Below are 115,343 nucleotides of genomic sequence, written 5' to 3'. Positions count from 1 at the left end.
AAAAAAGAGTGTCCGGAAGGACACAAGCGATCCTAGCACAGTGTAAACTCGCGTGCGTCTCTTTAACTAGATCGTTAGTCAGGCGGTGTCCAGAGGGTGCAACCCTATGGGGCCCTCCCTTGGAAGGGAGGGTTTGGGTGGGTTCGAAAATGTTTTGCAATCAAAAAACTGAAAGGATTGACCTAAATTGTCATTGTCACAACCACAAACCGTAACCGTCATCGGAGCAGGCTTAGCTGGAAGCGAGGCTGCATGGCAGATCGCATCGCAAGGCGTGCCCGTGATTTTATATGAAATGCGTCCGGTTAGGCAAACGCCGGCACATCATACGAACCAATTCGCAGAGCTTGTCTGCAGCAATAGCTTGCGTGCGAATGGTCTCACGAACGCCGTAGGCGTATTGAAGGAAGAGATGCGTCAGCTTAACTCGCTTATTATGAGCTGCGCTGATCAGCATGCCGTACCTGCTGGCGGAGCGCTCGCCGTCGACCGTGACGGATTCTCTGGAGAGGTAACGAGCAGGCTTCGCGAGCATCCTCTTATCGAGGTGCGCAACGAAGAAGTAACCGAAATTCCGAAGGACGGTATCGTCGTCATTGCAACAGGCCCGTTAACGGCGCCTGGCTTGTCGGCTCAAATTCAAGAACTGCTTGGCGAGGAATACTTCTACTTCTATGATGCGGCTGCGCCAATAATCGAAAAAGACTCAATCGATATGAACAAAGTGTATCTGGCATCCCGTTATGATAAAGGCGAAGCAGCTTACCTCAACTGTCCGATGACCGAAGAGGAATTCGAAATTTTCCACGAAGCGCTTACGACAGCCGAGACTGCTGAGCTTAAGGAATTCGAGAAAGAGGTTTATTTCGAAGGCTGTATGCCAATCGAAGTTATGGCGAGTCGAGGCAAGCAAACGGTGCTCTTCGGGCCGATGAAGCCTGTCGGTCTTGTTAACCCGCATACCGGCAAGCTGCCGCATGCGGTTATTCAACTGCGCCAAGATAACGCTGCCGGAACGCTCTACAATCTAGTAGGCTTCCAAACCCATTTGAAATGGGGCGAGCAGAAGCGTGTATTTTCACTCATTCCAGGACTGGAAAATGCCGAGTTCGTCCGTTTCGGGGTCATGCACCGCAATACGTTCATTAACTCGCCGCGTCTGCTTAAGCCGACTTATCAGCTTAACACGCGTGAGAATCTGTTCTTTGCCGGCCAAATGACCGGGGTAGAGGGTTATGTGGAGTCAGCCGCTTCAGGCCTTATAGCGGGGATTAACGCCGCTAGAGTCGCTCAAGGTCAGGAGCCGATCGTATTGCCAGAGCAAACGACGCTGGGCAGTATGGCGAAATATATTACGACCGCCGATTTCAAGCATTTTCAACCGATGAATGCGAATTTCGGGCTGTTCCCGCCGTTAGAAACGAGAATTCGCAGCAAAAAAGAGAAAAACGAAGCGATCGCAAATCGTGCACTGGAAGGTATTGAGCAATTTAAACGGGAACATTTGCAATAAAATTTCGTAGGAAAGCATAGCAAGGTCTACTCAAGGCGGCGTTTGTATAGGATTTCATCATATAGGCGCTTAACTTTGGAAGAAAGACAACTGCTGCTCAAGTAGGAGCTTATCTTGCTTGAGTCATACCATAGAGGAGGCAAAGCAATGGAAATGCAATTTCACGCGACGACGATTTGCGCAGTCAGACATAATGGAAAGGGCGCAATTGCCGGAGACGGGCAAGTCACGTTCGGCAATAGCATGGTGATGAAGAACACCGCCAAAAAAGTAAGACGACTCTATCGCGGACAAGTCATATCTGGTTTTGCAGGATCGGTTGCCGATGCCATTACTCTATTCGAGAAATTCGAAGGCAAGCTTGAAGAACATCATGGCAATCTGCAACGTTCTGCCGTGGAGCTGGCTAAGGACTGGAGATCGGATCGCGTGCTCCGAAAGCTGGAGGCGATGATGCTCGTCATGGACGAAAGCGGTCTGTTGCTGATCTCTGGAAATGGTGAAATCATTGAACCGGATGACGGTATTCTGGCGATTGGTTCAGGCGGAACTTATGCGCTGTCTGCCGCTCGGGCGTTAACTCGCTATTCATCTCAAATGGAGGCGAAGGAAATTGCTCGCGCTTCCCTGCAAATCGCTGCCGAAATTTGTGTCTATACGAACAATAATATTATCGTTGAAGAAATCGGATAATCAATTAGGTCTTAAGAACTATCAGCTTAGCGTGTAATGATCGGATGGAATCTATTATCGGAGGGATTATAGTATGAAAAATGATGCCTTAACGCCGCGCCAAATTGTTGCAGAGCTGGATAAATATATTGTCGGTCAGAAGTCAGCGAAGCGGTCGGTTGCGATCGCGCTCCGCAATCGTTATCGCAGAAGCATGCTGGATGAATCGCTGCGCGATGAGATCGTTCCGAAAAACATTTTAATGATCGGTCCTACCGGTGTCGGCAAGACGGAAATTGCCCGCCGTTTGGCTAAGCTGGTGAAAGCTCCCTTCGTGAAGCTTGAAGCGACGAAGTTCACTGAAGTGGGTTACGTTGGCMGTGATGTCGAGTCAATGGTTCGCGATCTCGTTGAGACGTCGATTCGTATCGTGAAGGCCGAGCGTACGGAGCGCGTGCAGGAGCGGGCCGAGAAGCTTGCTAACGAGCGTATTGTATCGTTGCTAGCGCCTTCTGCTGCCAAAGCGAAGTCAGCCAAAAATCCTTTTGAAATGCTGTTCGGCAACAATCAGCAGCAGGCGAAAGAGGAAGTCGAAGAGCCGGACGTTGACTTTAACGTTCAGCAAAGACGCAGTCAGGTGAAGGAACAGCTGTCAGCAGGCAAGCTGGAGAACGAGACGATAGAGATCGAGGTTGAAGACTCCACTCCTAATATGCTGGATATGTTGTCTGGCCAAGGCCCTGAAGGCATGGGCATGAATATGCAGGAGCTGTTCGGTCAGTTCATGCCGAAGAAGCATAAGAAGCGTAAGCTGTCGGTCAAGGAAGCCCGCAAGGTGCTTACCCAGGAAGAAGCGAATAAGCTGATTGATATGGATGATGTCATCTCGGAGTCGGTACTTCGCGCAGAGCAATCCGGCATTATATTCATAGATGAGATCGACAAGATCGCCAGTCCATCTCGCGGCAACGGTCCCGACGTATCGAGAGAAGGCGTTCAACGGGACATTTTACCTATCGTTGAAGGTTCTACCGTCATGACCAAGTATGGTCCTGTGAAGACGGATTACGTGCTGTTCATCGCCGCGGGAGCTTTCCATATGGCTAAGCCTTCTGATCTAATTCCCGAGCTTCAGGGACGTTTCCCAATTCGGGTAGAATTAACGAGCCTAAGCTTGGATGATTTCGTAAGCATTCTGACGGAGCCTAAGAACGCATTGACGAAGCAATACACCGCTCTTCTGGAGACAGAGGGCATTAAAGTGGAGTTTTCGAACGAAGCGATTCGTGAGCTCGCGTCAATAGCGGCAGACGTCAATCGGAATACTGAAAATATCGGTGCGCGCAGATTGCACACGATTCTTGAGAAGCTTCTGGAGGACTTGTCGTTCGAAGCGCCTGAGCTATCGCTGGAGACAATGACGATTACACCGGAATATGTGAAGGAAAAGCTGGGAAGCATTGCGCAAAATCGCGATTTGAGTCAATATATATTGTAGTTGTTAAGATTTTTGGGAGGCAGTGTAATGACTTTACTTACAAAGACAAGAACCTTGAACCGTTTGCTGCAGCGCGCTGCGGGCAAGGCGCTTAACTTTAGAGAAATGGCCGAGGTGCTGTGCACGACGATTCAGACAAATGTATTCGTTGTGAGCCGCAAAGGGAAAATTCTCGGCAGCGCGGCGGTTGATGTGTATGATCACGATTTCCTGCGTTCCTTGTCGTCTGATGAGCTCAGGTTTCCGCAGGACGCTAACGTCAGGTTCCTCGATATGCAGGAATCCATGACGAACGTGAAGCCGGATGAAGGCGTTTATGAGACGTTTCCTCGGCTTGGCGACCAAGAAATTATGACCGTAGTACCTATTATCGGAGGCGGAGATCGCCTAGGAACGCTTGTACTGACTCGACAGTCAGGCACGTTTGATGATGATGATCTAGTGCTTGCGGAATACGGATCGACGATCGTCGGAATGGAAATATTGCGTGAGCGTGCGGATGAGATCGAACAAGAGGTACGCAGCCGGGCTGCTGTATCCGTGGCAGTCGGTTCGTTGTCCTTCAGTGAGCTGGAGGCCGTTGAACATATCTTTGAAGAGCTTGATGGCAAGGAAGGGCTGCTCGTAGCGTCCAAAATTGCCGATCGTGCCGGCATCACGCGGTCGGTAATCGTCAATGCGCTTCGCAAGCTCGAGAGTGCGGGCGTCATTGAGACAAGATCGTTAGGCATGAAAGGGACCTACATCAAAATATTAAACCATCAGCTTTTACAAGAACTTCAAAAGATGAAAAACTAGAAATGGGACGTTTAGACCATTTCAGCCCTATCTGAATTCAAAGATAGGGCTTTTTTCTTATTGTAATAAATTAGGGAATTGTTGAAGATTATGAAGTCGGCAAATATCGACACACTCGTCTCATTTTTTTCATTTTTATGTGTCGAACTTAGCAGGAATGAAGATTATTCTGTTGAATAACTAAGAGAAGATCATCAATGAAAGTGGTGAAACTGCATGAATTTGTTGAATGGCGCTTCATTCCAAAGAATGGAGGGAGCCGTACAGGCGGCTGAGCTCAGGCATCGCGTCATTTCAAACAATGTGGCCAACGCTGAAACGCCGCATTTCAAGAGGACAGAGGTACTTTTTGAAGAACTGCTGGAGCAATCGATGGGGGGCAATAGTCTCAATCGTTTTGCAGGCAGAACGACCGATTCCAGGCATATCCCGATTGGTATCGGGGGTTCTAACGTGCCAACTGCAAAAGTGGTAACCGATGAAACGACTTCTATGACGAACAGTGAAAACAATGTCGACATTGAACGTGAAATGTCGTTATTGGCGAAAAACCAATTGAGTTACAATTTTTATATCCAACAAATTAACCATGACGTCTCCATGATGCGAACTGCGATAGAAGGGAGAGGGTAGAGAGTGAAGCTTTCGACAGGATTTGATATTAATGCTTCTGCATTAACGGCACAGCGGTTGCGGATGGACGTTATTTCGTCAAATATCGCAAACGCTGAAACGACGCGTGCAAATTTCGTGAATGGTAAGTTCGAGCCGTACAAACGCAAGATGGTTGTCATGGAGCCTGTGAAGCAATCGTTCTCCAGCGTCCTTTCCCAACAAATGGGCAGCAATAGCTCCGTTGGACAAGGCGTGAAGGTGACCGAAATCAAAGAAGATCAGACACCGACCAAACTCGTGTATAATCCTACGCATCCAGACGCCGACGAAAACGGTTATGTACAAATGCCAAACGTTGACGTGATGAAAGAAATGGTCGATTTAATTGCGGCAACTCGTAACTATGATGCAAACATAACAGCAATAAACGCTTCGAAGGCCATGTTTGTCAAAGCGCTTGAAATTGGCAGGTAAGCAATGGAGTGAATTGAACTAGAATGGAGGGGTACTGATGATACAACCGATGTCGCTAAGCCAGATTCAACCGACGAAGCTAATCGAGACTAAATCGTTTGACAAGGCGACTCCGGCGGAGATGACACAATCGTTCGGCGAATACTTAAAAACGGCGATTGAAAATGTTAGTGCGCAGGAAAAAAATGTACATAAGCTTAACGATCAATATTTAGTCGGTCAGGTGGATGTGACGAAAGTCCTGATCGCTTCGGAACAAGCGCAGCTTAGTTTGCAGCTAACCTCGCAAATCCGCAATAAAGTAGTCGAAGCATACCAAGAAATGATGCGGATGCAAATTTAGCATGAGGACGTTCCTAGCATAGCATTTGGGTGAGGTGACAATGTGAACGAGAGAATCGCCCAATATCGAGGCAGACTTACGCAGTTTTGGGGCCAGATGGGCAGAAAACAAAAAATATGGTTGGGGGCATCCATTGGAGGGTTGTTAGTAACTATTATTTTGTTAACAATCGTGTTCACTAGAACGGAATACGAGATTGCTTTTCAAAATTTGGATACAACCGATGCAGCGGCAATCATGAATCATTTGGATGGCAGTGGGATTCCTTACGAACTTAGCGCGAACGGCAAAAGCATTTCAGTGCCAAGCGCGGTGGCATCCAGAGTTAAAGTCGATGTTGGTTCACAAGGACTTGTTCAAAATGGTTCGATCGGTTTCGAAGCGTTCAACGCTAGCTCGAGCGCTTTCGGCACAACGGACAACGAATTCAATGTGAAGTACTTGAACGCATTAAACGGTGAAGTACAGCAGTTGCTTAACGGCATGCAAGGTGTGAATTCATCAAACGTGCTCATTAATTTGCCGGAGGAAAGCGTGTTTCTGTCTGCTGAAGAAGCGAAGAAAGCTTCAGCGTCCATCATGCTTAACTTTGCGTCAGGTTATCGCCCAAGCCAAAAAGAAATCGATGGGTACTATAACTTGGTGAAAACAGCTGTTCCGAACCTTGCTATGGAAGATATTACAATATCGAGCCCGCAAGGCGAGCTCGCATCGTCTGAAGTTGACGGCGCGCTTGTCGGAAATACGGACGTCGTTGAACAACAGTTCCAAATCCAGCGCAAATACGAATCKGAATTAAAGAAGAACATTCAACAATTTCTAGGTCCGATGGTCGGATCGAACAATCTTGTCATTAGCGTAGCGAGCACGATGAACTTCGATAAGAAATATTCGGAGGAAAATCTCGTTAGACCGCTTGAAGGCAACAATAACAACGGAATTATTCTGAGTGAAGAATCGAATAACAGCTCGTCTACGGGTGGTTCTTCGCAAGCCGGCGGAGTTACGGGAACAGGTGAAACCGATGTTCCTGGCTATGATGCTGCGAGCTCTGGCGAAAGTACTTCGGAGAGTAGTTCTAAGGCGACAAATTATGAATTTGATCGAATCAAAAATCAGATCGAGTCCGCTCCGTTTCTTGTAAAGGACCTTACTATTAGTATCGGCGTCGAACAAGGAAAACTGAATGACGAATCGAATCAAGCGGTAAAAACATATTTGACGGCGCTTGTAAGAGCACAACTAGCCGATTCGGGTCAAGATGTTACTAATGACGAACTAATGGGCAAAAAGGTTTCGGTAATCGCACAAACTTTTGCAGAAGGTGCTTCTGCGAGCCAATCAAGCGGATTATCACTCGGCTGGGCTATTGGAATCGGTGCTGCGGCACTTGCATTAATCGGCGGTCTTATCGTAATGCTCGTTCGCAGACGCAAACAAAGTGTTGTTGAAGAAATTGATATGGCTTCGCCTCCTAAAGTGGAATATCCAACGCTTGATTTTGATAGTGTCAATGGTGACAGTCAAGCCCGTAAAAATCTTGAAACACTTGCCAAACGGAAGCCGGATGAATTCGTCAACCTTCTTCGTACTTGGCTAGTGGATGAATAGAGGTGCTTTAATTGTCCAAAGCGATGCAAGGTTTGTCAGGCCGGCAGAAAGCGGCCATCCTGCTCATTACGCTCGGTCCCGAAGTATCGGCTCAAATATTCAAGCACTTGCGCGATGAGGAAATCGAGCAGCTGACGCTTGAAATTGCGAATGTTCGGAAGGTAGACAGTATAGACAGAGAAACGATTCTTAGCGAATTTCATCAAATATGTTTGGCTCAAGAATATATATCGCAAGGCGGTATCGGCTACGCGAAAGATATTTTGGAAAAGGCGCTTGGCGAACAGAAGGCGCTTGATGTTATCAATCGCTTGACGGCAACGCTTCAAGTTAGACCATTCGACTTTGCTCGTAAAGCCGAGCCTACTCAAATATTAAACTTTATTCAGAACGAGAACTCGCAGACCATTGCACTAGTGCTTTCGTATTTGCAATCCGAGCAATCGTCACATATTCTGTCATCTTTGCCTCAAGAGAAGCAAGCTGATGTAGCAAGAAGAATTGCTCTAATGGACAGTACGTCTCCTGAAGTTATTTCGCAGGTTGAACGCGTATTGGAACAGAAGCTGTCTTCAACGGTAACTCAAGACTACACAAATGCCGGCGGTATCGATTCGATCGTTCAGATTCTGAACGGCGTAGACCGCGGAACGGAACGTACGATTCTCGATTCGCTGGAGATCCAAGATCCGGAACTGGCTGAAGAAATCAAGAAACGCATGTTCGTATTCGAAGATATCGTCAATATCGACAACCGTTCGATTCAGCGTATCATTCGCGATATCGAGAGCACCGATCTTCAATTGGCGCTCAAGGTGGCGAGCGAAGAAGTTCGCGAAGTTATCTTCCGCAATATGTCCAAGCGTATGGCCGAGACATTCAAAGAAGAAATGGAGTTCATGGGTCCTGTAAGGCTTCGCGACGTCGAAGAAGCTCAGACTCGTATCGTTGCAACGATTCGCAGGCTAGAAGAATCGGGCGAGATCATTATCTCGCGCGGCGGAGGAGACGATATCATTGTCTAATTTGATAAAATCTTCGAGCGTCATTTCGGTAGAACAATTAAAGCATCTGCAATGGATGAATCCATATGCTCCAGAAGTGCCTGAGACGGAAGAACATCAAAGCAGCGAACCGGTACCCGACGAGGAGTTAATAACGCTTCGAGATCAAATTCTGTCGGATGCGCAAACTTTCGCCGAAGACCGACTGCGCGAAGCTTCGCAGCAAAGTGAGCAATTACTTCAGGAGACCGAACAGCAGATTGAAACCTGGTGGCTTCTCAAGCGTTCCGAAGATGAAGCGACATCGGAAGCGTCTAGACAACAAGGCTACGCACAAGGTTACTCGGAAGGCGCAGAACAAGCCGAGGCAGAGCTTCGTGAACATTGGGAACATAAGCTCGAAGAGGCATCTGCTATTCTGAAAGGCTCTTATGATATGAGAGAGCAGATCATTCAGGAAGCTGAACCGTTCCTTGTTGAATTAAGCTGCGCGATTGCAGAGAAAATTATCGGAATGCAATTGTCGGCTGCACCGGAAATGGCAATTGAGCTCATTCGCAAATCGTTATCGAGACGCAGAGAGCTAGGCGTCATTACGTTATGTGTGTCCCCTGGACAGCTTGCTTTCGTACAAGCAGCAAGGGAAGAACTGCATTATTMAATCGATTCGCAAGCCGAGCTCCAGATTTTGCCGGATTCTACCGTTAAAGATTTTGGATGCGTGATCCGTTCGGCTTACGGCAGCATCGATGCTCGAATCGATACGCAGCTAGCCGAGATCAAAAAAGAGTTAATACAGCTTGCGCATCACAGCAACGAAGAGCGAGGCCATACGCATGGAAACGATTAAGCTTGACGTTCTCAAGTATATCGAACATTTGCAACCGCTCGATCCGATCAGGGTCAACGGAAAAGTTACCCAGGTAATCGGGCTTACTGTTGAATCAGAAGGTCCGGATGCAAGTATCGGCGACGTTTGCTACATTTATCCGTCCAAAGGGGCGAAGCCTCTCAAAGCGGAGGTTGTCGGTTTCCGGGATAACAAAGTTATTCTTATGCCGCTAGGCGATCTTCATTCGATTAGCGCTGGTTGCGATGTCGTTGGAACGGGCAAGCCATTAACGGTTCAAGTCGGATCCGAATTGCTAGGCAAAGTGCTTGACGGTTTAGGAAATCCGCTCGATGGATCGTTTCTCCCAAGCCGTATGCAACAATACTCGACTCATAACGAGCCAAGCAATCCGCTTATGCGTCCTCGGGTTGAACACCCGCTGGGCATTGGCGTACGCGCGATTGATGGTTTGCTTACCGTAGGCAACGGCCAAAGGGTCGGCATTTTCGCAGGCTCTGGCGTAGGCAAGAGTACGCTGCTCGGTATGATCGCCCGCAACACATCGGCTGATGTGAACGTCATCGCCCTGATCGGTGAACGTGGCCGCGAGGTTCTCGAATTTATTGAGAAGGATCTTGGTCCAGAAGGCTTAGCACGCTCGGTTGTCATCGTAGCTACGTCCGATCAGCCGGCACTTATTCGGATGAAGGGCGCGTTAATCGCTACTTCCATCGCAGAATATTTCCGTGATCGCGGACTAAACGTGATGCTTATGATGGATTCCGTTACACGATATGCGATGGCGCTTCGTGAAGTTGGACTAGCCATCGGCGAACCGCCAGCGACAAGAGGGTATACGCCATCCGTATTTGCTGCGTTGCCTAAGCTGCTAGAGAGAGCGGGCACTGGTCCGACAGGCTCGATCACTGCCTTCTATACCGTTCTAGTAGACGGTGACGATATGAACGAACCGATAGCCGACGCAGTGCGCGGTATTCTGGATGGCCATATCGTACTTAGCAGGGCGCTTGCTCATAAGGGACATTTTCCGGCAATTGATATATTGGCTTCCGTCAGTCGTGTCATGAAAGAAATTGTAACGGAAGAGCAGCAAGACGCGGCGAATGTGCTAAAAAAATACCTTGCTGTATATAAAGATTCGGAAGACCTGATCAATATTGGGGCGTATCAGCGAGGAACAAATGAAGAAATTGATAGGGCCATCCAATACATGGATGAAATCCAAAGCTACACAAGGCAAAAAACGAATGAGAAGGTAACCCTAGAGGAAGCCCAGCAACGATTAATTACTGATTTCTATAGGAGCTGATCTGCTAAGTGGCGGCATTTCGTTATTCGTTCCAGAAGATCGTTGATTTAAAGTCTAGCGAGAAGACGCAAGCGGAATGGATTTTGTCCGCAGCGGTTGGCGCGCTTGCTGTGGAAGAGCAGTCGCTTGAGCAACTGCACATGTCCAAGCGGGAATGGGAGATTAAGCTGATCGAAGCTTCTCAGACMGCGGTTTCCTTAATGGAGCTTCAGGTCATGCAACAGTACTTGGATCACTTGGTCACTTGTATCCAAAACAAGATGGCGGATGTTCTCCAAGCGAAGAAAAAGGTTGAGCATCGAAGAGGATTGCTTACGGAGAAGATGAAAGACGAGAAAGTATGGCTAAAAGCCAAGGATCACGCTTTTGACCGGTTTCGCAGCGCCCTGCAGGTGAAGGAGCAGAACGAGCTGGATGAGATGGCAACCGTCCGTTTCATGATATCAACCCCGTAACGTGATCTGTGACGCTGGCTAGAGGGAGTGAATGATTTGGCGGGTGCGGATGCAGAGAAGCAAAGTTATAGCGCGATCGAACGGTTCATGTTTTTTACGACACCGATTCTATTCGCAATTGTCATGCTGGTTGTACTGCTAATCCTGTTTAACAGTGATATACGGAATAAAGCGCTGGAAGTCGGTAATTCGGTTCCTTTCCTTAAAGAAGTACTTCCGGAACCGAAAGCTGAAGCAGGGGCTGCTTCAGACGATGAACAGTTGAAGACGGACAATATGTCCAAGAAGATCGCTGATCTGCAAGCTGAGCTTACAACGAAGGAACAGGAACTGGCGACTGCCGTAGAGTCCAAGACCGCGCAAGAGCAGCAGATCAAAGATCTTGAAGGCGAGATTGCTCAGTTGAAACGCTCGAACGAGGAACAGCTCGTAGAGGATGAACAGTATCAGGCGAAAGTGCTTGAGCTGTCGAACATGTTCTCGACCATTTCCCCGAGTAAAGCAGCGCCAATCATGCAGAGCATGACGCTTGAAGAGATGGTGCTTATCTTTAGCTCCATGCGTCCTGACGATCGCGTTCGGATTATGGAGAAGATGAACCCTCAGACGGCTGCTGATGCAGCAATCAAGCTGAAGGATGTTGGTACGGCGAAAGATTTGCAGATCGCTGCACTTCAATCGCAAGTGGATGAGCTGAAGTCGAAGACGACGAAGCCGGCCTCCTCCATGCTAGACGAGGAACAGCTAAGCGCAACATTTACTTCGATGAATGCGAAAAGCGCAGCCGAATTGTTAATTAAGATGGTTGATGTCAGTCCTAGTAAAGCACTTCGGATATTGAATCTTGTAGATAATACGACACGTTCGGCAATATTAGCGGAAATGTCAGCCATAAATGAGTCGACAACGGCACAGCTAGTAACGAAGCTCATGAGCGGTAACTGATTTTTCACAGCATCCTTTTAGATCCTATCATGGAGAGGAGGTGAGAAAAATGGAAATGGCTATTCCGCAGGCAGTGAACGTTCAATCGCAGGCAGGAACATCGGCAGGTCAGAATCAAACTTCAAGCGCAACGAATGCTGCTGGAGGCTCAAGTGCCAGTGGCAGCTTTCAGAAAGCGCTCGTTCAACAAATCGGAGGCAACGCATCGCAAGCTGCTGGATCAGCCAAACCAATCGTTCAGCTTGTTGGCGGAACACAGCCAGTGACAGCAGGCAATGAGAATGTAGACAGCTTAACGCTTCTATCGGATCTGATGTCATTGATTGACGGCTTGCTAGAGAAGCTGAAAGATGAGGATGGGAACATCGAGCCTGCTGTTGAACTTGAGGACAACTTGACGGAGCTTGAGTCGGCGTTAGATCAATTAAACGCATTGCTCGCGATGTTAGGCGCACCGATCGTAATGGTGAATCAACCTGCAGTAAACTTGCAAGCGAACAATGAAGAATCAGCGGACTTAGGCATTAACACGAATGCAGCTATGATCAAGAACAACCTGCAAGATGCGTTATTGCAGTTGCAAGCTCTCATGTCGCAAGGTGATCTGAAGCGTGTTAATCAGCAAGAGCCAACGACGTTAGTTAGTCAACAGCTTCAAGCATTGGCAGCGTTGCTTCAGGACGATTCGGATTCTCAAATCAAGCAGGAAACGAAGTCGGATTCGGCTTCGAATTCATTGTTTACGGCTGTATCTTCACCGAAGTCAGAAACGAGCACGCTACTGCAACGATTATCTCAACAAGCGTTGCATCCTTCTTATGTTGCTGCAGCAGCTGCGCAATCTTCTGAGAATACGGTTGATTCAGAAGCAGGACAACAAGCAGCAGCCGAACAAACACCGTTTGCGCCTGTGACGACAGCAAATGCTGAGCAAGCGAAACATGCAGCTCCGCTTATTGCGAAGAATGCGCCTGTCCAGTATGTAGTTGCCGAAGAATTCGCCGAAACGATGACTGGACTTGTCGTTCAAAAGTTCGACGTTACATCGGCAGACGGCGTATCGGAGGCGAAGCTGCTTTTATTCCCTGAACATATGGGGCAAGTAGACGTTCGTATCTCGATGCAAAACGGACAGCTGACAGCAATCTTCCATACAGATACGGCATTAGCAAAAGATATGCTGGACAACCAGTTAGCCCAATTAAGAACGGCGCTGCAAGCGCAAGGATTAGTTGTCGATAAGCTGGAAGTATCCCAAGGCGGAGCATCCTCGCAGTTGTTCGGTCAACATAACAGCCAAGGAAATGGGCAACAGGCATCTGGCAACCGACAATCCTCGAAAGGTAACGGCGATGGATCAGCAGATGCGGCTTTCGAGAACGAGATCGTTGAGCAGGTAACGATTCAAGGACTTGGATACGGCAGAGCAATTAATGTGAAGGCGTAGCGCATAGCGGCGACAATGAGAAGAAACGGAGGTGATTAGAAATGGCAGACAGCGTTTCCTCCAAAGTAGTTTGGCCCAATTACAGTACAGATAATGTTCAGAAAGCGGCTGAGAAGAAGACGGATACGTTAGGCAAAGATCAGTTTCTAAGTATCCTAGTTACTCAGCTTCGCAATCAAGACCCGATGCAGCCTATGCAAGACAAAGATTTCATCGCTCAAATGGCTCAATTCACATCGGTTGAGCAGATGGTGAACATGGCAGCTGAAGTGTCCAAGCTTCGTCAAAGCATCGGTTCCGCTTCTAGTCTAATCGGCAAAACGATCGAATGGAACGAGTATGACGAAGCAGGAACGATTATTCCTGTTAGCGGCGTCGTGGATTCGATCGTCTCGAAAGATGGCATTTTGTACGCAACCGCGGGTGAAAAGTCGGTCGCATTAGATTACGTGCTTGGCATTAAAGAAACGAGCGCCTCGGATTCTAGCGAGGAGGCTGAAGCATAATGAGTGACGCGATGAAGATCGGCCATTTGTTTCCGGTCAAGAGCACTCCGCTTGTCCCAAGCAAAACTGCGGCATCACGCGGATCGCAATCAACGGAATTCCGCGACATGCTCGATGCGAAGGTGCTTAAGTTCAGCCATCATGCGGAATTGCGCATGCAGCAGCGCGGCATTAAGCTTCAACCCGAATCATTAACGAAGATTATGAATGCCGTCGAAGATGCAGCGTCCAAAGGTGCGAAAGATTCTTTGATCGTTTTCCGAGACATTGCGATGATCGTCAACGTTCCAAGTCGCACAGTCGTAACAGCACTGGACGGCGGTCAGATGCAGAGCAACGTATTTACTCAGATCGATAGCGCTGTAATTATTCAATAAGGCTGGACCTAATAGGAGGCCTCGAGCCGCCGACCGATTGAAGCGGCTTGCAGCAGCTAGCTATCGAACCAGAAAAAACTTTTAGGAGGAATAACGAACAATGCTAAGATCGATGTACTCCGGCGTATCCGGTATGCGCGGTTTCCAAACAAAGCTCGATGTAATCGGTAATAATATCGCGAACGTGAACACAGTCGGCTTCAAAGCAGGTCGCGTCATGTTCAAAGATATTTTGAGCCAAACGGTTGCTGGCGTTACAGCACCAGAGGAAGGCGTCCGCGGCGGCGTCAACGCGAAGCAGATTGGCCTCGGCGTATCGATCGGTTCGATCGATACCGTTCATACGGCAGGCAGCGCAATGACGACGAACCAGCCGACAGACTTGCGTATCGACGGTGACGGTTTCTTCGTGGTTAGAGCTAACGACGACGCTGAAATGCTGCTGACTCGGGCAGGCAACTTCACACTGGACGCGAACAGACAGCTCGTAACGGCTGACGGTTACTTCGTACTTTCCGTGGACCAAGAGCCAATCGTCCTTGATCCGGAGGTAACGGCATTCTCCATTGGTCAAGACGGAACGGTTATGACGGTTACGGCTGACGGTACGGTTCCTGGACCGCAAATCGCTGTAGCTAAAGTCATCAATCCTAGCGGACTTGAGAAGCTTGGCGGCAATATGTACCGGATGACGGCAAATGCGAATCCGGAGGCTTCCATTGAAGACTATCTGACATTCGCAGGCGATCCTGAGTTTGGAACAGGCTCGATCATTGCAGGTCAGCTTGAAATGTCGAACGTGGACTTAACTGCTGAGTTCACAGAAATGATCGTTGCGCAACGCGGCTTCCAAGCCAACTCGCGAATCATTACGACATCCGACGAGATTTTGCAAGAGGTTGTTAACTTAAAACGATAATTTAAGTCTTAACCGGCGGGAGGCGGCGTAAGGCGTCTCCCCTAGGTGTGAGGGGGTAACTGATGATTACCGTAACGCGTTTGAACGGCACAAAAGTTATAATTAATGCGCTCTTAATTGAAGTGATCGAGGAGTCGGCTGATACAGTTATCACGCTTACGACTGGCAAGAAGATGGTCGTAAAAGAAAAGTCATCTGACCTGATACTGCTTAATCAGCAATTTCTTCGGACGATCGGCCTCATTGCGACGGCTCAGAAGAGTGAACAAACKGAGGGTCCTTCGACATGAAAAAGATGATGCCATGGTTGATTACGATTTTGCTGTCCATTACGCTTATCGCCATCGTAGCTGTAATTCTGTTCAAATCATTTTTGACTGATACAGATGCGGAGGCTGCCAACAAGCCAGTGGAAGTGAAAGTTTTGTCCGCCACTGAGCGCGTAGAGGTTACTTCCGAACTGAAAGATTTCCGACGGAATCTGCTCGACCCAGAATATGTGGTCATACTAAGCTTTGCTTTCCAACTGGATAGCAAAAAGGCGAAAGAAGATTTTGACAAGATCATGGAAATTGAAGTGCGTCCGATTATTAACCGCGCGGTTGCGGATATGACGGCGGAAGAGCTGAGCGGCTCGAAGGGCGAAGACGCGCTGGAATCGAAGCTTCTTAACTTGATTAATCCTATTCTCGTCAAAGGCAAGCTTGTTAAGGTCGAGATTACCAACTTTACAATCGCAGAAATTTAAAGGTTAAGGCCGACATTCCTCGAAGGAGGTGAGAAAATTGGTTGATGTTTTATCGCAGAACGAAATAGATGCGCTGCTCGCTGCCTTGTCCTCAGGGGAAATGGATGCAGAGGATTTAAAGAAGGAAGATACGTCACGAAAAGTCAGTGTTTACAACTTCAAGCGCGCCACTCGTTTTTCGAAGGATCATATTCGGAGTTTGACTCGCATACACGAAAACTTCGCGCGATATTTGACAACCTATTTCTCAGCGCAACTTCGCACTTTTGTTCAAATTAACGTCGTTCACGTAGACCAATTGCCGTATGACGAATTTATTCGATCCATACCGAAAATGACGATTCTGAACATATTTGAAGCGGAGCCGCTGGAAGGGCGGATGGTGCTTGAGGTTCATCCCAATGTTGCCTACGCTATGCTCGACAGAATGTTAGGCGGCCAAGGCTCGGCGCCTTCCAAGATCAACAACTTGACTGAAATCGAAACAATGATTATGGAAAAAATCTTCAGCAAGACATTAGAAAGCTTGCAGGAAGCTTGGAGAACAATCATTGATATTTCGCCGAGCATGGAAGCCTTAGAGACAAATCCGCAGTTCATGCAGATTGTCTCGCCGAATGAGACGATCGCACTCATCTCTTTCAGCACGAAGATCGGCGATACAACGGGAATGATCAATCTTTGTATTCCTCATGTCGTCATCGAACCGATTATGCAAAGACTGTCCGTCCACCACTGGTTTGTATCGCAGAAGAAAGCGCGCGCCCCAGAGGAATACGAAATACTTGAACAACGGGTACATAGGGCGAAGCTTCCGATCGTTGCAGAACTTGGCGAATCTTCGATATCGATTAGCGAATTTCTAGGTTTGAATATCGGTGACGTTATTACATTAAATAAGCCGATTGAGGATGGACTCAAAATAAAAGTTGGAGATAAGCTTAAGTTCATCGGCAGTCCGGGTTCGGTTAAGGATCGGATTGCGATACAGGTGGACGAGGTTCTCAGCGAAGGAGTGGAAGAAGAATATGACGAGTAAAGACTATTTATCGCAAGAGGAAATCGATGCATTGCTTCGTCAATCCTCTAATGAGCCTGAATCAGCGCAGTCGACCGAACAAGCCGAACTATTGGAAGATTTCCTGTCGTCCTTGGAACAGGATGCGCTTGGCGAGATCGGTAACATTACGTTCGGAAGCGCGGCAACAGCTCTATCTACGCTCCTAGGCAAAAAAGTCGATATTACGACACCTCAAGTTACATTGGTTAGACGCGATGAACTTGGAGATATCTTTCCGAAGCCGCATGTGGCCGTAAGCGTGCAATATGTAGATGGCTTCCAAGGGATCAACTCCCTAGTCATTAAGACGAAGGATGCGCAAGTCATTGCCGACTTAATGTTAGGCGGCGAAGGCGAAGTATCGATCGAGGAGCTTAATGAGATTCATATAAGCGCCGTACAAGAAGCGATGAATCAAATGATGGGCTCGTCTGCGACTTCGATGTCAACGATCTTTAACCGCTTCGTCAACATATCGCCTCCAGGCATCGACATTCTGGATGTGAACAATGGTGACGGTTTAGGACATTTGCCTCCTGTCGACGTATTTATCAAAATCTCGTTCCGCTTAACGATTGGTGAGCTTATCGATTCGACGATCATGCAACTGTTGCCGGTATCGTTCGCTAAGCAGATGGTTTCTACGCTTATGGGCGGCAGCTTCGATGATGAGGTTGCTCCAGCTCCGACGCCAGCACCATCACCAGCGCCAGCGCCTGCGCAAGCACCTGCTGCGGCTTCACCGGCGGCAGTCGAGCAAACGGCAGCTTATCAGGAAGTTGCGGCAGCTCAGATGTATGCGATGCCTCCACAGACGCAACCAGGCATGCCTTATGGGGCGCCGGCAGCTGGATATGATATGCCAATGCAGCCCCCTGGACCGCATACATATGGACATCAAGCAGCAAATCGCAATGTCAATGTACAACCTGTTCAATTTGCTAATTTTGGCGGAGGTGCGTTCGTTCAACCTGATTCGACAAACCTCAATTTACTTCTCGACATACCGCTTAAGGTCACTGTAGAATTAGGAAGAACCCAAAAGCAAATTAAGGATATTCTTGAGTTGTCGCAAGGCTCCATTATCGAGCTGGACAAGCTGGCGGGCGAGCCGGTCGACATCCTCGTGAATAACAAACTGATCGCCAAAGGCGAGGTTGTCGTCATTGACGAAAACTTTGGCGTCCGCGTAACGGATATCGTAAGCCAATGGGACCGCATTCAAAAATTACAGTAACATCCTGGGAGGAAGAAAAAGATGGCAAACCGCATTCTTATCGTAGACGACGCAGCTTTTATGCGAATGATGATTCGCGACATTTTATCGAAGAACGGCTACGAAGTCGTCGGCGAAGCACCAGACGGCGCGCAGGCGGTTGAGAAGTATAAGGAATTGAAGCCTGACCTGACTACAATGGACATTACGATGCCTGAGATGGACGGCATCTCCGCATTGAAAGAAATCAAGAAGCTGGATGGCAACGCTAAAGTTATTATGTGTTCCGCTATGGGTCAACAAGCGATGGTTATCGATGCGATTCAAGCAGGCGCTAAAGACTTTATCGTGAAGCCATTCCAAGCGGACCGCGTTATCGAAGCGATCAAGAAGACGCTCGGATAAAGGTAACGCCATGGCTAACTTAATCTCGCGCGTCTCGATCGCATCTGCGCTTGGGACGGCGCTAATGCCAGGGCTCGCTTCGGCGGCGCAAGAAACGGTTGACAATGCGACTAATGATGAGCAGATGGTCTTCACGGGATCGGACAGTCTTGCGGGCAGCTTCGTATGGGTAATTGTGTCGCTGGCCATTGTTATCGTACTAATCGTATTTGTAATCAAATGGCTGTCCCAGCGCAATCGGTCATGGGGAACGAATCGCTCGATGCGCTCGCTTGGCGGCATTGCGCTAGGACAGAACAATTCGATGCAAGTCGTTGAAATTGCCGGACGCATCTATGTTGTCGGAATAGGCGAAAATATTACGCTGCTGGACAAGATTGTCGATCCAGAGGAAATTAAAGCGATTATTGAGTCGTTAGAACGTCAGCCTGAGCAATTGTGGCCTCAGAACGCCTTGAAGCAGTTCACAAGCAAGCTGCGCGGATCTAACACGGACAAAGATAAACAACCTGACAATGAGCAATGGAATCGTTCAACATCATTCCAAAGCATGCTCCAAAGCAAGCTTACTCAGCAGTCGGACCGCAAGCAACAACTAGAGTCATTGCTTAACGATACTAAATCAAATGAACGGTTGATCGACGATGAGAAATAAATGGTGGATATCCATAGTAGCTGTACAACTGCTTGCTATGCTGTTCTACACGCCAGCATTCGCTGAGCCTATACCGGACATCTCCATTAATATCGGAGACAGCAGTTCAGGGGAGCCGGCAACGAGCGCATTATCCATTTTGCTGCTCATTACGGTTCTTAGTATCGCTCCGGCTATTATGGTGTTGATGACAAGTTTCACGCGTATTGTCATCGTGCTCAGTTTCGTCAGAACGTCGCTCGGCACGCAGATGATGCCGCCGAACCAAGTGCTTATCGGACTTGCTATGTTTCTAACCTTCTTTATAATGGCACCGACGTTCTCTCAAGTGAATGAGGTAGCATTGCAGCCGTATATGAAAGGCGAAATTTCACAAACCGAAGCGTTTGAGCAGGCTTCCATTCCTATGAAAGAGTTTATGTTCAAACATACGAGGGAGAAGGACCTGCAGCTGTTTATGAATTATACGAAGGCTGAGAAGCCGGAAACGTTTAAGGATATTCCGATTACCGTTCTCGTTCCAGCCTATGCGATAAGCGAGCTCAAGACAGCGTTCCAGATGGGTTTCATGATATTCATACCGTTTCTAGTCATCGACATGATCGTTTCAAGCACGCTGATGGCGATGGGGATGATGATGCTACCGCCGATTATGATTTCATTGCCCTTTAAACTGCTATTGTTCGTTCTAGTCGACGGCTGGTATTTAATAGTCAAATCATTGCTGTTAAGCTTCAACACATGACAAAGGCAGGGAGGACCAGAAGAACATGAGTGCTGACTTCATTATCGGACTAGCCGGACAAGCCGTCTTTACGGTGTTGAAAGCCAGCGCGCCAATGCTCATTCTTGCTTTAGTCGTTGGCCTAATCGTCAGTATATTTCAAGCGACAACTCAGATTCAGGAACAGACGCTTGCATTTGTGCCCAAAATTGTAGCCGTTTTTATAGCCATCATCATTTTTGGCCCATGGATACTGAATACGGTCGTCGACTTCACTTACAATCTGCTGAATAATCTCCATAAGTACATCGGATAGGCTGTGAATGAATGGACGCGATCGTAACTGGCTTTCCTATTTTTTTGCTTATTTTTTGTCGAATTACGGCATTTTTCGTTGTCGCACCGGTCTTTTCTTCCCGAGGCGTGCCGAGTACGTTCAAGATTGGGCTCGGTTTCTTCATTTCATTTATCGTATTTCTTACTTATGGAATGGAACAGACGATTCTACTGAACGCAGAATATGTATTAGCCATATTCCGTGAAATATTGCTTGGTGTCTTATTGGGCTTTGTTGTGTATTTGTTCTTTTCGGTCGTCAACACGGCTGGTTCACTAATGGATATGCAGATCGGGTTTGCGATGGCGAACGTCATTGACCCGCACACGGGCACATCTCAGCCGCTGCTTGGCAACTTCAAGTATATGGTGATGATTCTGATCTTCTTGATGATGAATGGCCATCACTACTTGCTTAAAGGCTTAATGGACAGCTACCAATGGATGCCACTGTCGAATGAGCTGTTTGCAAGAATAATGAGCGGCAGCATTTCTGACTTTCTTGTCAGGGTCGTTGGCAATACGTTTTTGCTCGCAATGCAGGTTTCGGCACCACTTGTTACAGCAATGCTGTTGACTGACGCGGGACTTGGCATGCTTGCCAAGACAGCGCCGCAATACAACGTTTTTGTTATCGGCATGCCGCTTAAGTTGATAATCGGTCTGTTCCTACTCGTACTTCTTATGCCAGGGCTTGCTTCCATCTTCGAGAGATTATTCTCGATTATGTTCGAGTCGTTAGAGCAGTTATTCGGCATCGTGCAAGGGCCGCCCGCCGGGCGTTAGGAGGCAGCGTCGATGCGTACATATCGTTTTAAATTAGATTTGCAGCTGTTCAGTCAAGAGAAGACGGAGCAGGCGACACCTAAGAAATTAAGTGAAGCAAGAAAGAAAGGTCAAATTGCTAGATCAAGCGATTTGCCTGGCGCGCTCATTCTGCTCGCTATATTCTCCAGCTTCATGATGCTGGGCGGCTATTATAAGAAACATGTTCTCGGTTTGTTCGGCAATTTGTTCGAGGATTGGCTCACAATGGAACTGACTACCGAGAACGTAATGACGTTACTGCTTGACGTATCGGTCGAGATCTTAATGTTTCTGTTGCCAATTTTCGCTATTGCAATGTTGATTGGCATTATCGGCAATATCATGCAATTCGGTTTCCTGCTTACTGGCGAGCCTTTGAAGATGAAGCTGGAGAAGGTTAATCCTCTCAAAGGCTTCAAGCAAATCTTCTCTATGAGGACGGTCGTAGAAGGACTGAAGAGTATCCTCAAGCTGCTAGTGATCGGCATCTTCGTGTTCATGGCAATAAGGAAAGATTGGGAGCGGATCTTATCGCTCACCACTTTACCAATTGAACAAATATTCAGCTATGTAGCAGGTTTAACGATGAAGATCGGGCTGCAAGTCAGTGCAATGCTGGTTGTGCTTGCATTCGCGGATTACTTCTATCAACGTTATGAGCATGCGAAGAGCTTGAAGATGTCCAAGCAAGATATTAAGGACGAACACAAGAAGACAGAGGGAGATCCGATTATAAAAGGCCGTATCCGCGAGAAGCAGCGCAGAATGGCTTTGCAGCGTATGATGCAGGAAGTTCCGAAGGCCGATGTCGTTATCACGAACCCGACTCACTTTGCGATCGCACTCAAATATGACGCTTCCAATATGGAGGCACCTACTATAATCGCGAAGGGGATGGATCATGTAGCACTCCGTATCAAAGAGATTGCAAAAGAAAACGGAGTCATTACGATGGAAAACAAGCCGCTTGCCAGAGCGCTGTACGAACGGGCGGAGATCGGGGATGTGATCCCGGGTGATCTGTTCCAAGCTGTGGCTGAAGTGTTGGCATATGTATATAAAATGAAAGGCCGAGCAAAGTCATCATAAACTATAGGGAGGAGGCAGCGTCATGAAAGCAAGAGATATAATCATATTACTCGGTATCATTGGGATTGTTCTCATGATGATTATCCCGATCCCGGTGCTGCTGCTAGACTTTCTCCTTATCGTCAATATATCGATAGCGTTGATGATTTTACTTATTGCGATGAATACGCGGGAAGCGCTGGATTTCTCGATCTTCCCCGCCATTTTGCTCGTAACGACCTTGTTCCGATTAGCGCTTAACGTTTCAACGACAAGAAATATTTTGAGTCATGCCCATGCAGGCGAAGTTGTTGAGACATTCGGCAGATGGGTAGGCGGCGGTGAAATAGCAGTTGGTTTTATCGTCTTCCTTATCCTTGTCGTCGTTCAGTTCATCGTTATTACGAAAGGCTCGGAGAGGGTAGCGGAGGTTGCCGCAAGGTTCACTCTCGATGCAATGCCAGGCAAGCAGATGAGTATCGATGCTGACCTCAATGCCGGCTTGATTAATGAGTCGCAAGCCAAAGAGCGCCGTTCCAAGATCGAACGTGAAGCAGATTTCTACGGCGCAATGGACGGTGCGAGTAAATTCGTAAAAGGTGACGCGATTGCGTCGATCATCATTCTATTAATTAACTTGGTAGGCGGCTTCATTATCGGGATGACGCTTCGTGGCCTCAGCTTTAGTGAAGCATTAGAGACATTCTCGATCCTTACGATAGGCGATGGACTCGTAAGCCAAATCCCGGCACTACTGATTTCGACGGCGGCAGGTCTTATTGTAACAAGAGCAGCTTCCAACGGAAACTTTGCCGAAGATGTCACAAGCCAATTATTCAAATATCCGAAGCTGCTTTACATAGCAGCGGGCACATTGTTTTTACTCGGTTTTACGCCAATCGGAATATTCAGAACATGGCCTTTCGCACTGTTACTAGCGTTTGGGGCATGGAAGATGCAGAAGGTCATCTCAAAGGAGCAAGAACAAGCGGAAATGCTTGTCGAGGAGCAACAGATCGAAGAGGTTCGCAGTCCGGAGAGCGTTATCAGTCTTCTTCAAGTGGATCCTATCGAATTCGAATTCGGTTACGGCTTAATCCCGCTCGCCGACACGCAGCAAGGCGGCGACTTGCTTGATCGTATCATCATGATCCGCAGACAATGCGCGCTTGAGCTCGGACTTGTTGTTCCAGTCATCCGCATTCGAGATAACATTCAGCTTAAGCCGAACGAATATGTCATTAAGATCAAAGGCAATACAGTGGCGCGCGGTGATCTGCTGCTTAATCATTACTTGGCGATGAGCCCAGGCTTTGAAGACGATTCGGTTATCGGCATCGAAACGATGGAGCCGGCATTCGGTCTTCCAGCAATATGGATTGATGAGCAGATGAAGGAACGCGCCGAGCTGTCTGGCTATACGGTCGTGGATCCGCCTTCCGTCGTGGCGACGCATTTGACGGAAATTATTAAGCGCCATGCGCATGAGCTTATTGGACGTCAAGAAGCGAAGCTGCTGATCGAGAATGTGAAGGAAACGTATCCTGCTCTTATTGATGAACTCATTCCTTCGATTCTATCGATAGGCGAAATTCAGAAAGTGCTTGCGAAGCTGCTGCGTGAGAAAGTATCGATTCGCGATCTCGTTACCATATTCGAAGCGCTTGCCGATCATGGCAGCTATACCAAAGATCCGGATGTGCTGACGGAATATGTAAGACAATCGTTGTCCCGCCAAATTACACAGCAGTTCTCGCCGCAAGGCGATACGCTTCGTGTCATTACGGTAGGCCCGCAGCTTGAGAAGAAGATTGCCGAATCGGTGCAACAGACGGAGCAGGGCAGCTATATCGCTCTTGATCCGGTATCAACGCAACAGATCTATCAGAAGCTTGCTGAACATGTGAACAGACAGATTCAAACCGGGCAGCAGCCAGTCGTACTCGCTTCGCCGACGATACGGATGTACTTAAGACAAATTGTCGAGCGGACGATGCAGGATGTACCCGTGCTTTCGTACAGTGAACTGGAGCCGAACGTTGAAGTTCAAAGTATCGGGGTGGTGAACTTATGAGAGTAAAACGTTATATCGTTGACGCGTTGCCGGAAGCCGTATCCATTATCAGGTCGGAGCTAGGCAAAGACGCAGTCATATTGAATTCGAAGGAAATAAAGATTGGCGGCTTCCTGGGAATGTTCCGCAAAAAAAAGGTTGAAGTGATAGCAGCGGTAGAATCGACGCCTGCGAATGCTGTACCGCAGCGGCAGGCACCACCCGAGGTGAATGCTGCAGCGATGCAGATTTTGCAAAACATGCAGCGTTCATCTGCCGCAGTTCAAGAAGCTGAAGCGCCTATTCTGCCCCCTGTATTAGCACCGCCTGCACCGGAATCGAAAGAAAGCATGCGGGCGGAACGGGAGCAGTTCATCATCGATGAGATTAGAGACTTACGGCAATATATGGTTCAGCTCTCTAAGCATCAAAGCGAAAGAGCATTTTATTCTGAGCAAATGCTGGAGCTTAAGGAGAGACTGATCGATCAGGAATTGTCAGACGAATGGATTGACCGCCTGCTGCAAGCTATTGCGGATAAGCAGAATGAGCAGCAAACCGAATTAGACAAGAAGCAGCTGTGGATTGAGGCAGCCAAATTGTTGGAAGAATGGATGCGCCCATTTGTTGGACAAGCAATCGATCCAGACGCAAGAGTCATCCATTTTGTTGGGCCTACAGGTGTAGGCAAGACGACCACCATTGCTAAGCTTGCCGCCGAGCAGTCGATTAAGTTCAGCCGCAAGGTTGGTTTCATTACTTCGGATACGTACCGTATAGCAGCGGTAGATCAACTCCGCACGTATGCGAATATTTTGAACATTCCGCTTGAAGTCGTCGTGTCTCAGCCTGACTTAACGAAAGCGTATAAGCAGCTAGACGATCGTGAACTCATCTATATGGATACGGCGGGACGTAATTTCCGGAGCGAGCTTCATGTATCCGAGGTGTTTAGCCTGTTGCAAACGAAGGAGCCGAGCGAGACGATTCTTGTCCTTAGCTTAACGGCCAAGACGAAGGATATGGCGGCCGTTGCTGAGCAATTTGCGAAGTATGGCGTACGGAAGGTATTGTTCACGAAACTGGACGAGACATCAGTTTTTGGAACGATCTTCAATCTAATTATGAAATACGAGCTGCTCCCTACATACTTGGCTGCTGGCCAGACGGTGCCGGACGATATAGAAAGGTTCCGGATACAGTCCTATATTCAGCTTTTACTGGGGGATTCATCCCATGAATGACCAAGCAGAAGCGCTGCGAAATTTAATTAAGCAGAGAGAACGAATAGAAGAAGGTCGCCAAACCCGCATCATTACCGTGACAAGCGGCAAAGGCGGCGTTGGGAAATCGAACTTCAGCCTTAACTTCGCTATCATGCTGAAGCGTTTAGGACAGAAAGTGCTTGTGTTCGATGCCGACATCGGAATGGCTAATATCGACGTTCTGATGGGGGTTTCGTCACGTTATAGTCTTTATCACTTACTTAAGCAAGAGAAAACGATTTGGGATATTATACAGCTTGGTCCGGAAGGGCTGCACTTTATTGCTGGAGGTTCGGGTTTTAGCGATCTTCTGAACTTGACCAAGGAGCAGCTTGACGGCTTCGCTGAGCAGATCGATAAGCTGCATGGGCAATATGACATTATATTGTTCGATACAGGTGCGGGATTATCGAAGGAAACGGTAAAGTTTATTGCCGCTTCGCAAGAAACGATCGTAGTGACGACACCTGAACCTACCTCCATCACGGATGCTTACGCACTTATCAAGATGGTAATAGGGATGGATATTCACATCCCATTCAAGCTGATTGTCAATCGAGCAACGGATTATCGCGAAGGTCGTCAGACGGCCGACAAGATCAATCTCGTATCGAGTCAGTTTTTGCACATGGAGATTCCTTCACTTGGCATCGTACCCGATGATTCGAACGTTTCCAAGGCTGTAAAACGACAAATTCCTTTCACTGTCGCATACCCGAGCTCGGAGGCTTCCTCAGCAATTGAACGAATTGCCATGCAATTTCTGGAGATGCCTAAAGCCGTAGAGACGGGAGGCGTCAAAGGGTTTTTACACAAAATGTTCAGACTTTCACGATAATCCTTTGAGATCTAGGGGGAACGCAGATGGCTCCTTATCGCATTCTAGTAGTAGATGACTCCGCCTTCATGCGGAAAATTATAAGCGATCTGATACTCCAAGATTCGCAATTCACGATTGTTGCCACTGCCGATAACGGCGAGGAGGCCATAGAAGCTGTTACACAATGGAAGCCGGACGCTGTAACGCTGGATTTGGAAATGCCGCTTATGAACGGGCTCGAAGCGCTGCAGCACATTATGAAGGATCATTCAATTCCGATCATTATGTTATCCGGCATTAGCGAAGATAACACAAGAGATACGATCAAAGCGCTGCAATACGGTGCATTCGACTTTATTCGGAAGCCGTCAAGCAGCATTTCCCACGATATTCATCAGGTTGGCGAGCAATTACTGGAGAAACTGAAAATTGCCGTCTTGACGAAGCGTCATCAACCGGTCATCCAGATCCAAGAAGTCGAAGCGAGCAAAGTCGACGCAGCCATTATACCGTTACTTAAACCTGTATCTGAACCTCAAAAATATGAGGATACGACGCCAAAGCCTGCTGCTCCTATCTTTAGTGAACGTAAGAAGCCTTTGCTTCAGCCGTCCAAGGACAAGCCGCTGCCGGCAAGGTCGACCACCCCTTTACATAAACCGCTTAATGATGCCGCGCCAAGTAAACCATTGCCGGCACTGAAAGCAAAACCTGCACTTTCGCAGCCAAGCAGTCTTCCTAAGGAGACGGTTGCGAAGGCGAAACCTGCACAATCGAGAGTGATTCAGCCACCGAATAATGTCGTTAAGCCATTATCGGGAACGGCTTCGAATTTCCGCCATATCGTAGCGATTGGCACATCGACTGGAGGACCAAGAGCGCTTCATGAAGTGATATGCTCGCTGCCAGCGAATTTCCCATCCCCTGTACTTGTTGTTCAGCATATGCCTCCGAAGTTCACGAAGTCGCTCGCACAGCGGTTAGACAGCTTTAGTCCGCTGCAGGTTGTAGAAGCGACCAATGGAGAAAAGGTAACGGCCGGTGTCGTATATATCGCGCCAGGCGGCTATCATATGTTGCTGGACAAGGACACTGACGGATATCGGATCAAGTTGACAGAACAGCCAGTGCGAAATGGTCATCGTCCATCTGTTGATGTGTTGTTCGAATCATTAATCGATCATCAGGAGTTGAAGCGGCATGCGGTTATTATGACCGGCATGGGAAGCGACGGCGCCAAAGGAATGATGCAGCTCGCTCAAAGCGGCGCAGTATCAACGATTGCTGAATCCGAGGAAACTTGCGTCGTTTACGGTATGCCAAGATGTGCGATTGAAGGCGGGTACGCTCGAACTGTATTGCCGTTGCAACACATTGCGTCCGAGTTAGTGAATGCAGTGTTGAAATAAATGTTAGTGACTACCATAAGTACTTACAGGAGGTGTTTCTCGAAATGGATATGAATGCATACTTGTCCATGTTTATCGATGAATCGAACGATCACTTGCAAGCATTGAACGAAAACCTGCTCAAGCTTGAAGGCGAGCCCGGGGAGCTAAGCATCGTTCAAGCCATCTTCCGTTCCGCTCATACGCTTAAAGGGATGTCGGCAACGATGGGCTTCGAGGATCTGGCAGCTCTAACGCATGAGATGGAAAATGTACTGGATCTCGTTCGTAATAGCAAGCTTAAGATGGATAGCTTTATATTTGATACATTGTTTAAAGGGCTTGACGCATTGGAAGCGATGGTACAGGATATCGTTGGCGGAGGAACGGGCAAAGCGGACGTAACGGCGATCGTTGCTTCTCTTCAAGTCATTCTCAAAAGCGATTATAAATCGGGAGCTGCTTCGGCTCAGCCTGTTGCAACTGAGGCTGCTAAGCCGTCTGCGGGAACCGCTGGAGCCATGCTGCTCGATGAATTCCAATCATCGGTACTGCTGCAATCGATCGAAAGCGGTCAGAATGTGTATCACATTCAAGTATCGGTCCGCGATAATTGCGTCTTGAAAGCGGCGCGTGCCTACATGGTATTCGACTTGCTTGAGCGCAGCGGCGAGATCGTGAAGTCAGAACCGTCCGTTCAGGATATTGAGCAAGAAAAGTTCGATCTATCGTTCTCTGTATTTACAATATCGCCGCTAGAGGGCGCAGATCTACAGAAACAAATTTCCGATATTTCAGAAATCGAATCGGCAGTCGTTACGCTGCTTGATCAGGAATCGCTGGCTATGCTTAGCCAATCACCAGCGGCGCCTGCGATCGATAGTGCTGCCCAAGGGAACGAAACTGCAGCAGCACCTGTTATTGAAGCCCAAAGCCAAACGGCGGCGGCAACTGCTGCTGCGCCAGCTGCTCAATCGAGTGCATCTTCGGCTCCAGCGCCAGCCGTTTCGCGTACGATTCGCGTCGATATTGAACGTTTGGACACGCTTATGAATTTGTTCAGCGAACTGTTGATCGATCGTGTAAGGCTGGAGCAGCTGTCCAGTGAGATTAAACGCAATGATTTGACCGAGACGGTTGAGCACATGGCCCGTGTCAGCTCTGACTTGCAAAACATCGTTCTAAAGCTTCGCATGGTTCCAGTGGAATCGGTATTCAACCGCTTCCCGCGGATGATCAGGGATTTGGCTAAGTCGTTGGACAAGAAGATCGATCTCGTCATTTCCGGTGCTGAAACCGAACTTGACCGCACGGTCATCGATGAGATCGGCGATCCGCTTGTTCACTTGCTTCRCAACTCGGTGGATCATGGAATTGAGACGGTTGAAGAGCGTATAGCCGCTGGCAAATCGGAGACAGGTACGATCAATCTCCGTGCTTACCATAGCGGTAACCATGTATTTATTGAAGTGGAAGAAGACGGCCGAGGCATCCATAAGGATAAAGTGCTGAAGACCGCAATCAAGAATGGCGTCGTTACTGAGGAAGAAGCGAAGAAGCTGACGAACGATGAAATTAATATGCTCATCTTCGCTGCTGGATTTAGTACGGCCGACAAAATATCCGATATTTCCGGCCGCGGTGTTGGTCTTGACGTCGTAAGATCAAAGATCACATCACTCGGCGGCAACGTAACGGTAGATTCCGCGCCAGGCAGAGGAACGAAATTCTCTGTTCAGCTTCCGCTTACTTTGTCTATTATATCTGCAATGCTTGTTAAGCTAGGAAGCGAGAAGTATGCGATTCCTCTAACGTCCATCGTTGAGACGGGCATTATTCGCAAAGAGCAAGTGCTTCATGTACATGGCAATCGGATGATTGAATTCCGTAATACAATTATTCCTGTCGTTTCGCTTAGCAAAGTTTTGGATTCGCCTGATTATAACGAGGATACGGAAGACGAAACAGAAATTGTAGTCGTTCGCAAAGGCGAGAAGTGGGCTGCCGTTACGGTAGACGAGTTCATCGGCCAAAGTGAAATCGTACTTAAGACGCTTGGCAAGTATTTGGCCAACATTGAAGCGATCTCCGGAGCAACGATTCTTGGCGACGGCTATGTGGCACTTATCATTGATCCGAATGCACTCATTAAATAGGGAGGGTTTACAATGGGAGAAGAAGTAAAGGTTATCGTGTTCGCGCTAGGCAACGAGGAGTATGGAATTGAAGTAGATAAGGTTCGCACGATTGAAAGATTGTCTCCAATTACTCGTGTCCCGAAAACAGCGGCATTCATTAAAGGAGTTATTAATCTTCGCGGAATAGTCGTTCCCATTATTGATCTTCGCGGCCGCTTTAATCTATCCGAGACGCAGCCAACTGAAAATTCGCGGATAATCGTCGTAGCGGTAGGCGAGATTGAAGTAGGCTTTATCGTAGATGCAGCTAACGATGTCATTGATATCGATACGGATTCTATTGATTTGCCGCCAGAGATTGTTGGCGGCATAAAAGCGAAATATTTGCGCGGCATTGCGAAGCTCGGAGAAGGCCGGCTTCTTATTATGCTCAATCTATCGGAAGTACTTAACAAAAACGAGATTGTCCAGCTAGCGCAAGTAGAGGCGTAGAAGTGAGTATATTTAGTCGTTTCGAAGCCTTCGAGCTAGATGTACTGAAAGAAGTAGGTAATATCGGGGCGGGCAATGCAGCGACCGCATTGTCCCGTCTTCTGGACAAGCCGGTTGATATGGCTGTTCCCAAAGTAAGTTTGCTTCCTTTCGAAGAAGTTGCCGATCGAGTTGGCGGCTCCGAACAAATTGTGTTCGCTGTTTTCCTTCGCGTAGAAGGGGACGCCCCGGGCAATATGTTCTTTATCATCGAGGAAGCATCGGCTGAACGCTTGTTAAGACAATTATTGTCGATACGAGAGGAAGGCCAAGAAGGTTATTCAGAGATGGAGCTTTCCGCATTATGCGAGATTGGCAATATACTCGCCGGATCGTACTTATCATCGCTGGCCGATTTTACTCATCTGACGATGGCGCCGTCTGTTCCACAGATTGCGCTTGATATGGCGGGAGCTATTCTTAGTTATGGACTTGTCCAATATGGCGAGATGGGCGACTCTGCAATGCTGATCGAAACGACTTTCTTAGAAGATCGTGAGGCGCTAGAGGGGCACTTCTTCCTAATCCCGGATCCAGAATCGTTCGACAAAATATTCAGGGCCCTGGGAGTCGTTCAATGATACAGCAAAATGTGATCAAGGTAGGCATGGCAGATCTGAATATCGCAATGGACGGGGCATTCCTTAAGACAACAGGACTTGGTTCCTGTGTGGGTCTTACGTTGTTTGACCCGATTCGCAAAATAGCCGGTATGGCGCATGTCATGCTGCCTTCATCAGATATTGCCCGCGAAACTACAATTAATTTGGCAAAATATTCGGATACGGCAATTCCTGAATTGCTGGATCGAATGCTTGCGCAAGGCGCGCGAATAGAGCGTATGAAAGCGAAGATGGCTGGAGGCGCACAAATGTTTGCGATGTCTGGACATAGCGATACGATGAGAATCGGACCGCGTAACGTAGAATCGTGCACAGCAATGCTTCACCGATTCAAAATTCCGATCCTTTCACAAGATACCGGAGGCAGTGTCGGTCGCACGATTGAAATAGACAGCAACAGCGGCATACTTTCGATACGAAGTGTGCAGTTTGGAATAAAGGAGATTTGACATGCTAGGAACATGGCGATGGAATGTTGGATTAGGATTCGTCGGCACGGTACTGACGGTAGCTTTCTCACTCGGAGCGAATCCGCCTGGCGTAGTACTGCTTCGAAGCGCGTATGCTTTCATCGCTTTCTTTGTTCTTGCGTATGCGGTACGAGCAGTGTTTGCCATCATCCTTAAACCTCCGGCGCTAATTGGAGAACCATCCGAAAGCGCGGAAGCTGCCGGCAGCCTAACAGGAGGGCAGCTCGATCTTCAGACGCCGAACGAAAGTGACGATTTGAATGAGCTGCTCAAGAAACAGATGCGAGAAGACAATTCTACTGTTGGAGCCCAAAAGCAGGAGGCAATTAGCGCGTTTCAACCGCTTAATCCTCCTCAATTGCTTTCTACAAAAAATTCACAGCCTGAGGAATTGGCTAAGGCCATTCGTCACCTGACAGGAGAGTGAATCGATGGCCGAGCCAAAAACCGCTCATCTGACAAACATCCAGATGTGGCAAGCGTGGAGAGAACGTGGTGAAGTCGAAGCTAAGAAGCAATTGATCGAACAATATTTGCCGCTTGTTGATTACGTTACGAATCGTATGGCAATCGGGCTGCCCAAAAATGTAATTAAGGATGATCTCGCTAGCAATGGCGTTATGGGTTTAATCGATGCAATCGAGAAGTTTGATTATTGCAGGGGATTGCAATTCGAGACTTATGCTTCATGGCGTATACGCGGGGCAATTATCGATGGATTGCGGCAAGGCGATTGGGTGCCTCGTTCGGTGCGTGAGAAAGCGAAGCGAGTGGAGGAAGCCTATCAGCATCTCGAGCAGCAGTATTTGCGTTCCGTAACAGATGCCGAGATTAGCTCCTATTTGCAAATATCGGAGAAAGAATTTGCCGGCATGCTTCAAGATATTGCTGTGACGACGGTATGCTCCTTGGAAGATCCTATTCGTGAAGAGGAATCGGAGACACGTATGTCATTGCTGGTGGACGACAAAGCGAAAAATCCCGATCACAAGGTTCATGAGTTTTATATGAAGGAATCGTTAGTGAAGGGGATCGAAAGATTGACCGAAAAGGAACGTACGGTAGTATCCTTGTTCTACTACGAGGAATTGTCTTTGAGCGAAATAGCTGAAGTGATGTCATTATCGCCTTCGAGAATTTCCCAGCTCCATTCCAAAGCGATTTTACGGTTGCGCGGAGCGCTGGCTAAACATAAGGATCAACTCTTGCAGCATTAGAAAGGAGGAGATAAGGTGGATGATCAACAATTAGACAGCTTTCTGCGCGTCCAGACTTCAGCGGACAAGATGTCGGCCTTCTTAACCTTTAGCCGTATAACGGATGAATTCGAGTGTACAGCTGAGCAGTTGGAGCGTTTTGTACGGAGCAAAGGAATTGTTCAAGGGCTTCAGACAGAGATGCTAAATTACATAAGCAGCAATCCGCTTGCCTACTGCAAGGAACAAACCATCATTGCAAAGGGCAGATCAGCGCAACCCGGCAAAGATGGATACATTAACCTTATCTATGAACTTGAACAGCGGGATAAACGTCCGTCCGAGAATGAAGACGGCAAGATTGACTTCAAGGACGTTAATAAGCTGAAGAACGTTACGCGCGGGCAACTGATCGCTGAACGAATTGATCCGCAGCCAGGGYCATCCGGAGTAACGGTTAACGGAGAAGTGATTCCTTCCAAGCTGGGCAAGCAGGTACGTTTCAAAGTAGGCAAAAACGTTGTGCTTAATCCGGAACAAACGGCTATGTATGCAGCAATTGACGGTCTGATCACGATGACGGATAAGGAAAAGATTAACGTCTTTCCGATCTATGAAGTGAATGGCGACGTTGACTATCGTGTCGGTAACATTGATTTTGTCGGAACGGTCGTCATTCGCGGCAACGTACTTAACGGCTTCCGTATTAAAGCAGCCGGCGATATTCGCGTTATAGGCGGCGTAGAAGGCGCTGAGCTTGATTCAGAAGGCTCTATCGAGATTACAGGGGGTATTCTCGGTGGAAATAAGGGGCATGTGAAGGCTGGGCGCAACGTGCGCAGTTCCTTTATTCAAGAAGCGAATGTCATTGCCGGTGAAGATATTCTCGTCTCCCAAAGCATTATGCATTCAAGCATAAGAGCGGGCAAAAGCATCGTTTGCTCAGGAGCAAAAGGATTAATCGTTGGCGGCATCGTTCAAGCAGGCGACTTGGTGCGTGCCCGCACCGTCGGAAACACGATGTCTACAGCAACAGCGATCGAGGTTGGCGTGAAACCAGAGTTCCGTTATGAACTGCAGGAGCTAAGGACGAGGTTGAAGCAATCTGTTGAAAGCTTGGACAAAACGGATAAAGCGCTTACGATTCTCGATCAGCTGGCCGCAGCTGGACAACTCTCCGAGGAGAAGATGGCTTTGCGGGTTAAGCTTAGCGTGACGAAGCGTCAGACTAAGGTAGAGGTAGAAGAGACGAGAATGCGCATTCTCGAGATTGAACGTTCGCTGGAAGATACGGATCGGGCCACGATTGAGATCGTACATACGATCTACGGCGGAACGAAGGTCGTCATCGGACGTTATACCAAATTCGTTAAAGACGCAGCGCAGCGAGTATCTTTCCGTTATCAGGACGGGGATATTTCTATGAATCCATTAATCTCGTAATAACATTAGAAGTCCAAGTCCTTGGAGTATAAGCGAACTTAAGCATTTGACTGCGGCAAGAAACAGAGATAGACCGCACTGCTCGGCTTCTGCTCGGCCGACTACCTTATAAGGGGGAGTCTTCTATGACCTTCAAACCACTTGATATGCAAATGTCTGTGCCGCGTACGCAAGAGTATAGTGGACTGCAAGGACAAGCTGCTCATAAGCCCTTAGCTGACCAGTCAGCATTAGCGGGTCAAGCGTCCAAGGAAACCGAACAGCTGCGGTCAAAAAATACCGGAGTTGAGCAAGCGACCGGTCAGAAGGTGCGCAGCGATCAAGATCAGAGTAAAGAATCCGGAGGTCAACGTTCATCTGCTTCCAAGCGCACAGCTGGCGAACAGGCGGACGATCAGACGGAAGCGAAGCCTGCCCATCCATTCAAGGGGCATAATCTTGACATTAAATTATAGAAGAGCAAGTCATCAGGAGAAAGGCGGTAAGTGAGGTGGAATCGTACTGGCAATATATTGTGTTAGTTGGAGCGGTTGTCATCGTGCTGGCTTTTATGCTGCCTAGACAGAAGCGGCAAGCAGAGCAGCCATCACAAAGTATTCAAAATATGGAGACGGCGCTCGAGCAGTTTATGGAGAATATGGAGAAGGACAATCAGGAGCTTGTCTCGCTTGTCGCGAAATCGCAGCAGGAAGCGAAGATGGACGCAGAGCGCAAAGATATGCGAATAGCAGAGCTAGAGCGCAAGAGCTCTACACTTGAGCAACAGCTGCTTCTAGCGACGCAACAAGCTGCGAGTATAGTGAACCAAGGGACAAGGCTGTATCCATTAACGAAGGAATCCGTGCAGCAAGAAGTGATTCAATCTGCTCCAATAATGAGTCAGTCCAATCTAGAGGAAGAAGTAACGCAGACAGAAGAAGAGCCCATTCAAATGAAAAACTCGATCCAGGCTCGTTACGCGGAGCTGTTCCAATTGTATGAGCAAGGAAAATCGATCGAAGCGATATCGAAGAAGCTTGGCATGAACAAAGGCGAGGTGCAGCTCATTATGCAGCTTGCAAAGCAGGAGGATGCTGCTCATGCTTAAAAACCGGACATTTATGATTGGTCTCGGCGTCGGCATTATTATAGGAGCGCTTCTTTTGGAGCTCATGTACATCGGCGAGAAAAGCGAGGACAAGCTGTCTTTGCTTGGCGTAGATCAAGCAACTGAACAGAAGCTGTATACCCAAGAAGAAGTCGATGCACTGCTGGCAGCACAGAAGGATTCAGCCGAGATAAACGACGAAGTGAATCATAATGCGGATCAAGCAGCAGCGGATGCGCCAGTGAAAGCAAGCGACAAGCCCCTTGAGCCTACTTCTACGCCCGTTCCGGCTAAGCCTGCAGCTGATCAATCTAAAGCTGAGAAGGTGCTGCGGATTGAACATGGAGCGAACTTAAGCAATACAGCTTCATTGCTTGAGAAGAACCATATTATTGACGATAAGACGGGGTTCATCAATCAAATGAAGAAGGACAAAAAACTGGTTCGCGCCGGTTATTTTTTGTTTCACGAGAATATGACGGTTGATGAAGCCATCGAAACCGTTACGAGCAAGCCGATTACGAAAGCAGAAGCGGACGTGTTCAATAGCTCCAAGGCAGCGAACTGATTTTATTCTATAAACCATTGTTGCAGACGTTTGTCATATATGATATATTAATTGACGGTGTTAAAAACGCACGCCGGTCAATTTTGCCAATGGTGCTTTCGCTCGGCGAAAGTGTTGGCAAGAGATGCKAGTGGCGGAGGAGCACACAAAACCAATACAGGAGGTGTTGAATATGGCGGTTATTTCCATGAAACAGCTTCTCGAAGCTGGGGTACACTTCGGTCATCAGACTCGTCGTTGGAATCCTAAGATGGATCGTTATATCTTCACAGAAAGAAACGGAATTTACATCATCGACTTGCAAAAAACAGTTAAGAAGGTTGACGAAGCGTATAACTTCGTTAAATCCATTGCTGCAGAGGGCGGCACTATGCTGTTCGTCGGCACAAAGAAACAAGCTCAAGACTCGGTTAAAGAAGAAGCAGAACGTTGCGGCAACTTCTACATCAACCAACGTTGGTTGGGTGGCACGCTTACGAACTTCTCGACAATTCAAAAGCGTATCGACCGTTTGAAACAACTTGAGAAATGGGAAGAGGACGGCACTTTCGAAGTTCTTCCTAAGAAAGAAGTTATAATTCTTCGCAAAGAAAAAGACCGTTTGGAGAAATTCCTTGGCGGCATCAAAGGCATGAAAGGTTTGCCAAGCGCGCTGTTCATCATCGATCCGCGCAAAGAGCGTATTGCTGTAGCAGAAGCTCGTAAACTTGGTATCCCAATCGTTGGTATCGTTGATACGAACTGTGACCCAGACGAAATCGACTATGTCATTCCTGGTAACGACGATGCAATTCGTGCCGTTAAGTTGTTGACTTCGAAGATGGCTGACGCAATCGTAGAAGCTAACCAAGGCGAGCAAACAACGGCTTAAATAGCAGTTCATGCAGGTCAACAAAGGGTGGTCAGATGGTGAAAAACCTCTCACTGCCCTTTTTTTGAACGAAAATCATTTTTTCAAAATAAGGTAGAATAACAGCTTCGCACAACATTTAGGAGGGTTTAACATGGCAGTTAGCGCTAGCGCGGTAAAAGAACTACGTGAAAGAACGGGAGCAGGAATGCTCGATTGTAAAAAAGCTTTGGACGAAACAAACAACGACATCGAAAAAGCGATCGCTTTGCTTCGTGAAAAAGGTTTGTCGGCTGCAGCTAACAAAGCTGGCCGTATCGCTACAGAAGGCGTAGTAGAATCGTACATCCACGCTGGCGGTCGTATCGGCGTTATCGTTGAAGTAAACTGCGAAACGGACTTCGTTGCAAAAACGGATCAATTCCGTGAATTTGCAAGAGACATCGCTATGCAAATCGCAGCTGCTAATCCGAAATTTGTTCGCCGCGAAGAAGTTCCTGGCGATGAGCTTGAGAAAGAGCGCGAAATTTTGAAAGCACAAGCGCTTAACGAAGGCAAGCCTGAGAAAATCGTTGAAAAAATGGTTGAAGGCCGCATCTCGAAATACTATGAAGAATATTGCTTGATGGAGCAATCGTTCATCAAAGATCCAGACAAAACAATCTCGACTTTGCTTAATGAAAAAATTAGCAAAATCGGCGAGAACATCTCGATCCGTCGCTTCGTTCGTTTCGAACTTGGTGAAGGTCTTGAGAAAAAAGTCGACAACTTCGTTGAAGAAGTTATGGCTCAAGCAAAACTTTAATCCGAACGCACAGGCGGGGCGGGGCGTCCGCCCCGCCTGCTTGTTTTCAAAGACACATTTTGTAGAAGCTTGCACACTTATTTGAGCTGTATGATGGAGGTATAAACGTTGGAACATCCTGTGTATAAACGTATCGTTCTTAAGGTCAGCGGTGAATCATTGGCAGGACAGGAAGGCTACGGCATTGAAGCGTCGGTCATCTCTTCCATTGCGAACCAAGTGAAGGAAGTTATTGCACTCGGCGTAGAAGTCGCAATCGTATGCGGCGGCGGCAATATCTGGCGCGGAATCGCCGGTACGGCGAAAGGCATCGATCGCGCGACAGCCGATTATATGGGCATGCTTGCTACTGTAATGAACTCACTGGCGCTTCAAGACGCGCTGGAACAAATTGATGTGCCAACACGAGTGCAGACGTCGATCGCGATGCAGCAAATTGCTGAACCGTACATTAGACGCCGTGCCATTCGTCACTTGGAGAAGGGCAGAGTCGTTATTTTCGCGGCAGGAACAGGCAATCCGTTCTTCTCGACCGATACGACAGCCGCACTTCGCGCTGCTGAGATCGAAGCAGAAGTGATTCTGATGGCGAAGAACAAAGTGGATGGCGTTTACTCGGCCGATCCGTTCAAAGACGATACGGCAGAAAAGTTCGAAGAGCTTACTTACCTTGACATGCTTAACCGCAACTTGGGCGTAATGGATTCTACAGCCGCTTCGCTCTGTATGGACAACAATATTCCGCTTATTGTATTCTCGATAACAGAGAATGGTAATATTAAGCGTGTCGTGCTCGGTGATAAAATCGGGACTATTGTGAAAGGAAGTGTCAAATAATGCCGCTTCAAATTAAGAAAAACGCTGAAGAACGCATGGATAAAGCAATCTCGGCTTTAAAACGCGACCTAGCGTCGCTTCGCGCAGGCAAAGCGAGTCCTGCTTTGTTTGACCGCATTCAAGTTGAATACTACGGGGCAATGACGCCTCTTAACCAGCTCGCTAATATCAATACACCAGATGCGCGCACGCTGCTCATTCAGCCTTGGGACAAATCGTCCGTTGCTGCAATTGAGAAGGCGATCATGAAGTCGGATTTGGGTCTTACGCCTTCTAACGATGGAACTGCGATCCGCATTTCCGTGCCTATGCTTACGGAAGAGCGTCGCGGCGAACTCGTGAAAACGTCGAAAAAGTTCGGTGAAGAAGCGAAGGTGGCTATCCGCAACATTCGCCGCGATGCGAACGATTCCATCAAGAAGCTTGAGAAATCGGACATTTCCGAGGACGAATCACGCGGCCATCAAGAAGATATCCAGAAGGCAACGGACAAGTTCATCGCTGAAGTGGATAAAGTGCTTGTTGCCAAAGAAAAAGAGATTATGGAAGTATAATTATACAATAGGCCCCTCCGACAGGTGGGGTTTGGTTTTGATTCCGGTTGGGAGGAACGAAGATGATCAAGCGACTTTGGGCCCTACTTGGCAAATCGTCCAAAAAGCCGTCTAATCCTAAAGTCTTCGAAAAGGTTCCTGAGCATGTGGCTATTATTATGGACGGCAACGGCCGTTGGGCTAAAACTCGTGGATTGCCGAGGACGGCAGGTCATCATTCCGGGATGAAGGCGGTCAAGCGAATAACGATGGCCGCTGATAAGCTGGGCATTAAATATTTGACGTTATATGCGTTTTCCACGGAAAACTGGACGAGGCCGAAGGATGAGGTCGACTTCTTAATGAAGCTTCCCCAGCAATTTCTTGAGATCGAGCTCGACGAGCTGATTGCCAACAACGTTCAAGTCCGAATGATGGGGCATAAAGAGAACTTGCCTGCCCATACAATAAGCCCGCTTGAGGAAGCGATCGTGAAGACAGCGAACAATACCGGGCTCGTCTTGAACTTTGCTCTTAACTACGGCAGCCGCAAGGAAATGCTGGAGGCGGTCAAGGATATTGCTTCGGATGTGTCGCGAGGCGAGGTCGACATCAATGAAATTGATGAGAAGCTGATGGCAAGCCGGTTACATACCAGCGGAATGCCTGACCCGGATTTGCTTATTCGAACGAGCGGAGAGCTCCGTCTAAGCAACTTCATGATGTGGCAGCTCGCTTACAGCGAATTATGGTTTACGGATGTGTATTGGCCAGCGTTTACAGAAGAGCATTTTCATGAGGCCTTACAAGAGTATCAGCGCCGTGTGCGCCGATACGGCGGTTTGTAGCTTCAAGTATCGGAGTGTGACGTTTCGTTGAGACAACGGATTATTACAGGGGTGCTGGCTGGCGCGCTTTTAGTTGCTCTGACAATTGTCGGTGGCTGGCTATTTACCGCTTTGCTCGTACTGCTCGCCATTATAGGGTTTACGGAGTATGCAAGAATGAACGGCGTCAAATGGTCGCATCCGTCCGCACTGCTTGGGTATGCGGGCGTATTGCTGTTTGTGCTTCCTTGGTCGGATTGGAACGTTGATGTGCCTTCCGAAATGACAATCGTGTGGATGCTGGCCTTTCTATTGCTTGCCGTGACTGTCATTACCAAAAACAAAACGACAATTGATGGCGCCGCGCTTATGTTGCTAGGCGCTTTATATGTAGGTTACGGCTTTGCGGCCATGATCGAAGTACGAGGCATCGTTCCGAACGGCCTGTTCTGGACTTTCCTGTCCTTCTCCTGTACGATTGCGTCGGATACTGGCGCTTATTTCTGCGGACGAGCCTTCGGAAGAACGAAGCTATGGCCGTCGATCAGCCCGAATAAGACAATCGAAGGTGCGTTAGGCGGTGTCGTGCTGTCTTTGATCGTTGCAGTGATCTTCTCCCTATTCGCACCCGATACGGTTAGTCTTGGTCTGCCAAAAGCACTTCTCATCGGTTTGCTGGCCGCAGTTGCTGGGCAATTCGGAGATTTGATCCAATCTGCCTACAAGCGAGTGCGTGATATTAAGGATACGGGAACACTGCTTCCCGGCCACGGCGGCGTACTCGACCGTTTCGACAGCTGGCTGATCGTATTTCCGCTGCTGCTCCTAACCGGCCTGTTGCCGTCTTAAGTTTGGAGGATATGGGTGATGAAGAAAATTAGTATTTTGGGCTCGACAGGATCTATCGGAACGCAAACGCTTGATATCGTTGCTCATGCTCCGGAGCTGTTCAAAGTCGTCGGACTGTCGGCGGGATCTAACGTCGACCTGCTCATCGAGCAAGCGCGTCAGTTCAAGCCGGCAATCGTATGTCTCGGATCGAAGGAGCTAGCCGATGCCGCTAGACTGCATGTCCCCTCTGGAACAAGAGTGGTATATGGAGAAGAGGGCTTGATCGAAACGGCTTCTCATACGGATGCAGATATAGTTGTTACGGCGATCGTTGGCAGCCGAGGCCTTCCGGCAACGCTTGCAGCTATTAATGCCGGCAAGACGATTGGCCTCGCTAACAAGGAAACGCTCGTTACGGCTGGGCATCTCGTTATGGAACGCGCGAAACAGCGCGGCGTGGCGATTCTGCCGATCGATAGCGAGCACTCGGCTATCTTCCAGTGTCTGAATGGCGAGAAGCGGGAGAGCATCAAGCAAATTACGCTTACCGCATCGGGGGGCTCGTTCCGTGATCGTACGCGCGAGCAGCTAGAAGGCGTTACAGTGAGTGAGGCGCTTAACCATCCGAACTGGTCAATGGGTGCTAAGATTACGATTGATTCGGCTACGATGGTCAACAAAGGGCTTGAGGTCATTGAAGCCAAATGGCTGTTCGGGGTTACATACGATCAGATAGATGTCATTATTCATCCGGAAAGCATCATTCATTCCTATGTGGAATTTTCCGATCATAGCGTAATTGCTCAAATGGGCTTGCCGGATATGCGAGTGCCGATTCAATATGCGCTCACTTATCCGGATCGCGTGGCAACGCCGACGAATCGACTGAACTTAGCTGAGATCGGCAAGCTTCATTTCCGCGAGATGGATTTTGTCCGTTTCCCGTTACTGCGGCTTGCTTTCGATAGCGGACGCTTAGGCGGCTCCGCTCCAGCTGTATTCAATGCAGCAAATGAAATAGCGGTCGCTCGTTTCTTGAACGGTGAAGTTAATTTTCTCGATATAGAGAGAATTGTAGAGTCGACCGTTAGCCGGCATATTGTTACGGAGATTAACGATTTACAGACGATTGCGGAAGTAGACAGCTGGGCCCGCCGGTTTGCGGCAACCGTATAGGATTGCATACGGTCAAAAACCGGTTCTCTTGTATCGGACGGGAGAATAATGATAATCTATGTACAGGCCGTAACGAACAGGAGGCTTCACGTATATGCATATGATTCAGGTCATTCTTCTGACCGTGCTCGTTTTTTTCGTTATTGTCACGATTCACGAATGGGGACACTATTACTTTGCCAAACGGGCGGGAATATTAGTCCGCGAATTCGCGATCGGTTTTGGTCCAAAGCTGTTTTCGGTGTTGCGAGGCGAGACCAGGTATACGCTTAGACTGATCCCAGCAGGCGGCTTCGTTAGAATGGCTGGCGAGGATCCAGAGATTGTTGAAGTTCAGCCAGGCCAGACGATAGCAGTCCGCGTTAAGGATAACGTGGTCAAGAAGCTGTATCTGGATCGCTTGGATGAGCGGAGCGACGTTATTCGCGGTGAAGTTACCTCGATTGATCTAGAGCGCAATCTTCATGTGACGCTGGATATAGAAGGGGAAACGGAACGTTTTGCTGTGCATCCTCAAGCGTTGCTGATTACGAAAGGTAGAGATACGCAAATTGCGCCTCTTGACCGCCAATTCGGCAGCAAGACGGTAGGTCAGCGCGCGCTTGCAATTGCAGCTGGTCCATTTATGAACTTCGTACTGGCATTCGTGCTGTTCGCTGCTTACATTCAGATGGCTGGCGTACCAACCACTCAGCCCGATAAGCTGCTAATTAATTCGGTATTGCCAGATTCCCCTGCATCACAAAGCAAGCTGCAAGAAGGCGATGTCATTCATGCCATTAATGGCACGAAGATCGGTACCGATTTTGATAAAATGCTCGATATCATCGGAAAGTCTCCTAATGTCGCGCTTAAGGTCGATATTATAAGAGACGGCGTAGCTCAGCAGATTGAGATTACACCGAAGCCTGACGACGAAGGAGTCGGCAAGGTCGGCATTACCGCTGGCGTCAATAAAGTGCCGATGAGGCAGGCGACTTTTGCGGAGACGATTACGGGTTCGGCTAAATTAATGAAAAATATGACGATCAGCATTTTCGAAGGATTCAAGCAGCTAATCAGCAACTTTAATCTAGACGATGTCGGCGGTCCAGTACGAACGGCAGAAGTTACGGGCCAGATTGCAAGCCAAGGCATCGTACAGCTGACTTCGTGGACAGCACTGCTAAGTCTTTACCTCGGCATATTCAACCTGCTTCCAATTCCGGCGCTGGACGGCAGCCGTCTCATTTTCCTCGGAATTGAAGCATTGCGCGGTCGACCGGTCGATCCGAACAGGGAGAGCATGGTTCACTTTGTCGGGTTTGCAATGATTATGCTGTTAATGCTGGTAGTTACCTATAACGATATTTTACGATTGGTACGAGGGGAGTAGTAAGAAAGCTCATGTCTAAGGATAAGCAATTTGTTACGGAAATTACGCCGCAGAGCGAAGATTTCTCCAGATGGTATATCGATGTTATTAAGAAAGCCGAGCTGATGGATTACTCGCCGGTTCGAGGCTGTATCGTGTTCCGCCCAGAAGGTTATGAATTGTGGGAAAATATTCAGCGCGATCTGGACAGAAGATTCAAGGAAACAGGTCACCGCAACGCTTACTTCCCAATGTTCATCCCGGAGAGCTTCTTCCAAAAAGAGAAGGAGCATGTCGAGGGCTTCAACCCGGAGCTTCCATGGGTAACTGAGGCTGCCGGCGAGAAGCTGGAGGAGCGCCTGGCCGTTCGTCCGACTTCCGAGACGATGTTCGGCCATATGTATTCCAAGTGGATTCAATCTTACCGAGATTTGCCTGTCCTTATTAACCAATGGGCTAACGTTGTACGCTGGGAGAAGCGTACGATGCCGTTCCTTCGCACAAGCGAGTTCCTATGGCAGGAAGGCCATACCGCTCACGAGAACGAAGAAGAGGCACGTGAAGAAACGATGCGCATGTTGAACGTTTATCGTGAGTTCGTAGAGGAGTTCCTCGCGATTCCGGTTATCGTAGGCGAGAAGACACCTTCGGAGCGATTCGCGGGCGCGGTAGACACATATTCGATCGAAGCGATGATGAAGGACGGCAAGGCGGTTCAAGCCGGCACATCCCATTATCTCGGAACGAAGTTCGCTGTTGCTTTCGATATCAAATATTTGGATCGTGAAAATACATTGCAGTTCTGCCATACGACTTCATGGGGAGCAAGCACGCGACTCATCGGTGCGCTTATTATGGTGCATGGTGACGACCGCGGGCTTGCGTTGCCGCCTAAGGTTGCTCCAACACAAGTTATTATGATTCCAATCGGACCTGCGAAGATGCGCGAGCAAGTTGTTGGTCGCGTGGACGAGCTGTATGCCGAGTTGAAAAAAGCTGGCGTTCGCGTTCGCGTCGACGACCGTGCGGACGTTAGTCCGGGCTGGAAGTTCAATGAATACGAAATGCGCGGCGTACCGCTTCGTCTCGAGCTTGGACCACGCGATATGGAGAACGGCGTCGTTGTGCTCGTATCGCGGATCACTGGCGAGAAACGCATCGTACAGCAAGACAATCTTATAGCTGAAGTTGAAGCGATGCTTGCCGAGATACAGAGCGGCATGCTGGAGAAAGCGAAGCAATTCAGAAGCGACAATTCCCGTTCCGTCGATACGATCGACGAGATGAAAGCTTTCCTTGAAGAGCAGCGCGGTTTCGTTGAAGCAGGTTGGTGCGGTTCTGCCGCTTGCGAGAAGCAAGTGAAGGAAGAGACGGGCGCTACAAGCCGCAACATTCCTTTCGAACCTTCCGTTCAGAAGCCGAAATGTCTCGTATGCGGCGATGATTCGAAGCATACAGTCGTATTTGCAAGAGCTTATTAAGATAAACTCCTATCGGAGTGCCTAGAACGAATAACATTGTTCAAATATAGGATCGTATATCAATCTGCCATACTTTCTCTATATTTCTCCGGAATGAAACGCGCAGCGCCGCCAAAAGACGGCGCTGCGCGTTTCACCTTGGGGTTGGATCATAAGGAGTGATAAACATGAGCCAAACCGGTGACAAGCGGCAGCGCTTCGAGCTGTTGTTGCAGCAAGCAGGACTGCCGCAGGAACTTATACAATCTTATTTTCAAGACGGCTATATTGATCAAGTAATCGTAAGCAACAGCAATCGGGAGTGGACGTTTTGCATCCGCAAAACGTCCATGGTGCCTTTACAGGCGTATAATGGCTTCTGCCAAGCCGCGAAAATGAAGTTCGAGCATATTGCCGCCGTTTCTTTTCAGCTTATCTATGACCCCATTGTCGAGACGGAATCGATTTTACAGCAATATTGGGGCTTGTTCATGGAATGGGCGCAGCGCGAGATCGCGTCGGTTAACGGCTGGCTGCAGAAGGCATCGATTGATGTAGAGGGAGACTTGCTTACGCTGTCGCTGCTCGATACAACGGGGCTGGAGCTTGCGCGCAAGAAGAGACTTGATGAGGAGATCGTCCGTTTCTACGAAACGAGCTTTAACCGCACATGCAAAGTGAAGATGATCGTCAGCGAATCCCGCCAAGAAATATTGGATGAGTTTAATCTGAAGCTTGTTGAGGAAGAGCGTGAAGTTGTGCAGCAGCTGATGGCAAGCTCGCAATCGGAATCCTCATCTTCGGGTGACGACGAGGAATCCGTTAAGCTTGCCGTCGGTTACGATATTAAAGAAGAAGCCGTACCGCTTATGAATATTCAAGAGGAAGAGAAGAAAATAACGGTACAGGGCACGGTATTCGGACTAGATATGAAGGAGCTCCGCAACGGCAGCACCTTGTTTACGTTCAACGTAACCGATTTTACGGACTCCATCGCGATGAAGATGTTCGCCAAGACGAAGGATGACGTAAAAGTGCTAAGCCAGCTGGCTAATGGCAAATGGGTCAAAGCGCGCGGTCGGATCGAGTATGACCGATTCATGCAAGAGCCTGAGCTTGTCATGATGCCGAACGACCTGCACGAGATTGGTTCACCTCCGGACCGGAAGGACAAGGCCGAAGAGAAACGTGTCGAATTCCATCTTCATACGACGATGAGTGTCATGGATGCCGTAACACCGATCGGTGATTACGTGAAGACGGCTGCGAAGTGGGGACACAAGGCGATTGCCGTTACGGATCATAGCAATGTCCAATGTTACCCCGATGCGTTCAAAGCGGCTAAGAAGCATGGCATTAAAGTTATGTTTGGTTTGGAAGCGAACGTTGTCAATGACGCTGTGCCGATGGTACTGCAATCAAGACCCGAGCCGCTCGCTTCTGCGACTTACATCGTATTCGATATCGAGACGACAGGCTTGTCCGTCATTAATAATAAAATTATTGAGCTCGCCGGCGTGAAGATGCGGGAAGGAAAGGAAGTAGATCGCTTCTCGACCTTTATTAATCCGCATGAGAAAATACCGTACAACATCCAGCAGCTTACGAATATTAACGACGATATGGTGAAGGATGCGCCAGAGCTGGAACCTAAGCTGCGCGAATTCATTGAATTTATTGGGAATGACGTATTAGTTGCGCATAACGCGCKATTCGATATCGGCTTTATCCAGGCCTCTTGCAAAGCATTCGGCATGCCGGAGGTCATGAATCCTGTGCTCGATACGCTCGAGTTGGCTAGATTCATACATCCTTCGCTAAAGAACCACCGACTGAACACGCTCTCCGACAAATATAAGATCAGCTTGGAGAATCATCACCGGGCCATCGATGACTCGATTGCGCTTGGCGGAGTGCTGTTCGGCTTGATAGGTGACGCGGCGGAACGCAATATTACCGATCTACATCAGCTAAATGATTATGTAGGCATGGATCTTTCTAATTCACGTCCATTCCACTGCAATATATACGCGCTTAATGCAGTAGGCAAAAAAAATCTGTACAAGCTCATCTCGATGTCTCATACCGAATATTTCAAGCGTGTCCCTACGATTCCGAAGAGCAAGCTCGTCGAGCTGCGGGAAGGACTATTAGTCATCTCCGGCTGCGAGAAAGGCGAGTTTTTCGAGACGGTGCTTAATAAGTCGGAAGAAGAGGCTACCGAGGTTGCCCGCTTCTATGATGTGCTGGAAATTCAGCCGATCGACTTCTACATGCATTTGGTTGAGAAAGGCTTGGTCGGAAGCCGGGCGGAGATCGAGCAAGCGCATCGCCGCATATGCCAGATTGGCGATGCGCTTGGCAAACCGGTTATAGCAACAGGGAATGTGCATTACTTGAACCCGCGGGATAAGATGTATAGGGACATTACGATAAATGGCATTACGGGCTTTAGTCCGCTCAAGGGACAACGCAAGCCGGATGCTCACTTCCGTACGACAGACGAGATGCTGGAGGAGTTCGCGTTCCTCGGGGAAGCTCGCGCGCGCCAAGTTGTCGTAACGAACACGTCTGAACTCGCCGATCGGTTCGAATCGTATGATTTGTTCCCAAGCGAGCTGTTCACGCCGATTATTGAAGGCGCTGACGAAGAAATTCGGAATACCTGCTATTCGACTGCTAAGGGGTTTTACGGAGAAGATCTTCCGCAAGTTGTAATCGACCGCCTGGAGAAGGAGTTAGTTCCGATTATTAAGTTCGGCTTCTCTGCCAACTATCTCATTTCCGAGAAGCTGGTGAAAAAGTCGAATGCGGACGGTTATCTCGTAGGGTCAAGGGGTTCGGTCGGCTCTTCGGTCGTGGCGACGTTCCTCGGCATATCMGAAGTTAATCCGCTTCCTGCTCACTATATGTGTAAAAATCAGGATTGTCGCCACAGCGAATGGTTCCTAGACGGAAGCGTGCCGAGTGGATTTGACTTGCCGGCTAAGATGTGCCCGAAATGCGATCAGCCGATGAAGGGTGAAGGACAAGATATCCCGTTCGAGACTTTCCTAGGCTTCAAGGGAGATAAAGTTCCCGATATCGATCTTAACTTTTCTGGCGAATACCAGCCCGTTGCCCATAACTACACGAAAGTTCTGTTCAGCGAGAAGGCCGTATTCCGAGCCGGAACGATCGGTACTGTGGCGGAGAAGACAGCCTACGGTTTCGCGAAGAAATATGAGGAAGAGAATAACAAGAAGTGGCGCGGGGCGGAGCTTGCAAGGCTCGCCAGCGGCTGTACGGGCGTTAAGCGCAGCACTGGCCAACATCCCGGCGGTATCGTTGTTGTTCCCGATTATATTGAGGTCGAGGACGTAACTCCCGTGCAATATCCCGCGGATGATCAGAATGCCGAGTGGAAGACGACGCACTTTGACTATCACGCGTTCGAAAGCAATCTGCTCAAGCTCGATATTCTCGGACATGACGATCCGACCATGATGCGGATGCTGCAGGATTTGACCGGCGTGGATCCGACGACGATACCGATGAACGATCCGAAAGTGATGAGCATGTTCAACTCGACAGCGGCGCTCGAAGTCGCACCCGAGAAGATTCGCTCCTCGGTGGCAACGTACGGCGTGCCGGAGATGGGTACGAAGTTCGTTCGTCAGATGCTTCAGGAAACACAGCCGTCTTCATTCGCCGACTTGCTGCAAATATCCGGTCTGTCGCATGGCACGGGCGTATGGCTCGGCAATGCGCAGGAGCTGATTAAGAACGGAACCTGCAACATCAAGACCGTAATCGGTTGTCGTGACGATATTATGTTGTATCTGATCTACAAAGCCGGCATGGATGCCGGACTTGCGTTCAAAATTACCGAGAGCGTTCGTAAAGGTAAAGGGTTAACGCCAGAATKGATCGAAGAAATGAAGCGCTGCAAGGTGCCAGCCTGGTACATTGATTCCTGTCTGCGCATCGAGTATATGTTCCCGAAGGCGCATGCCGCGGCTTATGTTATTTCGGCTGTTCGTACCGCCTTCTTCAAGCTCTATTATCCGATTCATTATTACGCAACCTACTTTACCGTTCGTGCCGACGACTTCGATTTGGAGCTGCTCTGCCAAGGCTATGATGCCATACTGGCTAAGTTGATTGAGATCGAAGCCAAAGGGTTCAATGCGCTTCCGAAAGAGAAAAATATGGTGTCGCAGCTCGAAATGTCGCTCGAGATGACGGCCCGCGGTTTCTCGTTCAAGCCAATTGATCTTTATCGATCGGATGCTACGAAATTCCAGGTGGACGGAGATTCTCTGATCCCGCCATTTGCAGCGATTGCTGGTATCGGCGAGAATGCGGCGCGCAATATCGCAGCTTCGAGAGAAGATGGCGAATTCCTGTCGATCGAAGATTTCCAAATGAAATCGAAAGCAACAAAAACGATTGTCGAGGTACTCGGATCGATGGGTTGTTTCCGCGGCCTGCCTGAATCTAACCAGCTTTCTTTGTTCTAGTTTTGAAAGAGACTTGAAAACATTTCTTGTCACTCTATAGTGGTTATGTTATAATTTTTGTGGCAATGATGATGATAAAGGCTCTAATGCAGAAGAGTGGGGAAACCCACTCTTTACGTTTTGTATTCGGCAAAACAGGCATACCGCGTAAAATACAGGAGGTCAAGTCAATTTGAGCACATCCAAAATCAAAACCGTTGTTGAGGAAATGATTTCACCATTTCTTGACAGCCAAGGATTTGAACTGGTCGATATTGAATACGTGAAGGAGGGCAGCAACTGGTTTCTCCGGATTTTCGTAGATAAGGAGGGCGGAATCGACATTGAAGATTGCGGCCGAATTAGCGAACACGTAAGCGAGCAGTTGGATAAAAATGATCCGATTACGGATGCTTATTTCCTCGAGGTGTCCTCCCCTGGCGCGGAGCGCCCGCTCAAGAAGCCGGAGGATGTGCGTAAAGCCGTCGGGAAACACGTTTACATAACGACATACGAACCGATCAGCGGCGCTAAGGAGTTTGAAGGGCTGCTGCTTTCGTTTGACGGCGATAACGCCGTTGTTGCTGTGGGGAAAAAAGAGCATAGTATTCCATATTCGAAGGTTGCAAGCGCTCGTTTGGCAATCGTGTTCTAACATTCGTTTTTTTTCTATTTTGAAAGGGGGAACTCCATTCCAATGAGCATGGATTTTATTGAAGCGTTACAGGAAATCGAAAGAGACAAAGGCATTACGAAGGATGTGCTGTTAGAGGCCATCGAGGCAGCGCTAATTTCCAGCTACAAACGCAATTTTAATACCGCACAAAACGTAAGGGTTGATATTAACCGCCATACCGGCGTTATTAAAGTATATGCCCGCAAGACCGTTGTCGAGGAAGTACTTGACCCGCGGTTGGAAATTTCGGTTGAAGCTTCCCGCGAGATTAACGCGCATTACCAGCTGGACGACGTTGCCGAGATCGAAGTTACGCCTCGAGACTTCGGGCGTATTGCCGCACAGACKGCGAAGCAAGTTGTTACGCAGCGTATTCGCGAAGCAGAACGCGGACTGATCTATAATGCCTTTATCGACAAAGAAGAAGATATCGTTAACGGCATCGTTCAGCGCCAGGATGTGAAGAATCTGTTCGTCGATCTAGGCAAGGTGGAAGCGGTATTGCCGCTTACCGAACTTATGCCGACTGACAAGTTCAAGCATGGCGACCGTGTCAAATCGTATATTACAAAGGTTGAGAACACGACTAAAGGGCCTCAAATTATTTTGTCCCGTACGCATCCAGGCTTGTTGAAACGTCTATTCGAGCTTGAAGTGCCGGAAATCTACGACGGCGTTGTCGAGATTCGTTCGGTTGCACGGGAAGCGGGCTTCCGCTCGAAAATTGCCGTTCATACGCGCAATAGCGAAGTCGATCCTGTCGGCTCCTGCGTAGGTCAGAAGGGCGTGCGCGTTCAAACGATCGTCGGCGAGCTGAAAGGCGAGAAAATCGATATCGTTCGCTGGTCCGAGAATGTCGAGGAGTATGTGGCGAATGCGCTCAGCCCATCCAAAGTGCTTGAAGTCATCGTCTTCGAGCAAGAGAAGATGGCGCGCGTCATCGTGCCCGACTATCAATTGTCGCTCGCGATCGGCATCAAAGGGCAGAACGCTCGTCTTGCCGCGAAGCTGACTGGCTGGAAAATCGATATTAAGAGCGAGACGCAAGCCGAGCAGGAATACGGACGTCCAAGAACAACGACGGGCACGATGCATCAGGACTCCGTCTCGATCGATTAGTATAGAGCAACACGATTGTCAATGTAACTCGCAGAGGAGGGGTGCGCGGTGAGACCAAGAAAAGTGCCGCTTCGCAAATGTGTCGCTTGTCAAGAGATGATGCCGAAGAAGGAACTTATCCGGGTTGTGCGGACGCCAGCCGAAGAGGTTCAGATTGACCTGACGGGCAAGAAGGCTGGACGCGGAGCATATCTGTGCGGCAAAGTGAGCTGCTTCAAGCTTGCTAAGAAAACAAAGGCGCTTGATCGTGCGCTTAAGCAGCCGGTAGGCGATCATATTTACGATCAATTAGAGCAAGACTTCGTAGCCGTCGAAGATCAATTCATTGCCGGCAAGGAGCTGAGCGCCGATGAAGACGAATAAAGCTTTGTCGTCGCTTGGCATGTGCATGCGTGCCGGCAAGCTCATCACCGGCGATGAAATTGTGGAGAAGGCGGTAAGGCAGAAGCAAGTGCATCTGGTCATTATTGCCGGAGATGCTTCTGCCAATACGAAGAAGAAATTCAACGATAAGTGCAGCACCTACGGGATACAACTCGCCGAAGCGTTCGACCGTGAGCAACTAGGAAAGGCGATAGGCAAGCCGGATCGAGTCGTGCTTGCGGTAACCGATGCGCAGTTCGGAAAAATGATTGCGAGTCATCTGAGCCATAATACGGAGGTGGATAATATTGAACAATAAACAAGACAGCAAGGACAATAAAGATAAACTCCGCGTATATGAATATGCGAAGTCGCTCAATATGAGCAGCAAAGAAATTATTACGATTCTTAAACGGTTGAACTTGCCTGTAAACAACCATATGAGTGTTATGGAAAACGAAATGGTTCATAAGGTTGAAGGCTTCTTCCGTGATATTAAGGCGAATGCAGCGGCTAAGCGCGCACAGGAATCATCCGGGGGCGTGTCCGTATCTTCGTCTGCTTCTGCTAAGCAAGGGGCTAACCGTCCGCCGTCGCAGCAATCGCAGCCGCCTCAGCAACAGCAGCAGCAAGAGCGAAAGCCACAGCCACCACAAGCGGCACAAGCGCCACAATCTTCTCAGGCGACGCAAGGGCCGACAAGCAATAATCCAAATCATGACAGACAGGGGCCTACGAATTCTATTAATACGAAAACACCATCTACCCAACAGCAAAGCGAACAACGACCAGCAGGACAACAAAGCAACAACCGTCCAGCGCAATCTCACAATAATCGACCGGCACAGTCCGGATCCAATCCGAATCGTCAAGGCGGTCAAGGCGGACAAGGCCAAGGCGGCAGCGGCAATCGCCCTGCTCAATCCGGCTCGAATCCGAATCGTCCAGGCGGACAAGGCGGCGGGTTTAACCGTCCTTCTTCGCAAGGTCAAGGCAGTCGTCCAGCACAGGGAGGCCAAGGCGGAGGTCAAGGCGGCTTCAATCGTCCAAGCGCTCCTCGTCCAGACGGCGGCGGCAATCGTTCGGCATCCGCGCCGGCTGCGCCAAGCCGTTCGTTCGAATCCAGATCGACGACGCAAGCTCCTAATCGCAGCAACGATGCGAAGGACAAGAACGGTCGCACCAATACGAAACGTTTTGATGACGGCAAGCCTAACGGCTACAGAGGCGGCAACAGCAATAACCGTGGTCAAAAAGGCCGCGGAGGCAGATATCAGCAGCAGCAGCCTGCGCGCGAGAAGATCGACAATACGCCTAAGAAGATAATTGTACGCGGTACGATGACGGTAGGGGAACTCGCCAAACTGCTTCACAAGGATGCTTCCGAAGTCATTAAGAAGCTGATCTTCCTTGGCGTAATGGCTACAATTAACCAAGAGATTGACATGGACGCGATTCACTTGCTCGCGAGCGACTACGGCGTTGAAGTTGAAGTGAAAATTCCAGTTGAAGAGGATTCCTTCGAGACCGTTGAAGAAACGGATGAAGAGGCGGAGCTGGAAGCTCGTCCGCCAGTCGTGACCATTATGGGTCACGTCGATCATGGTAAAACGACGCTCCTTGACGCCATTCGCAAGACGAACGTAACGGGCGGCGAAGCTGGCGGCATTACGCAGCATATCGGTGCTTACCAAGTCGAAATCAATCATAAAAGAATTACGTTCCTCGATACGCCTGGTCACGAAGCGTTCACGCTCATGCGTGCCCGCGGCGCACAAGTAACGGATATTACGATTATTGTCGTAGCCGCCGATGACGGCATTATGCCGCAGACGGTTGAGGCAATCAACCATGCGAAAGCAGCTGGCGTTCCGATCATCGTTGCAGTCAACAAGATCGATAAGCCGGAAGCGAACGTTGATAAGATTAAGCAAGAAATGACCGAGTATGAACTCGTTCCCGAAGAGTGGGGCGGCGACACGATCTTCGTTGAAGTATCGGCGAAGCAGCGTATCGGCCTTGAAGGTTTGCTCGAGATGATTCTTCTTGTCGCAGAAGTGAACGACTACAAAGCGAATCCGAACAAACGTGCCCGCGCAACGGTTATCGAAGCCGAGCTGGACAAGGGCAAAGGCCCGGTTGCACGTATTCTCGTGCAGCACGGTACGCTTAAGATCGGTGATGCATTCGTTGCAGGCAACTGCTTCGGCCGCGTTAGAGCGATGGTCAACGACAAAGGCCGCCGCTTAAAAGAAGCTGGACCGTCGACACCGGTGGAAATTACCGGTCTTACGGAAGTTCCGCAAGCGGGCGATCCGTTCATGGTATTCGAGGACGAGCGCAAAGCTCGCGCAATCGCTGACCGCCGTTCGATCAAGCATCGTCAATCGGAGATGGGCGCGAATACACGGGTTACGCTCGATGATCTGTATAACCATATCAAAGACGGTGAAATTAAAGACTTGAACGTTATTATTAAAGCTGACGTTCAAGGCTCGGCCGAAGCGCTTAAAGGCTCGCTCGCGAAAATCGATATTGAAGGCGTACGCGTTAAGATTCTTCATAACGGCGTAGGCGCAATAACGGAATCGGATATTATCCTCGCTTCCGCTTCGAACGCGATCGTAATCGGCTTCAACGTTCGTCCTGATCCGCAAGCGGAATCGACGATCGCGCAAGAGAAAGTAGACGTGCGTATGCACCGCGTTATTTATAACGTCATCGACGAGATCGAACAAGCGATGAAAGGCATGCTTGATCCGATCTACAAAGAAGTCGTTATCGGCCATGCGGAAGTTCGTAGCGTATTTAAAGTGACGAAGGTTGGCGCGATTGCCGGTTCGATGGTTACTTCGGGCAAAATAACGCGTTCGGCTGAAGCAAGACTTATCCGCGGAGGCATTGTCGTTTATACAGGGAAGATCGATACCCTCAAACGTTTCAAGGATGACGCGAAGGAAGTTGCTCAAGGCTACGAATGCGGCATCACGCTAGAGCGTTTCAGCGATGTCAAAGAAGGGGACATAATTGAAGCGTTCGTCATGGAAACGGTAGAGAGGTGATTACGGCATGGCAAAAATTCGTGTAGGGCGGGTCAGCGAGCAAATTAAAAAAGAGCTGAGCCAAATTATTCAAATGGAGCTTAAAGATCCAAGAATCGGCTTTATTACCGTAACAGGGGTAGAGACGACTAGCGATCTTTCGCAAGCGAAAGTATATTTGAGCGTGCTTGGCAGCGAAGAGCAGAAGGAAGAGACACTTAAGGCGATAGCCCGCGGCACCGGATTTCTTCGCTCCGAGCTTGGCAAGCGAATGAAGCTGCGCCACACGCCCGTGCTGCTGTTCAAGTTCGACAGCAGTATTGAGTACGGCAGCCGAATTGAGTCATTGCTCGACGATATTAATAACGGAAACGATGCTCGATGATCGGGTCCGCGAGCTACTTGAAGCAGTTGGACGAAGCACTCGCTTTCTTGCGAGAAGGAGACAACTTTCTAGTCGTATCGCATGTACAGCCTGACGGTGATGCAATCAGCTCTACGGTAGTCGTAGGCTGGTTGCTTCATAAGCTGGGCAAAGCAGTCACACTCATTAACGAAGGCGAGCTGCCTTCACGCCTAAGCTACTTGCATCGTTCCTCGGAGATCGGTCATTATCGGGCGAATCCTCTAGAGCAGTCCTTTGCGACGGTCGTATCAGTCGATTGCGCTGACTTCCGCCGTATCGGTGACGTTGCAAGCAGCTTCACTGAAGGCGTGAAGCTGCTTAATATCGATCATCATCCTACGAACAACGGCTTCGGCACCGTTAACGTCATACGTGACAACGCGGCGGCCACCGTTGAAATTTTATATGATTTGATCGAGCATGCCGGCATTGAACTCGATCTTGATTGTGCGACGGCCATTTATACCGGCCTGCTCACCGATACGGGAGGATTCCGGTACTCCAATACGAGTCCGCGCGTGATGGAGATCGCCTCCAAGCTGCTCGCCATTGGCGTATCAGGCCATCAACTCGCCGATCATTTGCTCGAGAAGATGACTATAGCGAAGCTGAACCTGTTGAAGCTGTCGCTTAATCGGCTAACCTTCTCTGACGATCTGAAGATCGGTTGGGTTCACATTGGCAAGGACGATATTCGTACGACGGGGGCCGTTCCAGAGGACCTTGAGGGAATCGTTAATTATGCGCTTAATGTGGATGGCGTTGAAGTCGGCATTTTATTCAAGGAAACGGAAGACGGCGCAGTGAAAGCAAGCTTGCGCTCGGCTGGCAAAGCTGATGTAGCGGCAATAGCCCAATCATTCGGCGGCGGCGGACATGTCAGAGCGGCCGGCTGCCGGCTTGACTGCTCGCTTGATGCTGCGCCAAATCTTCTAGTGGAAGCAGTTCGAAAGGCGTTGGTTTAATTCATGGACGGCATTTTGGCGGTTTGGAAGCCGGAGGGCTGGACATCCCACGATGTAGTAGCAAAGGTAAGGCGCATATTGCGGATGAAGCGGATCGGCCATGCTGGAACGCTTGACCCGATGGTAACAGGTGTGCTCCCGTTATGCCTTGGCCGCTCTACACGGGTCGTCGAGTACTTGCAGGAGCGTCCAAAAGCGTATGAGGCGGTACTTAAGCTCGGTATATCAACCGACACGGAGGATGTAACAGGCGCTGTTCTCGAGGATCAGCCGAATCCGCAAGTGACGGAGGATGCCGTGCGCAAGGCGCTGCGTCAATTCGTTGGTCAGATCGACCAGATTCCGCCTATGTTCTCTGCCGTTAAGGTAGACGGCAAGCGTCTGTACGAGCTAGCGCGTGAAGGGAAGACGGTAGAACGGAAGTCAAGAACGGTGACGATCTACCAGTTGGAGCTTCTGGACATGAAGCTGGATCAACAGTATCCGGAAATTAGGTTTTCCGCTGTATGCTCCAAAGGCACTTATATTCGCACATTATGCGTTGATATTGGCAAGGCGCTAGGCGTTCCAGCTACGATGGCGAGTCTTACGCGCTCGATGTCGGGCGGTATTACTCGCGAGCGTTGCTTGACGCTTGAGGAGATTGAACAATTGCAGCAATCAGGCCGGCTTAATGAGCATCTCATTGACGCTGATGAAGCAATCGATCATTTGCCGGTCGCCGAAGTACCAGCCTCTGTTGGCAAGCTAGCATTGCTGGGGCAGAAGATAGCCTTAGCCCATGCTGCCATAGCTGACAGTTCAGTTGCTAATAATGGTGTTCTTGTGCGTTTATATAATGATCAACGATTATTTATTGGAATCTTTCAGATTGATACGGAAAGCGCGTTGCTGAAGCCGATTAAGGTATTCTCCTCAGTCGCCGAGTAAATTAAAGCTTATTAGGAAATGCAGGTGTATCAGCGTTGAAGATAATATCCCTTCAATATCCGTTAGACGGTTTGTCCGCATTGCCGCTGGACAAACCGCTTTCTATAGCTATCGGCCACTTTGACGGCGTACACCGCGGTCATCAGAACGTGATCCGCAGAGCCGTGGTTGAGGCAAAAGCTGCAGGTCAGTTGTCGGCGGTCATGACCTTCGATCCGCATCCGAAAGAGGTGCTGGGCCAAGGCGATCATTATTACCGCTGCCTGACTCCGCTGCATATCAAGACGAAGCTGTTCGAGGAGCTTGGCGTCGACCTTGTTTTTGTAATGAGCTTCGATACCTCATTCGCCTCAGTTACGCCAGAGCGATTCGTTGACGAAGTTCTTCTTGGTTTAGGCGCGAAGCAAGTTGTCGTCGGCTTTGATTTCAGGTTCGGCAGCAAAGGCGCAGGCAATGCGGAAGCTCTTATGCGTCTTGGCGCGCCTAACATTGTCGTACACATCGTTGAACCGCTCTACGAGAATGAATCCAAGGTTAGCAGTACATGGGTTCGTGAGTCGCTGGAGAAAGGTGATCTGGAGACTGCCTCGCTGCTGCTGGGCAGAACCTACGAAATTACGGGCACAGTTGTTCATGGGGATGGCAGGGGGAGAACGATCGGTTTTCCAACCGCTAATATCGATTTCGATTATCCTTATGTATCGCCAAGACTTGGCGTATTCGCCGTCATTGCATGGCTGAATGGCAAGCCGTACCCAGGTGTCCTTAATCACGGCATGAAGCCAACTTTCAATAAGGAAGGCGTTCAGCCCGTTATGGAAGCCCATCTGTTCGACTTCAACCGGGATATCTATGGTGAGCCAATCCGAATCGAGTTCAAATCCTTCATAAGGGCTGAGCAGAAGTTCAGCTCGGTGGACGAACTTATTAAGCAGATTGGAAGGGATTCCGACCAGGTAAGAGAACAATTCAAGGCGAAGTAAACCAACGCCTCGACAAAAGCCTATTCGATATGATATACTGTACAACGTTGTGACTGATTATACAGTTTGTATATACGGGCACTACTTAACCTTAGCTTGGTTGTCCGCTCTCACCGGCGGCGCACGAGGCTAATGGCGATTATGAAGAAGGAGGTGAATTAGGATGGCAATCACGCAAGAACGTAAACAGGAATTGATCGACACTCACAAAACGCACGCGAACGATACGGGTTCTCCGGAAGTTCAAATCGCTATCCTGACGGAAAACATCGTTAACTTGACGCAACATTTCCGGGAGCACAAGAAAGACCACCACTCCCGCCGTGGCTTGCTCAAGATGGTAGGTCAGCGCCGTAAGCTGCTTGCATACCTGAAAAACAAAGATGTTAGACGTTACAGCGCATTGATCGAAAAACTCGGCCTTCGCCGTTAAAAACATGCGTAATGAAAAGCAACCTGGCTGTCCTGCCGTCCGGGAATATCGGATAAGCGGATTCGGGTTGCTTTTTGTAATATGAAAAGTTTCCGAGAGATTTGCCAAAAATGTAAGGTATAGGAGGGATAACAGATGGTACATAGCATTGAAATGACTTTAGGCGGCAGACCGCTCACAATTGAGACAGGCCGTCTTGCAAAGCAGGCGAACGCTGCGGTAACCGTCCGATATGGCGACACGGTTATATTGTGTACAGTTACAGCATCAAACGAACCGAAGGATTTGGACTTCTTCCCGTTGACCGTTAACTACGAGGAACGTCTATACGCGGTCGGCAAAATCCCTGGCGGCTTCATTAAGCGCGAAGGACGTCCAAGCGAGAAGGCGATTCTGTCCAGCCGTCTGACTGACCGTCCGATTCGTCCTTTGTTCCCAGAAGGCTTCCGTAACGATGTGCAAATTGCGAATATCGTGATGAGCGTAGATCAAGATTGCCCGCCTGAGATTGCGGCAATGATCGGTACATCTGCAGCGCTTTCGATCTCCGACGTTCCGTTCAGCGGTCCAATCGGCGGCGTAAGCGTTGGTCGTGTGGACGGTCAATTCGTGATCAACCCGACGGTTGAGCAAGAGCAAGTAACTGATATTTTCGTAGTGGTAGCAGGTACGAAAGATGCCATTATGATGGTAGAGGCTGAAGGCAATGAAGTGTCTGAGGAAGTTATGCTGGAAGCGATTATGTTCGGCCACGACGAGATCAAAAATATCGTTGCGAAGATCGAAGAGCTTCAAGCCGTAGCAGGCAAACCGAAGATGGCTGTCAAGCTTCATAGCGTTGATGCGCAAGCCAATGAAGAAGTGCGCGCATTTGCTTCCAAAGGTCTTCAAGAAGCGATTAAGATCGCGGAGAAGCATGCACGCCAAGAAGCAATCGATGCCGTGAACAGCGAAACGATTGCTCACTTTGAAGTGAAGTATGCGGATTCGCCTGAGCTTCTGTCCGATGTGAAGGAAGTGCTTTACGATATCGTGAAGGAAGAGGTTCGCCGCCTCATTACTCATGATAAAGTTCGTCCTGACGGACGCGGATTGGACGAGATCCGCCCAATCGAGTGCGATGTGGCTTTGCTGCCGCGTACACACGGTTCCGGTCTGTTCACTCGCGGTCAGACACAAGCGCTCAGCATTTGTACGCTTGGCGCAATGGGCGACGTTCAAATTTTGGACGGCATTTCCCCTGAGGAAACGAAACGATTCATGCACCATTACAACTTCCCGCCATTCAGCGTAGGCGAGGCTCGTCCGCTCCGTCCTCCAGGACGCCGCGAGATTGGTCACGGCGCACTCGGCGAACGTGCGTTATCGAAAGTTATTCCTTCTGAAGCTGACTTCCCGTACACGATTCGTCTTGTATCCGAGGTTCTTGAATCGAATGGTTCGACATCCCAAGCAAGTATTTGCGCGAGCACGCTTGCCATGATGGATGCCGGCGTACCGATCAAAGCACCGGTTGCAGGTATCGCAATGGGTCTCATCAAAGACGGCGATCACTTCTCGATCTTGTCCGACATTCAAGGGATGGAAGATCATCTCGGCGATATGGACTTTAAGGTTGCAGGTACGGCTGAAGGCGTAACGGCTATTCAGATGGATATTAAAATCGACGGCATTGACCGCAGCATTTTGCAACAAGCGCTTGAGCAAGCTCGTCTTGGACGCCTGTTCATTCTTGGTAAAATGACAGCAGTTATGTCGCAATCCCGTACAAACCTTTCCAAATATGCTCCGAAAATTTTGACGCTTCGCATTAACCCGGACAAAATCCGTGACGTTATCGGCGCAGGCGGCAAAATCATCAATAAAATTATTGAAGAAACCGGCGTAAAAATCGACATCGAGCAAGACGGCATGGTATTCATCGCTTCCTCGAATGAAGAGATGAACCAAAAGGCGAAAGCGATCATCGAAGGCATCGTGAAAGAAGTTGTCATCGGCGAAGTTTATCTAGGTACGGTTAAACGTATCGAGAAATTCGGCGTATTCGTTGAAATCTTGCCGAACAAGGACGGTCTTGTACACATTTCGCAGCTTGCGAATGAGCGTGTAGCCAAGTGTGAGGACGTCGTGGCCATCGGTGACCAAATTACGGTTAAAGTAACGGAGATCGACCAACAAGGCCGTATCAACCTTTCCCGTAAAGCTGTTCTTACACCAGAGACTGCGCAATAAGGCGGTTGGAACGACTATATCGCTTCAAACGAAGAGTCAGATTCGATCTGTCTCTTTTTTTGTTTTGCCCTGCTTTTACGGATAGCTTCATAATCTCGTCCAACGATTCATACATATGTGTAAAGCGTGTCCGCGTCTTGTTGCAAGAAGAATGGCGGGGAGCGCAATAGGCTATGCGGGAGTTGGGGCTATGGCGATTCGAAAAGCAGCAATCATCGCGGCAAGCATGCTGATGCTGATTGTTTTCGTTCGTATAAACGGTGACGTATCTGCTTATCTAACAGCAGTCAAATCAGGAGGCGCAAGTCTGGCAATAGGCAAGGTTGAACGCAGCGATGAGGAAAAACGGCTGCTCTATGATACAATTGTTGCCGAAGCAGCGAATAAGCGGGAAGCTCCCGTCAATGCAACGATTGATCGCGTATGGCGAGCGATCCCCGGCTACAACGGCATCGAAGTTGATGTCGAGCGAACGTATGAAGCCGCGTTGCGATTGCCGGCTAACAGCGCTATCCCATACGTATTCAAGGAAATAGAGCCGTCTATAAAGCTTGAGGACCTTGGAGCCCATCCCGTATATCGCGGTAACCCGAATAAGAAGATGATTGCGCTAATGATTAATGTAGCATGGGGCAATGAATATATTGAGCCGATGCTGAAGACGCTCGAGCAGGAGAACGTGAAGGCAACCTTCTTCCTCGATGGCAGCTGGTTGAACAAAAATGCCGATATGGCACGCAAGATTCAAGCAGCCGGACATGAAATGTCCAACCATGCTTATTCCCATCCCAATATGAGCGAATTAAGCCGTGGAGCGGCGTATACGCAAATTGCGAAGACGGAGGAGCTGCTGAAGTCAACGCTTGGCGTTAACAATCGATGGTTCGCGCCGCCTTCCGGCGATTTTAATCAAATGACCGTTCAAGTCGCCAGGGAGCAAGGTCTGCAAACGGTATTATGGACGATCGATACCGTGGATTGGAGGAAGCCGCCGGCGGAATCAATCATTCGCAAAATCAATGCTAAGCTTGAGCCAGGCGCATTAATCTTGATGCATCCGACGGCATCCAGCAGGGATGCGCTGGCGGGGATGATTGCAAGCGCCAAGGCGAAGGGATATGCACTGGGAACGGTTAGCGAGACATTGTCTTCGAGCAGAATAACGCCCTCCGTTGTTGAGGGAGCGGACTTATTCTGATATAGTGATATCATTCATGTTGTAGGAGGATACTTGGTGAACAAATATACGCTTAGTAATGGATTACGCGTTGTCGTTGAATATATACCGCATGTCAGATCGGTATCGTTCGGCATATGGGTAAAGACCGGCTCGCGCAACGAGACGCCGGAGAACAACGGCATTTCACATTTTATCGAGCATATGCTCTTCAAGGGCACGGACAAACGGTCTGCGAAAGATATTGCTGATTTATTCGACGGCATTGGCGGTAATGTAAATGCCTTTACGGCGAAGGAATACACATGTTACTTCGCAAAGGTACTTGATGAGCATCTGCCGATTGCGGTAGATGCGTTGTCAGACATGTTTTTCAATTCGCAGATGGATCCAGAAGAGCTGGCGAAAGAGAAAAACGTTATTTTGGAAGAGATTTCGATGTACGAGGATACACCCGACGACAAGGTGCATGACGAAGCATCGAGGGCATCGTTCGGCGATCACCCGCTTGCCTATTCGATTCTAGGCCTTGAAGAAAGACTGACGGCAATGGGACCGGATACGCTTCGCGGCTATATGAAAGAACGTTATACGATTGATAATACGGTCATTAGCGTTGCAGGAAACGTAGAAGAATCGACTTTGCTGGAGCTGCTTGAGAAACATTTCGGCGGCTTTAAGAACAACTCGGGCATTATCGTTGGCAACGAGCCGCCGATATTCCATGGAGAATACAACTTCTTTAAGAAGAAGACGGAGCAGAATCATATTTGCGTCACCTTCCCCGGCTGCTCGATTACTGATTCCAAGCTGTATGCAATGATCCTGCTCAACAATGCGCTGGGCGGCGGCATGAGCTCAAGACTGTTCCAAGAAATCAGAGAGAAGCGCGGACTTGCTTATTCCGTGTATTCCTACCATACGTCCTATGCGGATTCCGGATTGTTCACGATCTATGCCGGCACTGCCCCTAAGCAGACGAAAGAAGTGCTTGATCTGACGATGGAGCAGATCGGCGAGCTGTCCGTCAAGGGACTATCCGAGGAAGAGCTTCATCGCGGCAAAGAGCAACTGAAAGGCAGCTTGATACTCAGCCTTGAAAGCACAAGCAGCCGGATGAACCGTCTTGGCAAAAACGAGCTGATGCTCGGACGCCATTATACGCTTGACGATTTGCTGCAGCGTATCGATACGGTGACGATGGAAGATGTACAATCTGTAACGAAGCAAATGCTGTCCGTTCCTTTTGCCGTTGCGATGGTAGGATCTAATGACAAAGCAGCTGCACAATTGGGGAGGAATCGATTTGTTCCAGGTACTGTTTAAACGACTAGAGGGTAATGAGGATATAGCCGTGCCTCGCAAAATGTCCGAGTGGGCAGCAGGCTTCGACCTGCAGGCTGCGGTCGGCGAACCTATAGTGCTGGCACCGGGAGAGCGCAAGCTCATCCCGACAGGCTTCGCCATGGCGATGCCGGGTGAGCTTGAGGCACAAATTCGGCCGCGCAGCGGTCTAGCGTTCAAACATGGTATCACTTGCTTGAATTCTCCGGGTACAATCGACGCTGATTACCGCGGAGAAGTAAAGGTGCTGCTCGTTAACTTAGGGCAAGAGCCTTTCACGATTACGCGAGGCGAACGCATTGCGCAGATGGTATTCCAGGTGGTGCCTGCTGTAACGATAGTAGAAGAAGCGGGCGAATTACCGGCAACGGTGCGCGGAGCGGGCGGCTTCGGTCATACAGGCGTGTAACGCACACGATAGCTATACGAGAAAGATCGGGGCATTTTACCCGATCTTTTTTTTCTTTTTCACCCCGATTTGGGCGATAGCATAAGATGATACATATCCAGTTGCCAGAAAGGAGTGAGGCCTAATGCTAACAGGCGTTCAAGTGCTGTTGCTTGGGGGTGATGCAAGGCAGCTTGAAATTATCCGCAAGTTAACGGAGCTTGATGCAACCGTTACGGTATGCGGCTTCGACGGACTGCATTCCTCGCTAGACGGCGCCGTGCATGCGGAATTCGACGAGCAGCTGTTCGAAGGAGTGGATGCGCTTCTGCTTCCCGCAGTAGGAACGGATGATCAGGGCATTATTCATGCCGTGTTCAGCGACCGTCAAATGAAGCTGACCGAAGCTCATATTGCGAAGCTGCCGAAGCATTGCAAAGTATATGCCGGCATGGCGAAGCCCTATTTGCGGCAGCTATGCGAGCAAAATCATATTGCTTTAGTTGAACTGTTCGACCGTGATGACGTTGCGATCTATAATTCCATACCGACTGCCGAAGGCGCCATTATGATGGCTATTCAGAATACCGATTTTACGATTCACGGGTCTACGTCCATGATTCTTGGACTGGGCCGAACCGGGTTCACGCTAGCTCGAACGCTTCAAGGCTTAGGGTCGAAAGTGAAGGTTGGCGTGCGCCGTTCAGAGCACTTTGCACGTGCTTCAGAGATGGGTTTTGAGCCCTTTTATATGGGGGTTTTGCAGCAGCAAGTGGGTAATATTGACTTGCTTTTTAATACAATTCCGACTATGATAGTCACAGCGCAAATTATCGCAAATTTGCCATCGCGAGCGGTCATTATTGACCTTGCATCGAAGCCTGGCGGGACTGATTTCCGCTTCGCTGAGAAGCGTGGCATCAAGGCGTTGCTTGCACCCGGACTTCCCGGTATCGTCGCACCGAAGACAGCTGGACGTATCATAGCGGATTGCTTGACTCAGTTGATTTTGGACGATTCGATTAAGCGGGGGAATGGGTCATGAACTGGAATGGAATTACGGTGGGCTATGCGTTGTCGGGCTCACATTGCACGTTTGCTGAAGTCATGCCAGAAATTAAACGGTTCGTCGACGCGGGTGCCAATGTCGTACCGATCGTATCGAATACGTTAATGACTACGGATACTAGATTCGGCAAATCCGAAGATTGGCAAGCGCAATTGAAGTCGATTACCGGTAATGAGTTGATCTCCACGATTGTGCAGGCAGAGCCGCTTGGCCCTTCGAAGCTGCTCGACGTGCTCGTTATCGCGCCATGTACCGGCAATACGACAAGCCGACTGGCTAACGCACTTACAGACAGCGCAGTCTTGATGGCTGCTAAGGCGCAGATGCGCAATGGCCGTCCGGTCGTGCTCGCTATATCTACTAATGATGGATTAGGGTTGAATGCTGCTAACATTGCGAAGTTGCTAGTGGCTAAACATATTTATTTCGTGCCTTTCGGTCAAGATAATCCGGTGCAGAAGCCGAATTCGCTTGTTGCCAAGATGGATCTTGTTATGGAAGCCTGCGAGGCAGCACTACAGGGCAAGCAGCTTCAGCCGCTGCTCATTGAACGCTATAACTAATTGTTGCGCACAATGAGACGGCACCTTCTTGATGCGTCTACGCACATATCGTCGGCCGTTGTCGTTTCAGAGGCTACTAACAAGAATTTAATCAATAACAACTGCGATTAGTAAGGTGTCAAGCAGTTGCTGGCGGCCTTAATACGTGGATGGTCTTTGATAACCTGCTCGATTTGCAGCATGATACGTCATATGAGTCGCCGAAATGAACGCAACAGGTACATGTATTAAGAGAAGGATAGTAGACTGCTTCATCTTGCGATCGGCTACGGAGGCTAGCATACATGCGCATCCTGATTCAAAAATTCGGGGGCACCTCATTATCATCCGATCATGCCAGAGAACATGTCATTGACCACATAAGAAGAGAACGAAGCAATGGATACGCGGTCGTCATCGTCGTGTCCGCGATGGGGAGAAAGGGCGATCCGTACGCTACGGATACGCTTCTTCAACTTATCAGGGATAATGGCGATCGATTGCCGGATCGCGAGAGAGATATGCTGCTGGGCTGCGGGGAGATCATATCTGCAGCCGCTTTATGCAGTTTACTTGTAGCGAGAGATATTCCTGCTGTTACCCTAACCGGCGGACAGGCGGGCATTATAACCGATGAACAGTATGGTCATGCACGTATTAAGGAAATACGGCCTGATCGCATCGTCAGCCTGCTGCATTCTGGCGTTGTCGTCATTGTGACAGGTTTCCAAGGCATTACCGCGCAAGGCGATACAACAACGCTCGGTCGAGGCGGAAGCGACACGTCGGCTACGGCGCTGGGCGCTGCGTTGCGAGCTGAGATGGTTGATATTTATACGGATGTCAGCGGTATTCTGACAGCCGATCCACGCATTGTGAAGGAAGCGAAACCGTTGCCCCGCGTCAGTTACGCAGAAATATGCAATATGGCGCGGCAAGGCGCGAAGGTCATACATCCTCGCGCGGTTGAGATCGCTCAGCATGCGAAGATCCCTTTCCGAGTTCGTTCAACATTTAATACAGACCCGGGGACACTCGTTACCGATACGTCTTTGGATCGTTCAGAGCATACGGTTAGGGATCGTCACGTGACCGGCATTGCGCATGTCTCAGGCATTACGCAAATATCGGTCAAAGCGATTGAAGGACGCAGCGATGTTCAGCTACAAGTGTTTCAGTCGATGGCTAAGCATCGTATTAGCGTCGATTTTATTAATGTTACGCCGAGCGGAGCCATATATACCGTATTTGATCAGGACGCTGAGCGAGCTGTCAACGTGCTCAGGGAAGGCGGATTCACTCCAGCAGCGATTAATGGCTGCGCGAAGGTATCTGTAATCGGGGGCGGAATGAACGGCGAACCGGGCGTAATGGCCCGAATTGTCGAAGCATTGACAGAGCAAGGCATTTCCATTATGCAATCGGCGGATTCGAATACGACGATCTGGGTGCTTGTACGCGAAGCGGATATGGCGGCTGCGCTTCGGGCGCTGCATGCAAAGTTCGAACTTCACCTGCCGCTTTATTCGCAATAGTGAGCAATGTTAGTGATATATATATTGGTTTCACAGATTATTCCCGTATTCGATGAAGTCTTAATCATAGCTGTTTACGATGTTGGTTTTGCCCGATCGAACTTCGATGCGAACAGGCAAAGCTCTTATACTTATAGGAGGAGATCAGATGGACTTCGGAAGACTAATTACCGCCATGGTTACGCCGTTTGACGCAAACGGACAGATTGATTTGGAGACAGCAGCACGCTTAATCGATTATTTGATTGACGTGCAACAAAACACGAGCATCGTAGTATGCGGAACAACCGGAGAATCGCCAACGTTGTCCGACGAAGAGAAGCTGGAGCTGTTCCGTTTCGCTGTTAAGCATGCGGCAGGCCGCGTCAAAATTATTGCAGGAACAGGCAGCAACAACACGGCCCATACGATCCATCTTACGAAGGAAGCGGAAGCTTGCGGCGTGGATGGCATACTTCTTGTGGCCCCGTATTACAACCGTCCTAGCCAGGAAGGTTTGTACCAGCATTTCAAAGCAACGGCAGAAGCAACGAAATTGCCGATCATCCTTTACAATGTTGAAGGGCGCACTGGCGTCAATATTTCCGCAGCAACGACGATTCGACTAGCACAGATTGACAATATTGTTGCGACGAAGGATTGCGCATCGACCGATCAATTGACGCTAATCGTTGCCGGAGCGCCGGAAGGCTTCGTCGTGTATAGCGGCGACGACAGCATGACATTGCCTGCGCTTGCAGTTGGCGCTTACGGCATTGTCAGCGTGGCGAGCCATATCGTCGGCTCAGAGATGAAGCAGCTGATCGACGCATACTTGAGCGGCAACGTTCAGGAGGCCGCGCGTATTAACGGTCGATTGTTCCCGATATTCAAAGGTTTGTTCAACTGTCCTCATCCCGTTCCTAATCCGGTTGCAGTGAAATACGCACTAGGGCTCAAAGGAATTCCGGTAGGCGAAGTAAGGCTGCCGCTCGTTCCGGCAACGGAGCAGGAAGCTGCTTTCATTCGCGATTTGATTCAATAAATAACGCAATTATTTAACGACAGCCGGTGCGTCCAGCATCGGTTTTATTTTTTGGGGAAATCTAAATAATATCGCTAAATCGGGTTTCACTTGTATTCCAGCTTTTTCATCATGTATAATGAGTTCAAGTGACTGGGTGCGGCAAATATTTGAGAACGAAAGTAATAACGTCGGAACGGCGTCTGACGATAGAAGCGCATACGTAAACTCATATTTGCATTTTCGGTTTGCAACGATCGAGAATACGCTTTCGAAGCTGTCTAAGCTTCGGTACTTTTCGTATGATTTTTCGTGGCGACTTATGGTTTCACAGAGCCGAATGGCAGTATTCGTACGATCGGCTCACCGCTTTACGTTTCCAAAGAATAGGCTTTCGAGGGATTTTATGCTTGATAAGCCACACTATATGCTTTCCATGAAGCTGTCATAAGCTTCACATACTTACCAACAAATTATATTGCTTACGAAGCAGCAAGCTGCTTCGCATAACCTTAAGGAGGTCTAGATCCACTTGTCGAAGAAGAACAACCAGGATAAGCTGCTCATATTTGCACTAGGCGGCGCAGGCGAAATCGGAAAAAATATGTACGTAATTCAATATAACAACGACATTGTTGTTGTTGACTCGGGATTGAAGTTCCCGGAAGAGGACATGCTCGGAATCGATATCGTCATTCCAGATATATCCTACCTTACAGAGAATCGCGACAAAGTTCGCGCTATTCTCATCACGCATGGTCATGAAGACCACATTGGCGGTTTGCCGTACGTGTTGAAAAGTCTGAACGTACCGGTATATGCAACAAAACTTACCCTTGGACTAATCGAAGGCAAGCTGAAGGAAGCGGGCTTGCTTGGCGAGACGAAGCGTATTCTTATCAACGCTGAATCCGAAATTCAGTTCGGCTCGATTCGCGCATCCTTCTTCAAAACGAACCACAGTATCCCGGACTCTGTCGGCGTAAGTTTGGACACGCCTGAAGGTACAGTCGTTCACACAGGTGACTTTAAGTTCGACCATACGCCGGTTAACGATCAGTTCGCTGATCTGCAGCGTATTGCTGAGATTGGAAGTAAAGGCGTACTTGCCTTGCTGTCCGACAGTACGAATGCTGAGCGTCCTGGCTTCACACCTTCGGAGAGCAACGTAGGGGAAGAGCTTGAAGATATTTTCCGCAAATCGACGCAACGCGTTGTAGTTGCCACATTCGCATCCAACGTACACCGTATTCAGCAAATCATTAACGCTTCGATAGCAACTCGCCGCAAAATTGCTGTCGTAGGCCGTAGTATGGTTAACGTTGTAGGAATCGCTTCCGAGCTTGGTTATTTGAACATTCCTGAAGGTATGTTGATCGAACCGGAAGAAGTGAATAAGCTTGCTGCTGACCGTGTCGTTATTCTGTGCACAGGAAGCCAAGGAGAGCCGATGTCGGCACTTACGCGGATGGCGCGTTCGACACATCGCAAAGTTGATATTTTGCCTGGTGATACCGTCATCATCGCAGCAACACCAATCCCTGGTAATGAACGTTATGTAGGACGTACTGTCGATGAACTGTTCCGTCTAGGCGCTAACGTCATTTACGGTCCAGGTTCCGTATCGGGCGTTCACGTATCCGGTCACGGCAGCCAAGAAGAATTGAAGCTTATGCTTAACCTGATCAAGCCGAAATATTTCATTCCTATCCACGGTGAATATCGTATGCAGCGTCAACACGCTAAGTTGGCTGAATCGATCGGTATTGAGCGCGAGAACATCTTCATCATCGATAACGGCGATACGGTTGAAGTTCAAGGCGGCGTAGGCCGTAAGGGCTCGAAGGTACAAGCCGGCAACGTATTGATTGATGGACTCGGCGTAGGCGATGTAGGCAATATCGTATTGCGCGATCGCAAGCTGCTGTCGCAGGACGGGATTCTCGTTGTTGTCGTTACGCTAAGCAAGCAAGACGGCGCAATTTTATCCGGCCCGGACATCATCTCGCGCGGATTCGTTTATGTTCGTGAATCGGAAGGACTTCTTGATGAAGCGAACCGTATCGTTACATCGACGCTCACGAAACTAATGAATGACAAAGTAAATGAATGGGCTTCGCTTAAGACGAATGTGAAGGATGCGCTTGGCCGCTTCCTGTATGAGCAAACTCKTCGCCGCCCTATGATTTTGCCGATTATTATGGAAGTGTAATTTCCATTTCCATTCCGGATAAACAGAGGATCGCAAGTGTTCGCAGTTTAGGCTGCTTATGCTTGACGGTCCTCTTTTTTTAAAATATAGGAAAGTATAAGTTTCACTCTTATCTTTACGCCTATATTTCACCGCGAAACGTTAGCTTACGCCGCCAAAGGACGGCGATAGCCGTTTACGCTTGCGCGCAAGCGATCCATTTCTTCTCCTCCCATATGAAGCGCAGCCGTATAAATTCAGCCATCAGCCCCATACTATGACGAGTTGCAGGTTATGAGCATAGAGGGGGATATCGATTTATGACAACGATCAGAATGGATGATTTGACAGCAGAACAACCCGAGCCGGCTGGAGCAGATGAGAAGAAAAAAGCGGCTGCGTCCGTTGTCGAGACGATTCAGCAGCTAGGCCAAACCTCTACACCGGTTAATGCGGAGTCCAACATCTTCTGCATGACGATTATCGGTCAAGTGGAAGGGCATATCGTGCTGCCGCCTCAGAATAAAACAACTAAATACGAGCATCTAATTCCCCAGCTTGTTGCGACGGAGCAGAATCAGAAGATAGAAGGCATTCTCATTGTACTCAATACGGTAGGCGGCGATGTAGAGGCGGGCCTTGCCATAGCCGAGATGATCTCCTCCTTGTCGAAGCCGACGGTTACGCTCGTTCTCGGTGGCGGACATTCCATTGGCGTACCGATTGCGGTAGCCGGCAACTTATCCATTATTGCGGAGACGGCTACGATGACGATTCATCCGATACGATTAAACGGTCTAGTGATCGGGGTGCCGCAAACATTCGAGTATTTGGACAAAATGCAGGAGCGTGTCGTTCGGTTCGTCACCTCGCATTCCAAAGTACCGGAGTCTACGTTCAAGGAGCTGATGTTCAAGACCGGAGAACTGACACGCGATATCGGTACGACTGTAATCGGCGCTGACGCAGTCAAACATGGCTTAATCGATCGTGTAGGCGGATTAGGCGATGCTTTGAAGGAGCTTAATCGGTTGATTGACGAACGCAGAAATGAGACGAAACGAAAAGTCGGGGAGGAAGCGACCGTATGACGCTTTATACAAGTATGCCGCTTGAGATCGTGCTGGAAGGATTCAGCGAAGAGATGGAGCCGCTGCAAGAGGTGTGGGCAATGGGGGTAAAGATGCTTGTTACGCCTGTTGCGCCAGGCATGGGCAAGATCGTACGTTTACTTGAATGCTCGCTCGATGATTATTTGAATCCCAGACTTAATCCGGGGATGATTATCAACTACGATTACGTATAAAGGCTATTGCAAGTACCATCGTCTCATAGGAACATTTCCCCACCTATGGTATAATGTTTTACTAGAGGTGACGGAATTGGCGAAGAGAAGAAAACGTAAAAAATCGATAGCAGCTCAACTAAAATATGAGGTTTACGGCATTTTGCTTATAACGATTTCCATCATCGCGTTGTCAGGCGAAGCAACTGTCGGGCGATCATTATCTAAACTATTCGGACTTATACTTGGCAAGTTCTATTTCGTGCTTGCTCTAATCGGCATATACGTCGGTCTATACGTGATGGTGAAACGGATATGGCCGAAAGGATGGTCGAATCGGAAGACGGGCTTGTTTATCTTGGTGTTGGCATTGACCTTGTGGAGCTCGGTAACGGAGATCGATAAGAAGCTTCGCCCGACGACGGAGCTGTCGGGAAGTCTTATTTTGACTCAATTAAGTACGGATATCCGAATGGGATTGCTATCGGCTCCTGATGCTGAAGTTGCGGCTGAACCCGATGCACCGATTAAAGATAGGGCAATTAGCGGCGGGTATGTTGGGGCACTGCAATATTCGATGCTGTTCTCATTATTCGGTTACTACGGATCTGTGCTCATCCTACTCGTCATGTTCGCAATCTCGATCATGCTGATGACCGGCAAATCGTATGTCGAGCTTGGCCGCATTATTCAGAAACGGGCAGGCAATATGATTAAGCTGCTGATGGCCAAATGGGCAAAACGATCCTCGCTCCGTGCGGCAGCAGCTGCAGCTAACGGTCCGGTCGCCGTAAACGGTGATGACGATCAGACAATTGACGACGATGATGAATACGCTGATTATGAAATCGTGAAGCCGAAGAAGAAAAAATCTTTGTTCTTCTCATGGAGGCAAGAACAATCACAAGAGGCGCATGTCGATAAGGATGAGTCATCGGACGAATGGATCTTCGAGCCGGAGGACGATACACGTCTTTCCGGTAGCAAGCCGTCTTGGCAGTCGGACAATAACGAGCAGCCATGGGAGAAGTCCGGTGAAGCGGGAGACGCAGTAGAGCCGGATGCCGACCTTGCTCCTTGGGAGCAAAGCGAGACGATTAATCATACTCCAGTCGTAATCGAGTCTGAACCTGAACGTCATGAAGAGGCTGGCCGCGGCGAATGGCCGCAAGCAGTTGAAGAACCGCTGCCATGGCAGCAGGAGCCTAATGGAAGTGCAGATTCAAGCGATGACACGAACGAAGACGATGTTGTGCTTCGAGAAGGATCAGCTGTTCCTAGCGATGTTATAGGCGCAAGTACAAGTATAGGCTCGGTCGAAACATCGGAAGCTCTTGTTGTATCTGTGAGCGGCGATGAGCATGCGCCCCGCAGACCGATAGCGGAGGAAAGACCGGTAGAGAAGCCATACTTGCTGCCGCCATTCTCGCTGCTGACAAAGCCAAGCTCCATAGGTAAGGGAGCTGATGCTACCGATAAATACGATTCGAAGCGCAAGCTGGAGGCGACGCTGGAAAGCTTCGGTGTCAAAGCAACCGTGCTTGACGTAGTTCGCGGACCAGCTGTAACACGCTACGAGGTGCAGCCTGCTACAGGCGTGAAGGTAAGTCGTATCGTCAGCTTGACGGATGACATTGCGCTTGCTCTTGCAGCTAAGGATATTCGGATGGAAGCGCCGATTCCCGGAAAGTCGGCAATCGGTATTGAAGTGCCGAATATGGAAGTGTCGGTCGTAACGATGCGCGAGGTCATGGAGACCGTCCCGTTCCAAAATGCAACTTCAAGACTATCCATTGCATTCGGACGAGATATATCTGGACAGCCTATCATCGGCAACTTGGCGAAGATGCCCCATCTGCTCGTTGCAGGGGCAACGGGATCAGGCAAGTCCGTATGTATCAATGGCATCATTACGAGCATCTTGTACAAAGCAACGCCGGACGAAGTAAAGTTTCTTATGATTGACCCTAAGATGGTTGAGCTTAACGTGTACAATGGGATTCCGCATTTGCTTGCGCCAGTCGTTACCGATCCGCGCAGAGCTTCGCTGGCGCTTAAGAAGATTGTTGTTGAGATGGAGAAGCGATATGAGCTATTCTCCAAGTCAGCGACGCGCAACATCGAAGGTTACAACAACTTAGTGGCGGACAACCCGTCCGCTGTATTGCCGTACATAGTCGTTATCGTAGACGAGCTGGCTGATTTAATGATGGTTGCAGCGAATGATGTAGAGGATTCAATCGCGCGTCTTGCTCAGATGGCGCGCGCTGCCGGCATCCACTTGATTATTGCGACGCAAAGGCCTTCAGTTGATGTCATTACCGGCGTCATAAAGGCGAATATACCTTCCCGTATCGCATTCGGCGTTTCTTCGCAGGTGGATTCGCGTACCATCCTCGATATGGTCGGCGCGGAGAAGCTGCTTGGACGCGGCGACATGTTGTTCTTGCCAGTCGGCATGTCGAAGCCGATACGCGTGCAAGGCGCTTTCCTTTCCGACCAAGAGGTCGAGGTGCTTGTCAATTACGCCAGAGGACAAGCGGAAGCGGAGTACAAGGAAGACCTCGTTCCTGAGATCGATGACGACACATCGAGCGATGACATGCAGCTCGACGAGCTGTACGATCAAGCTGTGCAAATCGTATTGGAAGCGAAGCAAGCTTCCGTTTCGCTGCTGCAGCGACGGATGCGAATCGGCTACACGAGAGCTGCGAGGTTAATCGATCAGATGGAAGCGAAGTCGATCGTCGGACCTTATGAAGGCAGCAAGCCGCGTGAAGTGTTAATGACGATGGAGCAATTCCAAGCAGGCAAAACGGGGTCGTAAGCTGTCTTGTATTGGATAAGCTGGCAGAGGTGCATAGAAGCAGGATTACTTTCTCATAATAAGGTTAGGTAACGCTCACTTCAGCGAACTAACTTGCAAGAGAAAGGCAGATCCCTTCATGAAAAACCGTTTGATTGTGGTGACCTCGGTCATTGTGCTGATCTTGTTCGGCACTTTCTCCTTGCTGCGAAGCTATTCGAATGAAGCAGCCGAAACATTTAGCAGCGCAATACTCAAGGTGGGCTCCTCAGGCTCGGATGTATACGAGTTGCAAGGTCGATTGAAATATTTGGGCTATTATAATGGCAAGATCGACGGGCAATTCGGTACAACGACCAAAAATGCAGTAACGTGGTTTCAATGGAAGTTCGGACTTAAGTCAGACGGGGTCGTAGGCAGCAAGACGAAGCTGAAGCTCTGGGAAGCAACCAAGTCGTGGAAGCCGACTGCTGCGGATTCGCCTTCAACAGGCGGCGGCAGCGGGGCGAGCAATGAGACGGCAACCGGCGATTCTACTTCGATCGGTCAATCGAATCGGCTTGGCTTGACCGATAACGATCTGAAGATTATGGCGAATGCCGTATATGGAGAAGCGCGCGGCGAGCCTTATGAAGGCCAAGTTGCAGTTGCGGCTGTCATCCTGAATCGTCTGAAATCAGAGAGCTTTCCGAATACGATCTACGGCGTCATATTCCAACCTGGCGCTTTCACTGCAGTTGCAGACGGCCAAATTTACTTAACGCCGAACGAACGTGCCAAAGATGCAGTAGAGGATGCGATTAACGGCTGGGACCCATCCGGCGGTTGTCTCTACTACTTCAATCCGGTCACGGCTACATCGAAATGGATATGGACGCGAACGCAAATCAAGACGATTGGCAAACACATATTTTGCATGTAATCTACATCGCAACAAAGAGAGGAAGCAGCCGCTACTGCCATGCGCAGCGTCGGTTGCTTCTTCCATTTCTTATAGGGTAGAATGGTATAGCAGATGGTCATTTGGAATAGATTATGTTTAAAATCGGTCTACGTGTTTACATAACTGTAAGAGCGAAAGGAGCTAACCTTTAGTGACCCAATTCGAGAGAGGGCAGTTGGAGCGTATTCGGCTTCATGTATTGCCGACGAAACGATTCAAGACGTTTGCTATATCGTTATTTGCAGGACTTCCGCTTGAGGAAGATAACGTAACGCCTGTAGCTCTTATTCCGTTCGTGCTGCGCAGAGGCACAGCAAGCACGCCGGAGACGATTGCGTTCCGTGAACGGCTTGACGACTTGTATGGCGCAGGCTTCGGTTTTGATGTATATAAGCGAGGCGATGCACAGATCGTGCAATTCCGTCTCGATGTGATTAACGATCAATTTGTCTCGAGCGACGTTCCGCTTCTAGACGAATCGATCACATTCCTTGGCGAAGTGTTCACTGATCCTGCGAAGGAGAAGGAGGCGTTCAGAGCCAAATATGTAGATGCCGAGAAGGAGACCCTTCGCAAGCGGCTCGAGTCTATCGTCAACGATAAGATTCGTTATGCGGCTGAGCGCTGTCTCGAGGAAATGTGCAAGGATGAGCCTTATAGGCTTCATCCGCTCGGCAAGCTTGAGGAGATTAACGAGATCACGCCGACATCGCTCTTGGAACGCTATGAGCACTGGCTGGAGCAAGCAGCGCTTGATTTGTATGTCGTAGGCGATACGACACTGGAGGAAGTGACTCAGCTTGTCGCAAAGGCATTCCAGTTGAAGCCTGGCACACCTGCAGGCTATAGCTTGCCGGATGTTAAGCATCAAGTAAGCGAAGTTAAGACTGTCATCGACAAAATGGACGTTAACCAAGGCAAGCTTAATATGGGTCTTCGCACAGGCGTAGGCTACGCAGACGACGATTACCCTGCAGCGCTTATGTATAACGGGATTCTTGGCGGCTACCCGCATTCGAAGTTATTCCTTAACGTGCGCGAGAAAGAAAGTCTTGCCTATTACGCAGCTTCCCGTCTCGATGGTCATAAGGGCATTTGCACGATTCAGTCAGGCATCGAAATCAAAAACTACGAAAAAGCCGTTACCATAATAAAGGAACAGCTTGAATCGCTGCGCCAAGGCCAAATTTCAGAGCTGGAGCTCGATCAGACGAAAGCGATGATTGCGAATCATTTGCGCGAATTGCAAGACTCGGCTTACGAAATGATCGCTTACGACTTCAACGGTGTGCTGACAGGCAATGAACGCAGCGCGAAGCAACTGCTGGAGCAGGTTCAAGCGGTTACGGCTGAGGACATCGTGCGCGTAGCGAACCGCGTACAGCTTGATACCGTCTACTTCTTGCGCGATCGAAAGGAGGCATAATAGCGTGGAAACGTTGAACTATCCGAATGTACAGGAGACGCTTTATCGCGAAATTTTGGATAACGGCCTGGAAGTGATTGTGTTGCCGAAGGAAGGCTTCCAGAAGACGTATGCCACTTTCTCGACGAAATACGGCTCGATCGACAACAACTTTGCGGTTGGCACCGAAGAACCTGTGAAAGTACCGGACGGTATTGCGCACTTCCTGGAGCACAAAATGTTCGAAGAGCCGACCGGCGACATCTTTGCCGTATTCGCCGCACAGGGCGCTTCGGCAAACGCCTTTACGAGCTTCGATCGGACCGTCTATTTGTTCTCCGCAACCGAACAGATTAATGCCAATCTGGAGACGCTCATTAATTTTGTCCAAAATCCTTATTTCACTGATACGAATGTCGATAAGGAAAAAGGCATCATCGAGCAGGAAATCAACATGTACAGGGATAACGCCGACTGGCGAGTATACTTCGGCTTGATTGACGCCTTGTATCACAATCATCCCGTGCATATCGATATTGCCGGCACGGTCGAGTCCATCTACCAGATCGACAAGGAAACGCTGTATCGCTGTTACGAAACGTTTTATCACCCGTCCAACATGCTACTGTTCGTGGTTGGCGGCGTCAAGGCCGATGAAGTGTTTGATCTCGTGCGAGCTAACCAAAACAGCAAGACGTTCAGGCCGCAAGGCGAAATACGGCGCTTCTTTGACGATGAGCCTTCTTCGGTCAAAATAACGCGTAAAGTATCCGAGCTTCCTGTCTCGCTTCCGAAAGTGATGATCGGCTTTAAGGAGAAGGAGGTTGGTCTCGAAGGCGAAGCGCTGCTCCGTCAAGAGGTCGAAACGAAGCTTATGCTTGACGCGCTGATCGGCCCAAGCTCGAAGCTCTATCAGAGCCTGTATGAGCAAGACTTGATCTCCGATTCTTTCGGACATGAATTCAATTCAAGCAGCGGTTATTCATTCTCGGTTGTCGGCGGCGATACGCCGAAGCCGGATGAACTGATTGCTCAGATCAAGCAAGCAGTGGAAGCGCTACTGGAGTCCGGTATCGAGCCTGCGGCGTTCGAGCGATCCAAACGCAAAAAAATCGGCGGATATCTCCGGATGCTTAATTCCCCAGAAGCGATTGCCGGCGAGTTTACGAGATACCGCTTCCGCGACAGCGATATGTTCGATGTGCTGGCATTCTACGAAAGCTGCACACTAGATCAAATTAATGAACGTCTTCGCGGACATTTCGACTTTAATCAAATGTCCGTGTCGATCGTACAATCGCCTGCGGAGTGAAGACTTTGCAGCAAATGACGGTTTTGATTACCGGGGGAAGCCGCGGCATCGGGGCGGCCATCGCCAAACGATTCGCCGCGGAGGGCGTCAACATTGTCATTCATTATTTGCATTCGCATGAAGCAGCTAACGAAACGGCTCGCACATGCATGGCGTTAGGCGCAAATGTATTGACCATCTCCGCCGACCTGCGCTCCAAAGAACAGCTTGAGCGGATGCGCGACAAGCTGAAAAGCCATCATATGCTGCCTGATATTTTGGTTAATAACGGAGGCATATCGCATTACGGCATGTTAATGGATGTGACCGAGCAAGACTGGGACGACGTCATGGCTGTTAATTTGAAAGGCATGTTTCTATGCTCGCAGCTATTCATGCCTCATATGATTGCGGAGCGTTTCGGCCGTATTATTAACGTGTCGTCCATTTGGGGCATCTCAGGCGCCTCCTGCGAGGTTCTATACTCGACGACCAAGGGCGGCATGAATGCATTCACGAAGGCGCTGGCTAAGGAGCTGGCGCCCTCTGGGGTGACGGTGAACGCGGTTGCGCCGGGAGCTGTTGATACGGTCATGATGGACAGCTTCAACGAGGAAGAGAAGGCTGCGCTGCAGCAGGAAATTCCGGTCGGACGATTCGGGTCGCCTGAAGAGATTGCCTCGCTCGTCTACTTCTTATCGTTGCCGGAATCATCGTATATAACAGGTCAAATTATTAGCCCGAACGGTGGATGGCATACTTAGGACAAGCATCCAATGTTGTGAAATCTCCGTTTGCTGAATAATCAAGACCTCAATATCGCATCATAAGGACTGTTGCTTATTCTTTTCCACACCCACAGGAGGCGAAGAGTCATGTCAACCGTCCTAACTAACTTTGCTACATGGAAGCATTTCTTGGCTGATCGCGTATCGCATGCTAAGAAGATGGGGATGACCGAGGAGACGATTGCGAGCTTAGCATTCGAGATCGGTTCATTTCTGGATGAGAAGGTCGATCCCAAGAACGAGGAAGAACGTCTTCTGAAGCAGCTTTGGGATGCAGGCGATGAGGGAGAGCGCAAGGCTCTCGCCAGCCTGATGGTGAAGCTCGTCCAGAAGTCTTAGGCCGCAAACTGCGTCCTAAGCGACCGTAATCGTCGCAATCAAAGTGAAACAGCAGAGGAGCCTCCGAAATGGAGGCTTTTCTGCAATGTTTCATGTGAGGTTGCAGGATTGTGATGAAAATTGTAGAATAATGCTTTATGACGTATAATTTTCCGCACAACCATTACGATTATGTTCAAATTTAGGACGGTGACAGCAGGCAATGGAAAAAAAACAGTGGTATATGGAGTACAAAATACATAAAAACCGTCCGGGCTTGCTCGGAGACATCGCTTCCTTGCTCGGGATGCTCGAAGTAAACATTATGACGATTAACGGCGTCGAGGATCGTACGCGCGGCATGCTGCTGCAGACGGACGACGATGAGAAGATCGAGCTGCTAGGCAAAATGCTGCAGAAGGTTGACAACATTACGGTCAACAAGCTTAGAACGCCTACGATTGTCGATATATTGGCCGTTCGTCACGGTAGATATATCGAGCGAGATTCCGATGACCGCAAGACGTTCCGATTCACGAGAGACGAGCTTGGCATATTGGTTGACTTCCTTGGCGAAGTGTTCAAGCGCGACGGCAATCAAGTGATCGGGCTGCGCGGCATGCCGCGTGTCGGCAAGACCGAATCGATCATTGCGGGTAGCGTATGCTCCAATAAACGTTGGACCTTCGTATCCTCGACGCTGCTTAGGCAGACGGTTCGCAGCCAGTTGTCTGAGGACGAGATGGGGCCAAACAATATTTATATTATCGATGGTATCGTAAGCACGATTCGTTCCAACGAGAAGCATCATGCGCTGCTTCAAGAGATTATGGCCATGCCTTCGACGAAGGTCATTGAGCATCCGGACATTTTCATTAAGGAGTCCCATTACGATTACAGCCACTTCGATATTATTGTTGAATTGCGCAATTCTCCTGATGAAGAGATTTCTTATGAGAAATTTACCGCAAATTATACAGACGACTTCTAAAGCAGGGTAGGAAGGAGGTATTTCAATGTCTGATTTGGGCGCGTTGCTTCGCAAAGCGAGGGAGCAGCGAGGGTTGTCGTTGGATGATATTCAAGAGACTACGAAGATTCGCAAACGTTATTTGGAAGCGATTGAAAGCGGAGATCATAGCATTCTGCCAGGCAGCTTCTACGTAAGGGCATTCGTGAAAAACTACTCCGAAGCGGTCGGACTTGATCCCGACGAAGTGCTGCGGCTCTATCAGCATGAGGTGCCTGCAGCCCAGAAGGAACAATCCGCAGAACCGATTCCTGTACGGGCGCCTCGCAGAGTGAAGTCGCAATCGTCGGAGCGTATGGGGAAAATCGGCTTTAACGTAATGATGTGGTGTTTTCTAATCCTTATTTTTGTTGTGGTGTGGATGTTTGTCATTAATCGTGACCCTAATCCGGCAGACAAGCTCGATCAGAAGACGCCGATTACCGATGCTTCGCAGCCTCCAACGGACAATAATGAAGGAAACGGCACAAGCACGGACAATCCGGTGCCATCTGCAACACCGGAACCGACTCAGGTTCCGACGACGGTTACTTTCGCCAGTAAAGTCGGCAAAGCGGATAAATACGATATCGGTCCTGAGGGAACGCATAAGTTGGAGATTAAGGTTAGCGGCGGCAAGAGCTGGCTCGAGATTCGCGTAGGCGGCGCAGGCGGCGAGAAGCTGTATTCGGCCAATGCGGATGACGGGACGGTTGAGACGCACGATCTAACGCAGACTTTGTATGTGAATGTCGGCCGGGCTGACCTCACGGAAATTACGGTTGACGGCGTCCCTGTTCCTGACGGCGACCGTGCCGGATCGAAGAAGCTGCTAATTAATCCGATCGTATCAGCGGGACAGCCGACCGATACGAGCGATACAGGAGAAACTGGCGGAGCGGGCAACGAGCCGGACTCCGTAACATCTGAATAGAAGTACGAGAGGAGAGATTGTGGTTGAGTTCAGAAAGTTCATTTGACATTGTATCAAAGGTTGATATGGCGGAGCTTGTTAATGCGATATCGCAAGCCGAGAAAGAGATCGAGACGAGGTTCGACTTCAAGGGCAGCAAGAGCAGTATCGCGCTTGAGAAAGAAGAGCTTGTTATCGGATCCGATGATGATTATAAGCTGAAGGCAGTTATTGACATCTTGTTGTCCAAGATGGTTAAGCGCGGCGTCCCGATCAAAAATATGGATTACGGCAAAATCGAAGGCGCCTCGGCCGGTACGGTCCGCCAAAAGATTAAGCTAAGACAAGGCATCGAGCAGGATGTCGCCAAAAAAATTAATATTTTGATTCGCGATTCGAAGCTTAAAGTAAAAAGCCAAATTCAAGGCGATCAAATTCGGGTGACGGGCAAGAGCCGCGACGATCTTCAAGCGGTTATGGCGCTTTTGCGCGGAGCGGAATTGCCGATTGAGCTGCAATTCATGAATTATCGATAACTTTGCATCTAGAGCTGCACAATGTTACATAGCCGCCATGAGCCTCGCTTTGTCGATCGTTCGCAAAGCGGGGTTTTGCAGTTTTTTTTCATACTATAAGATACAAGAAACTGCATTGGCTGTTTTTGACACATAGAAAACCATGTATTATACTTGAACTCGAAGTATTTGTAAGCTGCATGAAATTGGTTCGATCCATAAGGTACGTGTTACGCACACCTATGAGTTTGACATGTCCGGGGAGGTAATTGCATGAATCTGGCGAACCGCATAACGCTTGCCAGAATTTTTTTGGTACCAGTTATTATGTTGTTTTTGCTTATGAAAGTTGATCTAGGGTCGCTAACAATAGCCGACTTCACCATTACATACAATCAAATCGTTGCGGCGCTTATTTTCATAGTGGCGGCGAGCACGGATGGTCTTGATGGTTATATTGCCCGTAAGAACAAGATTGTCACCAATCTAGGCAAGCTGCTCGATCCGCTCGCAGACAAGCTGCTTGTGGCAGCCGTACTTATCTCGCTCGTTGAAATGGACAAGTTGAGCGCATTGATTGCGATCATTATCATTAGCCGTGAATTTGCCGTGACGGGTTTGCGACAAGTCGCTTTGCTCGAAGGTTCGGTAATGGCCGCCAGCAAATGGGGCAAATGGAAGACAGCCATTCAGATTACGATGATTATTGCGCTGCTTATTAACAATTTCCCATTCGCCTTCATCGATTTTCCTTTCGATGTCATTGCGAGCTGGATAGCAGCAGCGATAACGGTATACTCTGGCGTTGATTACTTCGTGAAGAATAAGAAATTAATTCCCGTAGAATAGCCGATAAGCATCTTTCCGATTAAAGGAAGGGTGCTTTTGCATATAGTAGGATATTAGAACGCTCACGCATGTAGCAAAGGAGAGGCTGCGGATGAAGGCAGAAATTATTGCGGTCGGCACAGAACTGCTGCTTGGCCAAATTGTAAATACGAATGCGCAGTATTTATCGCAAAAGCTTGCTTCGCTTGGCATCGACGTATATTATCAAACGGTTGTTGGCGACAATGCCGCAAGATTAAGGAAAGCAATCGAAATTGGTCGCGCGCGCGCTGATCTGCTTGTCTTCACGGGCGGACTTGGTCCGACACTAGACGATCTGACGAAGGATGTGCTGGCCGACTACTTGGGAAGAGGACTATATCTCCACTCCTCATCCATGGAGCGCATTGAGCACCTGTTCGGTTCACGGGGACTGCATATGGTCGAGAGCAATCGCCGCCAAGCGAATATGATCGAGGGCAGCGATGCGATTGACAATAGCGCCGGCCTTGCGGTCGGAAATGGCCTGGACGTAGACGGTACGCTTTATTTGCTGCTGCCTGGCCCTCCTAAAGAGATGAAACCGATGATCGACGGTCCTGGCGAGGCGTGGCTTCGAACGAAGCTGATTGATGAGCAGCCGCTATATTCGCGCCAGCTTAAGTTCGCCGGCATTGGCGAGTCGAACCTCGAAGCGAAGCTTATCGACCTCATTGAAGCGCAAAGCGATCCGACTATCGCCCCTTATGCGAAGGAAGGCGAAGTTGCGGTACGCGTGTCCACGAAGGCGGCAACGCTTGCTGAAGCTGAGCGGAAGATCGACGATATCGTCGATCAGATTAAAGCTAGAATCGGAGAGCATTTGTATGCGCAGGATGACATCCCGCTGGAGGAAGCTATCGTACAGCTCCTGAGAGGCTCGCGGCGCAAGCTGGCAAGCGCGGAGAGCTGTAGCGGGGGATTGTTCGCGGAGCTCGTTACGAACGTTCCTGGCAGCAGTGGCGAGTTCGTGGGAGGTGTCGTAACCTATACGAACGAGATGAAGCATCGGCTGCTCGGCATTCCGATGTCACAGCTCGAAGGAGACGGCGCTCCTGGGGCGATCAGCGAGTCGACAGCCGCTCTCATGGCTGAGCGTGTCAGACAGTTAGCCGATGCCGACTTCGGCGTCTCGCTGACCGGCGTTGCCGGACCTTCCGAGTCGGAGGGCAAGCCGGTTGGCCTTGTTTACTTCGCGATCGCGGAACGGGGCAAGGATACGCTCGTGCACACGACGAACCTAAGCGGAGATCGGGCGATGATACGCTTAAGAGCGGTGAAAGCTGCGATGTACCGGCTCTGGCAGGCTCTTCGGGAGCAGTGATTGGGTGCGGGTTGTAACGAAGAAGCCAAGCAGCCGATCTTTTTACTGGCAAACACTGATGCTGAAAAAAAGCTTGTCTTTTGTCGAAGGCAGATCTATAATCGGAAGTAGTTATCGGAAGAACCGTGGCGAAGAATACTTTGCTGCGGTTTTTTTATTGTCCTCTGGCATGCGCATCTAGAAAAAAAGCGAATGTATGTTCGAAAAAAATGCTTGGCAAGCAGTCACAAGTAAGGTATCATACAATTATAAACGATGAAGGATGTGAGTTTCTTGTCGGACCGTCGCGCTGCGTTAGAGATGGCTTTACGCCAAATCGAGAAACAATTTGGTAAAGGTTCTATCATGAAATTAGGTGAATCTACACACATGCAAGTAGAGACCGTTCCTAGCGGTTCGCTTGCTCTAGATATTGCGCTTGGAATCGGGGGCTTACCTCGTGGTCGTGTTATTGAAGTATATGGACCTGAATCGTCCGGTAAGACGACAGTTGCTCTTCATGCTATTGCAGAAGTACAACGTATTGGCGGACAAGCTGCTTTTATCGATGCGGAGCATGCACTCGATCCGCTCTATGCTAGCAAGCTCGGTGTTAACATTGATGAGCTGTTGCTCTCCCAGCCGGATACAGGCGAGCAAGCACTCGAGATCGCTGAAGCGCTTGTACGAAGCGGCGCAGTTGACGTTATCGTCATTGACTCCGTTGCCGCACTTGTTCCAAAGGCTGAGATCGAAGGCGACATGGGCGATTCGCACGTTGGTCTTCAGGCACGTTTGATGTCGCAAGCGCTACGTAAGCTGTCCGGCGCGATTTCGAAGTCGAAGACGATCGCGATCTTCATTAACCAACTTCGTGAGAAGGTTGGCGTTATGTTCGGCAATCCGGAGACAACACCGGGCGGACGCGCATTGAAGTTCTACTCCAGCGTACGTCTTGATGTACGCCGCGTTGAGACGCTTAAGCAAGGTAATGATATGGTCGGTAACCGTACGCGTATCAAGGTCGTGAAGAACAAAGTTGCACCTCCGTTCAAGCAAGCAGAGATTGATATTATGTACGGAGAGGGCATCTCGAAGGAAGGCTCATTGATCGATATCGGCGTTGAGATGGATATCGTTCAGAAGAGCGGTGCTTGGTTCTCTTATGAAGGCGAGCGTCTTGGACAAGGCCGCGAGAACGCGAAGCAATACTTGAAGGACCATAAGGACATTTCTGCTGTCATCGAGAAGAAGATTCGTGATGAGAGCAATCTATCGGCTACGGCGCAGCAAGCAAACTTTAACCAAGAGCCGCAAGAAGAAGACGAATTCGAAGATCTGGAATAGAGCTGCAACAGGCAGGATGAACTTATAGCTAATGTCGCTTCGCCGTCCCGTAAGGGGCGGCGAAGCTTCGTTTAAAAGCGACTTAACCGCCTAGCGGCAGTAACGTCAGCTTGTCGGGAGGTAGTCAGCACAGTGGGTGAGCAGCATTCGGAAGAAGATGGATGGATGATTATATCCGTTAAGCAAGACAAGAAGGAACGACGGAGATACCAGCTGTTCGCAGGATCAGAGGAGCCGTTATTAAGCGTCCATGAGGACATCCTTATAAAGTTCAGTCTTATGAAGGGCCGATTGCTTTCGGAGTCGGAGCTGGAAGAAATAAGAACGGAGGACGAGCGATATCGCGCTTATGCATTGGCGGTTTATTACTTGGGCTCAAAGCCGAGGACGAGAAAGCAGATCGAGCAGTATTTATTAAGGAAGCAATTCGAGGAAATGAATATTCGTTATGCGCTCGACCGTTTAGAAAGCGAGCATATTGTGGATGATGAACAATATGCGCTTCAATTCGCTGCTCAGCGGTTGAAGAGCGGTCTAAAAGGCAGACATTGGATTAAGCAGGAGCTGCAGCAGCATGGCATCTCGCAAGAGCTGGCCGGAGAAGCGCTGCGTACGCTGAATGGAGAAGCGGAGTTAGCATCCGCAACTGCAGCTGCTGGCAAAAAATGGCGTTCTCTCAAAGGCACGCCGAAGGAGAGAAAACAGAAGCTGATTGTCTTTTTGCTGAGACGCGGATTCCCGAGCGACATCGCTAGAGAAGCCGTGAAGTCAGTTGATAGCGATGAAGATGAGGATGCTTTCGACATGGATGAGGAGTACTAAAGGAAGCTGTAAGCCGTTTTCGCTTGACAATTGATTTTACGAAACGATAAAATGAGGATGTATTCCTTCTATTTGAATCAATTTTCCTTCCAAAAGTTGATTCGAAACGATTATTTTCGTCAAAATGGTAGATGAGAAACGGTTTGGAAACCGATTGAAAACCTAATATCATCCCAAGCGCAAGCTTGGTGTGCAACAAGGAGGTGAACAAGATGCATAATGCATATTGGATCTTGATCTGTCTCTTTGTTGGCGCAATATTCTTTGTGATTGGTTATTTTATTCGAAAGTCGATTGCAGAGGCTAAAATTTCGAGTGCCGAGCAAGCCGCAGTCCAAATCGTGGAAAACGCGAAGAAGGAAGCGGAGGCACAGAAAAAGGAAACCGTACTTGAGGCAAAAGACGAAGTCCACAAGCTCCGTTCGGAAGCCGAGAGAGACATTCGTGAACGACGCAATGAGGCTCAACGTCAAGAACGACGTTTGCTCCAAAAAGAGGAGTCGTTGGATAAGAAAATAGAAGCGCTAGAACGCAAAGAAGAATCTGTGGCCAACAAAGAGAAGCGGATCGAAGAAACGCAGGAGCAGATCGACTCCATCTATAAGCAGCAGCTCAGTGAACTTGAGCGTATATCGAGTCTGACGATGGAAGATGCGAAATCAATTATTTTGTCGAATGTCGAACAGGAAGTACGACATGAGACAGCACAAATGATTAAAGAGATCGAGCAGCAAGCGAAGGAAGAAGCGGACAAAAAAGCGCGCGACATTATTTCCCTAGCTATTCAACGCTGTGCGGCGGATCATGTGGCAGAGACGACGGTATCTGTCGTAACATTGCCTAATGAAGAGATGAAAGGCCGCATTATCKGGCGCGAAGGCCGCAATATCCGTGCTTTGGAAACATTGACCGGTATCGATCTCATCATCGACGATACACCGGAAGCGGTCATTTTGTCTGGATTTGACCCGATTAGACGTGAAATTGCTCGTACATCTTTGGAGAAACTTGTGGCTGACGGACGTATTCACCCTGCCCGTATCGAAGAGATGGTCGAGAAATCCCGCAAAGAAGTGGATGAGCGTATCCGTGAATACGGTGAGCAGGCTACTTTCGAGGTTGGGGTGCATGGCTTGCATCCAGATCTAATCAAGATTCTGGGCCGATTGAAATATCGGACGAGCTATGGTCAGAACGTATTGAAGCACTCCATGGAGGTTGCTTACCTGACAGGTCTGATGGCTGCCGAGCTAGGCGAGGATATTACGCTCGCGAAGCGCGCAGGCTTGCTGCATGACATCGGGAAAGCGCTTGACCACGAAGTGGAAGGCTCACACGTTGAGATTGGCGTAGAGCTTGCTAAGAAATACAAGGAGCATCCTGTTGTTATTAACAGTATCGCTTCCCATCACGGCGATTGCGAGGCAACTTCCGTTATCGCAATGCTCGTTGGAGCAGCTGATGCTTTGTCGGCTGCGCGTCCTGGAGCACGTCGTGAAACGCTTGAGACGTACATCAAGCGACTGGAGAAGCTTGAAGATATCTCCGAGTCGTTCGAAGGCGTTGAGAAGTCGTACGCGATTCAAGCTGGTCGTGAAGTGCGCGTTATGGTACAGCCAGAGAAGATCGATGATACGGAAGCGTTCCGACTTGCACGCGACATTACGAAGAAAATCGAGAGCGAACTCGATTATCCGGGGCATATTAAAGTCACCGTTATTCGTGAGACAAGAGCGGTCGAATACGCGAAATAAACAACGAACCACATATGCAATACCGAAAAGTGGCTGCTCGTCAGCCACTTTTCTGCATATAGCGTACAAATAGAAGGAAGTGGATTAAAAGTGAGCACGAACGTATTATTCATCGGCGATATTGTAGGCAATGTAGGAAGAAGCGCGCTTAAACGGGTATTGCCCGCGCTGAAGAGCAAATATAATCCGCATATTATTATTGTGAATGGCGAGAATGCAGCCGCCGGCAGAGGCATTACGGCGAACATAGCGAAGGAATTTTTCGAATGGGGTGTCCACGGCATTACGATGGGCAACCATACGTGGGATAATAAAGATATATTCGAATGGATCGACGATGAGCCAAGACTCGTGCGTCCGGCCAATTTCCATGAGAGTGCGCCTGGTCAAGGCATGGCTTTCATTAAAGCGGGCGGCAAGCAGCTGGCGATCATTAATTTGCAAGGAAAAACGTTCCTGCCGCCGATCGATTGTCCGTTCGCCAAGGCGGATGAGCTGGTAGAACAAGCAAGCCAGAAGACAAACAACATTTTAGTTGATTTTCATGCGGAAGCGACCTCAGAGAAAATCGCTATGGGCTGGCATTTAGACGGCCGAGCGTCGATTGTTGTGGGCACTCATACCCATGTACAAACGAATGACGATACGATATTGCCCGGCGGCACAGCTTACTTAACCGACGTAGGCATGGTTGGCCCGAAAGAAGGCGTTTTAGGTATGGAACGCAACGCAGTCCTTCATAAATTTATTACCCAAATGCCTGTTCGTTTTGTCGTTGACGAGGGCAAATGGCATTTGCATGCCGTATCCGTTCAGCTAGACGATGCGACGGGAAAAGCGACGAAAATGCAAAAAATTCGATTGACCGAGGACGAATGGCTGCTTATGTAAGGCTCAAAATCTTTGAAAAGTGCGACTATTCAGAATAGCATGTAAAGTGTGACGAATAAAGCAGGAATTTTTTAACCTCCCTCGAATACTATTTAAAAGTGGAATCCATCCAACATTCCCAGGGGAGGTACTTTTCATGGATGTATTAAAAGTTTCAGCAAAGTCCAATCCAAATTCCGTTGCAGGCGCATTGGCTGGTGTTCTCAGAGAGCGCGGCGGCGCTGAATTGCAGGCTATCGGCGCAGGGGCGCTCAATCAAGCGATCAAAGCAGTAGCTATTGCACGCGGGTTCGTCGCTCCCAGCGGGGTAGATCTCATCTGCATACCGGCTTTTACAGACATCGTTATTGACGGCGAGGATCGAACGGCTATTAAGCTGATCGTGGAACCACGATAATAACGAAATAGTAGAGCGGCGGCGGAATGTCTGGATGACCGATCAAATCGTTCGCCTGTTTACGTCGTAGACAGGTTTTTTTGACGTATAGGAAGGTATATGATTTTGCTCATACTTTCTCTATACGTTTCGACGAAACGATGGCGTCATAGAAAAGGACGCCGTCAGGCGTTTCTTCTTAAATGCATAGGTTTATTCATATTGTCCCTATAGGTGAGGTGCTACATGAAAGTTGTCGATTTCCATTGTGATGTGCTCTGCAAGCTGCTGGAAGACGAGCTGTTGACCTTTCAAAGCAGCAAGTCAGGCGCACTCGATGTTACATATGAAAGGCTGCAGGCAGCAGGCACGGTGCTTCAAACGTTTGCGATATACATACCGAGGGCAATAAGCGGAAGACTGGAACCGATTCTGGAAAGCATTGATCGATTTCATGAGCAGGTGCTGACATGCGAGAATATGGTGTGGGTACAATCCGCCAGCGATCTGGAGACTTGTCTGGCAACGGGAAAAATCGGAGCGCTGCTCTCGCTTGAGGGAGTGGACGGCCTGCAAGGGAATATGTCCATGCTGCGCACCTTGCATAGGCTCGGCGTTCGGGCGGCTGGCATGACTTGGAATAATGCGAATTGGGCAGCGGATGGCGTGATGGAGCCGCGAGGCGGCGGATTGACAGGCCTCGGGCGCCAATTCGTTGATGAATGCGATAAATGGGGAATCCTACTGGATGTATCTCATTTATCCGAACAAGCCTTCTGGGATACCGCGGAGCGGACGAAAAGGCCGATTATCGCTTCGCATTCGAATGCAAAGACGATATGCAACCACCCGCGCAACTTGTCTGATGACCAGATTAAGCGGATTATCGAGAAAGGCGGCATGCTTGGCATAACATTCGTTCCCTATTTCGTATCGGATGCGGAGCGGGTAACGATCGACGACGTTGTGCGGCATATTGAACATATGTGCGAGCTAGGCGGAGAGCGATCGATCATGTTGGGTTCGGATTTTGACGGAATCGATGTCTATGTGGAAGGACTAACCCATCCGGGTGAGCTCGTTAATCTGCGGGAAGCGTTGCTAAAGCGTTATACGGAGCAGCAGACGGAGCGGTTTTTCAGCGGAAATGCGATCGATTTTTTGCTGAAGCAGCTGCCTTAACAAAATATACATCTACGATCTAATTGCGGTATTGATTTCATCTAAACAAACTATCGTTCCCTATAAGCGTTTACATCTTGCATTTTGGCACTTTGACCATTAAAATTGTTGTGACTGTTATAAGAAGATACACATTTATCGCTAGATCATGTCGATATACGTTTCATTTTTAAAATATAAGAAAGTATAAATTTGCTGTTTATACTGTGCTTATATTTCAACGCGAAACGTTAGCTGTTGCCACCAAAGGACGGCGACAGCCGTTTACGCTTGGGCAAGCCGGATCCGTATTTTTCGATTTTACGATGGAATAAACATGATGTCGTCAGAGGGCGGCGACGATCGTTCACGCATGCCATTTTAGAACGTGCTGGAATGGCTACAAAGAGGAGATGGGCATTTTGATCAGTCAATTGTCTTGGAAGATCGGGGGCCAACAAGGGGAAGGCGTCGAAAGTACAGATCGGATCTTTTCCACGGCGCTCAATCGATTGGGCTATTATTTATACGGTTATCGCCATTTCTCTTCAAGGATTAAAGGCGGACATACGAACAACAAAATTCGCATTAGTACAACACCGATTCGCGCGATTTCGGACGACTTGGATATATTGGTTGCATTCGACCAAGAAAGCATCGACCTGAACGCGGTGGAGCTTCGTCCAGGCGGAGTTGTGGTAGCGGATGCAAAGTTCAAACCAACGATTCCGGAAGGTATCGATGCGAGATTATTCGCGGTGCCGATTACGGCGATGGCAGAGGAGCTTGGCACTTCCTTAATGAAGAACATGGTTGCTTCCGGCGCTTCATGGGCGCTGCTAGGCTTGCCGCTCGAAGTATTCAATAAAGCGGTTGAAGAGGAGTTCGGACGCAAGGGCGCAGCCATCGTCGAAAAAAATATTGAAGCGGTTAAGCGCGGTGCCGAGTTCGTTCTTGCGGAAGCTGGCGGACCGATAGATGCATTCAAGCTGGATGAAGCAGACGGCAAGCAAAAGCTGTTCATGATCGGTAATGAAGCGATTGGCCTAGGCTCGATTGCGGCAGGTTGCCGACTCATGTCGGCCTATCCGATTACACCGGCATCGGAAATTATGGAATATTTAATTAAGAAGCTGCCTAAGTTCGGCGGCACGGTCGTGCAAACGGAGGATGAGATCGCAGCGGTTACGATGGCGATCGGCGCCAACTATGCCGGCGTTCGCACAATGACGGCATCCGCTGGCCCTGGCCTTGCGCTTATGATGGAAGCAATCGGTCTTGCAGGAATGACAGAGACGCCGCTAGTCATTGTCAACACGCAGCGCGGCGGCCCGTCTACAGGTTTGCCGACGAAGCAAGAGCAATCCGACTTGAACGCGATGGTTTACGGAACGCACGGTGAAATTCCTAAGGTCGTTATTGCGCCAGCCTCGATCGAGGACTGCTTCTACGATACGATTGAAGCGTTCAACGTCGCTGAACAATATCAAGTGCCGGTCATTCTAATGACCGACCTTCAATTATCTTTAGGCAAGCAATCCTGTGAGCAGCTTGATTACAGCAAAATCGAAATCAAACGAGGAAAGCTTACCGTCGATACACCTGCACTCGAGGGACCAGAGCTGTTCAAGCGCTACGAGCTTACGGAAGACGGCGTCTCGCCGCGCGTCCTGCCAGGCGAGAAAGGCGGTTTGCACCATGTAACGGGCGTTGAGCATGATGAAGTCGGCCGTCCATCCGAGAGCGCGGTCAACCGCCGCAAGATGATGGATAAGCGCCTTAACAAGCTCAATAATATGTACATTCGTGATGCGATTCGCGTGGATGCTCCGCATCAATCGCCTGATCTGCTCATTATCGGCATGGGCTCGACAGGCGGCACAATTGATGAAGCTAGGATGTCGCTTGCGAGCGATAGCGTGACGACGAATCATATTACGATTCGCCAAATCCATCCGTTCCCAACGCAACTGCTGCTGCCGCACCTGCAAAGCGCGAAAAAAGTGGTCGTTATCGAGAACAATGCGACGGGACAGCTTGCATCACAAATAAAAATGCATGCCGGCTTCGCTGAGAAGATCGAGAGCCTGCTCAAATATGACGGCAATCCATTCCTGCCCGCACAGATTTACAAAGCCTGTAAGGAGCTGATCGAAGATGGCAACATTCAAAGAGTTTAGAAATAATGTTAAGCCGAACTGGTGTCCAGGCTGCGGCGACTTCTCGATCCAAGCTGCCATTCAGCGCGCTGCTGCCAATGTCGGATTGGAGCCGGAGGAGCTGGCTGTCATATCCGGTATCGGCTGCTCGGGACGTATATCCGGCTACATTAACGCTTACGGCTTCCATGGCATTCATGGCCGCGCGCTTCCAATTGCACAAGGCGTGAAGCTTGCTAACCGCGAGCTTACGGTAATTGCTTCTGGCGGTGACGGGGACGGCTTCGCAATCGGCATGGGCCATACCGTTCATGCGATTCGCCGTAACTTGAACGTCACCTATATTGTAATGGACAACCAAATCTACGGTTTGACCAAAGGTCAAACGTCGCCGCGAAGCGCGGAAGGGTTCAAAACAAAATCGACGCCTGAGGGCTCGATTGAAACGACGCTTTCACCGCTTGAGATTGCTATGTCAGCCGGCGCTACATTCGTCGCGCAGTCGTTCTCCAGCGATCTGAAGCAGTTGACGAGCTTGATCGAGCAAGGCATTAAACATGAAGGCTTCTCGCTAATCAACGTATTCAGCCCATGCGTAACGTTCAACAAAATCAACACCTACGACTGGTTCAAAGAAAATATCGTTAATCTGGAGCAATTCCCGGAATACGATCCGTCGAATCGTGTTGCAGCGATGAATAAGATTATGGAAACGAACGGTATGCTAACCGGTCTTATCTATCAGAATACGACTCGCAAGTCGTACGAAGATATGATTACAGGCTTTAAGCGGGAAGCGTTGGCGAAACAAGATATGATGATTACGCAGGATGAGTTCCAAAAGCTTGTCTCAGAATTTAAATAAATGGTATGATGAGCATACGGTCTGCGGGCCGTATGCTTATTTTTTGCAATAAAAACGTATCTAATTATTAAAGATCAGGGAGTGTGACGATATGATACATAAGCTAGTGCCAATCGGCGTATCTGCCAGACATATCCACCTATCCGAGGAGCATGTCGAAGCATTGTTCGGCTCTGGATATACATTAACGGAAATGAAGCCATTGTCTCAGCCAGGTCAGTATGCGGCCAATGAAACGGTTGCTGTGATAGGACCGAAGGGACAATTCGAGAAGGTGCGTATTCTCGGGCCGGTAAGAAAGCGGACGCAGCTTGAAGTATCGCGCACAGACGCCTTCGCCTTAGGCGTAAAGCCTCCAGTCCGCGAGTCGGGAGATATTGCCGGATCAGCAGGCATCAAGCTTCAAGGGCCTGCAGGAGAAGTGACGATTGAAGAAGGCGTTATCGTAGCAGCCAGACATATTCACTTCCATTCGAGCGATGCGGAACGCTGGAATATCGAGGACAAGCAGAGGCTGCGCGTTCGTGTCGGCGGTGATCGAGGCGTCGTATTCGAAAACGTCATTGCCCGCGTATCGGATGATTTCGCCCTCGATTTGCATATCGATACCGATGAAGCCAATGCCGCTGGCATTGCTAACGGCGATAGCGGGGAAATCATCGAATAGATTTCTGTCATAGAAATGTACTAGCCATTTGAATGGATTTCTTACAATCTAAAGGCTAGATAAGAGATGATAACAGAGTTTGCTTGGATCTTGTGCACTCAAATGAACCGTGGAAGGCTGCTTAAGGCTAAAATGCTGGATTTGACTGTATGTTTTCCAATCAAACGTCACTTATTAAGCGATTTGGCTTCAGTAGCCTGTACGTAATACAGGTAAAACATAATACATCTAAGAGATGTTGCTGTAGCCATACCATACCTAAGTTATAAGAAAAGAAGCTGCTTCCCGCGCGAGCGGAGAGCAGCTTCTTCTGTTTTTAAATGTATTTAGTGACCCATCATCATCGTTACATCTGGTTTATCACTTGGATTCTCGCCCGCTTGCAGCTTCGGCTTGCGAAGCAGGATGGAGAACAGAATGCCAAGGATGCCGATGCAGCCTAAGACGAGGAATGTATCCGCATAAGCGGAGTAGAATACATCCGGTCCTGGATTCGAAGCCAAATGATGCTCTGCACGGCTCGCAAGCAGTGTGGAAAGTCCGGCCACAGCGAACGAGGTCATAACTTGTTGAGCAGCAGCCGTCAGCGACGTAACGCGGCTAACCAGCTCCTTCGGAGCGGATTGGATGATATGCGTATTAAGCGGCATCATCGATAAGCCCATGCCAGCACCGATCAAAGCAAGCGGAATCATCAGCGTGATTAGAGTCGTGTCAGCCGATAATTGCGTGAGTAAAAATGTAGCGATCGTAATGATAATCAAACCGGAAAATACAACAGGACGTGCGCCGAGCTTGTCGTAGAGCTTACCGCCGATTGGCATGAATAAGCCCGCTGCGAGCGCCTGAGGAAGCAGAATAAGGCCGGTCGTGAAGGCGGAATATTCTTTGACCACTTGCAGATAGACCGGAATAAGGAAGATCGTACCGAACAAAGCAATCTGTACAATCCATTGAAGCACGACTCCGCGTGTAAAGTTGCTTGATTTGAATACCCGCAGCTCAAGCAGCGGTTCACTGCGTCTAAGCTCTACGGTGATGAAAATAATAAGCGCGATTACGCCTACGATAATGCCGATAAGCGCCTCAGGCGAGGTCCAGCCGCTGCCAGCGCCGCCTTCTCCGCCGCCAGCCGAGCTAACGCCGTACGCAAGAGAGGCGAAGGCGAGCGGTGCGAAGATCATGCCTAAGTAGTCAAGCGCCGGAACTTTCTGACGTTCAATGCGAGGCAATGTACGAAGTCCGATAATGACAGCAATGATACCGATCGGCAGATTAATCAGGAAGATCCAATGCCATGTAGCATAATCAACGAGCCAGCCTGCAACGACCGGACCAAGAGCAGGAGCGAGCAGCATCGGGATACCGATCATGCCCATAACAGCACCTTGCTTGCCCGGAGGGCTAAGTCTGTAAGTAAAGGCCATTGCGATTGGCGCTACCATACCGCCGCCGAGACCTTGAATAATGCGGAACACGATAAGCTGCTCTGCCGTTGTAGCGAGTGCGCATAAAGCGGAACCGAGCGTGAACATGATGATTGACAGCAGGAAAATCTGTTTCGCGCCGAAGCGGTCAGACAGCCAGCCTGCCAGTGGGATAACGGCTGATTGGGCAAGCGCGTATCCGGTAATGGTCCATTGAACGAGCGTCATGGAGCTTTGGAAGTCGTCCATAAGCCCTTTCAGAGCAACGTTCATTGCCGTGCCGTCCAATATAACCATGAACATGCCGACAATAATAGCGAGCAGGGGAGCGATAATACTCTTCATCGAGAATTCAGCGCCATCCTGCTGCGGCTTGATTGAAGCTGAAGCCATTATTATTTCCTCCTATCCTTCTATTGCGGTATGCCGGTTCTCCATGCGTTGACCTGCAACCATGTACAGGATACAATGAGAACGACTACTGCATTTATATAGCGGACAATTGTCCGCACTATAGAATCATAATGAGGATAGTATTAATTGTCAATCCTTTAACGGTAAAATAATTGAAGGAGAAATGTGCAATGACGGCAGCAGACAGCGGCAGAACAAAACAAGAGTTGAGCGCAGCAATTCTGCAGACGGCCCATCACTTGTTTAACGTGCACGGAGTTGAATGCGTCAGCATGCATCAAATCGCCAAATCAGCAGGAATCGGACAAGGCACGCTTTATCGGCGTTATGCCAACAAAGGCGACTTGTGCATGGATGTGATGAAGGACAGCTTCGAGCGTTTCAGTGAAGATATTGAACAGCAATTAAAAACAATGGTAGATCGTACCGTGCAGGATCGATTATATAACGTCGTGTGCAACGTTATTCAATTCCTGGAAACGAAATCGCGGTTTCTCGGCGTTATGCATGCTTCTCAATTAAACGACGTGCAGAAAACCGATTTTTTCGAGTCGCCGCCTTATCATTTTATCCATGGCGCTATTTGCAGCCTGTTGAAGGAAGCGGCCGAGCATGAACTCGCGTATTCCATTGATCCAAGTTATGTGGCGCATTCCTACATATCGGTGATGTCGCCGCATACTCACATGCATCTTCGAACGAGATGCGGATATTCGCTGGCCGAAGTGCAAGAGCAATTTCGACTTACGCATATAGCTCCGTTGTTCAAATAGAGCATCTTAGCGCTATAATCCATCGGCAAGGCATGGATATATGTACCGCTAACTGGTATAATACTGAATTGGACTATATGTGCCGGAAACAATTTATGCATCTATAAGGAAGTGAGAAGGCCTTGGCTGCCGATCGTACTCAAGAGGACAAGAACAAGAGTAATGTCCAAACGAAGGACTACTCCAAGTATTTTGATTTCAGCGATGCGAAAGTGATCGATCAAGATGATAGCTCAACTACTTACCGGATCAAAGGTAGAATTATAAACATAAATTCGGCGCCCAGCCACAAGGACGAGAAGAAGCGCGGCAAAGAGGACATCGAGGTTCATTACGATTTCTCCATTCCTGAAGAGCTGCGGACACTTGGCTTAGGCAAGCATTATTTGATCCAGACGTACGGTTGCCAAATGAACGAGCATGACACCGAGGTTATGAAGGGCATGTTCGAGCAGATGGGCTACACGGCAACGGAGGATCGACAGCAGGCTGATGTCATACTGCTCAATACTTGTGCGATCCGCGAAAATGCGGAGGATAAAGTGTTCGGCGAGCTCGGACACTTGAAGACGTTGAAGCTGGAGAAGCCCGATCTGCTGCTCGGCGTATGCGGATGCATGTCGCAGGAGGAGTCGGTCGTCGGTCGAATTTTGCAAAAGCATGCGTTTGTCGATATGATATTCGGAACGCATAATATTCATCGATTGCCGCATTTGCTGCAGAACGCATATTTCAGTAAAGAAATGGTCGTCGAGGTATGGTCCAAAGAAGGCGACATTATAGAGAATATGCCGAAGAAGCGGGAAGGCATGCGCGCTTGGGTTAATATTATGTACGGCTGCGACAAGTTCTGTACGTATTGCATCGTTCCCTACACACGCGGCAAGGAACGCAGCAGAAGGCCAGAGGATGTTATCGCCGAGATGCGCGAGCTTGCTAGGCAAGGCTTCAAGGAGATTACGCTGCTTGGCCAAAATGTGAATGCATACGGCAAAGACTTCGAAGACATCAACTACCGCTTTGGCGATCTGATGCAGGATATGTCCAAGATTGACATTCCGCGTATTCGGTTCATGACAAGCCATCCTCGCGACTTTGACGATCATTTGATCGAGGTGCTTGCGGGTCGCGGCAACTTAGTCGAGCATATCCATCTGCCTGTTCAGTCCGGCAGTACGGAGACGTTGAAGCGAATGAGCCGCAAGTACACGCGCGAGGCATACTTGGAGCTGGTCGGCAAAATTAAGCGGGCGATACCGGACGTTTCACTGACGACCGATATTATAGTCGGTTTCCCTGGCGAGACGGACGAGCAGTTCGATGATACATTATCGCTAGTGGAAGAGGTAGGCTTCGACTCCGCTTACACATTCCTTTATTCACCGCGTGAAGGGACGCCTGCTGCCGTGATGGAGGACAATGTTCCTCTTGCCGTTAAGAAGGAGCGATTGCAGCGGCTGAATGCGCTTCTCGGAGCGATATTCCGTGAGAAGAACGAGCAGCTTCTCGGACAGATCGTAGAAGTGCTGGTCGAAGGCGAGAGCAAAAATAATGCAAACGTCCTATCAGGACGCACCCGCACGAATAAGCTCGTTCACTTGGAAGGGCCGAAGGAATGGATCGGACAGTTCATTCATGCGAAAGTAACGGATGCGCAAACCTGGTATATCAAGGCTGAAGCGCTTGAAACACATACACAAGAAGCAGTTAGTTAATGACGATACAGGAGAGATGTTAAATGGCAAACCAACAGACAGCGGCAAACAAAACGGATCAGCACGGTCACGATCATCATCATGAGCACGGCGAGTTCTGCAGCAATCATGAGATTCCGTCGTTCAATACTCGCGACCTCATCGTGAAAGAAGATATTATGGCCAAAGCGAAAGAGCTGGCAAACGTCATCTATACTTCGGAGGAAGTGCAGCATTACCGTCGCGCCGAGAAGCAAATTAATAATAATGAGCGCGTTCAGGTTCTCATTAATCAGATCAAGAAGAAGCAGAAGGAAGTTGTCGCGTTTGAGACGACGTTCAAAAACGCTGATATGGTGAAGAAGATCGAAGCCGAGATGGAGACGTTGCAGGATGAGCTGGACGGCATTCCGATCGTAACCGAATTCCAACAAAGCCAAACGGATATCAACTACTTGCTGCAGCTCGTCGTATCGATTATCCGCGATACCGTTTCGGAGAAAATCAATGTAGAGGATGCTTCACCGGCTGAAGATCCAGAGGAATGCATGTAAGACTAGTTGTGAATGTGAATTGGAGAAACCCTCGTGTAATGGCGTTGGGTTTCTTTTTTGTTTAGCGACTAGCTGTTTTGGGCAGGGTTGAATATCGAAAAATAGGGGCGTATACTGGGTAGATATCAGATCGGGAAGGGAGAGATGGGATATGACGGTTGGTAAAATGCTGCGTAATGTTTTTTTGGGTCTTATATTTGGTGTATTAGCAATTGGACTTATGCCTTTTTTGATCGTTTTTAATTGGGCGGAAATGCTCAATCTAGCCGAGATCGAAACCTCGCCGCTCCTTATGCTTTTGGGTCGTTTTATCGGGCCAGCCAAGCGTAGCGTCAATTCAGACGATCTTAAGCAACGATCCGATCAATAACCGATTTCGTTTTGTCTATTCATTTCATACATGACCCGGAGAAGTAGCCTTATTGAAGGCTCTTCTGCCGGATCTTTTTTTATGCATCCATTACATCAAGAAGTTCGAATGATCGATTCTCGTATGGACTTGAACTTCGAAATCGGCCAATCCGTAACGATTCTCCATCCAGTCGGATTTCATTGCTTTCCACTGCTTCGGATTACTGCGGTGAATTCGTTCGCCAATGCCTAGCAAGTCGACTTTCTGTTTCTGCGTGTATTGAAAGAATTTCCGGATGTCTTGCTCGATAATGGTATTGAGCTGGCCTTCCCACACATGGATCGTATCCGGCGTTATATCCATTCCTTTGCAGGTTAGATTAGTAATGGTCAAATCGGCATTAATCGTGATCGATACGCGCGATTCCAAACTCGCATTAATGTTAACGTTCGTTTTTGCTTTGCTCATTATATTTTCTAACGTGACATGCCCGCCGTCATCGCAAGTAATGCTTTCGATTGTGCCTTCCATCAGATTGCTTGCTCGAAGATAGGCTTTCGTTAAGGACGGCGACAGCTTGCCTGACAGTCGATCGCCGTGAAACGCATACATACCCGACGCTTTCAAAATGGATTTATCTTCATCAGCTGCTTGAATAGTCGGATAAATAAGCGGAATCGCTATATCCTTAAATTCGTTCGTGTAGTCCCGATAAGCCATTAGAAGCGTTGTTTTCGAGGTTTGACCGGTAGATTTGCCGCCTTCGACCAACCCTTGAAACACTTGCGAATTAATGGTCGCGCTTGGAGATGACAATTGCAAAATCTCAAACGCGTTCCCTTCCGTTATAAATAACAAAGCCGTATTGCGGAATTGGCGCAAGCGGCGGATGGCTTCGATCTGCGGCATAATGCCTTGCTCGGCGATCGCCTTGCTAAACAAGATGCTGGATGCATGCCCCCAAAGAAGCATTCGGTCCGATTTATTTCTCATTTGGCGAGCCGCTTCGAACAGGCTTTCACCTTCTTGCGACAAATAAAATTTATCGTTTTGCATGCCTTTCGGTTGTTGTCCGCTTGGCGTTATTTTAGAAATTTCAGCGGTCAGTTTTATGTTATGTTTATTCCCCTTATCGATCGCGAGGGAATGCACGATATGAATTTCGTTCAGCTCCACGCTGCCCACGCAGCCGGCAGTTGACAGGCTGATAAGGGCAAGAATAAGGAACGCGCAGACTCTGCTCATTTTTTTGCCCCGTTTCTGTAACGAAGACGACGTAAGGGGTGAAATAGAGTTGGACGTTTACTGTTGAAAGTACTYGGCCTTCGGATCGCGATATCTCCGAGTAATTCGAAATCGAAAGGAGCCGCCGGTGACAAGTAAGGCACGCCGAACGATCGCAAAGAGGACAAATACGTCATGAGCATAATAACCCCGGCTACGATGCCGACATAACCCATTAATGAAGCCAGCAGCGTCATTCCGAATTGAATCATTCGGATGACATAGTTGATTGCAGTGGACGGAAGCGTGAACGTAGCTATGCCGGTAAGCGCAGCGACAATAACCATAATAGGAGATACGATACCCGCTTGCACAGCGGCTTGGCCAAGGATTAAGGCGCCGACAATGCTGACAGCTTGGCCTACCTGCTTAGGCATCCGAACGCCTGCTTCGCGCATGATTTCGAAGGCGATCATCATCGAGAAACTTTCGACAACGGCAGGAAAAGGAACCGGTTCCTTCGCGGAAGCGATGCTCTGGAGAAGGGGCGTCGGCACAAGCTCATGGTGAAACGTTACAGTAGCGACATAAAAACCAGGCAACAGCATGCCAATGATCGCACACAGCAGCCGCATGATGCGGATGCTTGAACCGATGTAATAATTCCAAGCATAATCTTCGCTTACTTGGAACGCTTGCAGGAAAACGAACGGCAGCATCATCACGAAAGGAGAGCCCTGCACAACAATTGCGATCCGGCCTTCAAGCAAGCCTCCGACGACTCTATCCGGTCTTTCGGTTGACTCGATCAATGGCAGCAATGTTCCTTGGTTATCGACGATCCACTCTTCAATTGTATTGTCTCCCGGGACGAGGTCTCCCGGAATTTCATCGAGCCGCCGATGCACCTCCTTCAGCAGAGAAGGGTTTGTCACGCCTCCTATCGATACGACGGCCAAACCTAATTTCGTAATGATCCCGGTAGAGCGGTATTCGACCATCAGATCGGGAGAAGGGCAATGATAACGGATTAAGGCGAGGTTGTTGCGAAATGATTCGGTAAAGCCGCTGCGCGACCCTTTGACCGAAGCTTCGCTAACGGGCTCTTCCACATTGCGGAGTTGTACATCAAGCGTGTCATAGGCAATGCCAAGCTGTTTGTTGTGAAACAAGAGTACGGTCCGTCCCAGAGCCAATTCCGTTGCTGCCTCCGCAATTTTATGCAGCTTGTATTTGCTTGACAACATCCGTTGCAGCGACGAAGAGTTGCGGTCGGATATGGACAACTCAAGTTCACGAAGCTTCGTTTCGTCGGCAAGCCCCCTCAAATAACAGACGGTAATGTCATCTTGTCCTTCTTTGACGGCTTGAAAGTCAATAATGACCAAGTCTTCCGTATGTCGCATTTTCTCTGTCAGCCATTTTTTGTTTATATCCGGGGACGAAGACAACAATTGATCATCCGCTTCCATATGGTCTATCCTCCGATGACGTTTGGTGTTTAATTGCCGCCCCGACGAGCAGCAGTACAGGGAGCGCGAGCTGGAAAAGTACAAAATACCATGCTTGCTTGTCGTAAAAGCTGCTCATCTCGATCAAGCCCCACACTTTATACTTCGAGCTGATAACGATACCTATCGCCATCGGTATAATGAACAACCGTGGGTTGCTAAGTCTGAAGCATTCGGTCAACGCTTGTAAGGACGACCAAAAATAAACGGTTATTTTCAAGAACGAACTCATGACCCAAATGGCGATCAAAATGGCGTCAAGTCTTTCAATATTTCGGAACAATTGAATGTTTTGAATCAGGCTGATGATGGGATACGTAAAGCTGCTCGTCGCCTTCCCCCCGAATACGACACTGCAGCCAATGACTGCCATCATCAGAAAGATGCCGGAAATAACTACTCCGGCAACCGCGTATTGAACGGTCTGTTTTGAACGTTTCACGTGATTCAAAACCATGGATATGAACATAAGATCGCCAAACCAAGAGACGACCACGATTGTACCATTCAGCGGTTGCATAAAGCCGTTCTCCAGCACCGGTAGCAAATAGTCAAAGTGGTACTCTTTGATCAACAGCAAATAAATGACTAGAAAGGTTATGATCGTGATCAAAAAAATCATAAACGCGACTCTTGAAATGACCTCCAATCCATGAAAGACGGCATAGGCACACATGATTATGCCAATGAGGAGATACCAATTTTGCGGAATCATCGGGTTCAAGGCAATGACGAAAAACTGGGCGAACTCTCGAAGCACCCAAGACGACACATCCATAAAGTAAAGGATGAAAATAACCGCCAATAGTCCGCCTCCCGGGCGTCCGAGCACATGCGTGCAAATAGCTATAAGGCTTTTGTCTGGGTACAGCTTATTCAGTTGCAGGAAGACCAGCAGGTTCAATGCTCCGCCCAAGATGCCGATAAGGACTAAAAACCATGCATCTCGGTCCGCATAATGCGATAAGGAAGACGGCGCATAAAGACTGGAAGTACCTACGGTGGAAATGACGATTAATGCCATTAATTGTTGGTTCGATATCATCATGCGATGCATCATAGTTAATAATTTCCTCTCTTTAATAAACTAAGTCTGTCCCTGAAGCTGTAAATTATTCGCATGCCTAACGGCATAATAGGGGCATAATGGAAAGACGAAGGAGGGAACTCGAATGAAAGGATATTGGATAGCGATGATTATCATTGCAGCTTGGTTTATTGCGCTGCTCCGCTATTTGCCCGGTAATGAGAATTACATAAGCGAAGCCAGATTTCCATGGACCTTCGTCTATATTGACGCCCTTACTTTTATCCCTCCAATGGTTTTGTTAGTAGTGGCAGACGTTCTATACCGGAGAAAACAGAAACAAAATCATGTAGGTTCAAGTGAGAATAGAGATTGAAACAACCGCATCTTGAGGATGCGGTTGTTTTTTTTCATGCTAAGTGTAACTTTTTGGGAGCTGATGCGTGTATAGGATGTCAGCGGCGGAAGGGAGGCGGCGAAACCGAACAATCAACTGGACGAACTTTACAAGCAATATATGCAGGATGTTCATCGTTACTTGTTATATCTCACTGGCGACCATTACGCGGCCGAGGACTTGCTGCAAGAGACGTTCTACCGCGCTTACCTATATCTAGAAAGCTACGATGGCGAAAGGGTGAAGCCCTGGCTGCTGCGCGTTGCTCACAACGCTTTCATTGATTACAAGCGTAAGGAAAAGCGAAGCAAGCCATTTGCATCTATCTTCTTCCGAAACATACGTGCGCCGGCCAAGCACTCGCCGGAGTCTGTTCTGCTGAGACGCGAAGAGCTTGGCGAGCTTGGTCTAGCCGTCGCCAGCTTACCCGAGAATCAGAGACAAGCGGTGCTGCTCTATGATTACCAAGGCTTGAGCTATCAGGATGCAGCGGACATTATGGAAATAGGATTAGCTAATTTCAAAGTGCTGCTCTTCAGAGCGAGGCAGYAGCTTCGCAAGCTGCGCGAGAGGGGAGAAGACGATGAGCGGTGATTTCAAACAGCAATTGAAAGCGTATAGAGAAGGGAAGCTAAGCCAGGAGGAGCGGGAAGAGCTTGAAGCGGAGTTAGCAAAGATGGAGCTTTATCAATCGCATCTCGATGAGCTGCTCGAAGAGGAACAGCGGGATACGATAAGCGAAGTTGGTTCGATGCAGTTAAATCCGAAACGGGCGAAAGAGCTTATGCGCCGAGGCAAATGGCGTGCAAGGTCTTGGAGCATTGGCGGCGTAATCGGGATAGTGCTTGCAGCTATGATCGTTAATTCGATTTTGACTTCGATTTATTACGGCTTAGGGAAACCGGAAAAACGTAATTTGTATGCCGATGTTATTGAATCGGCGATAGCCGTGACTAGTCCTAATATGAGAATAAGCCTAAACAGCAATCCCGCCTCTGTGTTAGGCATTAAGTATTTTGGCGACTTGGTGAAGCAAGTAGGCGACGAGCGTGTCTACATGGGCGATCTGAATACAACAATGTTTCTTGGGTGGCCGAGGTTAATTGATCAAAACGATAACAAAAATTCGTCAAACCGTTATACCCCCTTTTATTTGCCAGACGAAAGTTACGAAGAAAATGGTACTCCCGGCTCTTCAAAGCTAAGTTCGTTGCCGGAGGGAACGGTCGCGGAAGTGTATGTTTCTTTTGATCGGATGTATTCAACGGATGAAGCGTTAAAGTTGTTCGAAGGCAAGGATATGGAACCGGTGTGGCTTGCTGTGTATACAGGTGAAGCGGGAGAGGAAGGGACTGCTGCGGTGAGACATCCCGTTGGCTTCCCTACGATGCCTATGTGGCATGAAGAAGACGGTTACACGACGGTATATGAAGAGAGAAAAGTATTGTGGTGGACAGTCGGCAGCGGATCGACAACCTCTTATCCTGGTGTAGAAACATACGGAAGCGGAGATGTTCGGAATGAGAATTTCGTCAATACGCTTCGTTTGCTGAGCAAAAATAAGACGATTACGAATTATTATACGCACTTCTTTGATGCGGATCAGGTGCTTGATTATGTCGAAGAGAACGGGGTTACCATATATGGAATGGTCGTTACTGGCCCAACGAAGGAATTGCTCAAGTTGAAGGACGCGCCGTTCGTTCGCTATTTGCATGTTGGGGAAGCAAGGTTATGGAACTGGGATGAGCGGTAGTAACATGTTATTCCATACAATGTCTGTAATAAGAAAAAGCTGTCTGATCATTAAGATCCAATAGGATCGAAGAATGATCAGACAGCTTGTTTTTTTTGAAGCTTGCGATGCCATTTCGTTACGGCGATACMGTCTTCGTATAAGTATCACGGGTTGAACCAGTTGACGAGCGAATATAGGCAATGTAAGGTGTTAAGGAGATAGCTAGCACGGCACCCAATGCGGACTTAAGGGCGTCACCGATAATGAACGGGTAGAAACCGCCTGTCATCGCTTTCGCAAAGTTCCAATTGAGCACATGCATAAGCCAAGGAATACCCGGCAAATACGTTAGCAGCGAGCTGAACAATTCAAATGCAAGGAATAAGGCAATGAACAATACGATTTTGTTGCGCTTGAATGTTTCGTTGCTTAGCGCCCACCTAACGGCGAGGCTGATAAGCAGCGCGCAAAATGGAAATGCAATGATAAAGCCGCCGGTGTGGCCAAGCAAATACGAGATGCCGCCCTTGCCATTAAATAGCGGTAAACCGATGGCGGTTAACAAGATGACGGTGAAGATGCTTAAGAAGGCGTTGCGCGGTGTAAGGAACAGTCCGGCTAGCAATACGCCGAACGTCTGAAGCGTAATCGGAACTGGAGAGAAGCTGAGCCTTATCGATAACGAATTCATAACAATGAATAACGCGGCGAATAAGGCGGTAAATACAAGCGCTCTTATATTATTGGTTTGGACAGGCATAACTTCGGATCGACTCCTTTATGTAGTTGCTTTTTAACTGTTAACCAACTATATTTGATTTGTGGTTAACAATTCGGATTGTAGCACAATGATTTGGTTTGGGGAAGAGGTTGGGTGAAAAAAATTGAATTTCATTTCTGAAGTAGAGTTGTCGGGCGTTACGGTTCGTCCGATCGCATTCGTTGAAAGGCAACAACCAATAGAGCCGATATTAAAGCAGGTTGATTTACATATACGTTCAGGCGAGTGGATTACTTTAGTAGGGCGCAACGGAAGCGGAAAGAGCACGCTTGCCAAGGTCATCACTGGCGGAAGAGTCGATGGGTTATCAGGAAACGTTAAGCGTTCTGATCCTGAGAGTCGATTAGTGCCGATCGTCATGCAGCAGCCCGAAGCGGCAATGGTCGGCGCTACGCCATGGGAAGATGTTGTTCTTATGTTGGAGCAGAATGAGGCTGAGGAGCAAGCTATAGCAGCTTTAGCCGAGCAGGCGCTTCAAGCCGTAGGCTTAGGCGATAGGTTGCATCAGCCGATCAGCACTTTGTCGGGCGGACAGAAGCAGCTCGTCGCCATTGCCGGCTGTCTCGCGGTCTTTTCGCCGCTGCTTGTGCTGGATGAAGCTACTTCGATGCTTGATCCTGAAGCGGCCGCCTTCGTATTAAAGCAAGCGAGAGCGATCCATAGCAAAGGGACGACCGTCATCTGGATTACGCAGAAGCTTGACGAGCTGGATGAAGGGGATCGTATCGTTGCCATGCAGGATGGCGGTATCGCGTTTGATGGAAGCGCATCGAATTGGTATAGAAGAGAAGACGGGCATGAAGGAGACAGCGTATGTGAGAGTCTTGGCTTTGATGCGCCTTATACGGTTCAGCTTGCATGGGAGATGGAGAGGTTAGGTTTGTCGCTTGATCCATTTCCGATCGTGCCGGCGATGCTGGCGAAGGCGGTGAGCGGTTATGGGGGCTGATTGGCGACTTAAGGATGTATCGGTCGTTACAGATGGACCAGAGCGAAAGACGCTGTTGAAGCAAACTAATATACGGTTCGAAGCTGGCAAGATTACGCTGCTCGTCGGACGCAATGGAGCGGGAAAGTCGACGCTGCTGGAGACGCTGGCGGGACTGCGAGAGGCGCGTAATGGCGAAATTATGCTCGGTGATGAGCCTTTATGGATCAAGAAGGGGCGGCGAAGGAAATTAAACGCCTCGGTATCGCTGCGTTTCGGCCTGTCGATGCAGCATTCCGAGTCGCAGTGGTTTCTGTCCACGGTGCGCGGCGAACTGCTTTATTCGATGAAGCCGTACAAGGTATCGGCGGAAGTTGCGGAGCGAAGGATCGAGCGGGCGATGGCGTCAGCGGGTCTTGACGCCGAGCTGTTAACGCGCGATCCTTGGACGCTCAGCGGCGGACAGCAGCGACGTCTGTCGCTCGCCTGCTTGCTGGCGTGCGAGCCGGAATGGCTGCTGCTGGACGAGCCGACGGCGGGTCTTGACGCCGTCGGCATTCGCAGCCTGTGCGCGGTGCTGGAAGCGCACAGGGCTGCAGGGCGCGGAGCGGTCGTGGTGACACACGACCTCGACGCGCTGCTGCCGCTCGCGGATGCGGTTGCCGTCATCGAAGACGGCAACGTCCGCGAAGCGGCACCCGCTGCGGCGGCGCATGCGCACGCCGCAGCTGCGCCGGAGGCGCTGCGCGCGCTAGCCGCGCTGCGCGAGGCGGCGGCTCTGCCGCCGCAAGAGCCTGCGGCGCCCGCGCGGAGCGGCGGGGCGCCATGGCCGTCGCCGCGCGAAGCAGCCGCGGCGGCGGCAGAGCAGCTGGCGCGCCGCAATGGCGGGCGCGCCCCGCAACCGTCAGCGGCGGCATCCGCGCCGCMCGCCGTCAGCCCCGCCGCTGCCGCGGCCACAGCGGCGGACGCCCCTAAGGGGCGTCCGCCGCGCGCGGATACATTCGATCCGCGCGCGCTCGTCGCGGCTTATCTGCTGCTCGCAGCCAGCCTGCTCGCCCAACAAAGCTTGGCCGCGCTTGCGCTTGCGGCCTGCGTGACGGCGCTGCTGCTCGTGCCTTTCCGGCAGCATATCTACCGGTGGGCAGGCGTCATTCGCGCCTATGCGTACTTTATCGTCATTATCGGCGTCATAAGCGGCATCCAATTCCGCCCGCTTGCCTTTCTATGGAGCAGTGCGGAGCCGACCGTGCTGAGACTATGCCAATTGCTCGTCGTAATGATGCTTGGCATGCCGATGCTGCAATTAGTAACCCCGCTGCGTCTGCAACGATCCATTCAGCAGACCTTCGGATGGATGTCGCGCCTGCGCATCCCGATTCATTCCTTTGCTTTGCTCGTTACGTTGATTTTTAGGTTCATACCGCTGCTGGCAGGGGAATGGGAGAGGTTTGCGAAGCTTGCTCATGCGAGAGGGAAGGCGGTAACGCCGCTGCGCAGCGTTCCAATTAAGATGCTGTATTCCGTCATTATTCCATATATTCGATCGATTGTACGACTAGCGGAGCAGATGGCCGATGCATTAGAAGCACGCGGATTTGGTCACGCTCGCAAGAAGCCGACGTACGGATTCCGGCTGCGATTCGGCAAGCCTGATTACGTACTGCTTGCCGCAACGCTCGCCGCTAGCGCCATACAACTAATAATCGCCGCCTCCTTATAGGAGAGCGGCGATTTTGTTGATCCATTGTCCATCGTGATCGGCAAGCAACGTCCGCCAGCCATGCTGCTCCGCCTGCTTCAGATTGGCGGGATGATCGTCTACGAATAGAATGGAGGCGTCCGGCCCCAGCAGACTATTGACATGGATGAAGATGTTGTCGCTAGGCTTCTTCATGCCGACATCGCTTGAGACCGTAACCGTGGAGAAATGATGGCGGACAGGCTCAAGAATCGGCTTCACCCAATCTGCAACATGATTGCTTAGAATGTGGATGTCGGCCTTATCGCTCCAATCTGCAACCTTATCCAAAGCAGGAAGCGCAGTCAGACTCTCCGCCAAATAATGCTGAGCCTTTCCGGTATCAATGGAAGGGAGCTGCACTTGCAGCCACTCCCAGAAATCCGTCTCTGTAAGCTGCCCAGTCCATAGCAGCTTCGATATTTGCTGTTTGTAATCCGCATATAAACGGTCGACCGCCATCTCGGCGGCCTCGGCGAGCATATGCCAAAACGTTGGCGATAAATTCGTAGCGAGCACGCCGCCAATATCAAGCACTAGCTGTGTTCGCTTCTCGCTAACAGCACCTGTCATAAGCTGATGCCCCCAGAAGAAGAAGGTTTTGCTTTTCGTGCGCTTGCTCGTTCCATAGAAGACCAAAGCCATACGAGCAGAGCTGCCGCAGCGCCCAACATCGCTCCGAATACGAAGCCGCTGTCGAGTCCCCAGCTCTCATTAAGCCATCCGGCAAGGAATGGTCCGGAGAACATGCCGATCGCATACAGCGCTTGATACAAGCCCATTGCCGTTGCGCGCCCAGGCAGCTCGACATCCCGTATAGATAGAGCGAGCAGCAGCGGAAGATGAAGCCCTTGGGCAAAGCCGTTAAACGCTTGTGTAATGACGAGCATTTCATACGATTGGAAGAAGGCCATCGAAGCGGTGCATAACGAGCTAACGGTAAAGCCGAGCCCGATTGTTCCCCAATAGCCGAATCGTTTAACGAACCAGGAAGCCGTCAGCGAAGAAGCTATCGCATGAGGAAGCATGAAGGCGAATACGAGCAGCGTCAGCAGCGAGCCGTTCGCGCCGAGCTGTTCTGCCTTAAGCGGCGTAAAGCCGAACATCGTGATGAACAGCACGCCATGCGCTAATATCGAAAGTATCGACACCTGAAGGAGCAGCTTCGTGCGAATAACATTTTTGACCATTGCGAAGGACATCGCAGGTCGGCTGTCTGCAGCAAGCTTTGGTTCCTTAAGCGAGAATGCAAGCGCAAGACCAATTGCGGATAGGATGGCGCCTGTAATGAAAGGGGCATTGTCGCCAAGGCCATCGTTCAACCAGCCGCTTAGCACCATGCCGAGCATCTGTCCGGATACGATCATGACGCTTATATTGCCCATCGCCCGGCCTGTCTGGCCTGCTCCGAAATAGCTTGCATATAAGACGGTGAAAGCAACCCAGGTCGACGCGCAGACTCCTGCCATCATACGGCCCGCAAGCGGCCATGCCCATATTCCTGGAACAATGAAGAGCAGACAGCTGATGCAGGAGGTAATCATGCCGAGCAAGACGAATGGTTTGCGCTTGCCCCATTTGTCCGACATAATCCCAAGCGGGAAGCGGCCAAGCATCTGCACGAAGCCATAGCTGCCAAGAACGATGCCGATCATTTGGAGCGACAGCCCGCGACCGCTTAAGTAAGGGGTAAGAATGGGTACGTAGGTGTACATGGATGTCCAATACAGAATGGTAACAATGGTAAACAACAGTTTTTGTGAGCGATCATTTACTGGCATAGGGCTATAAAAACTCCTTTCCCTAACACTTTAGCGCATGAACCTCGAAATTGTCACTTGCTATTTTGTAAGGGATCGTGGAAACTTTATCCATGGATAAGCGTATAAATCTTAGTCATAAATGATAAAGAGGTGAGTGACATTTGAACGAGGAAACAGCGAAGAAGAGCAAGTGGAAGAAGGAATTAAGGGATTGGCTCATGTCTCTTGCGATTGCCATTATTGTTGCGATGTTATTCCAAAATTACGTTTACGCCCAGTCTCAAGTTCATAACGTCTCGATGCAAAATACGCTTGTAGCCGGACAACGCCTGATCGAGGATAAATGGTCCTATCGCTTCCATAGTCCTGAGCGCGGCGATATTGTCATTATTAACGGACCGGAAAGCGAGCTTCGACTCGTGAAGCGGGTCATTGGTTTACCGGGCGATGTCATTGACATTCGTGATGGGGAAGTATACATAAACGGCGAGAAGCTTTACGAGGACTATGCGAAAGGGAACACTTTCGCAGGTATGTACGAAGTTCCGTTCACTGTCGAACCTGGTTATTTATTCGTTATGGGCGACAATCGCGAGCATAGCATGGACAGCCGCGAGCTGGGCCCGATTAAGTTATCTAGCATTGAAGGCAAAGCGGTATTCCGTATTTGGCCTATTAATAAATTCGGCGGTTTGTATGACCGCTAGAAGCGGAGAATAGGCAATGCCTTTTACCTTGTCACATCCTTTATATGCGGCTCCGCTCCGCAAGCTTATGCCTTCGCTAAGCCTAACAGGACTCGTGCTCGGAAGCATGGCTCCCGACATGGAATATTTTGTGGCCATGCAGCCGTATCGTTCAATTGGCCATTCCTTTATCGGTTTCCTGACCCTTGGACTTCCTCTGTGCTTAGCGATTGCATGTGCTTATCATTGGATTGTTGCGCCCAGGCTGCATTTGTTCATGCCTGCGATCGGCGGGATTAATACCTTTGTCCATCAGCAATTGTTGCCAAGGCGACTGGCACATAGGGCTGAATGGGCTTTTTTTGATGCGTTAGCCATTCTTGTTTGGTTGTTGTCTGCCGGGATCGGTTTTATGTCGCATGTGTTTGTCGACAATTTTACGCATAGCGGCGGTTGGTTCGTGCAGCGGATACCGGCGCTTCAAATGATGATTGCAGGGGAATATGCACATCACTGGCTGCAGCATTCGCTATCCGCGCTTGGGTTAGCCGTGCCGTTCATCATTCTATGGTATCGTTGGGCCAAATGGCATAAAACGATATCCGTCAATCAGTCAGCAATGCCGCGGCCAAACCTTCCATTCCTTAAACGTTTGCCGCGGAAAGAAACGCTGCTGCTTCCTGTATTCGCTTCGCCTTTTTTGCTAGGAAAGCTGTTGATAACGGATCAATGGTTATCCATTAGCATATGGGCTGTAGCGCCAATAACGAGCTTCCTTATAAGCTTATATTTCGTTTCGCTTTTACTTGGGACAGGCTATCGGTGGAGGAAGGCAGTGGCGATATTCTTGCCTTCGCTAGTCATTCTTGTCTACACTTTGCTCGATTGGAATGCGGAACGGTCGCTTATAGGCTGGATCGTTTTCATTTGGCTGCTTGCTGCTTCAATCATTGCAGGGGCGAGATTATGCTGCCAAGGCAGCGACGATACTTGTCGTTAAATATTAACAGCATTAATTATAAATCGCATAAATGATAAATTTCTACCGCGCTAAACGTAATAATTTTGTAAGAAATGGTTACTAGTTCGTTTAGAAATAGCCATTATGATAAAAGATAGATTGACGCGTTAATAAATCTAATAAAACAGTGTGAATAAGCAATAGGCAGGGCGTGTATCGAATGTCCATTCGTGTAAAGCTGTATGTGTCTTACCTGGCTATGACCGTAGTTCCGTTCATTCTCATGATCGCTTTCTTAATGTTCGTATTTCATGCTGGAGGCATGCAGGACATCAGGCAGTACATCGAGATCGAAAAGACAGAGAAGATGAGTCAAATGTTGATTTACGGCGAGCTCTCGTACGTTATTGAGAACGATTCGGACAAGATGAACGAGGAGAGTTATGTGAACGATCTGCAGTCGAGGCTTAGCGAGCAATGGGCGGGTCTGCTTATTGCTAAGGAAGGAAAGCTTGTATCGATTCCTCCTTTCCTGCAAGAGCTGTCTCCGGAAGAAGACTGGCAACAACTGCTGGACAATCCTCCAGATAAAGCGCCGCTTGGATTGTTCCGGTTCGAGACAGACGCCTTCGGCTTCCGGTATCCCGATGGCAGCGAAGGAGAGATGCTGCTGCTCCGGCGATATGACGTCGTTCCGCTCTTCTGGCGTCCGTTAGGCACCGCAATCGGCCTTGCGTTCGTCGCCCTGACCGGTTTGCTGTTAACGTACTTTGTGTCGCGCAGTATTATTAAGCCGATCCAGCAGCTTAAGACGGCTGCGCTGCAGATCAAAGACGGCGACTTGTCGCAGCGGCTTGTGAAGACGGGCAGAGGTGAGATTGGCCAGCTGAGCGCCGCGTTCGAGGCGATGCGAATACGTCTGAAGCAATCGATTGATCAAAGCTTGCTGTACGAGGAAAATCGGAAGATGCTGCTGTCCCATATCTCGCATGATCTGAAGACGCCGATCTCGGCGATCAAAGGTTATGTCGAAGGTATAATGGACGGTATTGCCAATACCGACGAGAAGCGGGAGCGGTACATGCAGACGATCTACCGCAAAGCGGGCGATATGGATCAACTGATCGACGAGCTGTTCCTGTTCTCCAAGCTGGACCTGCAGACGGTTGCCTTCGATTTCAAAGTGCTGGATATTAAGCGATATTTGGAGCATTTTCTCGAAGAGCAGCGTTTTGATCTGGAAAAATCGGGTGTTAAACTCACCTACTCTGCACCAGCTAAGCAGTCGATTATGATAGCGGCTGATCCCGATAAGCTTAGCCGGGTGCTCACGAATATTTTGAACAATTGCGTGAAGTATATGGGGCAAGAGGGAGAAGGCAGCGAGAAGCGGATTGACGTAACCATCCAGGACGAAGATCGATATGCGGTTATCGAGCTGGTGGATACAGGTCCGGGAATAGAAGAGGAGGATCTTCCTTATATATTCGATCGATTCTACCGAGCCGAACAGTCGCGCAATTCTGAGACCGGCGGCAGCGGTCTTGGGCTTGCCATAGTCAAACAAATAATCGAAGGGCATGGCGGCGTCGTATGGGCTGAAAATGCGATAAATGGCGGAGCTCGCTTCTTCCTGAAGCTGCCGCTTGCGACAACGCCTAAAGCGGTGACTGAACATGAAGAACATACTGATCATTGAAGACGAGAAAGCTATTGCCGAGCTGGAACGCGATTACTTAGAGAGTTATGGCTACAGCGTACAGATTGAAGGCCGAGGAGATATCGGCTTAGAGAAGGCGCTTGCGGGAGAGTTCGATCTTATCATTCTGGATGTTATGTTACCGAAGCTGGACGGCTTCGAAATATGCAGACAGATCAGGCAATCACATAATATTCCCATCCTTATGGTCACTTCGAAGAAAGAAGATATTGATAAGATTAGAGGCTTGGGACTGGGAGCGGACGATTATATGACGAAGCCCTTTAGTCCGAGCGAGCTTGTAGCAAGAGTCAAAGCCCATCTTGCCAGATACGAGCGATTGACCGGTGACCGGTCAGGCGGAGAACGTGGCGAACAAATACGAATTCGCGGCTTGCTGATTGATAAGCCTTCCAGAAGAGTGACGATTCACGATAACGAATCGAGCCTGACTTCGAAGGAATACGAGCTGCTGCTGCTGCTCGCTTCGCATCCGAACCGCGTATTCGAAAAGGAAGAGCTGTTCGAGAGAATATGGGGTCTCGATTCGAACGGCGACGCAGCTACGGTTACGGTACACATTCGGAGGCTGCGCGAAAAAATAGAGCATGATCCGTCGAACCCGCAATATATCGAGACGATATGGGGCGTCGGTTATCGCTTTAAAGTATAAACAGACAAACAAAGACTGGGGAGTGAGAGGTTTTGAAGAGCATCATTCGATTTTCATTAAACAATAAGTTTGCTTTATGGATCTTAACCGCGTTAGTTATGTTCGCCGGCCTTTATTCCGGATTGAACATGAAGATGGAGACGATGCCGGATATTACGATACCGATCGTAAGTGTTACGACGGTACTTCCCGGCGCTGCCCCGGAAGAAGTTTTGGAGAAGCTGACTAAGCCGATCGAGCAACGGACGAGAAACTTGGAAGGTGTCGATGTCGTTAGCTCGACTTCCTATGAGAATGCGTCGTCCGTCGTTATCCAATACACATTTGATACGGATATGGACAAGGCAGAGTCGGAAGTGAAAAGTCTGCTTGCAGACTTGAACTTGCCTGAGGGTGCACAGGACCCTCAAGTATCCCGACTAAGCTTGAACGCATTCCCAGTTGTATCGCTTAGCTTGTCGGATGAGAAGCTATCCCTTGAACAATTGACGAAGCTGGTGCAATCGAGCATTCTGCCTGAGCTGCAAGGTATCGAAGGCGTAGCGAGCACCCAAATATCCGGACAAAACGTAATGGAAGGCGAGTTGGCGTTCAAGCCGGCAGCCATTGCCCAATACGGACTGACCGAAGATATGATTAAAGGCATGATTCAGGCTTCGGCTGTTAAAGCGCCGCTTGGTATTTTTGAATTCGGCGATTCGGAGAAAGCGATTGTCGTTGACGGCAACGTTGTAACGGAAGACGATCTGAAGAACCTATTACTGATGCCTAATGTGAAGCTCAGCGATGTTGCGGATCTGAACGTTGAGGGCAAGGCAGAGTCGATCTCCCGTACGAATGGCCAAGACGCGATCGGCATTAACATTGTGAAGGCAGCCGATTCGAATACGGTCGATGTCGTGAACAAGGTAAAAGAAACGATTAAGGACTTGGAGCAAGAAAATGACGGTCTCGTTATCGTCACGACTCTCGACCAAGGAAAGCCGATCGAAGATTCCGTCCACACGATGATTAACAAAGCTCTTATCGGCGCAATCTTTGCGGTCATTATTATTTTGATCTTCCTGCGCGATATTCGCTCGACAATTATTGCAGTGGTATCGATACCGCTTTCGATCTTGATCGCTTTGCTTATTTTGAGCCAATTGGATATTACGCTTAACATTATGACGCTTGGCGCAATGACGGTCGCGATTGGCCGGGTTATTGACGACTCCATTGTCGTCATTGAGAACGTCTATAGAAGAATGGCGCTGAAAGGCGAGAAGCTGAAGGGCAAAGATTTGATTTTGGACGCGACGAAGGAAATGTTCGTTCCGATAATGTCCTCCACAATCGTTACGATTGCCGTATTCCTGCCGATGGCACTCGTATCTGGCATGATCGGTGAACTCTTCATGCCGTTCGCGCTTACGATCGTGTTCGCGCTGCTTGCATCGCTGGTTGTAGCGATTACAGTTGTGCCGATGCTGGCGCATATGATGTTCCGCAACGGACTTAAGCCAGGCAAGGAGCATCACGAAAAGCCAAGCCGCTTGGCGGAATGGTACAAAAAAGTATTGAGCAAGTCGTTGAACCATAAAGGCATCACATCGCTTATTGCCGTTGTGTTGCTCGTTGGCAGCTTGTTCCTCGTGCCAGTAATCGGCGTCAGCTTCATTGCCGGCGACGAGCAGAAGAGCGTTATGGTCACTTACAATCCAGCACCGGGCGAAACGCTTGAGCAAGTCACGGCGATGGCGCTTGAAGCGGAGAAGCTGTTGCTCGCTCGTGAGGAGCAAGGCATTGAGATCGTTCAATATGCGGTGGGCGGATCCAATCCATTCAGCCCTGGCGCATCGAAGCAAGCGTTGTTCAACTTGACGTACAACGAAGATGCGAAAGGATTCATAGAAGAGAAAGAGAAGATCGTACCGCTCTTGCAAGAGCTTGGCGGCAAAGGCGAATGGAAGCAGCAAGATTTCGCCGCCGGCGGTCTTGGCGGCTCAGGCATGTCGATGCTCGTGTACGGTCCTGACATGGAAACG

At 49.3% G+C, this 115,343-nt stretch carries 113 protein-coding genes (1 of these 113 running past the window's edge); 106 read left to right on the top strand and 7 right to left on the bottom strand.

Annotated elements, in window-relative coordinates; all coding sequences use genetic code 11:
* The first annotated feature begins 193 nt into the window (after positions 1–193).
* The 92 genes from trmFO to pduL all read left to right on the top strand — a co-directional run bounded on the left by trmFO (position 194) and on the right by pduL (position 92,976).
* On the top strand, positions 194–1,513 hold the full coding sequence (trmFO, locus tag AC1DF0_RS20575; protein ID WP_477575139.1) for an FADH(2)-oxidizing methylenetetrahydrofolate--tRNA-(uracil(54)-C(5))-methyltransferase TrmFO: 1,320 nt from the start codon (positions 194–196) through the stop codon (positions 1,511–1,513).
* 147 nt (positions 1,514–1,660) lie between these two features.
* A complete protein-coding gene (hslV, locus tag AC1DF0_RS20570) occupies positions 1,661–2,206 on the top strand; it encodes an ATP-dependent protease subunit HslV (RefSeq protein WP_475820535.1) in 546 nt (181 codons plus the stop codon).
* Positions 2,207–2,279: 73 nt separating this feature from the next.
* On the top strand, positions 2,280–3,683 hold the full coding sequence (hslU, locus tag AC1DF0_RS20565) for an ATP-dependent protease ATPase subunit HslU (RefSeq protein ID WP_477575134.1): 1,404 nt from the start codon (positions 2,280–2,282) through the stop codon (positions 3,681–3,683).
* Positions 3,684–3,710: 27 nt separating this feature from the next.
* Positions 3,711–4,481 (top strand): GTP-sensing pleiotropic transcriptional regulator CodY, encoded by a 771-nt coding sequence (codY, locus tag AC1DF0_RS20560; RefSeq protein ID WP_442053543.1) that lies wholly within the window; start codon positions 3,711–3,713, stop codon positions 4,479–4,481.
* A 216-nt stretch (positions 4,482–4,697) separates the two neighbouring features.
* Positions 4,698–5,114: a flagellar basal body rod protein FlgB gene (flgB, locus tag AC1DF0_RS20555; RefSeq protein ID WP_477575133.1), complete on the top strand. Its 417-nt coding sequence runs from the start codon at positions 4,698–4,700 to the stop codon at positions 5,112–5,114.
* Positions 5,115–5,117: 3 nt separating this feature from the next.
* Positions 5,118–5,570 carry a flagellar basal body rod protein FlgC gene (flgC, locus tag AC1DF0_RS20550; protein ID WP_442053141.1) on the top strand — a complete coding sequence of 151 codons (453 nt, stop codon included), beginning with the start codon at positions 5,118–5,120 and terminating at the stop codon, positions 5,568–5,570.
* A 37-nt stretch (positions 5,571–5,607) separates the two neighbouring features.
* Positions 5,608–5,913, top strand: a complete 306-nt coding sequence (gene fliE, locus AC1DF0_RS20545; protein ID WP_337098842.1) for a flagellar hook-basal body complex protein FliE — start codon at positions 5,608–5,610, stop codon at positions 5,911–5,913.
* Positions 5,914–5,955: 42 nt separating this feature from the next.
* Positions 5,956–7,524, top strand: a complete 1,569-nt coding sequence (gene fliF, locus AC1DF0_RS20540) for a flagellar basal-body MS-ring/collar protein FliF (protein ID WP_477575132.1) — start codon at positions 5,956–5,958, stop codon at positions 7,522–7,524.
* A gap of 23 nt (positions 7,525–7,547) precedes the next feature.
* On the top strand, positions 7,548–8,549 hold the full coding sequence (fliG, locus tag AC1DF0_RS20535) for a flagellar motor switch protein FliG (protein ID WP_442053156.1): 1,002 nt from the start codon (positions 7,548–7,550) through the stop codon (positions 8,547–8,549).
* The gene (locus AC1DF0_RS20530; protein ID WP_477575131.1) at positions 8,542–9,378 is read left to right on the top strand and encodes a FliH/SctL family protein; all 837 of its coding nucleotides are present in this window, start codon (positions 8,542–8,544) and stop codon (positions 9,376–9,378) included. The genes fliG and AC1DF0_RS20530 overlap by 8 nt, the downstream gene beginning before the upstream one ends.
* Entirely contained in the window at positions 9,365–10,690 is a 1,326-nt protein-coding gene (gene fliI / locus AC1DF0_RS20525; RefSeq protein ID WP_442053145.1) for a flagellar protein export ATPase FliI, read from the top strand. Before AC1DF0_RS20530 ends, fliI begins: the two co-directional genes overlap by 14 nt.
* An 8-nt stretch (positions 10,691–10,698) precedes the next feature.
* A complete protein-coding gene (gene fliJ, locus AC1DF0_RS20520; protein ID WP_475820542.1) occupies positions 10,699–11,145 on the top strand; it encodes a flagellar export protein FliJ in 447 nt (148 codons plus the stop codon).
* 36 nt (positions 11,146–11,181) lie between these two features.
* Positions 11,182–12,090, top strand: a complete 909-nt coding sequence (locus AC1DF0_RS20515) for a MotE family protein (RefSeq protein WP_477575130.1) — start codon at positions 11,182–11,184, stop codon at positions 12,088–12,090.
* A gap of 49 nt (positions 12,091–12,139) precedes the next feature.
* Positions 12,140–13,537 carry a flagellar hook-length control protein FliK gene (locus tag AC1DF0_RS20510; RefSeq protein ID WP_477575129.1) on the top strand — a complete coding sequence of 466 codons (1,398 nt, stop codon included), beginning with the start codon at positions 12,140–12,142 and terminating at the stop codon, positions 13,535–13,537.
* A gap of 41 nt (positions 13,538–13,578) precedes the next feature.
* Positions 13,579–14,043 carry a flagellar hook capping FlgD N-terminal domain-containing protein gene (locus AC1DF0_RS20505; RefSeq protein WP_337098852.1) on the top strand — a complete coding sequence of 155 codons (465 nt, stop codon included), beginning with the start codon at positions 13,579–13,581 and terminating at the stop codon, positions 14,041–14,043.
* Positions 14,043–14,420: a TIGR02530 family flagellar biosynthesis protein gene (locus tag AC1DF0_RS20500; protein WP_477575128.1), complete on the top strand. Its 378-nt coding sequence runs from the start codon at positions 14,043–14,045 to the stop codon at positions 14,418–14,420. The genes AC1DF0_RS20505 and AC1DF0_RS20500 overlap by 1 nt, the downstream gene beginning before the upstream one ends.
* Positions 14,421–14,520: 100 nt before the next feature.
* Positions 14,521–15,339: a flagellar basal body rod protein FlgG gene (flgG, locus tag AC1DF0_RS20495; protein ID WP_442053151.1), complete on the top strand. Its 819-nt coding sequence runs from the start codon at positions 14,521–14,523 to the stop codon at positions 15,337–15,339.
* 62 nt (positions 15,340–15,401) lie between these two features.
* Positions 15,402–15,629, top strand: coding sequence for a flagellar FlbD family protein (locus AC1DF0_RS20490; RefSeq protein WP_337098855.1), 228 nt, complete (start codon positions 15,402–15,404; stop codon positions 15,627–15,629).
* Entirely contained in the window at positions 15,626–16,087 is a 462-nt protein-coding gene (locus tag AC1DF0_RS20485) for a flagellar basal body-associated FliL family protein (protein ID WP_442053153.1), read from the top strand. Before AC1DF0_RS20490 ends, AC1DF0_RS20485 begins: the two co-directional genes overlap by 4 nt.
* 37 nt (positions 16,088–16,124) lie before the next feature.
* Positions 16,125–17,126: a flagellar motor switch protein FliM gene (fliM, locus tag AC1DF0_RS20480; RefSeq protein WP_442053154.1), complete on the top strand. Its 1,002-nt coding sequence runs from the start codon at positions 16,125–16,127 to the stop codon at positions 17,124–17,126.
* Positions 17,116–18,384 carry a flagellar motor switch phosphatase FliY gene (gene fliY, locus AC1DF0_RS20475; RefSeq protein WP_442053155.1) on the top strand — a complete coding sequence of 423 codons (1,269 nt, stop codon included), beginning with the start codon at positions 17,116–17,118 and terminating at the stop codon, positions 18,382–18,384. The genes fliM and fliY overlap by 11 nt, the downstream gene beginning before the upstream one ends.
* A 21-nt stretch (positions 18,385–18,405) precedes the next feature.
* Positions 18,406–18,768, top strand: coding sequence for a response regulator (locus AC1DF0_RS20470; protein WP_235233882.1), 363 nt, complete (start codon positions 18,406–18,408; stop codon positions 18,766–18,768).
* 10 nt (positions 18,769–18,778) lie between these two features.
* Positions 18,779–19,423, top strand: a complete 645-nt coding sequence (locus tag AC1DF0_RS20465; RefSeq protein ID WP_477575127.1) for a flagellar biosynthetic protein FliO — start codon at positions 18,779–18,781, stop codon at positions 19,421–19,423.
* Positions 19,413–20,168, top strand: coding sequence for a flagellar type III secretion system pore protein FliP (fliP, locus tag AC1DF0_RS20460; protein WP_442053572.1), 756 nt, complete (start codon positions 19,413–19,415; stop codon positions 20,166–20,168). The genes AC1DF0_RS20465 and fliP overlap by 11 nt, the downstream gene beginning before the upstream one ends.
* A 25-nt stretch (positions 20,169–20,193) precedes the next feature.
* Positions 20,194–20,463, top strand: a complete 270-nt coding sequence (gene fliQ, locus AC1DF0_RS20455) for a flagellar biosynthesis protein FliQ (protein WP_337098863.1) — start codon at positions 20,194–20,196, stop codon at positions 20,461–20,463.
* Between the two features lie 11 nt (positions 20,464–20,474).
* Entirely contained in the window at positions 20,475–21,269 is a 795-nt protein-coding gene (gene fliR / locus AC1DF0_RS20450; protein ID WP_477575126.1) for a flagellar biosynthetic protein FliR, read from the top strand.
* A gap of 12 nt (positions 21,270–21,281) precedes the next feature.
* The gene (gene flhB, locus AC1DF0_RS20445) at positions 21,282–22,379 is read left to right on the top strand and encodes a flagellar biosynthesis protein FlhB (protein WP_442052510.1); all 1,098 of its coding nucleotides are present in this window, start codon (positions 21,282–21,284) and stop codon (positions 22,377–22,379) included.
* Positions 22,380–22,401: 22 nt separating this feature from the next.
* Positions 22,402–24,432 carry a flagellar biosynthesis protein FlhA gene (gene flhA, locus AC1DF0_RS20440; protein ID WP_442052511.1) on the top strand — a complete coding sequence of 677 codons (2,031 nt, stop codon included), beginning with the start codon at positions 22,402–22,404 and terminating at the stop codon, positions 24,430–24,432.
* On the top strand, positions 24,429–25,655 hold the full coding sequence (flhF, locus tag AC1DF0_RS20435; protein ID WP_442052512.1) for a flagellar biosynthesis GTPase FlhF: 1,227 nt from the start codon (positions 24,429–24,431) through the stop codon (positions 25,653–25,655). The genes flhA and flhF overlap by 4 nt, the downstream gene beginning before the upstream one ends.
* On the top strand, positions 25,648–26,514 hold the full coding sequence (locus AC1DF0_RS20430) for a MinD/ParA family protein (RefSeq protein ID WP_442052513.1): 867 nt from the start codon (positions 25,648–25,650) through the stop codon (positions 26,512–26,514). The genes flhF and AC1DF0_RS20430 overlap by 8 nt, the downstream gene beginning before the upstream one ends.
* A 26-nt stretch (positions 26,515–26,540) precedes the next feature.
* Positions 26,541–27,905, top strand: a complete 1,365-nt coding sequence (locus AC1DF0_RS20425; RefSeq protein WP_442052514.1) for a protein-glutamate methylesterase/protein-glutamine glutaminase — start codon at positions 26,541–26,543, stop codon at positions 27,903–27,905.
* Between the two features lie 44 nt (positions 27,906–27,949).
* Positions 27,950–30,040, top strand: coding sequence for a chemotaxis protein CheA (locus AC1DF0_RS20420; protein WP_477575125.1), 2,091 nt, complete (start codon positions 27,950–27,952; stop codon positions 30,038–30,040).
* Positions 30,041–30,052: 12 nt separating this feature from the next.
* A complete protein-coding gene (locus tag AC1DF0_RS20415; RefSeq protein WP_337098873.1) occupies positions 30,053–30,514 on the top strand; it encodes a chemotaxis protein CheW in 462 nt (153 codons plus the stop codon).
* 2 nt (positions 30,515–30,516) lie between these two features.
* On the top strand, positions 30,517–31,134 hold the full coding sequence (locus tag AC1DF0_RS20410) for a chemotaxis protein CheC (protein WP_442052516.1): 618 nt from the start codon (positions 30,517–30,519) through the stop codon (positions 31,132–31,134).
* Complete coding sequence (locus AC1DF0_RS20405; RefSeq protein WP_442052517.1) at positions 31,131–31,625, top strand: chemotaxis protein CheD; 495 nt, start codon at positions 31,131–31,133, stop codon at positions 31,623–31,625. Before AC1DF0_RS20410 ends, AC1DF0_RS20405 begins: the two co-directional genes overlap by 4 nt.
* Position 31,626: 1 nt before the next feature.
* Complete coding sequence (locus tag AC1DF0_RS20400) at positions 31,627–32,073, top strand: hypothetical protein (protein WP_477575124.1); 447 nt, start codon at positions 31,627–31,629, stop codon at positions 32,071–32,073.
* A gap of 4 nt (positions 32,074–32,077) precedes the next feature.
* Positions 32,078–32,863: a FliA/WhiG family RNA polymerase sigma factor gene (locus AC1DF0_RS20395; RefSeq protein WP_442052519.1), complete on the top strand. Its 786-nt coding sequence runs from the start codon at positions 32,078–32,080 to the stop codon at positions 32,861–32,863.
* Between the two features lie 15 nt (positions 32,864–32,878).
* Entirely contained in the window at positions 32,879–34,285 is a 1,407-nt protein-coding gene (locus AC1DF0_RS20390; protein ID WP_477575123.1) for a DUF342 domain-containing protein, read from the top strand.
* A gap of 125 nt (positions 34,286–34,410) precedes the next feature.
* Entirely contained in the window at positions 34,411–34,740 is a 330-nt protein-coding gene (locus tag AC1DF0_RS20385; protein ID WP_442052521.1) for a hypothetical protein, read from the top strand.
* Between the two features lie 35 nt (positions 34,741–34,775).
* Complete coding sequence (locus tag AC1DF0_RS20380) at positions 34,776–35,372, top strand: DUF6115 domain-containing protein (protein WP_442052522.1); 597 nt, start codon at positions 34,776–34,778, stop codon at positions 35,370–35,372.
* Positions 35,365–35,940: a hypothetical protein gene (locus AC1DF0_RS20375; protein ID WP_477575122.1), complete on the top strand. Its 576-nt coding sequence runs from the start codon at positions 35,365–35,367 to the stop codon at positions 35,938–35,940. The genes AC1DF0_RS20380 and AC1DF0_RS20375 overlap by 8 nt, the downstream gene beginning before the upstream one ends.
* A gap of 172 nt (positions 35,941–36,112) precedes the next feature.
* Entirely contained in the window at positions 36,113–36,811 is a 699-nt protein-coding gene (gene rpsB, locus AC1DF0_RS20370) for a 30S ribosomal protein S2 (protein WP_442052524.1), read from the top strand.
* A 133-nt stretch (positions 36,812–36,944) separates the two neighbouring features.
* A complete protein-coding gene (gene tsf, locus AC1DF0_RS20365; protein ID WP_475820561.1) occupies positions 36,945–37,595 on the top strand; it encodes a translation elongation factor Ts in 651 nt (216 codons plus the stop codon).
* Positions 37,596–37,703: 108 nt separating this feature from the next.
* Complete coding sequence (gene pyrH / locus AC1DF0_RS20360; protein ID WP_442052526.1) at positions 37,704–38,432, top strand: UMP kinase; 729 nt, start codon at positions 37,704–37,706, stop codon at positions 38,430–38,432.
* Complete coding sequence (gene frr, locus AC1DF0_RS20355) at positions 38,432–38,986, top strand: ribosome recycling factor (RefSeq protein WP_442052527.1); 555 nt, start codon at positions 38,432–38,434, stop codon at positions 38,984–38,986. The genes pyrH and frr overlap by 1 nt, the downstream gene beginning before the upstream one ends.
* A gap of 62 nt (positions 38,987–39,048) precedes the next feature.
* A complete protein-coding gene (locus AC1DF0_RS20350) occupies positions 39,049–39,813 on the top strand; it encodes an isoprenyl transferase (protein ID WP_442052528.1) in 765 nt (254 codons plus the stop codon).
* A gap of 27 nt (positions 39,814–39,840) precedes the next feature.
* Positions 39,841–40,641, top strand: coding sequence for a phosphatidate cytidylyltransferase (locus AC1DF0_RS20345; protein WP_442052529.1), 801 nt, complete (start codon positions 39,841–39,843; stop codon positions 40,639–40,641).
* Between the two features lie 18 nt (positions 40,642–40,659).
* On the top strand, positions 40,660–41,799 hold the full coding sequence (locus AC1DF0_RS20340; RefSeq protein ID WP_442052530.1) for a 1-deoxy-D-xylulose-5-phosphate reductoisomerase: 1,140 nt from the start codon (positions 40,660–40,662) through the stop codon (positions 41,797–41,799).
* A gap of 94 nt (positions 41,800–41,893) precedes the next feature.
* A complete protein-coding gene (gene rseP, locus AC1DF0_RS20335; RefSeq protein WP_442052531.1) occupies positions 41,894–43,174 on the top strand; it encodes an RIP metalloprotease RseP in 1,281 nt (426 codons plus the stop codon).
* A gap of 11 nt (positions 43,175–43,185) precedes the next feature.
* Positions 43,186–44,634: a proline--tRNA ligase gene (gene proS, locus AC1DF0_RS20330; RefSeq protein ID WP_442052532.1), complete on the top strand. Its 1,449-nt coding sequence runs from the start codon at positions 43,186–43,188 to the stop codon at positions 44,632–44,634.
* 167 nt (positions 44,635–44,801) lie between these two features.
* Positions 44,802–49,115 (top strand): PolC-type DNA polymerase III, encoded by a 4,314-nt coding sequence (locus AC1DF0_RS20325; protein ID WP_477575121.1) that lies wholly within the window; start codon positions 44,802–44,804, stop codon positions 49,113–49,115.
* 172 nt (positions 49,116–49,287) lie between these two features.
* Positions 49,288–49,749: a ribosome maturation factor RimP gene (gene rimP, locus AC1DF0_RS20320; protein WP_442052534.1), complete on the top strand. Its 462-nt coding sequence runs from the start codon at positions 49,288–49,290 to the stop codon at positions 49,747–49,749.
* Positions 49,750–49,791: 42 nt separating this feature from the next.
* The gene (gene nusA / locus AC1DF0_RS20315; protein ID WP_337103020.1) at positions 49,792–50,889 is read left to right on the top strand and encodes a transcription termination factor NusA; all 1,098 of its coding nucleotides are present in this window, start codon (positions 49,792–49,794) and stop codon (positions 50,887–50,889) included.
* A 48-nt stretch (positions 50,890–50,937) separates the two neighbouring features.
* Positions 50,938–51,252: an RNase P modulator RnpM gene (rnpM, locus tag AC1DF0_RS20310; RefSeq protein WP_337103019.1), complete on the top strand. Its 315-nt coding sequence runs from the start codon at positions 50,938–50,940 to the stop codon at positions 51,250–51,252.
* The gene (locus AC1DF0_RS20305; RefSeq protein WP_337103018.1) at positions 51,239–51,571 is read left to right on the top strand and encodes a L7Ae/L30e/S12e/Gadd45 family ribosomal protein; all 333 of its coding nucleotides are present in this window, start codon (positions 51,239–51,241) and stop codon (positions 51,569–51,571) included. The genes rnpM and AC1DF0_RS20305 overlap by 14 nt, the downstream gene beginning before the upstream one ends.
* The gene (infB, locus tag AC1DF0_RS20300; protein WP_477575120.1) at positions 51,561–54,314 is read left to right on the top strand and encodes a translation initiation factor IF-2; all 2,754 of its coding nucleotides are present in this window, start codon (positions 51,561–51,563) and stop codon (positions 54,312–54,314) included. The genes AC1DF0_RS20305 and infB overlap by 11 nt, the downstream gene beginning before the upstream one ends.
* Before the next feature lie 7 nt (positions 54,315–54,321).
* The gene (gene rbfA, locus AC1DF0_RS20295) at positions 54,322–54,678 is read left to right on the top strand and encodes a 30S ribosome-binding factor RbfA (RefSeq protein WP_337103016.1); all 357 of its coding nucleotides are present in this window, start codon (positions 54,322–54,324) and stop codon (positions 54,676–54,678) included.
* Complete coding sequence (locus AC1DF0_RS20290; protein ID WP_442053017.1) at positions 54,675–55,664, top strand: DHH family phosphoesterase; 990 nt, start codon at positions 54,675–54,677, stop codon at positions 55,662–55,664. The genes rbfA and AC1DF0_RS20290 overlap by 4 nt, the downstream gene beginning before the upstream one ends.
* A 3-nt stretch (positions 55,665–55,667) precedes the next feature.
* Positions 55,668–56,594, top strand: a complete 927-nt coding sequence (gene truB / locus AC1DF0_RS20285; protein WP_477575119.1) for a tRNA pseudouridine(55) synthase TruB — start codon at positions 55,668–55,670, stop codon at positions 56,592–56,594.
* Between the two features lie 35 nt (positions 56,595–56,629).
* Positions 56,630–57,577 (top strand): bifunctional riboflavin kinase/FAD synthetase, encoded by a 948-nt coding sequence (locus AC1DF0_RS20280; protein WP_442053015.1) that lies wholly within the window; start codon positions 56,630–56,632, stop codon positions 57,575–57,577.
* Positions 57,578–57,740: 163 nt separating this feature from the next.
* On the top strand, positions 57,741–58,010 hold the full coding sequence (gene rpsO / locus AC1DF0_RS20275; protein ID WP_307204092.1) for a 30S ribosomal protein S15: 270 nt from the start codon (positions 57,741–57,743) through the stop codon (positions 58,008–58,010).
* A gap of 135 nt (positions 58,011–58,145) precedes the next feature.
* A complete protein-coding gene (gene pnp, locus AC1DF0_RS20270; RefSeq protein ID WP_477575118.1) occupies positions 58,146–60,242 on the top strand; it encodes a polyribonucleotide nucleotidyltransferase in 2,097 nt (698 codons plus the stop codon).
* Between the two features lie 190 nt (positions 60,243–60,432).
* Positions 60,433–61,440, top strand: a complete 1,008-nt coding sequence (locus AC1DF0_RS20265) for a polysaccharide deacetylase family protein (RefSeq protein ID WP_442053013.1) — start codon at positions 60,433–60,435, stop codon at positions 61,438–61,440.
* A gap of 36 nt (positions 61,441–61,476) precedes the next feature.
* The gene (locus AC1DF0_RS20260; protein WP_475820576.1) at positions 61,477–62,745 is read left to right on the top strand and encodes an insulinase family protein; all 1,269 of its coding nucleotides are present in this window, start codon (positions 61,477–61,479) and stop codon (positions 62,743–62,745) included.
* Positions 62,726–63,172, top strand: a complete 447-nt coding sequence (gene dut / locus AC1DF0_RS20255; protein ID WP_442053011.1) for a dUTP diphosphatase — start codon at positions 62,726–62,728, stop codon at positions 63,170–63,172. Before AC1DF0_RS20260 ends, dut begins: the two co-directional genes overlap by 20 nt.
* 124 nt (positions 63,173–63,296) lie before the next feature.
* Positions 63,297–64,196, top strand: a complete 900-nt coding sequence (gene dpsA, locus AC1DF0_RS20250) for a dipicolinate synthase subunit DpsA (RefSeq protein ID WP_337103008.1) — start codon at positions 63,297–63,299, stop codon at positions 64,194–64,196.
* Complete coding sequence (locus AC1DF0_RS20245; protein ID WP_337103007.1) at positions 64,193–64,783, top strand: dipicolinate synthase subunit B; 591 nt, start codon at positions 64,193–64,195, stop codon at positions 64,781–64,783. Before dpsA ends, AC1DF0_RS20245 begins: the two co-directional genes overlap by 4 nt.
* Positions 64,784–65,067: 284 nt before the next feature.
* Positions 65,068–66,297 (top strand): aspartate kinase, encoded by a 1,230-nt coding sequence (dapG, locus tag AC1DF0_RS20240; RefSeq protein ID WP_477575117.1) that lies wholly within the window; start codon positions 65,068–65,070, stop codon positions 66,295–66,297.
* Between the two features lie 148 nt (positions 66,298–66,445).
* Entirely contained in the window at positions 66,446–67,321 is an 876-nt protein-coding gene (dapA, locus tag AC1DF0_RS20235; RefSeq protein WP_477575116.1) for a 4-hydroxy-tetrahydrodipicolinate synthase, read from the top strand.
* 511 nt (positions 67,322–67,832) lie between these two features.
* Complete coding sequence (locus AC1DF0_RS20230) at positions 67,833–69,512, top strand: ribonuclease J (RefSeq protein ID WP_477575115.1); 1,680 nt, start codon at positions 67,833–67,835, stop codon at positions 69,510–69,512.
* Between the two features lie 299 nt (positions 69,513–69,811).
* Positions 69,812–70,582: a ClpP family protease gene (locus AC1DF0_RS20225; protein WP_442053008.1), complete on the top strand. Its 771-nt coding sequence runs from the start codon at positions 69,812–69,814 to the stop codon at positions 70,580–70,582.
* A complete protein-coding gene (locus tag AC1DF0_RS20220; RefSeq protein WP_442053007.1) occupies positions 70,579–70,797 on the top strand; it encodes a YlzJ-like family protein in 219 nt (72 codons plus the stop codon). Before AC1DF0_RS20225 ends, AC1DF0_RS20220 begins: the two co-directional genes overlap by 4 nt.
* A 76-nt stretch (positions 70,798–70,873) precedes the next feature.
* Entirely contained in the window at positions 70,874–73,603 is a 2,730-nt protein-coding gene (locus AC1DF0_RS20215; RefSeq protein ID WP_477575114.1) for an FtsK/SpoIIIE family DNA translocase, read from the top strand.
* Between the two features lie 118 nt (positions 73,604–73,721).
* Positions 73,722–74,504: a spore cortex-lytic enzyme gene (gene sleB, locus AC1DF0_RS20210; protein WP_477575113.1), complete on the top strand. Its 783-nt coding sequence runs from the start codon at positions 73,722–73,724 to the stop codon at positions 74,502–74,504.
* 172 nt (positions 74,505–74,676) lie between these two features.
* The gene (gene yfmF / locus AC1DF0_RS20205; RefSeq protein ID WP_477575112.1) at positions 74,677–75,951 is read left to right on the top strand and encodes an EF-P 5-aminopentanol modification-associated protein YfmF; all 1,275 of its coding nucleotides are present in this window, start codon (positions 74,677–74,679) and stop codon (positions 75,949–75,951) included.
* Positions 75,952–75,955: 4 nt separating this feature from the next.
* Positions 75,956–77,242 carry an EF-P 5-aminopentanol modification-associated protein YfmH gene (gene yfmH, locus AC1DF0_RS20200; protein ID WP_442050892.1) on the top strand — a complete coding sequence of 429 codons (1,287 nt, stop codon included), beginning with the start codon at positions 75,956–75,958 and terminating at the stop codon, positions 77,240–77,242.
* A gap of 14 nt (positions 77,243–77,256) precedes the next feature.
* Positions 77,257–77,985, top strand: coding sequence for an elongation factor P 5-aminopentanone reductase (gene ymfI / locus AC1DF0_RS20195; protein WP_337103030.1), 729 nt, complete (start codon positions 77,257–77,259; stop codon positions 77,983–77,985).
* Positions 77,986–78,096: 111 nt separating this feature from the next.
* Positions 78,097–78,348: a DUF3243 domain-containing protein gene (locus tag AC1DF0_RS20190; RefSeq protein ID WP_442050891.1), complete on the top strand. Its 252-nt coding sequence runs from the start codon at positions 78,097–78,099 to the stop codon at positions 78,346–78,348.
* A 202-nt stretch (positions 78,349–78,550) separates the two neighbouring features.
* Positions 78,551–79,318 (top strand): DUF3388 domain-containing protein, encoded by a 768-nt coding sequence (locus AC1DF0_RS20185; protein ID WP_337102997.1) that lies wholly within the window; start codon positions 78,551–78,553, stop codon positions 79,316–79,318.
* A 25-nt stretch (positions 79,319–79,343) separates the two neighbouring features.
* Positions 79,344–80,270, top strand: a complete 927-nt coding sequence (locus tag AC1DF0_RS20180) for a helix-turn-helix domain-containing protein (protein ID WP_442050890.1) — start codon at positions 79,344–79,346, stop codon at positions 80,268–80,270.
* Between the two features lie 23 nt (positions 80,271–80,293).
* Positions 80,294–80,785, top strand: a complete 492-nt coding sequence (locus AC1DF0_RS20175) for a YajQ family cyclic di-GMP-binding protein (protein WP_442050889.1) — start codon at positions 80,294–80,296, stop codon at positions 80,783–80,785.
* A gap of 252 nt (positions 80,786–81,037) precedes the next feature.
* Entirely contained in the window at positions 81,038–81,613 is a 576-nt protein-coding gene (gene pgsA / locus AC1DF0_RS20170) for a CDP-diacylglycerol--glycerol-3-phosphate 3-phosphatidyltransferase (protein WP_337102994.1), read from the top strand.
* Between the two features lie 91 nt (positions 81,614–81,704).
* Entirely contained in the window at positions 81,705–82,955 is a 1,251-nt protein-coding gene (locus AC1DF0_RS20165; protein ID WP_477575111.1) for a competence/damage-inducible protein A, read from the top strand.
* A gap of 273 nt (positions 82,956–83,228) precedes the next feature.
* Positions 83,229–84,281, top strand: a complete 1,053-nt coding sequence (gene recA, locus AC1DF0_RS20160; RefSeq protein ID WP_442050887.1) for a recombinase RecA — start codon at positions 83,229–83,231, stop codon at positions 84,279–84,281.
* Positions 84,282–84,413: 132 nt separating this feature from the next.
* A complete protein-coding gene (locus AC1DF0_RS20155; protein ID WP_442050886.1) occupies positions 84,414–85,103 on the top strand; it encodes a RecX family transcriptional regulator in 690 nt (229 codons plus the stop codon).
* 212 nt (positions 85,104–85,315) lie between these two features.
* The gene (gene rny / locus AC1DF0_RS20150; RefSeq protein ID WP_477575110.1) at positions 85,316–86,857 is read left to right on the top strand and encodes a ribonuclease Y; all 1,542 of its coding nucleotides are present in this window, start codon (positions 85,316–85,318) and stop codon (positions 86,855–86,857) included.
* Between the two features lie 90 nt (positions 86,858–86,947).
* Complete coding sequence (locus AC1DF0_RS20145; RefSeq protein WP_337102989.1) at positions 86,948–87,748, top strand: TIGR00282 family metallophosphoesterase; 801 nt, start codon at positions 86,948–86,950, stop codon at positions 87,746–87,748.
* A gap of 136 nt (positions 87,749–87,884) precedes the next feature.
* Positions 87,885–88,145: a stage V sporulation protein S gene (locus AC1DF0_RS20140; protein ID WP_006036664.1), complete on the top strand. Its 261-nt coding sequence runs from the start codon at positions 87,885–87,887 to the stop codon at positions 88,143–88,145.
* Between the two features lie 225 nt (positions 88,146–88,370).
* Entirely contained in the window at positions 88,371–89,306 is a 936-nt protein-coding gene (locus AC1DF0_RS20135) for a dipeptidase (RefSeq protein WP_477575109.1), read from the top strand.
* Between the two features lie 401 nt (positions 89,307–89,707).
* Positions 89,708–91,465 carry a 2-oxoacid:acceptor oxidoreductase subunit alpha gene (locus AC1DF0_RS20130; protein ID WP_475820590.1) on the top strand — a complete coding sequence of 586 codons (1,758 nt, stop codon included), beginning with the start codon at positions 89,708–89,710 and terminating at the stop codon, positions 91,463–91,465.
* Positions 91,443–92,309, top strand: coding sequence for a 2-oxoacid:ferredoxin oxidoreductase subunit beta (locus AC1DF0_RS20125; protein WP_477575108.1), 867 nt, complete (start codon positions 91,443–91,445; stop codon positions 92,307–92,309). The genes AC1DF0_RS20130 and AC1DF0_RS20125 overlap by 23 nt, the downstream gene beginning before the upstream one ends.
* A 94-nt stretch (positions 92,310–92,403) precedes the next feature.
* Positions 92,404–92,976 (top strand): phosphate propanoyltransferase, encoded by a 573-nt coding sequence (gene pduL / locus AC1DF0_RS20120; RefSeq protein ID WP_477575138.1) that lies wholly within the window; start codon positions 92,404–92,406, stop codon positions 92,974–92,976.
* Positions 92,977–93,302: 326 nt separating this feature from the next.
* Here pduL and AC1DF0_RS20115 read toward each other — a convergent pair whose 3' ends face one another.
* Positions 93,303–94,796, bottom strand: a complete 1,494-nt coding sequence (locus tag AC1DF0_RS20115; protein WP_477575107.1) for an MDR family MFS transporter — start codon at positions 94,794–94,796, stop codon at positions 93,303–93,305.
* Between the two features lie 191 nt (positions 94,797–94,987).
* On the opposite strand from AC1DF0_RS20115, the gene AC1DF0_RS20110 reads away from it, so the two are divergent.
* The 4 genes from AC1DF0_RS20110 to AC1DF0_RS20095 all read left to right on the top strand — a co-directional run bounded on the left by AC1DF0_RS20110 (position 94,988) and on the right by AC1DF0_RS20095 (position 98,208).
* Entirely contained in the window at positions 94,988–95,590 is a 603-nt protein-coding gene (locus tag AC1DF0_RS20110) for a TetR/AcrR family transcriptional regulator (protein WP_442050879.1), read from the top strand.
* A gap of 122 nt (positions 95,591–95,712) precedes the next feature.
* Positions 95,713–97,305 carry a tRNA (N6-isopentenyl adenosine(37)-C2)-methylthiotransferase MiaB gene (miaB, locus tag AC1DF0_RS20105; RefSeq protein ID WP_442050878.1) on the top strand — a complete coding sequence of 531 codons (1,593 nt, stop codon included), beginning with the start codon at positions 95,713–95,715 and terminating at the stop codon, positions 97,303–97,305.
* Positions 97,306–97,328: 23 nt separating this feature from the next.
* Positions 97,329–97,838, top strand: a complete 510-nt coding sequence (locus tag AC1DF0_RS20100; RefSeq protein WP_477575106.1) for a YlbF/YmcA family competence regulator — start codon at positions 97,329–97,331, stop codon at positions 97,836–97,838.
* Between the two features lie 151 nt (positions 97,839–97,989).
* On the top strand, positions 97,990–98,208 hold the full coding sequence (locus AC1DF0_RS20095) for a hypothetical protein (protein WP_442050876.1): 219 nt from the start codon (positions 97,990–97,992) through the stop codon (positions 98,206–98,208).
* A 90-nt stretch (positions 98,209–98,298) separates the two neighbouring features.
* Here the strand turns inward: AC1DF0_RS20095 and AC1DF0_RS20090 are convergent, their stop codons facing one another.
* Genes AC1DF0_RS20090 through AC1DF0_RS20080 form a run of 3 tightly spaced genes read right to left on the bottom strand, consistent with a single transcriptional unit; the run spans position 98,299 to position 101,985 of the window.
* A complete protein-coding gene (locus AC1DF0_RS20090; RefSeq protein WP_477575105.1) occupies positions 98,299–99,435 on the bottom strand; it encodes a Ger(x)C family spore germination protein in 1,137 nt (378 codons plus the stop codon).
* Positions 99,432–100,886, bottom strand: coding sequence for a spore germination protein (locus tag AC1DF0_RS20085; RefSeq protein ID WP_442050874.1), 1,455 nt, complete (start codon positions 100,884–100,886; stop codon positions 99,432–99,434). Before AC1DF0_RS20085 ends, AC1DF0_RS20090 begins: the two co-directional genes overlap by 4 nt.
* Entirely contained in the window at positions 100,873–101,985 is a 1,113-nt protein-coding gene (locus AC1DF0_RS20080; protein WP_442050873.1) for a GerAB/ArcD/ProY family transporter, read from the bottom strand. The genes AC1DF0_RS20085 and AC1DF0_RS20080 overlap by 14 nt, the downstream gene beginning before the upstream one ends.
* Before the next feature lie 112 nt (positions 101,986–102,097).
* Here AC1DF0_RS20080 and AC1DF0_RS20075 point away from each other — a divergent pair, with 112 nt between their 5' ends.
* From AC1DF0_RS20075 to AC1DF0_RS20065, 3 genes are all read left to right on the top strand, one after another.
* On the top strand, positions 102,098–102,328 hold the full coding sequence (locus AC1DF0_RS20075; protein WP_442050872.1) for a hypothetical protein: 231 nt from the start codon (positions 102,098–102,100) through the stop codon (positions 102,326–102,328).
* Positions 102,329–102,445: 117 nt separating this feature from the next.
* Positions 102,446–102,943, top strand: coding sequence for a sigma-70 family RNA polymerase sigma factor (locus AC1DF0_RS20070; RefSeq protein ID WP_477575137.1), 498 nt, complete (start codon positions 102,446–102,448; stop codon positions 102,941–102,943).
* Positions 102,933–104,105: an anti-sigma factor gene (locus tag AC1DF0_RS20065; RefSeq protein ID WP_442050871.1), complete on the top strand. Its 1,173-nt coding sequence runs from the start codon at positions 102,933–102,935 to the stop codon at positions 104,103–104,105. Before AC1DF0_RS20070 ends, AC1DF0_RS20065 begins: the two co-directional genes overlap by 11 nt.
* A gap of 118 nt (positions 104,106–104,223) precedes the next feature.
* Here AC1DF0_RS20065 and AC1DF0_RS20060 read toward each other — a convergent pair whose 3' ends face one another.
* Positions 104,224–104,847 carry a biotin transporter BioY gene (locus AC1DF0_RS20060; protein WP_477575104.1) on the bottom strand — a complete coding sequence of 208 codons (624 nt, stop codon included), beginning with the start codon at positions 104,845–104,847 and terminating at the stop codon, positions 104,224–104,226.
* 124 nt (positions 104,848–104,971) lie between these two features.
* Between AC1DF0_RS20060 and AC1DF0_RS20055 the strand changes: the two genes are divergently transcribed.
* The gene (locus AC1DF0_RS20055) at positions 104,972–105,817 is read left to right on the top strand and encodes an ATP-binding cassette domain-containing protein (protein WP_442050869.1); all 846 of its coding nucleotides are present in this window, start codon (positions 104,972–104,974) and stop codon (positions 105,815–105,817) included.
* A complete protein-coding gene (locus tag AC1DF0_RS20050; RefSeq protein ID WP_477575103.1) occupies positions 105,807–107,516 on the top strand; it encodes an ATP-binding cassette domain-containing protein in 1,710 nt (569 codons plus the stop codon). The genes AC1DF0_RS20055 and AC1DF0_RS20050 overlap by 11 nt, the downstream gene beginning before the upstream one ends.
* Here AC1DF0_RS20050 and AC1DF0_RS20045 read toward each other — a convergent pair.
* Positions 107,511–108,107, bottom strand: a complete 597-nt coding sequence (locus AC1DF0_RS20045) for an HAD-IA family hydrolase (RefSeq protein WP_477575102.1) — start codon at positions 108,105–108,107, stop codon at positions 107,511–107,513. The genes AC1DF0_RS20050 and AC1DF0_RS20045 overlap by 6 nt on opposite strands.
* Positions 108,104–109,315, bottom strand: coding sequence for an MFS transporter (locus tag AC1DF0_RS20040; protein WP_477575101.1), 1,212 nt, complete (start codon positions 109,313–109,315; stop codon positions 108,104–108,106). The genes AC1DF0_RS20045 and AC1DF0_RS20040 overlap by 4 nt, the downstream gene beginning before the upstream one ends.
* A gap of 143 nt (positions 109,316–109,458) precedes the next feature.
* Between AC1DF0_RS20040 and lepB the strand changes: the two genes are divergently transcribed.
* From lepB to AC1DF0_RS20015, 5 genes are all read left to right on the top strand, one after another.
* Positions 109,459–110,004 (top strand): signal peptidase I, encoded by a 546-nt coding sequence (gene lepB / locus AC1DF0_RS20035; RefSeq protein WP_475820606.1) that lies wholly within the window; start codon positions 109,459–109,461, stop codon positions 110,002–110,004.
* A 16-nt stretch (positions 110,005–110,020) separates the two neighbouring features.
* Positions 110,021–110,983, top strand: a complete 963-nt coding sequence (locus AC1DF0_RS20030) for a DUF4184 family protein (protein WP_477575100.1) — start codon at positions 110,021–110,023, stop codon at positions 110,981–110,983.
* Positions 110,984–111,164: 181 nt separating this feature from the next.
* Entirely contained in the window at positions 111,165–112,643 is a 1,479-nt protein-coding gene (locus AC1DF0_RS20025; protein WP_442050862.1) for a sensor histidine kinase, read from the top strand.
* A complete protein-coding gene (locus AC1DF0_RS20020; RefSeq protein WP_442050861.1) occupies positions 112,621–113,316 on the top strand; it encodes a response regulator transcription factor in 696 nt (231 codons plus the stop codon). The genes AC1DF0_RS20025 and AC1DF0_RS20020 overlap by 23 nt, the downstream gene beginning before the upstream one ends.
* 32 nt (positions 113,317–113,348) lie before the next feature.
* Positions 113,349–115,343 carry the 5' portion of an efflux RND transporter permease subunit gene (locus AC1DF0_RS20015; RefSeq protein WP_477575099.1) on the top strand. Its footprint extends 1,035 nt past the window's final position, so only the first 1,995 of its 3,030 coding nucleotides appear in the window; it begins with the start codon at positions 113,349–113,351; its stop codon lies beyond the right edge, outside the window.

The organism is Paenibacillus sp. 05T425 (genome assembly GCF_056396205.1).
Note: the sequence above shows the minus strand (reverse complement) of the source record. Positions and strands in the feature narration are given on the sequence as shown.

Bases quoted from the DNA above. Each gene is read 5' to 3' on its own strand.
- AC1DF0_RS20190 (WP_442050891.1), top strand. From the start codon at position 78,097: ATGTCAACCGTCCTAACTAACTTTGCTACATGGAAGCATTTCTTGGCT.
- truB (WP_477575119.1), top strand. From the start codon at position 55,668: ATGGACGGCATTTTGGCGGTTTGGAAGCCGGAGGGCTGGACATCCCAC.
- flgB (WP_477575133.1), top strand. From the start codon at position 4,698: ATGAATTTGTTGAATGGCGCTTCATTCCAAAGAATGGAGGGAGCCGTA.
- AC1DF0_RS20385 (WP_442052521.1), top strand. From the start codon at position 34,411: ATGACCTTCAAACCACTTGATATGCAAATGTCTGTGCCGCGTACGCAA.
- fliI (WP_442053145.1), top strand. From the start codon at position 9,365: ATGGAAACGATTAAGCTTGACGTTCTCAAGTATATCGAACATTTGCAA.
- flgG (WP_442053151.1), top strand. From the start codon at position 14,521: ATGCTAAGATCGATGTACTCCGGCGTATCCGGTATGCGCGGTTTCCAA.
- sleB (WP_477575113.1), top strand. From the start codon at position 73,722: ATGAAAAACCGTTTGATTGTGGTGACCTCGGTCATTGTGCTGATCTTG.
- AC1DF0_RS20265 (WP_442053013.1), top strand. From the start codon at position 60,433: ATGGCGATTCGAAAAGCAGCAATCATCGCGGCAAGCATGCTGATGCTG.
- dapA (WP_477575116.1), top strand. From the start codon at position 66,446: ATGGACTTCGGAAGACTAATTACCGCCATGGTTACGCCGTTTGACGCA.
- AC1DF0_RS20075 (WP_442050872.1), top strand. From the start codon at position 102,098: ATGAAAGGATATTGGATAGCGATGATTATCATTGCAGCTTGGTTTATT.
- AC1DF0_RS20500 (WP_477575128.1), top strand. From the start codon at position 14,043: ATGAGTGACGCGATGAAGATCGGCCATTTGTTTCCGGTCAAGAGCACT.
- AC1DF0_RS20180 (WP_442050890.1), top strand. From the start codon at position 79,344: ATGTCTGATTTGGGCGCGTTGCTTCGCAAAGCGAGGGAGCAGCGAGGG.
- fliQ (WP_337098863.1), top strand. From the start codon at position 20,194: ATGAGTGCTGACTTCATTATCGGACTAGCCGGACAAGCCGTCTTTACG.
- AC1DF0_RS20505 (WP_337098852.1), top strand. From the start codon at position 13,579: ATGGCAGACAGCGTTTCCTCCAAAGTAGTTTGGCCCAATTACAGTACA.
- AC1DF0_RS20065 (WP_442050871.1), top strand. From the start codon at position 102,933: ATGAGCGGTGATTTCAAACAGCAATTGAAAGCGTATAGAGAAGGGAAG.
- pnp (WP_477575118.1), top strand. From the start codon at position 58,146: ATGGTACATAGCATTGAAATGACTTTAGGCGGCAGACCGCTCACAATT.
- AC1DF0_RS20395 (WP_442052519.1), top strand. From the start codon at position 32,078: ATGGCCGAGCCAAAAACCGCTCATCTGACAAACATCCAGATGTGGCAA.
- fliG (WP_442053156.1), top strand. From the start codon at position 7,548: ATGCAAGGTTTGTCAGGCCGGCAGAAAGCGGCCATCCTGCTCATTACG.
- tsf (WP_475820561.1), top strand. From the start codon at position 36,945: ATGGCAGTTAGCGCTAGCGCGGTAAAAGAACTACGTGAAAGAACGGGA.
- AC1DF0_RS20245 (WP_337103007.1), top strand. From the start codon at position 64,193: ATGAACTGGAATGGAATTACGGTGGGCTATGCGTTGTCGGGCTCACAT.
- dapG (WP_477575117.1), top strand. From the start codon at position 65,068: ATGCGCATCCTGATTCAAAAATTCGGGGGCACCTCATTATCATCCGAT.
- AC1DF0_RS20100 (WP_477575106.1), top strand. From the start codon at position 97,329: ATGGCAAACCAACAGACAGCGGCAAACAAAACGGATCAGCACGGTCAC.
- fliR (WP_477575126.1), top strand. From the start codon at position 20,475: ATGGACGCGATCGTAACTGGCTTTCCTATTTTTTTGCTTATTTTTTGT.
- AC1DF0_RS20290 (WP_442053017.1), top strand. From the start codon at position 54,675: ATGATCGGGTCCGCGAGCTACTTGAAGCAGTTGGACGAAGCACTCGCT.
- fliY (WP_442053155.1), top strand. From the start codon at position 17,116: ATGACGAGTAAAGACTATTTATCGCAAGAGGAAATCGATGCATTGCTT.
- AC1DF0_RS20220 (WP_442053007.1), top strand. From the start codon at position 70,579: ATGACGCTTTATACAAGTATGCCGCTTGAGATCGTGCTGGAAGGATTC.
- AC1DF0_RS20375 (WP_477575122.1), top strand. From the start codon at position 35,365: ATGCTTAAAAACCGGACATTTATGATTGGTCTCGGCGTCGGCATTATT.
- AC1DF0_RS20125 (WP_477575108.1), top strand. From the start codon at position 91,443: ATGGCAACATTCAAAGAGTTTAGAAATAATGTTAAGCCGAACTGGTGT.
- AC1DF0_RS20025 (WP_442050862.1), top strand. From the start codon at position 111,165: ATGTCCATTCGTGTAAAGCTGTATGTGTCTTACCTGGCTATGACCGTA.
- AC1DF0_RS20465 (WP_477575127.1), top strand. From the start codon at position 18,779: ATGGCTAACTTAATCTCGCGCGTCTCGATCGCATCTGCGCTTGGGACG.
- flhF (WP_442052512.1), top strand. From the start codon at position 24,429: ATGAGAGTAAAACGTTATATCGTTGACGCGTTGCCGGAAGCCGTATCC.
- rbfA (WP_337103016.1), top strand. From the start codon at position 54,322: ATGGCAAAAATTCGTGTAGGGCGGGTCAGCGAGCAAATTAAAAAAGAG.
- AC1DF0_RS20350 (WP_442052528.1), top strand. From the start codon at position 39,049: ATGATCAAGCGACTTTGGGCCCTACTTGGCAAATCGTCCAAAAAGCCG.
- AC1DF0_RS20185 (WP_337102997.1), top strand. From the start codon at position 78,551: ATGGAAAAAAAACAGTGGTATATGGAGTACAAAATACATAAAAACCGT.
- AC1DF0_RS20400 (WP_477575124.1), top strand. From the start codon at position 31,627: ATGCTAGGAACATGGCGATGGAATGTTGGATTAGGATTCGTCGGCACG.
- frr (WP_442052527.1), top strand. From the start codon at position 38,432: ATGCCGCTTCAAATTAAGAAAAACGCTGAAGAACGCATGGATAAAGCA.
- flhA (WP_442052511.1), top strand. From the start codon at position 22,402: ATGAAAGCAAGAGATATAATCATATTACTCGGTATCATTGGGATTGTT.
- AC1DF0_RS20165 (WP_477575111.1), top strand. From the start codon at position 81,705: ATGAAGGCAGAAATTATTGCGGTCGGCACAGAACTGCTGCTTGGCCAA.
- proS (WP_442052532.1), top strand. From the start codon at position 43,186: ATGTCTAAGGATAAGCAATTTGTTACGGAAATTACGCCGCAGAGCGAA.
- hslV (WP_475820535.1), top strand. From the start codon at position 1,661: ATGGAAATGCAATTTCACGCGACGACGATTTGCGCAGTCAGACATAAT.
- AC1DF0_RS20425 (WP_442052514.1), top strand. From the start codon at position 26,541: ATGGCTCCTTATCGCATTCTAGTAGTAGATGACTCCGCCTTCATGCGG.
- AC1DF0_RS20485 (WP_442053153.1), top strand. From the start codon at position 15,626: ATGAAAAAGATGATGCCATGGTTGATTACGATTTTGCTGTCCATTACG.
- AC1DF0_RS20225 (WP_442053008.1), top strand. From the start codon at position 69,812: ATGACAACGATCAGAATGGATGATTTGACAGCAGAACAACCCGAGCCG.
- rpsO (WP_307204092.1), top strand. From the start codon at position 57,741: ATGGCAATCACGCAAGAACGTAAACAGGAATTGATCGACACTCACAAA.
- AC1DF0_RS20110 (WP_442050879.1), top strand. From the start codon at position 94,988: ATGACGGCAGCAGACAGCGGCAGAACAAAACAAGAGTTGAGCGCAGCA.
- rpsB (WP_442052524.1), top strand. From the start codon at position 36,113: ATGGCGGTTATTTCCATGAAACAGCTTCTCGAAGCTGGGGTACACTTC.
- flhB (WP_442052510.1), top strand. From the start codon at position 21,282: ATGCGTACATATCGTTTTAAATTAGATTTGCAGCTGTTCAGTCAAGAG.
- fliE (WP_337098842.1), top strand. From the start codon at position 5,608: ATGATACAACCGATGTCGCTAAGCCAGATTCAACCGACGAAGCTAATC.
- AC1DF0_RS20405 (WP_442052517.1), top strand. From the start codon at position 31,131: ATGATACAGCAAAATGTGATCAAGGTAGGCATGGCAGATCTGAATATC.
- AC1DF0_RS20045 (WP_477575102.1), bottom strand. From the start codon at position 108,107: ATGACAGGTGCTGTTAGCGAGAAGCGAACACAGCTAGTGCTTGATATT.
- AC1DF0_RS20095 (WP_442050876.1), top strand. From the start codon at position 97,990: ATGACGGTTGGTAAAATGCTGCGTAATGTTTTTTTGGGTCTTATATTT.
- rseP (WP_442052531.1), top strand. From the start codon at position 41,894: ATGCATATGATTCAGGTCATTCTTCTGACCGTGCTCGTTTTTTTCGTT.
- AC1DF0_RS20080 (WP_442050873.1), bottom strand. From the start codon at position 101,985: ATGATGCATCGCATGATGATATCGAACCAACAATTAATGGCATTAATC.
- AC1DF0_RS20415 (WP_337098873.1), top strand. From the start codon at position 30,053: ATGGGAGAAGAAGTAAAGGTTATCGTGTTCGCGCTAGGCAACGAGGAG.
- AC1DF0_RS20430 (WP_442052513.1), top strand. From the start codon at position 25,648: ATGAATGACCAAGCAGAAGCGCTGCGAAATTTAATTAAGCAGAGAGAA.
- codY (WP_442053543.1), top strand. From the start codon at position 3,711: ATGACTTTACTTACAAAGACAAGAACCTTGAACCGTTTGCTGCAGCGC.
- fliP (WP_442053572.1), top strand. From the start codon at position 19,413: ATGAGAAATAAATGGTGGATATCCATAGTAGCTGTACAACTGCTTGCT.
- AC1DF0_RS20115 (WP_477575107.1), bottom strand. From the start codon at position 94,796: ATGGCTTCAGCTTCAATCAAGCCGCAGCAGGATGGCGCTGAATTCTCG.
- AC1DF0_RS20040 (WP_477575101.1), bottom strand. From the start codon at position 109,315: ATGCCAGTAAATGATCGCTCACAAAAACTGTTGTTTACCATTGTTACC.
- pgsA (WP_337102994.1), top strand. From the start codon at position 81,038: ATGAATCTGGCGAACCGCATAACGCTTGCCAGAATTTTTTTGGTACCA.
- dpsA (WP_337103008.1), top strand. From the start codon at position 63,297: ATGCTAACAGGCGTTCAAGTGCTGTTGCTTGGGGGTGATGCAAGGCAG.
- AC1DF0_RS20135 (WP_477575109.1), top strand. From the start codon at position 88,371: ATGAAAGTTGTCGATTTCCATTGTGATGTGCTCTGCAAGCTGCTGGAA.
- AC1DF0_RS20470 (WP_235233882.1), top strand. From the start codon at position 18,406: ATGGCAAACCGCATTCTTATCGTAGACGACGCAGCTTTTATGCGAATG.
- AC1DF0_RS20090 (WP_477575105.1), bottom strand. From the start codon at position 99,435: ATGAGCAGAGTCTGCGCGTTCCTTATTCTTGCCCTTATCAGCCTGTCA.
- AC1DF0_RS20340 (WP_442052530.1), top strand. From the start codon at position 40,660: ATGAAGAAAATTAGTATTTTGGGCTCGACAGGATCTATCGGAACGCAA.
- AC1DF0_RS20305 (WP_337103018.1), top strand. From the start codon at position 51,239: ATGAAGACGAATAAAGCTTTGTCGTCGCTTGGCATGTGCATGCGTGCC.
- AC1DF0_RS20020 (WP_442050861.1), top strand. From the start codon at position 112,621: ATGAAGAACATACTGATCATTGAAGACGAGAAAGCTATTGCCGAGCTG.
- ymfI (WP_337103030.1), top strand. From the start codon at position 77,257: ATGACGGTTTTGATTACCGGGGGAAGCCGCGGCATCGGGGCGGCCATC.
- AC1DF0_RS20510 (WP_477575129.1), top strand. From the start codon at position 12,140: ATGGAAATGGCTATTCCGCAGGCAGTGAACGTTCAATCGCAGGCAGGA.
- AC1DF0_RS20140 (WP_006036664.1), top strand. From the start codon at position 87,885: ATGGATGTATTAAAAGTTTCAGCAAAGTCCAATCCAAATTCCGTTGCA.
- AC1DF0_RS20030 (WP_477575100.1), top strand. From the start codon at position 110,021: ATGCCTTTTACCTTGTCACATCCTTTATATGCGGCTCCGCTCCGCAAG.